Raw genomic sequence first — 113,567 nt, 5'->3', positions numbered from 1 at the left:
CCAGAAGGAGAGGGCATAACCGTTGATCGCGCCGATGAAGACGGAAATCGCCACAGCCGGCACGGTTATCTTGACCGAATTCCAGAACCCGATGCGCACGCCAAGGCATTGCGTTCCCATGCAGGCTCCCGACCATGCGGTCTTCCATGCATCGAAATCGATGGCTGCCGGCAGGGCGAAGATGTGGCCCTCCCGGATCTCTGCCATCGACTTCAGTGAGGTGACGAGCATCGTATAGAGCGGCAACAGGAAAAACAGCGCCGACAGGATCAGGAAGGCGTAGAGACCGATCTGGCCGACGCTGAGCCTGGACGGCTTGGGGCCGCGAGGATGGGGGCGGGTTGTCATCAATGCGCTCCCCTTCTTCTGGCGCGCATGGCGAGCGCATAGCGGAACGGGGCGACGGCCATGACGACGGAAAGCACCAACACGGTGGCGCCGGCGCTGGCAAGCCCGAGGTTCTGGCGTTCGAACAGGTTGTCCATGATGAATTTTGCCGGCACTTCGGTCGAATAGCCTGGCCCGCCGCCTGTCTGCGCGACGATGAGGTCGTAGGTCTTGATCACGCCCATGGAAAGCAGCATGCCCGATGCGGCAAGCGCCGGCTCGAGCTGCGGCAGGATGATCGAAAGATAGATGCGCCAGATCGGAATGCCGTCGATCTGCGCGGCTTTCCATTGCTCCTCGCCGATGCCGCGCATGCCGGAAAGCGCGATGACCATGACAAGTCCGGCCCCCTGCCAGACGCCGGCGAAGACGACGGTATAAATCGCCATGTCACGATTGACGATCCAGTCGAACGCGAAGCCTTGCCAGCCGAGCGCTCTGACGGCGGCCTGAATGCCGAGGGTAGGGTTCAGCATCCATTGCCAGATAAGGCCCGTGACCACGAAGGACATGGCATAGGGATAGAGGAATATGGTACGGAATACGCTTTCGAAACGGACCTTGCGGTCAAGGGCGGCCGCCAGCACGAAGCCGAGGACGAGGCAGCCTGCGACATAGAGAACGCCGAAGATCAGCACATTTTCCAATGATGCGAGCCAGCGTGAATTCTTAAACAGCCTGGCGTATTGGGCAAAGCCGACATAGTTGGACGACGGGAAGATCGTCGAATCCGTGAAAGACAGCCGGACCGACCAGACCATGGTGCCGATATAGACGAAGATTGCGGCGATCCATGTCGGCAGGAGTGCAAAGGTCGCAGCAAGGGAACGTCTGCGCTTGGCTTGCATCGGCAAACTCTCTCAAAAGGAATGGGCTGAGCCGACCGGCGGGATCCCCGGCGGTCGGCGCATGACGAGGCCCTATTCGAAGATCGCGAAAAACTTCGCGGCGCCAGAGGCGCTGTCTTCGGAAGGGTTGGTCCAGAACTCGTCGACGAAGTCGTTGAGTGCGCCGGCCTGCTGCGGAGAGAGGATCAGCGCCTGATCCGGGACGATCTTACCGGCGCTCATCAGCTCCAGTCCCTTCTGGGCACAAACATCGAGCTTCGACTTGTCGACGTCGCTGCGCATCGGCACGGAGCCCTTCTTAAGCGAGAATTCGACCTGCACGGCCGGATCCATGGCGACTTGGGCCAGTAGCGTCTGTCCTTGCTGTGAAGCCGCATCGGCGATCTTCGGGAAGGAGAAGGAATCGGCGACATAAACCATACCCGGCGATTGCGGAGCGAGCATGCAGCCATAGTCCTTGCCGAGCACCTTGCCAGCGGCAACGAATTCGCCCTTGGCCCAATCGCCCATGAATTGCACGCCGGCCTTTCCGGTGATGACCATGGCGGTGGCGTCATTCCAGTTCCGGCCTGCTGCACCTTCATCGACGTAGCTACGCAGCTTGCCGAGAATATCGAGCGTCTTCTTCACGCCTTCCGTCGATGCGTCGCCCTTGTCCTTGTCGACGTAGATCTTCAGGAAACCGTCAATGCCGACCTGTGTCAGCAGGATCATGTTGAAGACCTTGGATTCCTGCCAGGATTGACCGCCCCAGGCAACTGGAAGCACACCGGCGGCCTTAAGCTTGTCGAGAGCCGCGAAGAATTCGTCCCAGCTCTTGGGCTCTTCGTTCACGCCGGCCTTGGCGAAGGTCTCTTTGGAATAGAACACCCAGCTTTCGCCATGGGCGCCGGTGGGGGCAAGATAGACCTGACCATTGTATGAGATGAGGTCGGCGATCGATTTCGGCAGGACATCAGCCCATTTTCCGGCTTTCGCGATGCCATCGATCGGGGTCAAAAGGCCCTGATTGACGAAGTCCGCATTGGCGAGGCCAAGCACGGTTTGCTTGGCGGCCGGCGGATCGCCCGCGACCAAGCGATTCTGAAAAGCTGCGTCGGCGGCGCCGAAACCAGCGATGGACGAATCCTTCCAGACCCCGCCGCGCTTTTCAAATTCCTGCTTGATGACGTCCAGAGCCGCCGCTTCTCCGCCGGAGGTCCAGGAGGTCATCACCTCGGCTTTTGGATTGTCTTCGGCACGGGCCGAGGAAATGGCTGCTGAGAGCACGGTGGCTCCCACCAGTAAGAGCTTCATTGTGTTTTTCATCGTTCCACCTCTTCAAGAAAGCCCTCTTGCCGGGGCTTTTGGTTTTCGGGTCATGAAATCAGCGATAGGTCGGCAAAAGCGCCTGCCGCACGAGCTTGAGCCCGTTTGCGATGTCGGCGACCGGATCCGGTGCGGCATCGAGTTCGAGAATGGCCCAGCCCTCATAGCCGCGGTCGCGCAACAACCTGATCCAGCCTGGCCAATCGACGCGGCCGAGTCCGAAGCCGCAGAAATAGGGGTGATGGCGATCATGGATGTGTTCATCGATCGGGGTATTGGCCGGCATAGGTCCGAGTGCATCCTTCCAGTGGGCGATGATCATGCGCTCGTGATGACGCTCGACAACCTGCAGCGGGTCGGAGCCGGCAACGATGATATGGGCCGTGTCCGGGCACATATGCACGTAGGCCGGGTCTGTCAGCAGCATCAGCAAATCGACATCGCGGGAGGCAGCGAAGATCGAGTGCGCCTCGGTGTGGAGGGCCAGCCGCACACCCCTGGTATAAAGAGTAGCACCGAGACGATTGAGGAAATCGGCAATCTTGCGCGCCTGCTCGAAATCGAAGAACCGTACCGGTTGAGCGCCGAGCGTCTGACGCAGCGGCGCGCCGATGACCATGATCTCGCTGCCGCAGGCTTTGAGGAATTCAGCGTATTTCTCAGCCTTTTCGATGATGGCGGCCTGTGCGTTGGCCTCCGTAAAATCGCCGGCCGCTTCCAGCTCTGCGAAAAAGCCGCTCGCCAGTGTCAGTCCGCGGCTGGAAAGCTCGGCAGCGAAGGCCTCGCGTGAGCCATAGGTTTTCGTCGCGTCCTGCCAGTTGAACGGCGAGAAGGTCAACTCCACGCCGCTAACGCCGGAAGTCTGCGCAGCATCAAGGATCTTGTCCCAAAAGGCGCGAGGTTCGCTTCGGGAGAGTGCAATGATGCCGTCGTAATCCTTCACGCCCCAAAAGCCTGGGTGAAAAAAGGTGACGAGATCGACGCCAAAGCGAAGCCGTTCGGTTGAGATCATGACGCTATCCGTTCTCCGGGCACAGAGGATCGGTTGCGGAATCGAGGTCCGCAACAAGTAATCCATAATGATTCCAAGGCACTGTTATTGGCAATCGTTTGCCATGCTCAGATAGTAGACAAGTCGTTTTTTTATGCAAGCGATTTTTGGCAATCGTTTGCTATATGGCTACGATTGCCGTAGCATCCGGCGCAGCAGGCATCGGGAAGGATGGAAAAAATTGAAAAAAAACAAAGGCGTGCCGGTGGAGCAATCAGGGCCTTTGATGGCGGATGTCGCGCAGCTGGCTGGAGTGGCAATTTCCACGGTCAGCCGCGCACTTGCCAATCCTGGGCGCGTCAATGAGAAGACGCGCGCCAAGATCGATGCGGCGGCCAAGCAATTGGGCTACACGCCGAATGCGATGGCCCGCGGCCTCAGGGTCGGCAAGTCGAACACCATTATGATCATTCTGCCGGGTTCTCTCTATTACGGCGCTTCCCAGGTCATCCCGCAGGTGCTGCAGAGCATCAATAAGTCTCTTATCAAGGAAGGCTACAATTTGATGATCGCCAATCTCGGCCGCGATGAAGCTTCCGAAAGACATATTCTGGATCTTGCTTTTGGCGGAACTGTTCGCGGCGCGATCATTCTGTCATCCAAACTGCCAGAAATAGATGGACGTTCTCTCGCCAGCGCTGGCCTGCCGATCGTCTCTATGCTGTTGGACATGAGCGATGCAGGCCTGCCCAGCGTGGTGACGAACGACCGCGAGGCTATGCAGGACGTGACTGCCGATCTTATCCGTCTCGGCCATCGCCGTTTTCTCTATCTTGCTGGCCCAGAGGGCAATTATCACGATGTCGAGCGTTATGGAGGCGTCCTTGAGGCGTTAGAGAAGGCGGGATTGTCCGAATCTGCGGTGGTCCGGTCAGGCGGCAATCTGGATTATCAGCAGGGTTTCGACATCGGGGTGCAGGCGGCCGATGATTTTGCTGGTCTTGCGGATAAACCGACCGCCGTCATCGCGACCAGCGACGATATGGCAATTTCTTTCATGAGCCGGATGCAATGTATGGGGCTGAGGATCCCGGACGACCTCTCAGTCGTCTCTTTCGACGGTTCGCCCGTTTGCGCATTCTGCTCGCCACCGCTTTCGACCATCGAGCAGCCCGTCGAGGAAATGGGCCAGGCGGCAGTCGCCCTCCTGCTGGCAGCCATCGATCGGCCGGAGCAAAAGCTGGAGATGCGAAACGTCATTCGCAGCCGATTTATTCAGCGTGAGAGCATGGCTGCCCCCGCATAACGGGGTGTGAAAGTCGACATGGCCTGGCCATGGATCGTCCTGCAATGGGAGTTCTCACGGACCTCGGAACAAGATGCGCTTCTGGCCATTGGACGTTTCATGAAGACCCACGCTGCGATCGCGATTCTCATGCTCCCGCTGTCGTTCGGCGGTGCAGCCGCGCAAGCGCTCGGCCCTGAGACGATCAACACGGCGTCGCTCGCCTCCGTCGCGCCGGAGCGTCCTGCCAAGGCATCCAAGGAGCCGGACCCTTCGATCATCCGTCTCCAGGTGCTGCTCGATCGAGCCGGCGCATCTCCCGGCGTGATCGACGGCTTCTATGGAGACAATGTCAGCAAGGCTATAGCGGGCTTCGAGGCGCTCAATCGCCTTCCAGCCGATGGGAAGCTCGATCCGGATGTGGTCGCCCGCCTCGAGAGCGACGCGCCGATCACCCAGACTTACCGCGTCACGCCGGAGGATGCCGAGGGACTGGTTGACCACATTCCCGACGATTACGGTGAAAAAGCGAAGATGAAGAGCATGGGATATACCAGCGTGGCGGAGCGGCTATCGGAACGGTTTCATATGGCCACCGGCCTGCTGAATAAGCTCAATCCGGGCTCGGACTTTGCTCCTGGCAAGACGGTTTTGGTCGTCTCGCCCGGTTCGCCGAAGGAAGGCCGTGTCAAGCGCATCGAGATCAACAAGGGAACCGGCCAGGTCATGGCCTATGATCGGAACGACGCATTATTGGTAGTCTATCCAGCAACGATCGGCAGTGAGGACAATCCTTCGCCGTCAGGAACCCACAAGGTGAAAGGCGTCGCAAGGATGCCGATCTATCGGTACGACCCGAAACTCAACTTCAAACAGGGCAAGAACAAGAAGGTTCTGATCATACCGAAAGGGCCAAATGGGCCGGTCGGCAGCGTATGGATCGATCTGGACAAGCCCACATACGGAATTCATGGAACCCCCGATCCGGAACTCATCGACAAGGGGCAGTCGCACGGGTGCGTCCGCCTGACAAACTGGGACGCCGAGGAATTGGCCGGTATGGTCAGGCCTGGAGTCGTCGTCCACTTCGCCAATTGAAGCCTCCATTGCCCTTCAGACGCCGGAGCGGGGCGTCAAGCCAGTTTGAACACGGCCGCAGGCTTTGAAACTCCGCGCAACTTGAAATCTCCCAGTCGCTCGCATGCGAGGCCGCTGGCCGCTGCAAAGCTTTCGGAAAGCAGGAGATGTTGCTGAAGTTCGTCGCAGAGTTTTTCGAGCCTGGATGTCTCGTTGACCGCCGGGCCGATTACCGTGAAATCCAGTCGGCCGCGCGCGCCGACATTGCCGTAAAAAACTTCTCCGAGATGCAGTACGATATCGATGTCGACGGGCGGACCAGATCGGCGGAGGCCGTCATCGTTCAGAGCCCTGTTTGCCGCAAGAATGTGCTGAGCGGACGCAACGGCATTCCGGCACGCCTCATTCGGGGAATCGATATCGGCGGGGAAGATTGCAAGAACGCTATCTCCCATGAACTTCAGTATCTCGCCATTGTGTTCCTCGACATTCTGCCCGACCAGTTCGAAGCGCTGGTTGAGCATGGCGACGATCTCGTCGCGCGAATGCGATTCCGTCAGGGCGGTGAAGTTGCTGAGATCGGCCAACAGGATTGCCGCGTGAAGCGCGCCACCTGCGCCTCTTTGCGTCTCGCCGCCCAGGATGTGCACGCTGGTTCTTGCGCCGGTATAGACTGCCAACATATCAGTTGCCGTCTTGGTCGCGGCCATGCGGTAACAGGTCAGCCCGAGACTCGGCAGCAGCGCCTTTAGCGTTTCGAGATGCGCATCGGAGAAGCCGATGAGACGATCGGTGGTCACCGAGAAGGCCATGCCGCGCAGAGCAACTTCCGTGGGAAAGGCTACGAGATTGATGACGTGGTCAGTGCCGCCCTTTTGCAGGAGCTCGGCCAGATCAGGATATAGCTCGACACCTTCGCCCCGCGAGATTTTCCACCTGCCGAAAAGCAGGTCGTTTTCCAACAGATAAAAGACCGGTGCGCGGGCAAAGCTTTCCTCGCTGGCGCTCCCATATTCGTCATTCTCGGTGACGGTCTCCGCACCCCTCGTAAAGCTTGCCATGACTCCACGGTAAACGGGGTGAATTGACGGCATTGCGATGCTCGCCTGCCATAAAGGCAAGCCGTCCGCGATCAGCCGCCGACAGAGTCCGGCGATGAGGTCGCCAATATCGTTGCAGGCCATACCCTGTTGGATCAGCCAATCGACGTGGTCTTGAATGGTCGTGCCCCCCAAATGGACCTGCGCCGTTCGAATATTCCAGCGCAGGTCCGTTGCTTGACGTTATGCCGACGCTTTTTCTGCCGTTTCTCTCGGTATCCGGAACCAGGTCACGTAGAGAGCGGGCAGGAACAGCAGCGTCAGGACTGTACCGACCACGATGCCGCCCATCATGGCGTAGGCCATCGGTCCCCAGAACACCTCGCGCGAAATGGGGATCAGGGCCAGGGTGGCGGCGGCCGCCGTCAGCATGATGGGCCGCATGCGGTGTTCGGTTGCCTCGATCACGGCATGCCAGGCACTGACCCCCGATCTTCTGAGATCCTCGATCTGCACGACGAGAATGACCGAGTTTCGGATCAGGATGCCGATCAGCGCCAGCACACCCAATATCGCCACGAAGCCGAGCGGCGCATTGCTCATCAGCAGGGCGGCAACGACGCCGATGAGAGCCGTGGGGGCGACCGCAAAGACAAGGAACAGCCGGCTGAAGCTCTGCAACTGGATCATGAGGATAGTCGCCATCACGAAAATCATCATGGGAGCGACAGCGGCGATCGGTCCCTGTGCCTTGGCACTTTCCTCGACGGCACCGCCGACGATGACCGAGTAGCCGACCGGCAGCGTCTTCCTGAATTGCTCGACCTTCTCGTCGAGCTGCTGGACGACGGTTGCCGGCTGGACGTCGCCAGTCACGCCCGCCTTGATCGTGATCGTCGGGATGCGTGCGCGGCGCCAGATGGTCGGCTGCTCCAGCTCGTAGCGGAAAGTTGCTACGGCCGACAGAGGAACCGCCTTTCCGTTCGAGGCTGGCAGTTGCAGGTTCTGCAGCGTTTCGATAGAGCCGCGCTCTTCCGTCTGAGCCCGTCCGATCACATCGATAAGGTAGATGTCATCGCGGATTTGGGTGCTGCTCGATCCTTCGACGATGCTGTTGAGTGTGGTGGCGATGTCTTCGGACGAGACGCCGAGCTGGCGCGCCTTGTCCTGCAGCACGTCGACCTTGATGACGCGGGCGGGTTCGTTCCAGTCGAAGTTGATGCCGTTGAGCAATGGGTTGTCACCCATGATGCCCGCAAAGTCCTGCGCTATGCTGCGGACCTTTTGGATGTCCGGGCCGCTGATCCTGTATTGAACAGGCTTGCCGACCGGCGGACCGATATCCAGCAGCTTTACGAAAGCGTCCGTTCCGGGGAAAGTCTTCTTGAGGTAATCCTGAAGCTCGGCCCGCACTTTGTCGCGTACGTCCAGCCCCTTCGTCACGATGACCGTCTGGCCGAAGGTAACGTCAGGCGTCTGCACGTCGAAGGAGAGGATGAAGCGCGGCGCACCCTGGCCGATATAGCTGGACCAGTGATCGATGCTCGGATTGTTGGCAAGCATTTCCCGTTCGAACTGGGCCATCTGCCGGTTCGTTTCGGTGATCGAGCTGTTATGCGGCAGGTTCCAGTCGACGATCAGTTCCGGCCGATCCGATGACGGGAAGAACTGTTGTTGCACATAGCCCATGCCGAAGATGGAAAATCCAAAGGCAACGATGGTGAGCGCGATGGTCGCCCACCGGAAGCGCATCGCGGTTGCGAGAGTCCCCGAGAATAGCGAAGCGAACCAGCCCTTCTTCTCGTGATGCTTCTTCATGGTTTTGGGCAGGATCGTCACCCCTAGCAGTGGGGTGAAGAGAACCGCGACGATCCAGGAGACCAGCAGCGATACTGCGATCACGACGAAGAGCGTGAAGGTGAACTCGCCGGCGGCACTGTCGTTGAGGCCGATCGGAATGAAGCCCGCGACGGTGACGAGCGTGCCGGTCAACATGGGGAAGGCCGTCGAGGTGTAAACGTAGGTCGCCGCCTTGCGCAGGTCGTCGCCGACCTCCAGACGTGCCACCATCATCTCGACGGCAATCATGGCGTCGTCGACCAAGAGGCCGAGTGCGATGATCAGGGCGCCGAGCGAGATGCGCTGCAGCGAAATGCCCGCATAGGTCATCACGAGGAATGTAATGGCAAGGACGAGCGGAATGGAGATCGCAACGACCAGGCCCGCTCTCAGCCCGAGGCTGATGAAGCTGATCGCAAGCACGATGGCGATTGCTTCGAAGAGCGCGCGGGTAAAGCCTGAAACAGCCTCATCGACGACGGCCGGCTGATCGGAAACCTGATGAACATCGACGCCCACCGGCAAAATGCTGACGATCTCATCGACCTTCTTTTCCAGAGCCTTGCCGAATTCAAGCAGATTGGCGCCCTGCTTCATGCCGATCGCAACGCCGATGGCCGGCTGGCCATTGAAGCGGAAAAGCGCAGACGGCGGATCGACATAGCCGCGCTTGATCGTCGCGACATCGGTCAGAGGAAAGAAGCGGTCGTTGACCCGGAGGTTGATCGCGCGCAGGCTATCCTCCGAAGCAAACTGGCCGCCCACGCGAAGCGCGATGCGCTCGGGCCCCGCCTCGACGAAACCGGATTGGGTGACGGCGTTTTGCGCCTGCAGCGTCGAGATGATGGACTGGCGATCGATGCCGAGCGCGGCGATCTTGCGGGTGGAGAATTCAAGATAGACCGCTTCGTTCTGCGCCCCGATGATATCGACCTTGCCGACGTTCGGAACAGTGAGAATACGGGCGCGCGCATCTTCGACGAGGTCGCGAAGCTGCCGCTGGGAGAGGCCGTCGCTGGTGAAGGCGAAGATATTGCCGTAGACGTCGCCGAAGCGGTCGTTGAAGAACGGTCCAACCACGCCGGACGGAAAATCGCCCTGTATGTCCGCGACCATGTTGCGGACGCGCACCCAGGTGCTTTCCACATTCTTGGCTTTTGTCGTTGGAAGCAGTTCGACGAAAATGGTCGTCTGCCCCGCGGTGGTGACACTGCGGGTGTGGTCCAGCGATTCGAGTTCTTCCAGCTTCTTCTCGATGCGATCGGTCACCTGCTTGGTGACTTCCTCGGCGGAAGCGCCTGGCCATTGCGCCTGGATGACCATGGTCTTGATGGTGAAGGAGGGGTCTTCTTCGCGGCCGAGCCCCATATAGGAAAACACGCCGGCGAGAAGGAAGACGATCATGAAGTACCAGATCATCGAACGGTGTTCGAGCGCCCAGTCGGAGAGGTTGAAGGTCTTCAAAGTTGGTTCTCCTGCGTGAGTTTGACCTTCTGGCCTTCGGTCAGGTGATGGACGCCGGCAATCGCTACTTGATCGCCGATCTGGAGGCCGCCGAGGACCCGTACCCGGTCCGGATCGCTAAAGGAGCTATCGAGGGTTACTGCCTTGCGGAATACCGTCGCTTTCTGAGGGTCGATCACCCAGACGCCGGGCTGGCCGTCTTTGTCTAGGATGGCGGTCGATGGGAGAGAGATGGTCGGCGCGCTGTCGACGACAGCGCTTGCCGTAATGATCGAACCCAGACGGAATGCGTCCGGCGGATTGGCAAGCGTTATCTTTGTGCGCCTCGTCCGCGTGGTCGCCTCCGCTTCAGGCGCAATTTCGCGTACGATGCCTGTGACCCTTATGGCCGGATCAAGCTGCAGGGCGATCTCGAACGGCGAACCCGGCTTCAGGCCGTCAAGGCTTGCCTCTGGGATATCGATGACCGCCTCGCGCACGTCCGGACGCGCAACAGTCAGGACGGTTTGTCCAGCCGAGACGACCTGGCCGATCTCCGCCGATGTCGCTGTGACCACGCCATCGAACTCCGCTTCCAACTGGGCATAGCCAAGCTGTTCTTCCGCTTTCGCCAGATTGGCTTGCGCTTTGGCGACGGAAGCGGCGGCTGACTTTTTCGCCTGCTCGGCGCTTTCGAGAGCGGCTTCGCTGCCCGATCGGGATTCGGCAAGCGCGCGCTGGCGTTCTTCCGATGTCGAGGCATTGGTCAATTGCGCCTGGCTGTTTGAAAGGTCGGCGCGGGCGCTGCGGACAGCAAGCTCGAGTGAAAGGGGATCGATGGCGGCGACCACCTGTCCCTTGGTGACGAGATCGCCGACATTGACGTCACGCGCGACGACCCGGCCTAGCACGCGAAAGCCAAGTTCCGTCTCGATTCTCGGTTCGATCGTGCCAGGCAGTTTCAGGCTGATGACGGGCTCTGGTTTGATGATCGTCGACAGAACCGGCCGTATTTTCTGTTCGGACTGGGCGGGCTTCGCGTCGCAGGAGGTCAGCATCGACGTTGCCAGCAGCAACGATGCTGCAATCAGGAAGTTTCTCATTTCGCGGCCTCTTGGGAATGGTCGACGTGCTGGCCGGGGCGCAGGAATTTGCCGCCTTCAGCAACCACGATCTCATGTGGCTTAAGTCCGGCACTGACCGCGAACTGTCCGGTGTCATATTCCGCGACTTGAACTTTGCGTAAGGAGACCTCGCTCGTGGCGGGGTCGACGACCCAGACCGCCGGCTGGCCGCCCGCCGATGCCATGGCGCCCCACGGCAGGACGATTGCTTCTGCCGACGGCATGCTGAACGTCCCCGTGACCGCCGCTCCGAGCGGCATGCTGGCACCATTTTCCAGCCCGACCTTGACCCTGATCGTGCCCGTAGTGCCATCGATCGTCGGCGATATCTCACGCACCGTCGCCGATACCCGCCTGGCGGCATTGGAAATCAGGGCGACCTCAACCTGCTTGTCGGGGCGCTCCTTGAGAAACAGCGACTCGAAGACATTGAAGACCGCATCGCGCGGACCGTCATGGGCGAGCGTGAATACGGACTGAGCCGCCTGCGCCACCTGGCCGACCTCGGCGTTGCGTTCCGTGATGATCCCGTCCGCGTCGGCGCGAAGTTCGGTATAGGAAAGCGCATCCTTGGCGGTTTCAAGCTGAGCCTTGGCTGCCTCCTCAGTCCCTTGAGCGGTCAGAAGCGTCTCCCGGGCGGCATCGTAGGCAGCTCGGGTGGTGACTTGGTTTTTGAAGAGGCTTTCCTGGCGTGCGTCCGCCAATTGTGCCTGCGTCAACTGTGCTTCGGCTGCCTGAAGGCTTGCGGTTGCCACATCGACGTCTGCCTGCTGTTCTTGCGGATCTATCTTGGCCAGCAGGTCGCCGGCCTTGACCTTCGCTCCGACATCGACGTTTCGCTCGACAATCCGACCGCTGACGCGGAACGAAAGCTCCGATTCAATCCGGGCCTTCACTTCGCCGGTCACGGTCGTCTTTGCCGTGGGTTTGCTGAGCGCTGCCTCAACGGTTCTGACGCTCTGCGGCACTTGCTTGGCCTGCTTGTCATTCTGATCGCATGAGGAAAGCGCGAGCGTCAGCGCGAACCCCATGATGATTGCCCATTTACCCATTTCATCCCCTCGATCGCGGATTTCATGTTCGTGTCCAGCCAAATATTATTGACTGACTGATTAGTCAATGAAATAGTTGGTGACTATGGAAGCGATTGTGGCGAAGTATCCCGAGCCAGGGAGGACGTGAGATGTCAGCAGGAAAACAAATGGGGTTGCGCGCGCAGCGGAAAGCGCAACGGCCCAATGAGATCCTCGATGCGGCCTTCGAAGAGTTCGTAGAGCGGGGCTATGTGGCGACACGCGTCGAGGACATCGCCAGTCGCGTTGGCGTGACGAAGGGGACGATCTACTTCTATTTCGACACCAAAGAGCGGCTGTTTGAGGAGATGCTTCGTCGCATCTCCGTGTCGTTTTCCGATGTCAGCGCCTACGCAAAGACACTGAGCGGCCCCTACTCGGAAAGGATCAGGGCCTTTCTCCGCATGGCCTACGATCGCATCGTGCTGGACCGGAACACGAGAGAACTCCTCCGCTTTGTGATCGCTGAGGGGGCACGCTTTCCTCAGGTCGTGGATCGCCATCATGAAGAATTCATCGTCCCGCTTATGGATGCGACACAAAAGCTTTTTGAAGACGGAGTTGCCGCCGGCGAACTGCGAGATGCGCCAGCAATCAAGATTCCCGATACGGTGATAGGAGCGGCCGTGACGCTATGTATATCGAAGATGATCTTCGCAGATCGCATACCACAGGACGTCGACGCATTTTTCGAAGCGCATATGGATGTTATTCTGCACGGACTGATGGCAAAGGACTGAGTTGGCGGAGCTTGGCCGCCAAGGCCTGCGACTTTGTTTTATGACGCTTTCAGCAGATGTTTGAAATCGCCCTTGCGTGCAAGGACATCGGCCAGGGAATAGCGATCGAGCGTTGTCAGAAAAGATTGCAGCGCTTCGTCCAATACGCTGGTAAGACCGCAGGCGGGCGCGATGATGCAGGAGCCGCAGCCGACCAGATCAAAGTCGTCCTCCGTGTGACGGACTAGTGCGCCGATATTGATTTCGGCGGGTGGCTTAGCAAGACGTATGCCGCCGTGACGCCCACGCACGCTCTCAAGATAGCCGGCGTTCACCAGATCGTTGACGATCTTCATCAGATGGTTCTGCGAGACGGCATAGCCGCGTGCGATATCGCCGATCGAGCATAACTTGTCCGGCTCCCTGCCAAGATAGAGCATCACGCGCATGGCATAGTCGGTGTAGCGCGTCATTCGCATCTGCATGTCTCCTAATGATGTATTCTTGTTGCATGTTTTCCGACGAAGATATAGATGCATTCTGGATGCATGATTTGGAGTTCGGCAATGGCGGGGTTTACGCTTGGTGGCAAGGGGCTAGGTCACCTCATCGATGTGTTTTATGCTCATGCCCCGGCCGATACGAAGATCGGTCCGATCTTCAATGAAATGATCGCCGATCCACATTCAACCGCTAATGGCGGCCGATCGCACGTTTTCAGCCTCCCCCGAAATCACTCAAATCACAGGAGATATCGATGAAGCAGCCCCTCAGCACGCAGACCATCGCGCTGGTCAAGGCCACCGTTCCCGCGCTCGAAGCCCACGGTCTCGAGATCGTAAAGGAGATGTATGCGCGGATGTTCCAAAATGCGGAAATTCGGGATCTGTTCAATCAGTCGCATCACGGTGATGCTGGTTCGCAGCCGCGGGCTCTAACCGGAGCGATCCTTGCTTACGCCAGCAACATCGACAATCTGGGCGCGCTTGCGCCTGCTGTGGAGAGGATTGCGCAGAAGCATGTCGGGCTTCAGATCCTTCCCGAGCACTATCCCCATGTCGCGGACGCTCTGCTCGGCGCGATCAAGGCCGTGCTGGGCGATGCCGCGACCGATGACATCCTCGCCGCATGGGGAGAGGCCTATTGGTTCCTTGCCGATATCCTGATTGCGCGCGAAGCGCGCGTCTACACGGAACAGAAGGAAGTTGCCGGCGGCTGGAACGGCTGGCGGGATTTCCGTGTCGAGAAGGTCATCCGTGAAAGCACCGTCATCCAATCGTTCATCCTGCGGCCGGCTGAGGGGGGAAGCGTCATGAACCACAAGCCGGGGCAATATCTCACCTTCTGGCTCGATATCCCCGGCCATCCGCCGGTCAAGCGCAACTATTCGATTTCGTCGGCGCCGAACGGCGAAACCTACCGTATTTCGGTGAAGCGCGAGCCGCACGGCCTTGCCTCGGGATGGCTCCATGACAAGGCCGTGGCGGGAACGATCCTCAAGGTCGCAGCACCCGCAGGCGAATTCTTCCTCGCCGATCGTCCCGAGCGTCCTGTGGTGTTGCTCTCTGGCGGCGTGGGCCTGACCCCGATGGTGGCAATGCTGGAGGCGCTGGTCGCCGAGGGCCATGACGTGCCGGTCCACTATGTCCACGGCACGCATGATCGCGAGACGCATGCGATGCGCGATCATGTCCGCGCGCTTGCGGCAGGGGCCAAGGCGGTACGCGTCACCGACTTTCACCAAACGCCGCTTGCCGACGAAACCGCAGACCGGGATTACGACGTAGCAGGCATTATCACCGACGACTGGCTGGTCTCCAATACTCCGGTCGGCGAGGCGGATTATTATATCTGCGGACCGCGTCTTTTCCTGCGTTCCGCGGTTTCGGCGCTGTCGCTTGTGGGTGTGCCGTCGAACCGCATTCACTACGAGTTCTTCGGTCCAGCCGACGATCTGCTCGCGGCTTGAGGGGGCGAGTAAAGGTCACGTTTGCGGCGGGAGCCTATCGGTTTCCGCCGCAAAGGGATTCCGATTACAGGGTGCGCGTTCGCCCGAACGAACGCAGCAGAAGATTGACCGAGACGGCGACTTTGTCGATGTCGTGGATGTCCTGCGAATATTCACCGGTGTAGAGCTTCACAATCATTCTGTCGCGATCGGATTTGCTGAGATCGAAATACAGATGAAGATAGTAAGCTTGCTTGTCGCCACCGCGAGCGATGCTCCTTCGCCGCTGGGTGACCTGCTTGAGCTCTGCGGCGAATGGCGCGAAGCCGTCAAACTTTAGCGAGACTGATCGAGACTGAAACTGGGTTTCAACGGGCACTGCGACGACTGCTTTGTCCAGCGCCAGGCTGACGACCTCTCCAGGGATACCGTCAACCGTGGCAGCCTCTTCCAGTTTGAATGCGTGAAACAATCGCCGGGGCTTTTCAAAGCAGATAAGAGAGGCGATGATCAAAACAATGATATTGATACCTGCCCACAAGGCCGCGATCGGCGAAAACTGTCCTTGAACATTGGTGGTTTCCGGCACGATGTTGATCAGCAGACCGGCGGCGGTGATCGCGATCAGGCTCGCGATACAGGTAAACGTGTATCTGTCGAACTGGTTCGCCTCGTTGCCGCTACCCTTCGGCGTCACCCTGAATGGTTTGCCGAACGGCCGGATCAAGCTGGACACGACAGTCGGCAGCATTCGGAAGGTCGAAAATGTCCCGACGGCACTTGAAATGATCGGCAGGTAACGCGTCGGTGTTATCCACAGCATCAGCAGGAAATAGGCCGTCAGCAGCGGAATCTGGTAGGAAACATAGTCGGCGATATCGGTAAAATAGAGCGGCAGCAGCCCGAACCAAAGATAGACGATCGGCACGATCAATATCATGAAACGGACCAGATATTGCACCAGCCACGATGCCGGCAGGAACATGATCCGTTGAAACAGCGACAATCCCGGGCCGCGCAGCGGGCCATTATGCAGGTAGAGCGTCTGAATGCCGCCCTGACACCACCGCTCGCGCTGCACGAAATAGCCGGTTAGGTTTTCGGCTGCCAGTCCCATCGACAGACGCTCGTTCAAGTAGCGCGTCTTGTAGCCCATGTTGAGCATGGACAACGTCGTCAGCAGATCCTCCGTGATGGACTCCGTTGGAAAGCCGCCGATCGCGTCGATTGCTTTGCGCCGGGCGATCGAACACGAGCCGCAGCAAAAACTGACGTCCCACACATCTCTGCTGGGAGCGATCTCGTCGAAAAACAAGCGCTGCTCATCCGGCCAGATATTCTCCAGCCCGAGGTTCGATTGCACCGGATCGACATTGAAAAAATGTTGCGGCGTCTGGACGATGCCGACGCTTTCATCGGAAAAGAAAGGCAGCGTCCGACGCAGAAAATTCCGGTATGGCACAAAATCCGCATCGAAGACGGCGACGAAGTCGCCCGAGCTGACCTTCAGCCCGTTGTTCATGTTGCCAGCCTTGGCGTGCGAATTATCGCCGCGCGTGACGTGAATTGCGTTCTTTTCCTCGCAAAATCTCTTGAGCCAGTCTCGGCGCTGGTCGTCGAGCACGTATACTCTGAGTTTGTCGGCTGGATAGTCGAGCGACAACGCTCCAACGATGGTTCTTTCGAGCACGTCGAGCGGTTCGTTGTAGGTGGGAATGAAGACATCCACCGTCGGCAGCTCCCGCTCGTTGCGCGCAAAGAAGACCCGCGCCAGCTTGTCGGCTTCGGCGCTTCGATCGACGTAACGGCTCATCAGCACAAGGAAAAGCACGACCTCCGTAAAGGCCAGCATCTCGACGATGAAGACAAACCACACCCAATAGAAATTGAGGCCGTCATAGGGATAGGGAAGAACGGTTTGCGTCAGGCGCCAAAGTATATAGCGTAACGCGATCGCTCCGACGAAGGCGCAGGTGATTGCCCTTGTCCAGGTATGGTGGCGCGACCAATTGAACGGCCCCAGCAGAAAAAGGGCCAAAACGACAAAGGTCGGAGCCAGCGCTAGAAGATACTGAACCACAGGTTTTTAACCCAATTCGTCAAGCCGATACCGTGTTTGGGAAACCGCACCTGAACCGTCCGCCCGACCTGGCAGAAATTCGCAAAGTCGTCGTTCATGAAAGACGGATCGAGATGAACCCGAATGCGGGCATTGCGCTGCGACGACACCGGCAGGCTGGCTGCAAAGGAATCACTGTCGACAGCCGCTGAACTGCCTTTTACGGAAACCACCGTGCCGTTGAAGACATCGCTGCGCCCGAACAACCGCACCTGCGCAGCAAGCCCAGGATAAATCTCGTCATAATCGACCTCGGGAACAAGGATATCGACAAACATCTCCCGGCAGTCGAGGAGACGCATCAGCTCACTGTTGAGCACGACATTGGAGCCGTTGACGATACTCCTGCTCCAAACCACCCCATCGAACGGGGCTATTGCGGTTGCGGACTCAAGGCTGCCGACGCGGTTTCGTTCTTCGATCAACTGCTTGTCGACTTCGGCGGCGCGTGTCTCATTTTCCGCTATGCGGGAGTTCAAGTCACCGATCCGGACGATAACTTCGTCCTGGCGTTGTCGCGAATAAGGCACATCATTCTGCCCGTCGCCGAACGCAAATATACCCTGGCGAAGCGCAGTGAGCCTTTGCTCCAACTGATCGACGGTCAGATTGCTGATTTCGACCTCGCCGCCGGTTGCAGCTCCGGCGGCGCGCGCGGCGTCGACCATCCTCTGCGTGAGAATGCCTTTTGATTCAAGATCCATTCGGCGGCTCAGGTCGACCTGTGCGGCAAGATCCTGGGCTTGGGAGACCTGGACTTTCTTTCTCAGGATCTCCACTTCGCGTTCCAGATTGGAAATCGTCGCTTCCCTGAAAATGTCCAGGCGTTTGGATAGCTGCTCGCGAAGGGCGGTAAGCGCGTCTCGCTCCGCCTTCAGCGCCACGACGCGGTCGCGCGCCGTATTGCGATCCGCCTCGAGCGACGCAAGGATTGCCCTGTTGACGCGTGGGTTGTTGATTTCCGCAAGCGTCTGGCCCTCGTTGACAGGTGTGCCAACCTTGGCGGGCTCTCCTGAAATCATGCCGTCGATGGGGGCGTTGACGATGGCGAAACGAGCATTGACGGTGCCGTCACGGCTCGTAAAGCCGGTAATTGCCGGTAATGAGACGATGATGGCGATCGTCAGCAGCAACAGTCCGACAGCGATACGTGTGATGCGATGATTCCAGATCATGGTGATAGACGAAGAACCCGCGTTGACAACCCTGAGCGCCGCCGAATGGCGACGATAGATACAACTAACTCTTGCGTAATTTAGCGTAATGAAAATTAGCTAGCAAGTGAGGGTCGCAAAATATGGATAACGAAAAAACGGGTCCGTGGCGCGCAAGTACGGAAACGTTAACGCGCGCTTTTGTGCAACGAATCTAGTCGCTTGGAAGGCCATGCCTTGCTCATGATGGTGCTCTGACAGGTCCCGGAATGAAACCTCGGCGTCGACGGTCTGCCATCGGGCATTGCGATATTCTGATGTCGGGTCACAGGACAGTTGTCGCGTGTACTGCGGACTGCCGTGCTCTCAGCCATCGGGTAAGCGGCGCCCGCCGTTCAGGCGAAGGCCGCTTGCCCGATGGAAACGCTCATCCGCGCGAGGTGGTAATCACCTCGCCATAGATATTTGTTTCGCGCCTTAGAATTCTTTCCAGGAGGTGGCGGCCTCTGCCACGGCTGTCCCTCCGAGAGCGCCTGCCAACTTCGCTGTCAGTCGACGTGCCGGCGACTCCACAGGCCTATGTCGCTTATGTGCTTCTGCAACAGAGGCTGCGGCCGGCTGATTGGCCGCGCCGATCCGGAAGCGGCCGAGCAGATTAAAGAGAGCTTCTGCTTCGTTCGCAAGGCTATGGCTGGCGGCGTTGGATTCCACGACCATGGACGTATTCTGTTGCGTGCCCTGATCTATGGTGTTGACCGCCTGGTTGATTTCTTTGAGGCCGATTGCCTGTTCTCGCGAGGCTTCGACGATCGCCGCCACGTTGGCATTGATGGCCGCCACTTGCTGGCCGATCTCGTCGAGCGCCTGGCCGGTATCCCCGACGAGCGCCACGCCATTCTTCACCTGGTCGCCGGAGGTGTTGATCAACGTCTTGATCTCCTTGGCAGCCGCCGCCGAGCGTTGTGCAAGCTCGCGGACTTCCTGCGCGACGACGGCAAAGCCCTTTCCGGCTTCGCCAGCGCGCGCCGCTTCGACACCTGCATTCAGGGCAAGAAGGTTCGTTTGGAAAGCGATATCGTCGATGACGCCGATGATGTTGGAAATCTCGTTCGAGGATGCCTCGATCTCACCCATCGCAGCGATCGCGCGGCGAACGATATCACCGGATTTTTCCGCATTTTCGCGCGCCGTTACGACCAATCTACCAGCCTCGTCGGCGCGACGGCTGGAATCCGTGACCGTGGTGGTGATCTGTTCGAGGGCTGCGGCGGTCTCCTCGACAGAAGCAGCCTGCTGTTCCGTCCGTTTGGATAGGTCGTCGGTTGCCGACCTGACCCGATTGGAATCGGTCGCAATCGACTGTGCATTTTGGCCGACCTTGCGAAGAGCGTCCTCAAGCCGTTCTACCGCAGCGTTGAAGTCTCGGCGCACGACGTCGAGCGGCGGCGCGAAGGCGACGTCTATCCGATGTGTGAGATTGCCACTGGCGAGCTGGCCGAGACCGCCGGCGAGCGCATCGACCGCGAACTTGATATCTGCCGCCTCCCGCGCGCGGACTTGCTCCTGCGCCGCGCGTTCCTGTTCGGAAAGCGTGCGATTGGCTTCCGCTTCCGTCTCGAGCCGCTGGTGCTCCCGAGCCTTCGCTTTGAACACCGCAACCGACTTCGCCATCGCGCCGATTTCATCGGAGCGTTCGGAATGTGGCACTTCCCCGGTGTAATCGCCACCAGCAAGCACGCCCATATAGGCTCTCATCCTTTCCAGGGGCACGATCGCCCTGCGTCGCAAAAGGAGTGTCCCGCCAACCAGCAGAAGTATCGACCCGCCTGCAGCGGAGAGCGAGAATATGGTCCAGCGGTCAATCTCTGCGCGGGCGCCCGACTCCTGACCCGAGAGGAAATCGTTCGAGCTGGTCACCAGTTCTTCAACGGCATCCTGGTGCAGGTGAAACGTGCCCTTGAGATGAACGAGCAGATCCTTGACTTTTGCCATATCCTTGGCCGCCAGCGCCGGGAGAACCTCGCCGTCCATTTCCTTCCAAAAGACATCGGATTTGGTCAGCACGGCATTTGCCAGTTGATCCTTCAAACTCTGTGGCAGACTGGAGGTTTGCCAGTAAGCGCGGCGCTCATTGTAGTCGAGTTGGAGTTTGGCGATCTTGGCCGCATTCGCGGTGGCGAGCTCCGGAAAATCACTGGCTTCCAAAACCAGCATGTAGGATTCCACCACGAAAAGCGGCGGCGGCAGGATATCGGCAACGAGATCCTTTCCGTTGACGACCTGCTCATAGATCGGCCCATTCACTTTGAGCCGGTTCAAGGCCATTTGTTGCAACCCTACCGAGCCAGAAAGCCCTATGGTCATCACGACACCGAAAGCAATAAGGCTCTTTGCAATACTGATGTTCATAAAAGTTGCCCTAATAAAAATGGATTTCAACTAGAGCTATTTGCTTAAATTGTATTTAATAATGAATTAATTTTTCAGAAATATTCGCAAAGCGGATAGGTCTGGCGCCTTCTGTTGTGGTTTTGATGAAGAATTGGACTATGGAGTGACAGGTTGATCGGCATGCTCTCTGCCGTTCGCTGGTTTCCTCGGACCTTCTCCGATATGCGCAACGCACAAGTCTATGCTCACTTCGCTGTCGTAGCGCCGCGTACCTGGCAAGATCGTCGCGGCTGACCGGGGAGTTCTGCACTTCCTTACGCTCGGGCACTAGAGCGGTTCAGCGTCTCACGGAATCGCTTTCCCGCTCTATCCCTCTGTTTTTACGCAATTCCGGACGGAAAACCGCTTCGCACTTTTCCTGGAATTGCTCTAAGCCCGTTTTGGCCTCGATGGGGTCTGGTTTAGGTCGGCGGCCGCCTTTTTCAAGCAGGCGAGGTAACGGTCCCGGTTCGCAAGGCCGTCGTCGCGCGGCGTGACGAGGCAGAGCGTTCCGGCGACATGACCTTCCTGGTCGCGTATCGGTACGGCAAAACAGTGTGTGAAGCTGTCGACGATGCTGTTGAAGGTGAAGAAGCCCTCGTACTCGGCTTTGCGCACCTCGGCGATGAAGGTCTCTGGGTCGAGCCATTCGCCGCTCGGCAGGCGGAAATCATCCGAAGGAATGAAGTTCAGGATTTCCTGATCGGACAGGTGTGCGACGAGCAGGCGGCCGGAGGCAGTCCACGGGATCGGAACCGATTGGCCGATATCCGTCGAGATGCGGAATGGCCGGGCGCCTTCCCGCATGCGGACGACCGTGTATTTGTTTCCATCCAGCACGCAGAACTGTGCCGTTTCCCGCGTTTCGTCGGCAAGCTTCTCGAGCGTCGCCTCACATTCGCGGGTGAAATCGAAGTGGTTCTCATAAGCCGCGCCCAGGAAATAGAGCTTGCGGCCGAGATAGACGCGCCCTTCGCCACCCGTAAATTCAAGAATGCCGTTGTGCAGCAATAGGTTGACGAGCTCGTAAACCGATGAGCGCGGCGCGCCGATCTGCGCAGCGATTTCGTTCGGCTTCAGGGCTTGCCGTTTGTGGCGCAGGAAATCGAGGATCTCGAAAGCGCGGTCGAGCCCTCGGGCGCGCTTGCCGCCTGCTTCGTCCTGAACTGCATCCATCGTCGTCGATTCCCGTTCCTAGTCCGGCACAAGCTTTTCAAGCCGTCCGCTGCATCTGTCAATCGATCCCGCCACTCGTCGCGAACGAAATTTTTGCACCCCTCTTGCGAGGGGAAAAAATCGGCATAAGATCGCCGACGTCCGGTATAAAGATCATATGTACAATATAGCGGACACAAACAGATGGCAAGCGCAAACGCTGCCGCACACAAAAGGGGAACGACATGAAGAATTTTGAGAACTGCACCTCAGCTTCGCTGCGCAACCGCCTTCTCGCGGGTGCTGCCGCCGCTGCGGTCCTTCTTGCCTTTTCGGCCGGCACGGCGTCGGCCGCAGCCAATTGCATCAAGGGTGATCGCAAGGCGCCCTATACGATTGGTTGGGCGAACATCTATTCCGTCCCGACCTGGATGAAGCAGACCGAGGGCACGATCACCGATGAAGTGGCTGCTCTGAAGAAAGACGGCCTCGTCAAGGACCTGAAGATCACCGATGCACAGGGCAACGCCCAGACGCAGATCCAGCAGATCCAATCGATGATCGACGCGAACCTCGATGCCATCATTGTCGAAGCCGGTTCGTCCACGGCTCTCGACCGCGTCATCTCCGACGCATGCTCGAAGGGCATTGCCGTCGTCAATTTCGACAGCCTCGTGGACACCAAAAATCTGACGGCGAAGATCAACACGGACTCCAGCGAATGGGGCGCAAGGGCTGCGCAGTGGATGGTCGATCAGCTTCACGGCAAGGGGAAGATCATCATCATGAACGGTCCCGCCGGCGTTTCCGTCAGCGATGACCGCCGCAAGGGTGCGCAGCCGGTGCTCGATGCGAACAAGGGTATTCAGATCATCACGGAAACCAACACGGAATATAACGTCGCGCCGTCCCAGGAAGCCATGACAAGCCTGCTGTTTGCCAACCAGCAAATCGATGGCGTTCTGTCGCTTGGCGGCGCGCTTTCGGCCGGCTCCGTTCTTGCCTTCGAGCGTCAGGGTCGTGACCAGGTGCCGACGACAGGCGAAAACGCGCGGCAGTTCCTGGAACTCTGGAAGGAGAAGGGTCTGAAGGGCTGGGCGACCATGCAGCCCAACTGGCTCGGCGCGCTCTCCGTCTATGCGGCCGTGCAGGCGCTGCAGGGCAAGAACGTTCCGGCCTTCGTCAAGGTGCCGCTGCCGGTTATCGATGACAGCTCGATCGGCGGCTATCTCGCAAAAGCCGACAAGTTCCCGGCCGACGGATATATCTACTCGGACTACGACAAGGCGCTCTTCGACAAGCTGCTTGCCCAGTAATTCGTCTTGAAGGAAGCCGTCATGAAGGAAGAAAATCCCCTGCTGGAAGCCCGGCAGGTGTTCAAGGGATTTTTCGGCAATCCCGTTTTGAAGGGCGTCGACATCGCCCTTCTTCCGGGCAGGGTTCATGCCCTGCTCGGAGAAAACGGCGCCGGCAAGTCTACGCTGATCAACCTGTTGTCCGGTGCTCTCCAGCCCGACAGTGGTTCCATCGTCGTTGACGGCAAGCCCGTCGGACGCTTCAGTCCGGCGGCTGCGCGTGCGGCGGGTATCGCCGTGGTCCAGCAGGAGCTGAGCCTCACGGCGAACCTCTCGATTGCTGAGAATATCGGGCTCGGCGCGTTTCCGCGCCGGTTCGGCCTCATCGATTATGAAGCGCTTCATCGCGGCGTGCGGGAAGTCTGCGACATGGTGGGGCTTACCGAACCCATCGACATGCCGGTTGCCGATCTCGCGCTCGGCCGCCGTCAGATGGTGGAGATTGCCAAGGCGCTGTTCCGCAAGCCTTGCGTGCTCATTCTGGACGAGCCGACCTCGTCGCTGTCAGCTCATGAAGCCGGCATCCTTGCCCAGGTCATCGAGACGCTGAGGAAGCGCGGCATCGCACTTCTTTATATTTCTCACCGCCTCAATGAGGTGCAGGCGCTTTGCTCGCATGTCACGGTGCTGAAGGACGGCGGCGTCACGGCAGATCAGTCGCTATCCGGCATCGATGGCGAAGGACTGGTGCGCCTTATGGTCGGCCGCGAGACCGGCGACCTGTTCCCGCCGCGTCCAGCCGCAACGCCCGGCGCGACGCGCATCAGCGTCGAAGACTTTTCCGCCGGTAAGGTGCGCCACATCGGCTTCTCCGCTCGCGCCGGCGAGATCGTCGGCATCGGCGGGCTCGTGGGGCAGGGGCAGGAAGACTTGTTGCTCGGCCTCTATGGCGCAATTCCGGCCTCGGCTGCCCGAGCGGAGATTTCCGGAAAACCCTGCCTGCCCGCCCATGTCGGCGAGGCAAATGCGGCCGGCATCGTCTATGTCCCGGCCGACCGCAAACATGAGGGGCTGGTGCTGCCTCATTCCATCGCATCCAATCTCATCCTGCCCTCGCTCGGGCGGCTCGCCAGAAAGGGGCTGCGCGACCTGCGGGCCGAAGATGGCCTTGTCGCCGACCTCGCGCGTCGCCTGACGATCAAGGGCGATACGGCCCGCCCGGTGCAGGCGCTTTCCGGCGGTAACCAGCAGAAAGTGGCGCTCGCCAAATGGCTGCCGCTCGATCCGTCCGTGCTACTGCTCAACGATCCGACGCGCGGCGTCGACATCGAAACCAAGCGCGAAATCTACCTCATGCTCCGCGCCTTCGCCGCCGAGGGACGGTTGGTTATCCTGGCGAGTTCCGACACGCCTGAGCTGGTGCATCTTTGCGACCGCGTCGTGGTTCTGCGCGAAGGGCACGTTGTGGCGACGCTATCGGGCGCTGCGATCAGCGAAGGGGCGATCGTCGGTGCGGCCATGGGCGTCACGACACAGGGAGTGGCAGCATGAGCGTAGTTTCGTCATCCGGCAGGCTCTATGGCCTGATCCAGCTCCGCCGTAACCGCGGCCTCAGTGGCGTCTATCTGGTCGTCTCCGCCTTTCTCATCCTCTACGTCGTGCTCTTTCCGGGCATTCTTTCCATCAGCGGCTTTTCGAAGTTCACGCAGAATTGGTTCCCGCTTGCGCTCGTCACCATGGCGCAGGCAGTGCTTATGTTGAATGGCGGCATCACGCTGGCGATCGGGCCGCTGGTGAGCCTTGGGGCAGTGATCGCCGCGACGACAATGGAGGGGGCGCTCGGCGTCCCCGGCGGCATTCTTGCGGTCGCACTCGCCGGTCTCGCGATCGGCGCCGTCATTGGGGCCATCGTGACGCATCTGAGGCTTCCGGCGATCATCGTCACGCTCGCCGGCTCCTTCATCATAACCGGGGTCGCGCTCATCCTGCTGCCGCGACCGGGCGGGTTCATTCCCGAGTGGCTGTCGACGACGCTGGCCGGCGATACGCCCATTGCTTTCCTGTTGTTCGTCATGACGCTCGTGCTCTGGAAAGCCTTTCTCGCAACGCCGCTCGGCCTTGGCATCTATGCGGCCGGCGACAACCCTATCGGCGAATTTCGCTCCGGTGTCCCGGTCGAGCGGGTGAAGGTCGTCGCCTTCGCGCTATCAGGCCTTCTTGCAGCGCTGACCGGTCTCTTCGTCGCCGCGCAGACCGGGTCCGGCGATCCGGTCATCGGCGCGCCCTTTACGCTGAACTCGATTGCCGCCTCCGTGCTCGGCGGGGTCGGCTTCCTTGGCGGCAAGGGGACCATGCGCGGCGCGATCTGCGGCAGCCTGCTGCTCTCTGTCATGATCAACGTCATGTTTTTTCTGGGCTTTCCGCCGGTCGCGCAATATGTCGCGCAGGGCCTGATCATCGTCGGCGCGGTCGCGGTTCCGGAACTTCTCGCACAATGGAAGGCAAGGCAATGAACGTCATCAGGACCGCATTCCGCAACCCGCCGCTCCTGACCTTCCTTCTGGTCTCGCTCGTCTGGATCGTCGCAAGCTTCACGCTGCGCGGTTTCGGGGCCTACGGCCATCTGCGCTACCTGCTCGAACTCGCCGCGGTGATCGGCATTGCGGCTGCCGGCCAGACGCTCGTCATCCTGATGGGCGGCATCGATCTTTCCGTCGGCGCAGTGATCACCGTCACGGCAATTCTGCTGCCGCTCATCTCGCCCGCCTGGGATCCGACCGGCCTCGTCGGCATCGCGACATCCCTTGCCATCGCCGCCGGCATCGGCCTCATGAACGGTGCAGGCTCGGCCTATCTTCGCGTGCCGCCGATCATCATGACGCTTGCCATGGCGACCTTCCTGCAAGGCTTGCTTGTCATCATCGCCGGTGGCAGCGCGATCACCGTCAGCAATCCGGCGGTCATTCTGCTCGGCCAGGCGCGGCCGCTCGGCATTCCGGCAGGCATCGCGCTTTGGCTTGTCGTCTCGGTTGCCGTCCTGCTGCTCATCCATCGCATGCCGACCGGCGCACGTGTCCTTGCGCTTGGTGCGAACCCGCTGGTTGCCCGACTTTCCGGCGTCCGCGTCGAACGCAACACGCTGCTTGTCTATACACTGTCGGGCTTTTTCGCGGGCCTCGCCGGCATTCTCGTGCTGGGCATGAACCGGCAGGGCTATGTCGGCATCGGCGATCCCTATCTGCTGACCTCGATCGCGGCCGTCGTGCTCGGCGGCACGTCCATTCTAGGCGGCCGTGGCACCTATGCCGGTACCATTCCCGGTGCGATCCTACTCGTGACGACGACGGCGCTGATCACGGTCGTCAACGCCTCACCCGGCTGGCGGTCCATCATGTTCGGTACGCTGATCCTTGCGCTCCTCCTCGTATCCGGCCGCGAGGCGCGCCGATGACCGGATGCTATAACGGGCCGTTGATCGACCCGCATCATCACCTCTGGGATCTTACGCTAGAGCGCCATCCCTGGCTTCAGAAAGCGCGGGCGACCGGCGGGGAGACGGCTTTCGGAAGCCTCACACCGATCCTGCGCAACTACGGCATCGAAGATTATCGTGTCGACGCCGTGCGCCAGAACGTGGTTGCAACCATCCATGTGGAAGCCGGCTGGTCCGATGCGCATCCACTGGAAGAGACCGGCTGGCTGGATAGCCTCGACCGCAGCTCCGGTGTGGCGCGCCGTTATATCGCGCGGGTTCCTCTTGACGCGCCGGACCCCATGCGCCTGCTTGAGGCGGAAGCGGCAAACCCAAATGTCGTCGGCATCCGTGATATTGTGAGTTGGCATCCGGACCCGGCGAAGAGTTTTGCGCGACGCGCAGATCTGATGGACGATCCCGCCTGGCGGGCAGGGCTGGCCTACGCTGCGCGGCTTGGGCTGGTCTTCGACCTGATGCTTTATCCATGGCAGATGAAGGATGCGCTCGAGCTTGTGCGTGCCAGTCCTGAAACGCTGTTCGTGCTCAATCACGGCGGAAGCCCCATCGACCGGACGCCTGAAGGCATGACGCTCTGGCGCCAAGGCCTGCAGGCGCTCGGCAATGAGCCGAACGTGCGCCTGAAGATCTCCGATCTCGTCGCTTACGATAACCAGCGGACGCTCGAAAGCCTGCGCCCGGTGATCGAGCATTGCCTCGATTGTTTCGGCCCAACGCGCGCCATGTTCGCGAGCGATTTTCCAGTCGCGGGATTGTACGCTTCCTTCGACGACGTCTATCTGACCTTTCGCACGATCGCCTCGCAATTGTCTCTCGATGAACAACGCGCCTTGTTCTTTGTCACCGCAAACGACACCTACCGCCTCGGTATAGACGACGCGGCCGAGGTCCAGGGAGGTCGCCTTGCCTGACCTTCATATTGCGGAGGAAGCTATGCTGATCGATGACCGGGTGCGCGGCTTTCCTCCAGGCCATCCACCGCTCCCACTCGCGGCAATCGGCAAGCAGGGATGGAAGCCCTATGACGGCAGGATGGCCTTGCCGCTGATCTCGCTCGACCGGCAGGCCTTCTCCAACAATGTCGAGATGATGATGGCCTATGTGAAGAGCCACGGCGCCGAAATCGCGCCGCATGCCAAGACGCCGATGTCGACGGCACTGTCGGATATGCTTCTTACGGCAGGCGCCTGGGGCTCGACGGTTGCCGATATCCGCCAGGCCGCGGTCCTGCTCAAGGCGGGACAACGCCGTCTGATCCTCGCCAACGAGATCGGCGGGGCAGCCGCCGGCCGCCGGCTTGCTGCCCTGCTCGCTGATTATCCCGATGCGGAACTCCATATTTTCGTGGATTCGACGGTGCACGCCGACGCTCTTCGGTCCGCATGGCGGGAACGTGGAGATCTGCCGCCTCTCGGTCTGATGGTGGAGTTTGGCGCCGGTCGCGCCGGTGTTCGCAGCATCGACACCGCGACAGCAATTCTCGATGCGATCGTTGCCGCCGAGACGCCGACTTTCCGGCTCACTGGCATTGCTTCCTACGAGGGCTCCGCTGCGACTGCCGATCCCGAAGAGACGATGCGTCGGATCGAAGCGCTGATGGCGACGACGGCCGACTTCCTGCCCAAGGTCCGTTCGCGCATCGGTGACGAGCGGCCGCTCCTCGTCACGGCGGGCGGTTCGATCTTCTTCGACGTGGTGGTTGCGCGGCTTTCAGCCGCCGTTGCGGCCGATCCCGCGTGTGGTCTCGTGCTGCGCAGCGGCGCGATCTTCTTCCATGATCACGGCGTCTACGAGCGCGGCCTTATCGGCCTCGATGCACGGGGTGGATTCCGCGTCGGCGGCGAATTGGTTTCCGCGGCGGCGGGTTTCCGTCCTGCCCTGCGGGTCTGGGCCGAAGTTCTGTCTCGGCCGGAAGCAGGGCTTGCGATCTGCGGCATGGGCATGCGCGACGTGGCTATGGATCAGGGCCTGCCGCGGCCGCTCGCGCTATATCGTGACGGTGCGCGCCTCAGCGATCTCCAAAGCGCCGAAGTTCTCCGTCTCAACGATCAGCACGCCTTCGTCGCGCTTGCGGATGGTAGCGACGTTTCCGTGGGCGACGTGATCGAGTGCGGCATCTCGCATCCCTGCACCTGCCTTGACCGGCACGCAATCCTCTATGGCCTCGACCCGGATCATTCGGTGACTGCGGCCTATCTTACCAGCTTCGGCTGACCTTCCCTTCCAAAGCAAGAAAAGGAAAAAACTGACATGATCCAGCGTTATCAAAAGGGTTCGCGTATGAGCCAAGCCGTCAGCTACGGCGGGCTCGTCTATATCGCTGGCCAAGTCGCGGAAAATCGCAAGGCAGGCATCGAGGAACAGACCCGCGACGTGCTCGGCAAGATCGACGCCCTTTTGAAAGAAGCCGGCACTGACCGCTCCCGTCTCCTCGCCATCAACGTCTTCTTGCCGGCAATCGTCGACTTCGACGCGATGAATAGCGTTTATGATAACTGGATAGACATCGAAAACCCGCCGGCGCGCGCCTGCGTCGAGGCACGCCTCGCCGATCCGGATCTGCGCGTCGAAATGACGGCGGTCGCGGCCCTCTGACGGCAAGGCAACAGTCCGGACTGGAGACATCATGCATAGCGGCCTCGTCAATCCCATCGACTTTTCGCGTGAGGGCCGGCAGGCCGGTCATCTCACTATCCCCTATTCGATCGACCGTTCACCCTATTATCAGATCCGCATGCCGATCCTTCACTTGAAGAATGGCGAGGGACCGTCCCTGCTTCTGATGGCCGGCAACCATGGTGACGAGTATGAGGGCGAACTCCAGCTCGGGCGGTTGATGCGCCGGTTGCGGGCGGAAGAAATCCGCGGCGCCGTCACCATCCTGCCGATGGCGAACTTGCCGGCGGTGATGGCGGCGCGGCGGTGCTCGCCCTTCGACGGCGGAAACCTCAATCGCGCGTTTCCCGGCGATTCCATGGGGACGCCGACGGCGCGTCTTGCCCATTTCCTCGAACACGAACTCTTCCCGCGCCATGACGTCGTGCTCGATCTGCATTCGGGCGGCACGTCCATGGCGCATCTTCCCTGCACGTTGATCGAGCGGCAGGCCGATGCCGCCCGCTTCGAACGGTCCGTTTCATTGATGCGTGCCATGGGCGCCTCGTATGCCTTCATCGCGGATAACGGGCCGACGGCGCCGACGTCGATGGGGGGTGCCGGACGAGCGGGAACCGTCGGTCTTTCCGGGGAATTCGGCGGTGGCGGAACCGTGACGCCGGAGTCGATGGCCTTTACGGCGGCGGCGATCGACCGGCTGTTCATTGCGCTCGGCATCGTTGAGCGTCCGATCCTGTCGCGCGCACCGCTCCCCGAACCGGGGCCGTTGCAGCTTCTTTCGCTGTCTCGGCACAGCCAGGGCATCTATGCGAACCGCAGAGGCTGGTTCGAGCCGGCCGTCGCACTCGGCGCAATCGTTTCCACCGGCGACATTGCCGGTTGGTATCATGATCTGGAACGTCTGGAGCAGCCGGAGGAAGAGCTGCGCTTTGCGGAGAGCGGCATCGTCATTTCCCATAGATTGCATTGCGACAGCCAGGCTGGCGACTGCCTGATTCAGGTCGCCGAACCCATCTCATCATGAGAAGGGGGATCAGGTGATTGCGTCGACTGCCGCCTTGACCCAGTCGAGGCGCTTTGCCGGTACGAGGCCGTAATTGTAGAAGTTCACACCGTCGGCGCCGGCATTGACGGCCGCCTTGGCGCGTGCGGCCAGGATCGCCGGGCCATCAACTTCCGGATAGAAGACACGCAGGCCCACCCCGAGGAATTTTCCCGGTCCGATTGCCGCCCGCCCACTCCGGATGACATCGGCGACGGTCTCCGGCTCCATGTCATAGCAGCAGAGGATCGCCCCGTCGCACAGCTTGCCGACGGCCGCGAGATCGACTCCGCCGAGCCAGCCGTCCTTCAGGTCGATAAGTATGATGTGTGTCGCCGGATCGGCGGCGGCCTTGATCTCTGCGATCAGACTGGTCACCGGTTCGCTGCGCCAAACGAGATAGGCGTGCAAATCCGGATGGTCGCGAAATGCATCGATGCCGGCGGCTGGAAAATCCGGGAATTGCCGTTCCGGGACGGCCCGGTCGCAGAGTTCCGCGATGTAGCGTGAGACGGATCTGCGCGCCCCTTCGACCGGCACGCCGGCCTTCGTGGCGCGCGCGGTGCAATGATCGCAGAAGCAGAGCGACAGCAGGAAATCGTCTTCGGCGTTCAGACCGACGCCGTCTTTCTCGTGATGATATTCGTGCGCGAATCCCATGAAATTCGGGCTTTCGAGTTCCACCATATCAGGCCGATAGTTCGTCGTGATGTCGCGAACGAGGGTGACGGCATAGGCCCGCGCCGCCGGGCTGGAAGGGCAGAGATTGTAGTAGTTCGGATTGCCAAAGGCGTTCCGTGTCACATGATCGGGATGCAGCATGCCGAGGCGGGTGTTGTGAAGGCAGACGGTCCAGCATGAGACCTTTAGGCCTGTCGCGTCGCGTCCCCTAGCGAGCGCTCCCAGCATATCGCCGCGCTCGGTTACATTCCTAGCCATCAGCGGCCGGATGACCTTGTCCTGCCACAGTCTTTCATCCGGGCGGAAATAGACCGTACCGTCCTCCGGAAAATAGGCCTTTTGTTGCGGGCTCCGCGGCTGAAAGAACCGGCCGGCGTGGTAGGAAGTTGCCATGCTGACCGCCGTGAGGCCCGCGCGACCGCGAAGGTCTGCGGCAAGCGCTTTAAGCCCCTGATCCTGAATGTCCCAGGGGTAAGTCCACATGGAAAGGTGCATGGCGTGCTCCCGATAGATCTGTCCGCTTTATAGAACATGTGTCCGCAATAGTGTCCAGGCCAATCTTGGGGCATAGGCGGCTGTTGCACGCTGCCTTGTGGTTTGCCGGCGCTAAGGGTTGCCTGAAAGCTACAGGTAATCCTTAGCTGGCTATGGATGGTCAGATTGCGGTGAAGCCGTTGTCGACGAACAGATGGATGCCGTTGACGAAGCTGGATTCGTCCGAGGCGAGGTAGAGGGCAGCGCGTGCCACATCTTCCGGTTCTCCGATCCGGCCTTGCTGCGCCATGATTGCCGCATCCGAGACATCAACGCCGAGGGCCTGCAGTTCGGCCACCTCGCGCAGGCCGTGCGGCGTGCGGATGAAACCGGGGCAGACGGCGTTGCATCGAATATTGCGATCACGGAACTCGACGGCAATGGCGCGGGCGAACATGTGCACCGCCCCCTTCGTCGTGTCGTAGAGCACTTCCATCGGCGTCGCGGCAACGGCCGAGATCGACGAAGTACAAACGATGGAGCCACCGCCGGCGGCGATCATTCCCGGAAGCACGGCCTTGGTCATCAGGAACATCGAGCGCACGTTGACGCCGTGCAACCATTCCCATTCTTCCAGGGTCGTTTCGAGAAACGGTTTGATGACGATGGTGCCGGCGTGATTGAAGAGGATGGTCACGGCACCAAAACGATCCTCGATGCCCCTGACCGCTGCAATGACGGCCGCTTCGTCCGAAACGTCGGCAACCCAGTAATCGGCAACGCCGCCGGCATCCTGAATTGCCCGTACCGTCTCTGCGGCCGCGTCGCCGTTTCGGTCGATAATCGCAACCTTGGCGCCTTCCGCCGCAAACAGGCGTGAAGCCGCCCCACCCATTCCGGTGGCTCCGCCTGAAATGATGGCAATCTTGTCCTTGAGCCTATCGGTCATTTATCCCCCACCTGTCATTGTCCGTTTTGGCACAGTCCTACGCTGGAACTGAACGCAACCCGCAAGTCCTCGAACCTGTCGACATTATTTCCGAAACTGCGCTTGGATTCCTTTCGAGGCAAGCCCGCCAGAGAGACCAATGCCAAAATCCGCACCCATTTTTCTAACACGGGAGCAGGCGACTGATCCTACCTTTCGCACGCAATCTGCCATCTTTGGCGCCGTGTTATTTGACAAAAATCTGAAGTTCTCTGTGACGGGAGAAGAAGAGTTGACCGTTCGCTGTCGGGGCGCTCATGATGCGCAACGGCCGCCGTTTTCAAACAAGCGAAGGGGAAGGCTTGATGGAAGGAAGGACGGAGTGACTGCCAAGACCTGCATGTCATATCAGGGGTCTGATCCCGACGCATTGTCCCTTCTATTGTCGACACCTGCCTCGCTGGTGACCGTGGAGCCCCGCAGCAAAAACATCCAATATTCCTGTCAATTTGCCGGCATCAACAAGCTGGCCATCGCCGATTGCCGTTACGAAGGAGAAATCCAGTTCGAGCGGAAGGGTGAAAGCGATAAGCTGCTGGTTTTTCTGCCTTCGGTCGGCGATGCCTACATAGGCCATACCAAATTGGGATCATTCTCGACCCCAGGATGGGGCACAATTGCCGACGGGAAAGTGCAAGAGAGGATGGAAATCGCCGGCCGGCGGCAACACCTCCTTCTTCTGTTGGAGCAAGCTGAGCTCAAGCGGCGCCTCGGCAACATGCTGGAGCGCACCATCTATGCGGACATTGAATTCCATCCGGATCTCGATTTGGAAGGTGGGCCAGGCAAGCTGCTGAGAATGCTTTCAGAGACAACATTCGCTGGCTTGGCGGATGAAAAAGGCTTGCAACAATCGCCGCTTGCTGTTGCGAGTTTGACGGAAGCAATCAGCAATCTGTTGCTCGAAGCTCTCCCTCATAATTTTTCATTGGCACTTGCCGGGCCTGTGAGCATCGCAACGCCCAAACATGTGAAGCGGGCGATCGATCACATGCAGGCTCATCTGGCCGAGCCGATTACGCTGGAGGAGATTGCCGCCGCCGCTCAGACGAGCGTCCGGACATTGCAATGCACGTTTCGGCGGTTTCGCATGACGACGCCCATGGCCTTTCTGCAGGAGCTGCGGATGACAGCGGCTCGTAACGAGCTTCTGATTTCGGTTCCAGGGACTTCGGTTTCCGCCGTGGCGCAAAAATGGGGCCTTATGCATGCGGGCCGTTTTGCGGTTAATTATAAGAAAAGATTTGGTGAATTGCCTTCCGAAACGATCCGCGGATAGCGAAGCTCCTCTCAGGCAAGCTCATCAATGAGCTCGGGCGACCCGATCCTCGCTGTCTCCATCGAAATATCCAGACGAATATGACGCCGTTGTATATGGCAAAATATAATGATAGCGATTGCGGCTTCGTCTGGAGAACATCATGCTCAATATCGGTCGCCTCACTTCCGTTGCGAAAATCGTCATTGCTATCGGTAGTCTATTGTTTTCCACGCCGGCCTGGGCTGATCGGGTCGTGACGGACCAGATTGGCCGGCAGGTACACATTCCGGATACGGTCAACCGTGTCGTTATCCTCCAGCATCAAACGCTCAACATCGCGGTCCAACTCGATGCGATGGACAAGGTGGTCGGTGTTCTCGACGAGTGGAAAAAGCAGCTCGGCGCCAACTATGTGCGGCTTGCTCGGCAACTGCCGAATTTGCCGATGCCGGGTGGCCTGACCAAGGTGAACATCGAGGAACTGCTGAAGCTGAAGCCGGATGTCGTGTTCGTCACCAATTACGCGCCGGCTGACATGGTGAAGCAGATCGAGGATGCCGGCCTTTCCGTCGTCGCAATCTCGCTTCTCGACGTTCCGCCGGAAGAGGCTGCCAAGCTCAATCCGTCCGTCAAGGATGAACCGGCCGCCATCGACTCCGGTTTTGCGACCGGCGTGCGGCTGATTGCCGATGTTCTCGGACGCAAGGACAAGGGCGAGGAGATGATTGCGGTTACCAAAAAGACCCGCAAGCTCGTTGCCGATCGCCTTGCCGATATCCCCGAAGACAAGCGCGTGCCCGTCTATATGGCGAATCCCGATCTCACCACCTATGGCCACGGCAAATATACCGGCCTGATGATGGAGCGCGCCGGTGCCCGCAATGTTGCCAATTCGATCGCCGGCTTCAAACAGGTGACGATGGAAGACGTGCTGACGTGGAATCCGGCCGTCATCTTCGTTCAGGAACGCTATCCGGCCGTCGTGGAAGATATCAAGAAGGCGGCGTCCTGGCAGACAGTCGATGCCGTCAAGAACGGCCAAATCTATCTGATGCCGGAATATGCCAAGGCTTGGGGTTATCCCATGCCGGAAGCCATGGCGCTTGGCGAACTCTGGATGGCGAAGGAGCTCTATCCCGAACGGTTCGCGGATATCGATATGCAGGCCGAGGCGAACGCCTATTATAAAGAATTCTACCGCACCGATTATCGCGCCGCGCAATGAGCGCGGATGCATTTCCCCGGCGCTCGCCGCAAATGATCATCGCTGTGCTGGCGCTTCTGCTGGTGGTCGTTGCTGTCGTTTCGCTCGGGATGGGCCGTTACGATATTCCGTTCTTGCGGGTGGTGGAGATTCTGCAGGCACCACTCTCTGAGCCGGTCGTGCCTGTGACACCGACGGAATCCAATGTCGTGTTCACGGTGCGCATGCCGCGCATCCTGCTGGCGTTGCTGGCCGGCGCAGGCCTTGCGTTGTCGGGGGCGACATTGCAGGGCGTCTACCGTAATCCTCTGGTTGGACCGCAGGTAATGGGTGTTTCCGCCGGTGCTGCTTTCGGCGGAACGCTCGCCATCCTCTTACGCTTCTCGCGCTATGGCCTTCTCGGCTCGGCCTTCGCCTTCGGGCTTTCTGCGCTCGTCATCGTTTATGCCTTGAACGGCATGGTGGCGCGTCGCAACATTCTTGCGCTCGTGCTTGCCGGTGTCGTGGTGAGCGGCTTCTTCGGCGCGCTGGTGAGCCTCGTGCAATATATGGCCGACACCGAAGACAAGCTGCCGGCCATGGTTTTCTGGCTGCTCGGCAGCTTCGCCACCGGCAATTGGGAGAAACTCTCCCTGATGTCGGGGCCGTTCGTAATTGGCGGCCTCCTGTTGCTGGGTTTGCGCTGGCGCATCAACCTGCTGTCGCTTGGTGACGAGGATGCCTACGCTCTCGGCGTCAATGTCGAGCCGCTATGCTGGCTGGTTCTGGTGCTCGTTTCCTGCATTGTTGCGGCGCAGGTCGCGGTCAGCGGTATCATCGGATGGGTGGGTCTTGTCGTGCCGCATATGGCGCGCATGCTCGTTGGCCCGGATCATCGGGTGATGATGCCAGCCTCGCTGATCATCGGCGCGCTCTACCTGTTGATCATCGATACCATCGCGCGGACAGCTACCAGCACCGAAATCCCGTTGGGCATCCTGACCGCGTTGATTGGCACGCCGGTCTTTGCTTTCGTGCTGAGACAGACCCAACGAGGCGCGCGTGGCTTCTGATCCGGTCAAGCTGCGCATTGAGAAGGCCAGCCAATCCTATGATGGCGAGCGCTGGCAGTTCCGCGATCTCGACTTGGCCCTGAGTGCAGGGGAAATCATTGCAATCCTGGGACCGAATGGCCGGGGCAAATCCACGTTGCTGCGCGTGCTGGCCGGACTTCTGAAGCCAACCGCCGGCAAGACGGTGTTGAGCCCGCGCACCGGCTTTGTGCCACAGGAGTTTTCCGGCTCCTTTCCCTATTCGGTGCTGGACGTCGTGCTGATGGGCCGGGCACGCCAAATCGGCCTGTTTCAGACGCCAGGCAAGATCGATGTCGAGAAGGCGATGGAGGTGCTTGTCGCTACTGGCATGGCCGATTATGCGCCGCGCAACATCGATGCGCTTTCCGGCGGTGAGCGTCAGCTCGTGCTGATTGCGCGGGCCTTGGCAGGCGAAAACGCGGTGCTGCTGCTTGACGAACCGGCCTCGGCGCTCGATCTTAAAAACCAGGATGTCGTGCTTTCGCTGGTCGGCACGCTGGCCGATCGAGAAGGATTGGCCATCGCTTTCACCACGCATCAGCCCAACCATGCACTGGCTGTGGCCGACAAGGTCCTGCTCATGCTCGATCAGGCAAGAACCGTCTTCGGCGTCACCGACGAGGTGATGACGGAGGACAATCTCGAAGCGCTCTACGGCATTCCCGTCCGCTCGAGCAAGCTCGATATCGGGCAGCGCATGAAAAGCGCTTTCGTGCCACTCTTCCGGCAAAGGCACAGGAAAGGAAGCCGCTCGTGACAGAGCCCGTTCGTGTCCTGTCTGCCGGCAGCATGCGTCACGCTTTTCCGGCTGTCGTCAGTGCTTTCGAGCAGGTAACGGGTATTGCTGTCTCACTGACGCTTGGGCCTGCCGGGCTGTTGCGTGGGCGGATCGAAGCTGGCGAAGCATTCGATCTCTTCGCCTCCGCCAACATGGCACATCCGCGACGCCTTGCCTCCATCGGCATTGCCGAAGATGCCGTCTGTTTTGCCCGCAACCGGCTCTGCATGCTTGCCCGTGCCGATCTCGGCCTGACGACGGAGAATTTTCTAACCGTCCTTTCTGATCCGAGTGTGAAGATCGGTACGTCGACGCCGGGCGACGATCCCGCTGGTGACTATGCATTCGAGGTTTTCGACCGCATCGAGGCCCGACATCCGGGCAGGGGAGAGGCGATGAAATCCCGAGCGCGCCAACTGGTCGGTGGTCGCAACTCGTCGCCGACACCACCGGGCAAAGGGAGTGGCTATCTGATAACCGATGGCGAGGCCGATCTCATGATCAGCTACTATTCGAATGCGCGCCTGCTAGAGGCCGATCCGGCCTTCAGCGTCGTCGATATCCCCGGCGAATTTCTACCGCTTATCGAATACGGCGTCGCGGTTCGCAAGAATGCGGGCACGGGAGCCAGGCGTCTGCGGGACTTTCTGCTGTCTCCGCGTGGGCAGGAGATTTTGCAGGAAACCGGATTCTCTCCGATCATTTAGCCCGCACCAAATCGTAGCGGCGCGGGCCGGATCGATCATGTGATCGTTCGGTGTGCTCCTGCCTCGCGCATCGGTGCCGGCAGTGTTTCCCAAGCCCGGATCAGTTCGCCGATGGAGGCGGCCTCCATTTTGTGCATGACATTGCTGCGGTGCAGCTTCACCGTCACCTCACTAATACCGAGATCGAAGGCGATCTGCTTGTTGAGGCGTCCGCGTGCCACTTCATAGAGAACCTCGCGTTCCCGCTGCGTCAGCGTCTCAAGGCGTTCGATGTTGCGCCTGGAGATCGCGGTTTGCGCCCGTCGTTCAGCATCCATCACAATGCCGGCAGTTACGGCGTCCAGCAATGTTTGGTCGCGTACCGGTTTGGTGAGAAAATCCACGGCGCCGGCCTTCATCGCCTCGACGGTCATCGGAATATCACCATGCCCGGTCAGGAAGATGATCGGTTTGGGGTTGCCGTTTTCGGCCAAATGACGTTGCAGATGGAGACCGCTCGCGCCCGGCATGCGCACATCGAGGATCAGGCAGCCGGGAGTGTCGAGGATATCGGCATCCAGCAATTCGCGGGTCGAGGCAAAGCTGGTGGGCCGGAAACCTGCCGAGAGGATCAACTCCGACAATGCCTCCCGAACGGCTGCATCATCATCGACAATAATGACGAGCGGCTGATCTTCTTCGCTTCTCCGCTGCGGTGACAATGGCGCCGATTTCCGCGGGAAAGGTTGTTCAACTCTCATCTCACCCTCCATCTCTCGAGTTGTGTAAAGCATTGGCAATGGCCGCAAGCAGGGCCTGGGCATCGAATGGTTTCCGGAAAAATCCGCTAATGCCTTGAGCGCGGCTCTGATCCGCTATCTCGTGGCGACCGGTGATGAGAAATACCGGCAGTTCCGGCCGCAGCTTTCTTACCAGGTCACGAAGTTCAAAGCCGTCAATGCCGGGCATCCCGATGTCGGTAATAAGCACGTCAAGGTTCGCCAGCCCGTTGACGAGCAACGATCCCGCCGACGAATAGCCGCAGGCCTCATAGCCTGCGGATTCCAGAAGATCGCCCACCGATTCCAGCAGTCTTGGATCGTCATCGACGATTGCCACAACATGTCTTGTCTTATCCATATTCAATTTCCTCCCACGCGGCGCGAGTGGGTCACCGGTATTTCCAATCTTTCCGCAATACGCACGAGATCGGCGAGCGATGCCGCCGCCATTTTCTGCATCACGTTCCGTCTATGGATCTGCAGCGTGACTTCGCTGATCCCCAGCTCAGCCGCCGCCTGCTTGTTCAGAAGACCGCTCACGACGAGCGGCAACACCTCGCGCTCCCGTGGTGTCAGTTCGAGATAGCGTTGTTTCAGCGCGCCGAGTTCGGCGCGTTCCGCTCTCTTTTCCCGATCCTGTGCAATCGCCGCGTGGATGGCTGCCATGAGATCCGCATCGCTGAAAGGCTTGGTCAGGAAATCCACGGCGCCGTGCTTGATCGCACGCACAGACGACGGAATGTCGCCATGTCCGGTAATAAAGACGATCGGCGGATGATCGCCCTCGGCGATCTGCCGCTGGAGATCGAGGCCGTTGATGTCAGGCAGCTCGATATCGAGGATGAGGCAGGCAGGGGAATCCGGTTTGTCCGCCCTCACATAGTCGCCGGCCGATCCGAAGGCGATGGCGCGCATGCCGTGCGAGTCCAGCAGGTCGCCAAGAGCCTCCCGAATGCGTTCGTCATCATCCACGATGAAGACAATATGATCATCAATCGTCATTGCGCTGCCTTCATTTCAACCGGCAAGGTGAAGGTGAACGTCGCTCCACGCGGTTCATTCTTCTCCGCCCACAATCGTCCGCCATGCAGCTCGACGATTGAGCGGCAGATCGCCAGCCCCATGCCCATGCCATTTTCTTTTGTCGTGAAGAACGGTTCGAATATCCTCTCGGGAAATTCGATACCCGGACCGCGGTCCCTGATTTCGGTCTGGATCACATCGCCCATATGGCGCACACGGATGCCGATCAGCCTGTCGTCGGAAATCGCGCCCATCGCATCCATGCCATTGCGGATGAGATTGATCAGAACCTGCTGAATCTGAACGCGATCGATTGCAATGAACGGAAGGTCGCTGTCGATCTTCACATCCATCTTGACATGATGCCGCGACGCTTCGTCGGCCATGAGGCTGCGGGCTTCGTTGATGACGCTCGAGAGTGCCGTATGAATTCGCGTGTCTATGGATTGCTTGAACAAGGCACGAATGCGGCTGACGACGTCAGCCGCAGAGTTGGCATCGCGGATGATGCGCTCTACCGTCTTTTCCGCCCGCTCGATATTGGGCGGTTCGGCCATGAGCCAGCGCTGGCAGGCATGCGAGTTTGCCACCACGGCGGCCAAGGGCTGGTTCACCTCATGCGCGATGGAAGCTGAAAGCTCGGCAAGGCTCGCCGCCTGGCTCGCGCGTGCGAGGCCTTCCCGGGCCAATTGCAGCTCTTCCTGGGCGCGAACCTCGCCATCGATATCTATGCAGATGACATTCCACTGCACGATTGCGCCTTCGGGATTGCGCATTGGTGCAGCGCGCGTCTCGATCCAGCGATATTCGCCATCAAACCGCCGTAGGCGATGCCTGCGCGCATAGGGTTCGCCGGTGGATAGGGAATGGGCATAGTTCTCCTTGACGCCCTGGAGATCATCGGGATGAACGCCGGCATCGAGTGTACCGGCCAGCCGGGATTTGCCGCTTCTGTCCAGGTCCTCAAGCTTATATCCGAGGAAGTCACGGAGCTGCGGATTGCGATAGACCGGCTCCCCGTCGGGAGCGGCGCAATCGATCATCGCGGGCAGCGTTTCAACGAGTTGCCAGAGCGAGCGTTCCCGGACGCGCAATTCCTCTTCGATGCGCAGTTGATCATCAATATCATGCGAGAGACCGTACCACTGGACGATTGTTCCGCTCTCATCCCGCAGCGGCTCCGCGCGGCCCGACATCCAGCGATAGACCCCATCCGCGCGACGCAGGCGATAGTTCAGAGAAAAAGTCTCACCGGTGGCGAGCGAGCGGTTGAGCGTCTCCGTCAATCGCGCCGCATCGTCGGGATGGACGAGCGCCGCTATGGTGGCGGCCAGCCCGCTCAGTTCGGGTCCATCGTAAGCCCCGATATTCAAACCGAAGAACTCGATCGTTCGCCTGCTAAAATAAACCGGCTCGCCCGTTGGGTCTAACCGCCAGAGGAGGCTCGGAACCATGTCGACGATCTGCGAGAATTCCCGCTCGCGGTTGCGCAATGCCTCCTCGGCCTTCTTGCGCTCCGTGATATCGATGAAGCCAACCAGGCTCTTGTCGGCGATGGCGCCGGGGCGGGCGGTCGTGAACAGCACGTCGATGGCGCTGCCATCCATTCGGGCCACTTTGGTCTCTTCCTGAAAGACCTCCTCACCGCGATAACGCGCCTCGATGGAGCGGCGTATGGTGGCAATACCCGGCTGCCAATACCGGGTAATCGGACCGTACATCTCTTCGGCATCCTTCGCGCCGAACATGTCGACGATATGCCGGTTGACTTCCTCGACCTCCAGAGCCTCTAGCGCGCGAGGCAGGAATTCGGGATGCTCGTCTATATAGGTTTTGAGCTCCGTCACGCCCTGCGCCCGCAACTCCTTGAACAGGGGTATCAGTTTGCCGGCATCCACCTGGGCCAGCCCGATTGGCATGTAGTGGAACAGGTCTCGGTAGCGGCGTTCGCTTTGCCGCAATGCCTCCTGTGCAGTCACCAGGTCGTCGATGTCGAGGCAGACGCCATACCATTCCACGATCCGGCCCTCCGGATCGCGCAACGGCTCCGCACGCCCCTCGGTCCACCGATAGGTTCCGTCAGACCGATGCTGACGATACGTCATAGCAAACGGGGTACCCGTTTCGAAGGAGTGCGCGAGTGCCTGCTTCACCTCTTGTCTGTCTTCGGTGTAGACATCGGCGAGCGACAGCGATCCATCCGGCGCAACCAAGTCTTCCAAGGTGACGCCGACCGTATCCATCAACCGCTTGTTGATGTATGACGGTGCTCCTTCAGGTGTCGCGCTCCAGATCAGCGCCGGTACGGCGTCGATCAGTTGCCGCAACTGCCGCTCACTTTCGCGCAATACTGCTTGTGCCCGCACTTCGTCGTCGATGTCGATGGAGATTGCGAACCATTGCACGATGGTTCCGCTTTGATCCCGCAGTGGTTCCCAGCGACCGTCAACCCATCGGTAAACGCCATCAGCGCGACGCATACGATATTTCATGGAGTAGGGCTCGCCGGTGGCGAGGGAGCGGTGGACCGTTTCCAGCAGGCGAGGCGAATCCTCGGGATGGACGAGGGTCTTGATGGCTGCCGACAGCCGGCTCATGCCAGGCTTGTCCAATTGCGCCACGTCGTCCAAACCGAAGAAGTCAAGCAAGCGCTTGTTGAAGAAGGTCGGCTCACCTTCGGGCGTCAGACGCCTGATCTGGACGGGCACCATATTCACGAGCTGCGAAAGCTCGTTTTCCCGCTCACGCAACGCCTCCACGCTTTGGCGTAATGTGGCCAACGCGAGCTGATGCTGCCGGGATATGGCGGCGACGATGAGCGCTGAGCATGCCGAGATGGCCAGAAAAAGCTGCAGCATGATCTGGTTGTGCTTCTGCGACCCGGGATCACCGACAAATTGGCCGGCGCCGGTTATCGTGAATAGCGCCGTGATCAGGGCAAGAAGTGTCAGGGTAACAGCGGCGCCTTTGAATTCGAAGCGCACCGCGGCCCAGAGAAGAGGAGGCATGACAATATAGCTGAAGGGCAGGACGCCGCTCAGGGAAAGGGCGGCGAAACCGAGAAAGATCAGCCCCAGGAGGCAAGCTTCCAGCCATCGCGCGGGCGAGAGCCGCGTTTCGCCGCGCCAGTTCTGAAACACGACCAGCGCCAGCGGCGCCACGATCAAAACCCCGGTGGCGTCTCCGATCCACCAGAGCGGCCAGGCCGTCACGAAGGATTGCGACTGCATGTCAAACCACGCAAGTGTCGCACTGCCAATCGTGGCGCTTACGATTGGTGCGATGACAGCGGCAAGCAGGACGAATGCCAGAAGTTCCTGCAAGGTTTCCAGCCGAACGGGGCGTCCGCAGATCCGGTTCACAAGCCATGCTCCGGTCATGGCCTCAAGTGCATTGCCGGCATAGATCAGGAAGGCGGCCGCCAGCGGACTTTGGAACCAGAGGAAATTACTGAGCAGTTCAGCAACACACCCCGCCAGCACCCACCATGGCCAGCTATGCCGGGGGACGAGAATGAGCGTGGCAATGAAAAGACCGCTCGGAGGCCAAATGGAAATGCCTGTTCCAGGGACGATTGCGAGCGATTGAGCAAATCCGCAGCCCAAAGCATAGGCCACGATAAAAAGCCCCAGGTGCAGGAATTGAGGGCGGTGCGACCAGACACGTATCATAGGCAGCTCCTGCAGGGCTAAACGCCTGGGATCGTCAGCGTTTCGAGTGGCTTGCTCTCGGTATCGGGACTGGCGAGCCCATGTCGCACCCTAGTCTCGGGACAGCAGAGCTGCAACTTATGGAAATCCATGTATTGGGGGACACGCGGCGGCTTTGCTGCGCACCCTGACTGCAGATCTGGCGGATCGCGTGTAGAAAACGGCTTGTTCAAACCATGTGACGCTGCCATTTTATTTCAGTGCCGTCGCCAGTCTTATTCGTCTTCCAAGCCGGGTGGGAACTGCGTGTGCAAACTGACGTTCATCCCGGACGAGCGCGTCAACATATGGATACTTCTAGTCAGGGAAAGATTTCCTCGATGATGTTGGAAGACCTGTATCGCTTACTGAAAAGCAGCCATGTCCAAGCACAAGGCGTCGTCGATACGATGACCCAGCCGGTGGTCGTTCTGGATCAGGGTTTTTGCGTGGTGACCGCCAACAACGCCTTTATCCGCACCTTCAAAATCGAGCGCGACGACATCTTTGGGCGCAGCTTCTTTGACCTCGGCAATGGCCAGTGGGACATCGAAGAGCTTCGGCAACTCATCGCTTCGGTCATTCCCAAAGCGTCCGCCGTCATCGGATTTGAGGTGACGCACGATTTTCCTGTGATCGGTCGGCGGACTTTCCTCATCGATGCGCGCCGCCTCGTTCATCCCGATGACAACAGTACCAACATTCTCGTTCTTTTCGATGACGTTACCGAGCGCCAGCGCCACGAGGCCGAGCAAAACTTCATTATCTCTGAAACCCGACACCGAATGAAGAACCTATTCGCAGTCGTGCGCGCGATCGCGATGCAAACAAGTATCGAAGGTCGGACCGCGATCGAGTATCGCGATGCATTTCTGGGGCGGCTGGAGGTCGCCCTACGCGCCCAGGAACTCGTCTCAAACAAAGGAACGACCGATCTTGCGACTCTGCTGAAAAGCTCAGTCGGTGAAATCGGCACGGATCGGCTTCATTTTGAAGGCCCGGCTGTCCAGTTGTCGAGTTCCAAGGTCCTTCCGATCAGCATGATCGTCCATGAACTGACCACCAACGCGACAAAATACGGCGCTCTGTCGGTTCCCGAAGGTGAAATCCATGTGAAGTGGTCGCTTGAAACCGGGTCAAACGATCGAACATACCTGAATTGCGAGTGGCGGGAGGAGAACGGGCCGGTCGTAAGAGCGCCAACACGAAACGGCTACGGCACTGAATTGATCGAAGGCACCGCTGCCCATTTGGGCGGAGAGGCGGAACTTATCTATGGTATTGGTGGTTTGGTCGTAACGATCAAACTCCCGGTGTGAGGATCTGATGTGCGGACCTGCGAGAGAGAGAGAGAGCGTAGAAGACGAGTTCTTCATAGCGATGGACCTAAAGGCCGCGTTGATCAACGAAGGCTTCCGCGTGCTCGGACCCGTCGGCTCCGTCGAGGGTACCATTGATCTGCTGCGAGACGAACTTCCGGATGCAGCCGTCCTCGATGTCAATCTCGGCGATGGAAAGATGACGCCTGTCGCACTTCTGCTGAAGTCGCTAGGCGTGCCGTTCGTCCTGGCAAGCGCGTGCGAAAGATCGGAACTGGCCCAGGATGCAATCCTCGCCAGCGCGGTCAATGTTGGCAAGCCAACTGAGAGGCAACGTCTGCTTGATGCGATCCAGGCTCTTGGCATGTAGAAGACCCTGGGATCGTTAACCCACAACCTTTTCACCCAAGCCAATATCGGGGTCCCGGCCCCTTGCGACCTGCCACATCGGCAGGGTTCGCCAAACTGCACCGGTCGATCGACAGGCAGCCGCAACCGATGCATTCGGTCAGTCCGGACCGCAGACGCTGCAGCTCGCTTATGCGCTCATCGATGCGCTTTGCCCATTCGCCGGATAATTTCGACCAATCCCGGCGCGACGGCACGCGATCGGCCGGCAACTTGGTAAGCTCGGCACTGATCTCCTCAAGCGTCAGCCCGATTCGCTGCGCGAAGGCGATGAAGGCGATCCGGCGCAATACGGACCGGTGATAGCGCCTGTGCCCCGATCCGGCACGCTCGGATGCGATCAAACCGCGCTCCTCGTAGAAACGCAGGGCTGACGAGGCAATGCCGCTGCGGCGCGACACGTCGGTGATGGTAAGCATCGGATCCATGCAAAAAATAAAAACACGAATCCCGCTTGACTTCAAGTTAACTTGAACTTGTAGCAAATGTTCGTAGCCATTGAAGGAGCACCGGCAATGCATACGAATATCGATTTTCAGGGACTTCGGGTGGCAGTCACGGGCGGCACGTCCGGGCTTGGACTGGCGCTTGTGCGGCAGCTTGCCGCGAAGGGCGCGCATGTCGCCTTCGTCGCTCGCACGGCCGCGAATGTGGAGCGTGTCACAGCCGAGACGGGGGCGTATGGCATTGTCGCCGACGTCGGCAAGAAGGACGACATCTACCCCATCGCGATGCAGGTCACGGCCAATCTCGGCGGGCTCGACGTCCTGATCAACAATGCATCCAGCCTCGGTCCTGTCCCTCTGGCGCTTCTGGCCGATACCGATTGCGAAGAGCTGGAGGCGGCGCTTGCGGTCAACCTTGTCGGTGCGTTCCGGCTGACCAAAGCCGTGTTCGGCGCGCTTGCCGCGTCCGCCCGCGAGGGCCGAGGCGCGCTGGTGATCAACATTTCCAGCGATGCGGCGGTCAACGCATATTCCGGCTGGGGCGCCTATGGTGCGAGTAAGGCCGCGCTTGCCCATCTTACGGCGATTTGGGATGAGGAGGCAAAGCCCGACGGCATAAGGCTTCTGGCGCTGGACCCCGGCGATATGGACACCCCGCTTCACGCACTGGCGGTTCCGGACGCCGACCCTTCGACCTTGAAGGCCCCCGAACTTGCGGCAGTGGAGATCATCGAGAAGATGCGCGACGCGTTGTCCGTCCGTACCGGGCTCATGGCCGGAGAGCAAGCATGATTGCCGGCGACTGTTCCGATCGGCGTTCCGCCAGACTGTTGGTCATCGAGGCTGATGGCACGATGCGTGACCTGCCGCGCACCACCCTCGCGGCACTGTTCAATCCCGGCGACCTGGTTGTCGCCAATGACGCGGCGACTTTGCCTGCCAGCTTGTGGGGCACGCATGTCCCGAGCGGCAAGGTAATCGAGGTCCGCCTGGCAGGCTGGCTATCACCTCCCGATCCCACCCGTTTCCTGGCGATTGCCTTCGGTCCGGGCGATCATCGGACGCGCACGGAAGACCGGCTGCTTCCGCCTGCGCTGGCAATCGGCGACCGCCTCCGGCTTGGCCCGCTCGAAGCAGTCGTTGAGTGTCTCCGCGACCATCCGCGACTTCTTGAATTGCGCTTTCTCGATAACCGCGCAGCGATGTTTGCAGGATTGGCGCAGCACGGCCGGCCGATCCAATATGCGCATGTTCCCGAACGCCTGGCGCTGTGGGATGTCTGGACGAAGATTGCCGCCCGCCCGTTCGCGTTCGAGGCGCCGTCGGCAGGCTTTGCGCTTGACTGGTGCACGCTTCAGGCTTGGCGTCGGCGCGGCATCGAGTTCGCAGCACTCACACATGCCGCAGGCATTTCCTCCACCGGCGATCCCGCGCTTGACGCGCGCCTTCCCTTCGACGAGCCATACCGCATCCACGAATGCACTGTCGCACTGATCGCACGAGCGAAGCTCCGCGGCAGCCGCGTCGTCGCGATCGGTACGAGCGTCGTGCGCGCACTCGAGGCGGCCGCCAATCCCGATGGCAGCGTTCTCGCCGGAGAGGGCATTGCGAGCGGGCGCATCGCGCGGGACACGGCGCTGCATGTGGTGGATACGGTTCTGACAGGCGTCCACCAGCCCGGTGAAAGCCATTTCGAACTCCTGCGCGCCTTCGCCGACGATGCCCTCCTCGCCCAGGCCTCCGCGGCGCTCACCGCAGGCAGTTATCGCACGCATGAATTCGGCGATTCCGTGCTGTATAATTTGCCGACTGCTGCCACTACCGCCATTGCCGGCGCAAGCAGAGTGTGACTGAAGTACTCAAAACGAAGTCCGCGAGGATCCCCTGATCTTCGCGGCATCCCCACGCTCAAGGGTCTGCTTCCTGCATGATGATATTCACCGCCAGAACCGCTTCGCGTCGAGTACGTCGTCAAGCGAATCCTGCGCATCCTCTATCAAAGCATCCTTGTCCATATGGGAGAGAACGCTGTCCGAAGCGGGATGATCTGTCAGGCCATGCTTACGCAGAACGTCAGGTCCGGTTGCAAGATCGTTCAGCGATCCGAGATGGTCCTGAAGCTTCTCCATCGCGCCGATAAAGCGTCGGTGGCGACGGATAGCGCGTTTGTCGTCGAACAGCGATTGGAAAAACTCGGCCGCGTAGCGCAACTTCTTCGCATCCTTGCGAGCCTCGTGGCGTTGCTGATCGTCGACCTTCGCGAGCGCCTGCCCGTGTTTCTTCAGCTTCTTGCGCATCCGGTTGAGCGCCATTTCGCCAAACTCCGATGCTTGAAGCTCCAGAACGTCGTCAGTCTCGGGATGCGAAAGATAGTCGCCGCACCGAAGCCACTCGTTAAAGTCCAGCATGAGCGCGCGGGCACGACTGGAATCCAATACATTAGCCACTTCGTCGTAAGCGGCCTCGCGGGCGTCCTTCAGCCGGCCCCGCAGGTCTGGGTCCGCCGCCTTGGCTAGCAGCACGTCCAGATTGCGCGCCTCTCCAAGGACACTGGCCAGCCAGCGAAGCTCATCCTTCAGCCGCTGCGGCTCGTCACCGGGAAGCAAGGGCTTGAAGAGCGAGAAGGCCGAGCGCAGGCGACGCAGCGCCACACGGGCCTGGTGCAGCGCTTCGGCATTTCTCTGCCGCAGCAGAACGTCCTCGTTCATACGAAACTGCCGGAAGCACGAGGCGGCAATCGTTTGAAAGGCATCGGATGCGGGCATATCCTGATCGAGATCGAGAGGTTCGGCCTTGAATGCGGACTTCTGCTGCTCGATCAGGGCGAAGCCCTTCTCCGCCTTGGAACGAACGCCAAAACGAATAGGAGCGACCGCTTCGATTTTGCGCGCGAATACGAATAGGTCCTTCTGGTTGCCGCCCTTTAGCTCAAGCTCGGCTTCCCGCACGGCGGAGTTTCGCTCACCGGAAACGACCGATCCCTGGTCGATCACCACCTCGATCCGCGAGCCATTTTCCTCGACGGTCCAAAGGCGCCTCTCGATTTCCACGTTGAAGGCGGGCAGCAGGGTGAGTTCATCGCCGAATTCGGTCTTCAGCGGACTGGAATTGTCGACGATCGGCTGGTCGCCTTCGATGGGCGTTTCCCATTCCGATCGGGCAAAGAGAGACTGGCCGCGGCCCACCGTTTTCACGGTCTGGACATGGACATCGCCGGTCCGACGGACGCGAAGGGTGAAGCCATTCTGAAGGAGCTTGTGGTCGTCGGTGTCGAAATAGGTTGAGGTCTGTTTCAACACCTTGTCGGGGTTGGCGAGTGGATTGAACCCCAGTAACCGCCGCGCGGCTTTCGTGGAAAGTTCAAGCTTCAATTCGACTTCGGACGACATGGAAGATCCCCGGCATATTTACTACCCCATAAGAACCTATAACGCTTCAAGCGTTAATTGGTTCAGCCAAGTCAGCCCTTTGCAGCGGCATGATGATGTCGGTGATATGGTTGTTCGATGAAGCCGTTTCGCGCTTCTGCGCGCCTTTGCCGACGACAATGCGGTAAGTCGTCGCTTTCAATTAAAATGGAAGAGCGGCGCTTTGTCAGCGCCGCCCAGGTCGTGATTACAACGACGCTTCGATCTTCTTGGCGGCCTCGGGCGACACCCACTTCGACCAAATGTCCTTGTTTTCTTTCAGGAAGTGCTTCGCACCATCTTCGCCGTTGGCTTGATCGCGTCGAGGCCGGCGGACGAGCCTGTATCCACGAGGGTGAAGTGGTCCTTCTCCGCGCCATAAGCTTTGGAGAGTTGAGCCGTGACGACCGTAGCTCCCCAGCCCTGAGGACCGTTATAGATGGCGCCCTTGCTGCTATCTTCCGGATCGGGGAAAAGTTCGGGATGCTTAAGCGCATCCGGAATCGTTTTTATGTCGGGATGAGCATCAGCAACATACTTCGGGATCCACCAGCCGTTGACGCCGCCGCCCGGCAGAGCATTGGCGGCGACGACCAGCTTTTTCTCGTCGATGCCCTTCTTGACTACGTCCGGCAGAAGGTCGATCCAGGCTTCCGGTGCTATGTCGGGTTGCCCCTTTTCGGCCATCGAAGTGATTGTCGGCACGGTGTCGCCGGTCGTGATCTCGGCTTGGCAGCCATATCCTTCATTGAGGATGATCTTGTCGAGGTTCGATAAAACCTCCGCGCTCTGCCAATTCATGCTTGCGATCGTCAAGGTGCCGCACTCAGCGGCGTTGGCGACCGACGCGCCGGCGAACGGGCCGAGCGCGAGGCAGGTTGATGCAAGTAACGGTTTCATTTCTGTTCCCTTTGGCGGCGCGTCGTCTACGAAGCTGGGTCGCCGCATGGGACAGCCTCGCCTATATCATGTGCGCCGAGGGCGCAGAGGAAATCCCCTTCCTATTCGGCCCCAGCGCTCCATTCTCGGTAGGCCAGATGGAGCCTTGCGCCGATCGTGGTCAGCGGCTGTGGCGGCAGGGACGTCGGAGCAGCGAGTTGGCGATAGACGGGGCCAAGTTCGGACTCGTGCCCCACGGCAAGCTCTGCAGCAGCGATACCGGCCGCGGTGGAATTGGAGGCTCCGAGGCCGTTGCAGCCGCATGCTGCGAAGACATTGCGCTCGATTTCCCCGAAGGCTGGGACATGATTGCGCGTGAGCGCCATCGCGCCGCCCCACCGGTATAGCATTCCGACGTCGCCTAACGCCGGGAAACGATGGGTAAACTTCCCATCGTGCAGCCGTCCGGCTCTGCGAATTGCGGTGTCACTGACTTCGATGCCCGGATTGTAGCTATAGCGCGACCGCACCAGGATTCGGTCACCAAGGCGCCTTACGCGCCCAGCGATGCCGGTGGAAGCACTACCACCGGCATAAGATTCTGGAGTGGTTTCAAGCCAGAAAACACACGGGCGCGCCGACACTCGTGGTGCTTGCTGCGATGCCAACGTCGCCCGGGCGACTGATTTACCGCTCAATGACAAGATCGCTCAGAGGCTTGGAACAGCAGGGAAGAAACATTCCCGCGTCGATTTCGCGCTGGCGGATGCCACCATTGTGTTTCATATCCACCGAGCCGGAGACCAGCTTTGACTTGCAGGTTCCGCAGACGCCATTGGCGCAGGACGAGGGAATCCTCAAGCCGGCCTTCTTGGCACAGCTCAGGACCGTCTGCTCGTTGGTCACCTCGATCTTGCGCGCCTGCTTTGAGAACTCGACCTGATATACCTTTCCAACGGGTACTTCCGGAGCGGCGATCTCGCTCTCGTCGATAATAGCGGCGTCGAAGCTCTCTTCGATATAGCTCGACGAGGGCACCCCGAGATCAGCAGCGATCGTGCGGGCTGCGGCCATGAAGGGCGCGGGGCCGCAGCACATTACGGTCCGCTCGGCGATATCAGGAACCGCAAGCTTCATGAATTCGGCGGAAATCCGGCCCGTCAGGCCGGGCCAAGACGGTTCACCGGTCACGACCTCGGGTAGGAAATGCAGCCTGACGGTCTTCATCCTTCCGGCGAGATTCGAAAGCTCGTCGCGAAAGATGAGATCTCGCGGGGAGCGGGCCGCGTGCATGAAAACGATGTCAACGGGGCGGTATGTATCGCCGAAGTCCCGGAGAATGGACATGACCGGGGTGATGCCCGAGCCGCCGGAGAGCAGCACGAACTTGCTGGCCGTGTTGGGTCGAACGAAGTGGCCGAGCGGCCCCTGCGCCTTGACGGCCGCTCCGACGGCCATGTGGTCGTGAAGCCAGTTCGAGACCCGCCCGTTTGCAACCCGCTTCACCGTCACGGTGAAAGCGTTTGTCCGCTGCGGCGAGGACGAGATGCTGTAACAGCGGCTTTCGGTGTCCGCTCCGACGGCGAAGTCGAAAAGAAAGTATTGGCCTGCCTGGAAGGCGAAATGTTTTCCCTGGGGGGACGCAAACGTGAAGCTCTTCACGTCATGCGTCTCCTGATGAACGTCTATGCACACGAGGGTGTCATCGCGTTCGCTATCCCAGAACTCCGCCCTCTGCGGAGCCAACGAAGTCTGCATCGCATTAGTATCCATGGGCGCGCATCCGGTCGATGTACCACGTTGCGAACTTGTCGAGGGTGGTCTCTGCGAAGCGCGAGTAGGGACCGGGAAGGTAGGCCGGATCGAGAGCGCCGGCATGCGCCCTGGCAACGAGTTCGGCGTCCTGGTCGGTCGTCGCGACCCAGACGTCAGTCAGCTTCTGCAGATCGTAGTCCACGCCCTCGACGGCATCCTTGTGGACCAGCCACTTGGTGCGAACCAGCGTCTTCCCGGCTGAAAGCGGAATGACGATCGCCACGACGGCGTGGTCGCCCATGAAGTGATTCCAGCTATTGTGACCCCAAAGATGGGTGTCGCCGAGGTCCTTCCGCGTGATGTTGCCGAGCAGTTTCGAGGAGGCAGCCGTTGCATCGGGCGTCTGGGATTCACCAGCGCCGGCAATGATGAGGCGCTGGGTCCTGAAGTTTGTCTCGCAGTCCACGAGCTGCTCGACGGCGGCAGATGGGAAACCGTCTGCCTCCCAGCTTTTGGTACGCTCGGCATAGAGCGCTTCGTGTTCCCTGGCCTCTTCCAGATCTTCTGGGCTCAGCCCTTCCGGATCGAAGCCGAAGTCGAGATCGACGAAGGATACGCACAGTTCCGGATGGTTGGCGGAGCAGTGATAGCATTCGCGATTGTTTTCAATCGTGAGCTTCCAGTTCCCGTCCTCGATGACGTCGGCCTGATGGGCCACCTTGGCATTGCGGATATCGTAGGGAGCCAGGCGCTCCGTCATGACCTGCTCAAGGCGGTCGATGTCCTCGGGAGGATTGTCGGAAAGGCAGGCGTAGATCAATCCGCCGATCGACTTGAAGTTCACCGGGCGGAGGCTCTTGCAGCTTTTGTCGAAGTCAGAGCCCATGTGAGGCGCATATGTCAGTTCGCCGTCAAGCTCGTAGGTCCATTGATGATAGGGACAGACCAGCTTCGAAATGACGGTCGATCCCGCGTTCAGGATGCGGGCGCCGCGATGGCGGCAGACGTTGTGAACGACGCGGATCTGATTGTCATCGTCACGCAAAATGATCAGGCTGCTGTTTCCAATGTCGACAACCGTGGCATCGCCCGGTTCCGGCACGTCGCAGTCGAGGCCGATGCATATCCAATGCTTCCTGAAAAAGACGTCGATGTCAGCCTGGAAGACATCGTCTCGGATGTAGAGTCCAGCGGGAAGCGAATAACCGTCGGCTCGGCTGTCGAGCAGCGAGGAAATCGGCGAAGCGAATGTCTGTAGCATGATCTTACCTTATGCGTTGGATGCGCAATTCTTCGCCGAACCGATCGGTCGTTCAACGGCATAAATTTGCAGCCTTCGCATAATCTGTAGTAATGTCATATCAGGCGATGGGAACGTCGCTGTTAGAAGGGTTGGCACATATGAATATTCGCAGAAAGCTCCCGCCGCTGGCGGCGCTTACCGCCTTTGAGGCCGCGGCACGGGTCCGGAGCTTTACGAAAGCGGCCGCGGAACTGGGCGTGACGCAAGCCGCGGTCAGCCGACAAATCCATTTGATGGAAGAAACGCTCGGATTTCCGCTTTTCCGGCGTCTGCACCGAAGCATCGAGCTGACCGACAAAGGGCAGGTGCTGTCGACCGCGGCGACGTCAGCGTTCAATCTCATGGCCGATACCATCGGCGAACTGACGAGAGAGGAGGACGAGGGAGCGTTGTCCATTTCGGCAACGGTGTCGATCTCGCACTTCTGGCTCATGCCAAAGATCGCGTCCTTCTCGCGCCTTCACCCGGACAGCCGGCTGAGGATCGTCTCCCAGGACGACACTGCGGGGCCCGGGGGAAGCGATCTTGCCATAAGATATGGAAATGGGGTGTGGTCGGATGGCAAAGCCGAATATCTCTTCGACGACGAATTGTTTCCGGTCTGCAGTCCGGAGTACGCCGCGAAACTGGGCAGCGCTCCGGCTCTGGAGGACATCGCACGGCAGTCGCTCATCAGCTACGACAGCAAGAATCCAAGCTGGATCGGCTGGGAAGAATGGCTCGCGGCCTTCTCGATCAAGCTGGCGAAGGCCCCTTCGGGCCTCCGCACGAGCTTCTATACCGAAGCCGTGTATGCAGCGCTCAGCGGCCAGGGAATTGCTCTGGGATGGAAGCGGCTCGTGCAAAATCTCCTGGATACCAAGTCTTTGATCCGGCTGACGGAGCAGTCCGTCGTCCCAAGGGATGGATATTTTCTAATCGTGCCGCCAAGAAGCGCGAACAACGCAAAGGCCTTGCAATTCATCGACTGGCTCAAGGCGGAGGCTGCTGACTAGGGGCGGGGCGCGCAAAATTGTGAATAGCGCGAGCGTTCAGCCATCACAGCTCCAATGCTGCCTTTCTGCCTTCATAGAAAGCATAGGGAGCCTGGCGCGGGGCGGCGCAGTCCCCGATCGAAATGACCCGGTGCTCCGATGAGCGCAGTTCCTCCGCAAGCACTGTCATGGACATGTTGGTCGTCGCGAGCACGAGACAGTCGCCCTCCACGAATCGCCGCTCGCCGGTATTGTGATCGAGCAAGGTGGCACCATTGCCATGCCATTCGAGAATGCTGACTTCCAGCAGCCAATTAACCCCCAACTTGGCCAGGATATGCCGAAGCGGAACGTCGGCAGTCGTGCGCTGCAGTTCCTTTCCGATCAAAGGATCAGGCGAGAGCATGGTAACCTGATGGCCCTCTTCGGCAAGCTTCCACGCAGTTCCACCACCCCGCCAGCCACCCCCTTCGTCGAACAGCAGCACGCGCTTGCCGGGTCGCACCTGGCGGGCCATCACCGCTTCGATCGAGAAAACATTGCCTCTTTCCAGACCTGGTAGAACAGCCACGGCCGGCAGCGCCTTCTGAAATCCGGTTTCGGGCGCATAGGAACCGGTAGCGAGAATCACGACATCGACGTCGAACTGCGGGATGTCGGAGGAATCGACATAGGAGTTGAGTCGAACATCCACTCCAAGGCTCGCCAACTGCCGTTCGTACCATCCGATGAGGTCGAGGATCTGCGCTCGTCTCGGCTGCATCCCGGCGAGGAGGAAATTGCCGCCCAATCGGCTTGCAGCTTCGGCAAGAACGACGCTGTGGCCGCGTTCGGCCGCCACCCTGGCGGCCTCAAGTCCGGCAGGGCCGCCGCCAACCACCAACACCTTCTTCCGATTGGCTGCTCGCGTGAAGCGATCGCCGCCCCATTCGAACTCCCGGCCAGCGGACGGATTGATAAGACAGCTTATCCAATAGTCGCGCGACCGCCGGCCCCAGCACATCTGGTTGCAGGAGATGCAGCCTCTGATGTCCCCGGCTCGTCCTTCATTTGCTTTCGTCGCCAGATGTGGATCGGCTATCTGTCCCCGCACGATCGAAACGAGATCGGCAGCACCGTCTCCGAGCACTGTCTCCGCGTTCTCCGGCGTTCGGATATGGCTTTCCGCGATCACGACAGCGTTTTTGACTGCGCGCTTGATCGTGGCGGCGAGATCCACGCCCAGCTTTTCGGGATAGAGGAATGTCGGCATCAATTTATGGAAATCGAGATAGCCGCCGGATCCGCACGTCACATAGTCGATCAGACCGAGATCGTCGTGAAGGGCGACGATTTCAGCAAGCTCGTCTCTTGTCAGCGCAACGCTATGGTCGGGCTCGTCGCTGATGGCGAGACCGATGATGAAGTCGGGGCCGCACAGCGCGCGGATGCGTGTCATGATTTCGCGGGAAAATCTCGTGCGATTTTCAATCGACCCGCCCCAGTCGTCCACGCGGCTATTGGACCAGGGCGTCCAGAATTGATCCACAAGGCAAAGATAGGCGGCCCATACTTCGACGCCGTCGAAGCCGGCTTCCTTGCAGCGGCGGGCCGCCTGAACAAAACCGTCGATCGTTTCCCAAATTTCGGCTTCGCTCATGGCATGAGAGCCATCGCTGTCATGGTAGCTGGGCAGGCCCGAGGGCGACCAATGCGGATGATAGGAGTTGTCGGAATCGCCATGCGCTCCGATGTGATAGAGCTGCTGAACGGCGACGGCGCCGTGACCTTTGATTGCTTCGGCAACCCGCTTGAAGTGAGGAATGACGCTGTCGTCGCTTGGCCGAAAGTTGCCGCGCGTGAGCACCGCGGCCGGGTGCACCGGCATGGGTTCGACGACGATCATCGCAGCTCCGCCGATGGCGCGCTCGGCGTAGTAGGCTATATGCCGCTCGCCCGGAAGGCCGCCTTCAGACATGTTGGCGGTGTGCGCCCCAAAGACGATCCTGTTGCGCAAACGGTGACCGGCAAGCTGGATCGTCGAAAACAAATGAGGGAAAGGCTTTGACAAGGGGCGCTCCCTAGGAATGAACGATGAAATGGCAAAGTTGCGATGCCTTCGCCCGCCGTCCCATGGCTTTAGTGCTTTCGTTTGGACCCATCGGAAGCTCCCGAAATGCTCTTTCGAACGTGATGCACAGTCTTCCAGACGGCGAAGAACACCAGAGGGATGGCCGCCAAAACGGAAAGTTTCGCAACGTGGGGATCGAGGCCGAACTCTGCGACGCTTTCGGAGACCATCTTGAACAGAGCTACGGAATAGTAGGTGATCGCGATGACCGAGAAGCCTTCGACCGCCTGCTGGATGTGCGTCTGAATCCGGGTTCGTTCGTCAAGGGACTCCAACAATGACGCGTTCTGATCTTCGAGCTGCACCTGCACGGTGGTTCTCAGCAAATCGCCGGCCAAACTCACACGCTCGGCAAGTTCATCGAGGCGCCTTTCAGCCGCTTGAAAGGAGCGTATTGCCGGTTGGAAGCGACGATCGATGAATGTTCCAAGTCGCTGGCGCTGCTCGACCCGCTCCTCACGCAGCTCCTTCAGCCGGCTTGCGACGATCTCGGCATAGGCTCTCGTCGCACCGAACCGGTGTCTCGCGGTCGCCGAAAAATTCAGGAGATCCGAGGATAGTTTGGTGACCTCGGACAGAAGAGCTTTTTCGACTTTTTCCGCGCTCTGCATGTGTCGGATGAGGCGATCGAGGCGCTGGTCGAACTCGGCGAGCTTTGTGACGGTTTCTCGGGCCACCGGCGTCGCAAGCAGCGCCATCATCCTGTATGTTTCGATCTCAAGCAGACGACGCACCATCCGCCCGGCGCGATATGCATTGAGGTTCCTGTTGAAGAGCAGGATTTCGACGAAGCCGTTCCCGCCTATCCGGAAGGTGGAAAGCGCTTCTGCGTCGCCGCCGCCAACCTGAGAGGCCACGAAGTCTGCTTGCGGTCTCTCTAGTCGCACACCGCCTTTTTCCTCTCGGACGGTGACGCGCACCGCAGCGATGATTTTTCCTTTGACGGCGTCGCAAAGCTCTTGGAAAGGCGCGGGCGGGCCATCGTCCTGCGCCTTCACGATCGGGACGACGAATGTCAGCGTGAGGAACTCGGTATGCGGCTCCCACTTCAGGCGCCCGCCGCCGAACCGGCCGATGCCATGCTTGCCCTGTTGCGTCGTCAGCACCTCCTCCAGCCGCATTAGATCATCCGAAACGGCAGGAGGGCCATCTTCCCCGATGACAGCAACGTGCCAGACATCGACGTCGCCCTCGAAATATAGCGAGGGCCGAGCGTGGAGTTCGTTATGAAGCTCCTCGCGGAGCGGATGCTCCAAGAGCGGGCTTATCATAGCACTCATGAAGCGGTCGCAAGCGACGGACTGCCGGCGGACATGTCATGCGAGCTGACCAATGCGCGGGTGAGCTGCCTGAGGTTCACGGTTCCGACTGTCTCGCCCTCGTCTCCGACGACGACGATATCCTCGTCCGGGCCGGACACAAGGGTTCGCACGGCGTCTTCAATGGTCGTGCGAGCCGAAATCGTTTTGCCGGGATGCTGCGCGCCGGATTGAGCGGGGCTCATCACTGCCTCGACATGAACCACGCGGCCTCTGTTCACCTCTTTGACGAAATTCGCGACATAGTCGTCGGCCGGCCGCAGCACGATGTCCTGGCTCGTGCCTTGCTGTATGATTTGTCCGTCCCGCAAAATGGCGATCTGATCGCCGAGGCGAAGCGCCTCGTCGAGATCGTGGGTGATGAAGACGATCGTCTTCTTAATCTCCTTTTGGAGGTCAAGGAGGACGGTCTGCATGTCCATGCGGATCAGGGGATCGAGCGCGGAATAGGCTTCGTCCATCAGAAGAACGGGTGCGTCATTGGAAAGCGCACGCGCAAGGCCCACGCGCTGCTGCATGCCGCCCGACAACTGATTTGGATATTTCTGCTCAAAACCCTTGAGACCAACACGTTCCAACCATCTCATGGCAGTGTCGACACGTTTTGATCGATCCATACCCTGCACTTCGAGCCCGAACATGGCGTTGTCGAGCACGTTGCGGTGGGGCAGAAGCGCGAACTTCTGGAACACCATCGCGGTCTGATGTCTGCGGAACTCACGCAGCTCGCTCTCGCTCATCTTCACGACGTCGACACCGTCGACCAGCACTTCGCCGGCGGTCGGGTCGATCAGCCGGTTGATGTGCCGGATCAAGGTCGATTTTCCCGAGCCGGAAAGGCCCATGATGACCTGAATGAAGCCTGATGGGATCTCGATGTTGATATCGCGCAATCCGAGAACGTGGCCATGCTTCTCGTTGAGCTCAGTCTTGCTCAGTCCCTTTTGGACGGCATCGATATATGCTTTGGGGTTCGGACCAAAGATCTTGTAGAGATGCCGGATGGCGATGCCGCCGAAATGATGGTCAGCCATGAATGGTCTCCCGATGCTTCTGGAGCCGCTTGCCGTAGGACTGACTGACTCGATCGAAGATGATGGCGATGCCGACAATGGCAAGGCCGTTGAAAATACCCAGCGTGAAGTACTGGTTGGCAATAGCCTTCAGAACCGGCTGGCCAAGTCCCTGAACGCCGATCATCGAGGCAACCACGACCATGGCGAGAGCCATCATGATCGTCTGGTTGATACCGGCCATGATCGTGGGCAGAGCAAGTGGCAACTGCACCTTGAACAATTTCTGGGAGTTCGAGGTCCCGAACGCATCCGCAGCCTCCAGCACGTCCCTGTCCACCAGTCGGATTCCGAGATTGGTGAGCCGGATCATCGGGGGAATGGCGTAGATGACGACGGCGATAAGCCCCGGCACCTTGCCGATCCCGAGCAGCATGACGACCGGGATGAGATAGACGAAACTCGGCATCGTCTGCATGACGTCGAGGATGGGGTTGACCACCTTCTGCACGCGATCCGAGCGCGCCATCAAGATGCCGATGGGGATACCGATGGCAATGGAAAGCACCGTGCAGACGAAAATCATGGATATCGTGTGCATGGTATCATCCCACATGTCGAAATAGCCGATCAGCAGGAGTGTCACGAGACAGCCCAAAACCACCCGCAAGCTTCGGCTCGCAAACCAGGCAAGCGCCAGGATGATTGCGATGATGATCGGCCATGGCGTTTGCGTCATGAAACGATCGGCGGCGATCAAAAAGTGCTGCAGCGGAGAAAAAAAGCTTTCGATCGCGTCACCATAGCCACGGGTGAAGCTGCGAAAGCCATCATCGATCGCTTTTTTCAGCGTGCGAAGAGCGTCGTCGTCCATGTGTGGGAATTTGTAAAACCATTCCATCTTGTTCCCCTTTTCTCAAAGGCAGGCGCGGTGAGTCTTTTTGTTTCATTGCCCAGTGAGAAGCGGTGCGCTATCCGCGCACCGCATGATTTTTCGATTAAAGCGAAGCTTCGATTTTCTTCGCCGCTTCCGGCGAAACCCACTTCGTCCAAGTGTCCTTGTTTTCCTTGAGGAAGTGCTTTGCGCCGTCTTCGCCGCTCGCCTGATTGTCGGTCATCCAGGCCATCAGCTTGTTGACGGTGTCATTGCTCCAGGAGCGCTTCGAAAGGTAGTTCATGACATCCGGACCAGCCTTCTCGGAGAAGGGCTTTGCAACAAGCGTGACGACATGGTCCGTGGGCCATGCATTCGGCTTGGGATCGGGGCAATCCGCAACGGTGTTGCAGCGCTTCCATTCCGCAGGATCGTTCGGCACGCCCGCATCGAGCTTTACCATCGCGTATTTGCCGAGCAAGGCGGTCGGAGCCCAATAGTAGCCGACCCAGCCTTCCTTACGCTCGTAGGCCTTGGCGATCGAGCCATCGAGGCCGGCAGCCGAGCCGGTGTCGACCAGCGTGAATCCAGCCTTCTGAGCGTCAAAGGCCTTATAATATTGCGAGGTGACGACCGTGCCGCCCCAGCCTTGCGGACCGTTGAAAATGGCGCCCTTCTTGGCGTCTTCCGGATCGGGGAAGAGTTCGGGATGCTTCAAGACGTCCGGGATCGTCTTGATGTCCGGATGAGCGTCGACGATGTATTTCGGGATCCACCAGCCCTGTACACCGCCATCGGGGAGCGGCGAACCAACTTGAACGATACGCCCTTCGTCAGTTCCCTTCTTGACGACTTGGGGCAGAAGATCGATCCAAGCTTCCGGCGCGATATCCGGCTGGCCCTTTTCGGCCATGGAGGTGATCGTCGGGACCGTGTCACCGACGGTGATTTCGGCGCTGCAACCATATCCTTCGTTGAGAATGATCTTGTCGAGGTTCGATAGAACCTCCGCGCTCTGCCAATTCATGCTGGCGATGGTGAGGCTGCCACACTCGGCGGCGCTCGCATACGACGCGCCTCCCAGCAGGCCGAACATCATGCAAGTTGAAGCCAAAAGTTTTTTCATTATCGTTCCCTCTGCGTTGCGGCATGTTTTTGCGAGCGGGGCGCCGCGTAAACCCGCTCCCACGGTTGTCAGGATGCGTCTCCCATACTTACCGATTTGATAAACGCGGCGGTCAAACCTTTCGAAACCGCGGTATTGAAGCCGGCAGCGCGCATCTCTTCGATCGCCGCCGCGGTCGTGCCGCGATAGTCGAGAAAGGTGCGGACGATGTCGTTCGGACAGTCTTCGCGTTGTTCGAGCAGGCAACCCGTTCCTGTCAGCAGGGTAAGGACGGCTCGCCGAGCCACGTCGGCGGCAAGACCATGGCCCACCGCGTCGTCCATCATCGCTGCGGCCAACAATGCAGGAAAAGCAGGCCCGGAACCGGTCAGGCCGGTCAGATAGTCGATGTCGCGCTCGCTGGCCACCTCGTCCTGAACGCCGCAAGCGTCAAAGATGGCACGGACGATCGCACGATCATCTTCGTCGACGGCGCTCGACGCGATCCATGGCGTGTAGGATTTCGAAACTTCGGCTGCCGCGTTCGGAAGCGTCCGGACAGCGCGCTCGGTCCTGTGATGTGTGCAGATGGCTGCGATACGGATGCCCGCCATCACGGAAATCACCAGTTTGCCGCCCGCGTCGACCGAAATTGCGGGCCAGTCTTCCGGGCGTACGGAAAGAATGATCACATCAGATCGATCTGCGAGCTCCTGGTTGTCCACTGTCCAGAATGAACCGGGAAAACGTGCCGGCTTGCCCCGGCGATAAGACAGCGAGAGGTCTGCGGGGCTGACGATGCCGGCCTTGAGAACAGAAGCGGCAATGGCACTGCCGAGCCAGCCGGCCCCGCCAATTATGCCAATTCTCAACGAGCCGCTCATTGTCTGCCTCCTCCTAATCGGGCTTGTATCCATGTCTTGCATAGAAGCGATCAAGCTCCCGCTGCTGCGGGACTTCGCCCGTGTAGATCGCGATGTATTCCGGGATTCTCTTCATGCGGAGAGCAATATCTTCGTTAGATTGCATGGAGATGTATCCGATCTGCACGAGATAGGTGGTGCGAGCGCGGACATCGGCCGTAATCTCTGAAAGGCCGAAACGCATGAACATGCGGCTGAGTGCCTCCATGCGCGTCCTGTCGGCCTTGTGAACTTCAGCGAGAATGTCCTCCGACTGAAGGGCCCAGCTTCGAACGGCGAATTCGAATTTGCTATCGAAGAGCTTATCGTTGAGCCAGCAATCGAACACGTTAAGCATCGCTTCAGCCAAGGACTCCGCATAGGCTTCGGACTGCTGAACGATGCCTCCGGTATTCTTGTCGCGCCAACGCGCTATCAGCGACGCCAACAATTGTTCGCGGTCCTGGAAGAACCAGTAGAAGCTTGTTCGCGAGAGGTTCAGCCTCTTCGCCAACGGAAGAATCTTGACCGAGTCGACGCCAGACGAGAGCAACGAGTCATACGCGGCTTCGAGCCACGCCTCCTGTGATCCCCTCCAGCCACTGTCGTTTAAAGTTTGCTCCATGAGACATCTTCTAGCAAATTGTTAAATGTCGCACAAGAAAAATGTACACATGTGTCAATGCTAATGACTTTAGTGTTTTATTTATTGACACATGTGTACATGATGCTTAGCGTCCCCGGTCGACGTACGCAATCTGGAGCCCGGCACATGTCGAACGACCCTCTTCTTCAGCCCTATCAGCTAAAGCACCTCACACTGCGCAACCGCATCATCGTGACATCTCACGAGCCCGCATATCCTGAAGACGGTATGCCGAAAGAACGGTACCGCGCCTACACGGTGGAAAGAGCAAAGGGCGGGGTCGCCCTCACGATGACGGCCGGATCCGCTGCAGTCTCAAGGGACAGCCCGCCGGTTTTCAACAATCTGCTCGCCTATAAGGACGAGATCGTTCCCTGGGTCCGGGAAATGACGGACGCCGTTCATGAGCAGGGCGCTGCGATCATGATTCAGTTGACCCATCTTGGACGTCGCACACGCTGGGATAAGGGCGATTGGCTGCCGGTCGTCGCTCCGTCACATCACCGCGAGGCGTCGCATCGCGCATTCCCGAAAAAAATTGAAGATTGGGATATCGAGCGCATCATCAAGGACTTCGCGGACGCTGCCGAACGAATGAAGGCGGGCGGCATGGATGGCGTCGAGCTGGAGGCCTACGGCCATCTCATCGACCAGTTCGCTTCGCCGCTCACCAATGAACTCGAGGCCCCCTACGGCGGCTCGCTCGAAAACCGCATGCGCTTCTGTTTCGATGTTTTCAAGGCGATGCGTGAACGGGTGGGCGACGACTTCATTTTGGGTGTGCGCTACACCGCCGACGAATGTCTTCCCGGCGGCACCAGCAAGGCCGACGGTATCGAAATTTCGAAGCGGCTGAAGGAAAGCGGCCTCATCGATTATCTGAACATCATCCGCGGACACATCGATACGGATCCCGGCTTGACCGATGTCATCCCGATCCAGGGCATGGCTAATTCGCCACACCTCGATTTCGCCGGCGAGATTCGCGCCGCGACAAACTTCCCGACCTTCCACGCGGCGAAGATTCCGGACGTCGCGACGGCTCGCCATGCCATCGCGGCAGGAAAGGTCGATATGGTCGGCATGACCCGCGCGCATATGACCGACCCGCATATTGTCAGGAAGATCATTGAAAAGCGTGAGGAGGACATCCGTCCCTGCGTCGGCGCGAACTACTGTCTCGACCGCATCTATCAGGGCGGCATGGCCTTCTGTATCCACAACGCTGCAACCGGCCGCGAGCAGACGATGCCGCATATCGTCGCAAAGGCTGAGGTTCGTAAGAAAGTTGTCGTCGTCGGTGCCGGTCCTGCCGGTCTCGAAGCCGCCCGCGTGGCTGGGGAACGCGGCCACGACGTCGTCGTCTTCGAAGCAGCGCCTAATGCTGGGGGGCAGATTCGACTGACCGCGCAAAGCGAACGCCGCCGGGAAATGATCAGCATCATCGACTGGCGCATGAGCCAATGCGAGAAGTACGGCGTCAGGTTCCACTTCAACACCTGGGCGGAAACGGAAACGGTGACCGCGGAAAATCCGGATGTCGTCATCATTGCGACCGGTGGCCTGCCGCATACGGATGTTCTGTCGAAGGGCAACGAACTCGTCGTATCCTCGTGGGACATCATCTCCGGCGACGTGAAGCCCGGCACGAACGTTCTGATCTTCGATGACGCCGGCGATCATGCCGGCTTGCAGGCTGCCGAATTCCTGGCAAAGGCCGGAGCGAAGGTCGAGATCATGACGCCCGACCGCTCGTTCGCGCCGGAAGTCATGGCGATGAACCTCGTCCCCTATATGCGCTCGCTGCAGAAGCTCGATGTCACCTTCACGGTCACGTTCCGACTGGAATCGGCTGAGAAGAACGGCAATCAGATCGTCGCCCATGTCGGAAGCGACTATGGCGGCGTCTCCAAGCAGCGCCTCGTCGACCAGATTGTCGTGAACCACGGCACTATCCCGCTCGACGAGCTGTATTTTGAGTTGAAGCCGCTTTCGAGCAATCTCGGTGAGATTTCGCACGACGAGCTCCTGGCCGGAAAGCCTCAGTCGGTCAATCGCAATCCCGAGGGCAAGTTCCAACTGTTCCGCATCGGCGATGCCGTGGCTGCGCGTAACACGCACGCGGCAATCTACGACGGTCTGAGGATTGCGAAGGACATCTGAGATCGAGAGGCCGGCCGCGGGTCTGTCTGGGAGGAGACGGAATGGTTGAAAGAAGTGAAGATCTCCAGCGATTTGTCGATGCCGCTTTCGTCGCCTTCGACAAGTTCGCTAGGGAGCCGGAGGCTCGCCGCTCGATCCCGCAGATCTTTGCGGCGTTGCAACGCCCTGGGCAGGAACGCGAAGGCCCCGGCAGCCGCCTGCCTGTCTGCGAGCTTTTGCCCGCAGCGCTTTCCATCCAGACGTCGGATCCTGCCCTGCGGCAATTGATCGACCGCTTCGAAGGCGTCGAACGCAAGCTGGAATGGCGTCGAAAGACAACGCGTGTTGATACGGCCAGCGAGAACTTTGCAGATGGCCATGCGAATGCGATGATCATCGGCCCCGGCGGGCTTGAAGAGCGTGACGATCTCTGGCTTGGCGTCACCTTGATGGCGCCGCATGTATGCTATCCGGATCATGATCACGCGCCGGAGGAAGTCTATCTCGTCCTGTCCGAGGGCGAGTTCCGGCAGGGGAACGGGGACTGGTTTTCGCCCGGTATCGGCGGGTCGTTCTACAATGTCCCGCAAATCAAACATGCCATGAGGTCGGTCGATACGCCGCTCTTCGCCTTCTGGGCGTTGCTTGCCGAACGGCCGCACTGAATGCGCAACAATCTTCGGAACACAACAATCTTCGGAACAAATGAAAAGGGGTCCGCCATGAAGATTCTCGTCCCTGTTAAGCGGGTTGTGGATTACAACGTCAAGATCCGGGTGAAGCCGGATGGATCGGGCGTTGAGCTTGCGAATGTGAAGATGTCGATGAACCCGTTCGACGAGATTTCGGTCGAGGAGGCGCTGCGCCTGAAGGAGGCCGGCAAGGCCGAGGAAGTGGTGGTGGTGTCGATCGGGCCTGCGAAGGCCGAGGAGACGCTGCGCACCGCGCTTGCCATGGGGGCGGATCGCGCCATCCTGGTCGAGACCGACGACGCCGTCGAGCCGCTGGCGGTGGCGAAGATCCTCAAGGGCGTCGCCGATGCCGAACAGCCGGGCCTGATCATCGTCGGCAAGCAGGCGATCGATGATGACAGCAACCAGACCGGCCAGATGCTGGCGGCATTGCTCGGCACGGCACAGGCAACCTTCGCCTCGAAGATCGAGATCGGTGACGGCAAGGCTCAGGTGACCCGCGAGGTTGACGGCGGCCTGCAGACGATCGAGGTCAAGCTTCCAGCCGTGGTCACATCAGACCTTCGCCTCAACGAGCCGCGTTATGCCTCGCTGCCGAACATCATGAAGGCGAAGAAGAAGCCACTCGACAAGAAGGCACCCGCCGACTTCGGGGTCTCGACTGAGCCGCGGCTGAAGGTGCTGAAGACCGAGGAGCCGTCCGGCCGCAAGGCCGGCGTCAAGGTCAAGTCGGTGGCCGAGCTGGTCGAGAAGCTGAAGACCGAAGCCGGCGTGCTCTGAGGATAGGAAAGGGAGAACTTCACCATGGCCATTCTTCTTCTGGCTGACCACGACAATCAAAGCCTTTCCGACCAGACCGCCAAGGCGCTGACGGCAGCAAGCCAGATCGGCGGCGATGTGCATATTCTCGTCGCTGGCAAGGCCGCCAAGGCGGCGGCCGAGCAGGCGGCCAAACTTGCCGGCGTCTCCAAGGTGCTGCTGGCGGAAAGCGACGAGCTTGCCAACAATCTTGCCGAGCCGCTTGCCGATCTCATCGTGTCGCTGGCGGCAGGCTACGACACCATCCTGACGGCCGCCACCTCGGTCGGCAAGAACGTCATGCCGCGGGTTGCAGCCCTGCTTGACGTCGCCCAGGTTTCGGAAATCATCGAAGTCGTGTCGTCCGACACCTTCAAGCGGCCAATCTATGCCGGCAATGCCATCCAGACGGTGCAGGCAAGCGATGCCAGACGAGTGATCACCGTGCGCACCGCCTCGTTTGCTTCCGCCACAGAGGGTGGTTCGGCCACCGTCGAGGCGATCGCGGCGGTCGCCAATCCCGGTCTGTCGACCTTCGTTGCCGACGCACTGTCGACCTCGGATCGTCCGGAACTGACGTCTGCAAAGATCATCATCTCCGGTGGTCGCGCCCTCGGTTCGGCGGAAAAGTTCAAGGAAGTCATCCTGCCGGTTGCCGACAAGCTCGGTGCTGCCGTCGGCGCAAGCCGTGCTGCCGTCGATGCCGGTTATGCGCCGAACGACTGGCAGGTCGGCCAGACCGGCAAGGTGGTGGCGCCGCAGCTCTATATCGCCTGCGGCATATCCGGCGCCATCCAGCATCTCGCCGGCATGAAGGACAGCAAGGTCATCGTCGCCATCAACAAGGACGAAGAGGCCCCGATCTTCCAGATCGCCGACTATGGCCTCGTCGCGGACTTGTTCGAGGCGCTGCCCGAACTCGAAAAGGCGCTGTGATCGCACCGATCACTCTCTTTCGCAGTTGCGAAAGACTGGAAAATTGTCCTTTATAGAGCTATCAATCTTGCCGGGCTAGAAATAGTCCGGCAAATTTATGATGCAAAGCATGGCGCGCCTTCAAGAACGCGCCGCCGGGGAGTTGGCAATGAGTTCGCTGAAGACGATTGGTATTATCGGCGCGGGCCAGATGGGCTGCGGTATTGCCCACGTGTCCGCCTTGGCCGGCTACAAGGTTCACATCTACGATCTGTCGCAGGATCGCATCGAAAGCGGCCTTGCCACCATCAACGGCAACCTTGCCCGGCACGTCGCTTCCGGCAAGATGAGCGACGAGGACCGCAAGGCGGCGTTGTCGCACATCACCGGCTCCTCCGATCTCAACGACCTTGCCCACGTCGATCTCGCAATCGAGGCCGCGACTGAGGACGAAAGCGTCAAGCGCAAGATCTACGCTCAGGTCTGTCCGATCCTGAAGCCCGAGGCGATCCTCGCCACCAACACCTCATCGCTGTCGATCACGCGGCTCGCATCCGCGACCGACCGGCCGGAACGCTTCATGGGCATCCATTTCATGAACCCGGTGCCGGTGATGAAGCTGGTCGAGCTAGTGCGCGGCATCGCCACCGAGGAATCGACCTTCTCCGCCGCCAAAGACTACGTCACCTCGCTGGAAAAGACGATCACCGTGGCCGAAGACTTCCCGGCCTTCATCGTCAACCGCATCCTGCTGCCGATGATCAACGAGGCGATCTATACGCTTTATGAAGGCGTCGGCACCGTCGATGCCATCGACACCGCCATGCGGCTCGGCGCCAACCACCCGATGGGCCCGCTGCAGCTCGCCGATTTCATTGGCCTCGACACCTGCCTGTCGATCATGCAGGTGCTGCATGACGGGCTCGCCGACTCCAAGTATCGCCCCTGCCCGCTGCTGGTGAAATATGTCGAAGCCGGCTGGCTCGGACGCAAATCCGGCCGTGGCTTCTACGACTATCGCGGCGAAGTGCCGGTTCCGACACGGTAGAATACCTCGCCCCCAATGGGGGTCTGAAGGACGGGTTGAGACCTGTGGCTCAACCCCGGCAAAGGTCGCGCGAAAGCGCGTGGTGAGGGGACGTTACCGGGAAGCCAAAACCGATGCGCGGTACTCGTTGGCGCGCCGCTCCAGAAGCAGCTCAAACGATCGTTTGATTCTATTCACATGCGGCGTCTTATACTCAAAGCGCTCATTGTGAATGTGGATCAGCATCGAGGCGTTGACCTCGAAAATCACCACCCTGCCCTGGGAATCGAGCGAACAATCGATACCAAAATAATCGAGACCGATCTGACGGCGGATGGCATCGAGGGCCGCCATGCCTTCTAGCCCGAAGACGCTGCCGGGATCGTTCAGAAAGGCCTCTTCCTCTTTGCGCATCCACTCGACGTCGGACATGCGCGTCGTGACATGATGCACCTTCCAGCCATCACCGATGGCCAGGTGATAGGGAAGTATCTCATCTCCGACGAAGACGAAGCGGTACTTGCGGAAAAGCCTGTCGGGTGAACTGTAGTTGACGAAATCCGTCAGATAGAGGGTCTGCTCTCCGGCGTCCTCGGCAAAGCTCAGCAGGGCGCCGGCATCCGCCACCAGTTCCATCATATCGCCGCCATGCTTGCCGGTATGACGCACGATCACCGGAAAGGCGCCGGTGTCGCCGTCACGCACCCGCCGGCACAGATCTTTGGCCTCGATACGAATGGTCGTCGGCATGACCGCGTTCGCAACGCTGCTCAGGCGTCGCGAGATGGATTCGCGATCCGTCGCCAACATCAGCCGCGGGTGATTGACGACCGGCCTTTCCAGGGAATCGGCAACATCGATGGCAGACGCCATCACATCGAGCCCAAAATCAGTGTCCGAAACGAGATTGACGATGACATCAACCCGATCGCTGCGGACTTGCGGGTCATTGCGATAACCACGCAAGATAAAGATCACCTCCGTGTCGAAGTAACTGTCTCTGATCAGATCCTCATAGGGCGTGTTGCCAGCTTCGGGTGAGAAGAGCAGCAGCACTCGAAACTTTGCTGGCCTTTTCGCCGCCGGATAGTTGCGGACGACGCCCATCTCGGCGACCGCCAGAAAACAAACATGCGCCGCCGCCGGATTTCCAAGCTTGAGCTCAAACTTTCCGCAAAGCATCAATGCTTCGCGATCGGTCGGCTCGACACGCAGCGCCCGTTGCGCCGTAGCTAGGCCCTCGCGCCAGCGACCGGTCGCCTCCAGCGCCTGCGCCTTGTTGCAGAGGCAGCGAAAATCCTCGGGAAAGCGCGACAATCCTTTGTCATAGGCTGCTATCGCCCTGTCGAAATCGCCGGATTTCTGGAGAATATCGCCAAGCCGCGACCACGATGTTGGGTCTTCGGGCGACTGATGGCAGTTGCGCAAGGCTTCTTGTATGGCTTCCGGCACATTGCGCAGCGACTCTACGACCTGGCTGCGCTTGGAAAAAGCCAGGCTGTAATCGCTCTTGAGAGCGATTGCCCGCTCGAGACTCGAAAGCGCTTCGACCGAGCGCCCCACCTCCTCAAGCACGACACCATGGTTGTACCAGGATGCCGCGTCATCCGGCTGCGCGGCAACCACTCTCTCATAGCACTGCAGCGCCCGCGCAAGATCGCCGGTGTTTTGACATGCCATGCCAAGACCTGACATCGCATGTATGTAATCGGGTTTGAGGCGGAGCGCTGTTTCGAACCAAACGATGGCATCCTGCGGCCTGTCGACGTTCAGCAGCAAGAAACCCAGCGTATTGGACGCGATCGGTTCACGGCTGACAAGCTCGCCAGCCGATAGAAACAGATTGATAGCATCCTCGTAGCTGCCAGCACCCATCAAGGTCGCAGCCTGGATCAGGATGGAGGGAAGCGCTGATGCATCGGGCAGAGTATGGGCCGGAGACTGATTCATCTGGATCGATTTTCAAACAGAGAACGGGTTGGGCGATTGCCCTAGTCTCTCATCCGGGCCTTACCCGAGGATGACCCCGTATTCGATCAGATCCAAATCTCGTGTCTCACGATGCGCGCAAACGGCCTCACAGCGCTATCGCAGCCTTCACCAGGCTCTTTGCGTCCTCGCTGTCCCATGCCGCCGGCCCGTTCATGGCCGAGACGAGGCAGCCCTTGCCGTCGATCAGCAGCGTCACCGGCAGGCCGAAAGCAAGGCCCTGCTTCTTCAGCGCATTGAAGACGCCCATGGTGCTGTCACGATAATAGCCGAGCTTGTCGATGCCGTAATCCGTGCGGAACGTCTTCGGCTTTTCGTCGTCGCCCGTATCGATATTGACGGCGACGACCTCGAACTTGTCATTGCCCAAGCTTTTCTGCAACGCGTTCAGCGCCGGCATTTCTTCGCGGCACGGCACGCACCATGTCGCCCAGACATTGAGAAGCAAGGTCTTGCCGGAGAAACTGCCGACCGACAGCGGCTGGCCGTCCGGCCCCTTGAAGGCAACATTCTGCAGCGAGATCGGCGTCTGCGGCGCAGCCATGGCAGCGACCTGACCCTTGGTAAAGGGCGTCAAAGCTGCGGCGCGATCCTTTGCCGTATCGCATTGCCCGGATGAGGCCGTTTCACCAACGCCATTGCCATACCCCGCCTCCTTCACGTATACCGCTGCCGCGCCCGCAATAACCCCAGCGACGGCGGCAAGCAGAACGAGTTTCATAGACGGCAGACCGAACGGCTTCTTTGCTGTCATTACATTCTCCAGGTAGGCATCTCATGGCTGACGGCACGGACACCAAATCCTCCAACCAGATGTGGGGCGGACGTTTCGCCTCCGGCCCCGCGGCGATCATGGAGGAGATAAATGCATCGATCGGTTTCGACAAGAAGCTGTTTGCACAGGATATCCGCGGCTCCATCGCCCATGCCGGCATGCTCGCTCATCAAGGCATCATTTCCACCGAGGATAAAGACAAGATCGTTCACGGCCTGAACACGATCCTGTCAGAGATCGAGAGCGGCAATTTCGAATTTTCCCGCCGCCTCGAAGACATCCACATGAATGTCGAAGCACGGCTCGCGACGCTGATCGGCCCGGCCGCCGGAAGGCTGCACACCGCCCGTTCGCGGAACGACCAAGTGGCGCTCGATTTCCGCCTCTGGGTCAAGGAAGAGCTGCAGAAATGCGAACAGGCGCTGACTGATCTCATCGCCGCCTTCCTCGACCGCGCCGAAGAACATGCCGAGAGTGTCATGCCCGGCTTCACCCATCTACAGACGGCACAGCCCGTCACCTTCGGCCATCATTGCATGGCCTATGTCGAAATGTTCGGCCGCGACCGCTCGCGCGTGCGCCACGCCATCGAGCACATGGACGAATCCCCGATCGGCGCGGCAGCCCTTGCCGGCACCGGCTTCCCGATCGATCGCCACATGACCGCAAAGGCGCTCGGCTTCCGTGAGCCGACGCGCAATTCGATCGACACCGTTTCCGACCGCGATTTCGCCATCGAATTCCTGTCGATCGCCGCCATCGCCGGCATGCACCTATCGCGGCTCGCCGAGGAAATCGTCATCTGGTCGACGCCGCAGTTCGGCTTCGTGCGCCTCTCCGACGCCTTCTCCACCGGCTCCTCCATCATGCCGCAGAAGAAGAACCCGGATGCCGCCGAGCTCGTGCGCGCCAAGACCGGCCGTATCAACGGCTCGCTGGTAGCGCTCCTGACCATCATGAAGGGCCTGCCGCTCGCCTATTCCAAGGACATGCAGGAAGACAAGGAACAGGTGTTCGACGCCGCCGAAAGCCTGGAACTGGCGATTGCCGCCATGACCGGCATGGTGCGCGACATGACAATCAACACCGCCCGCATGAAGGCGGCAGCCGGCTCCGGCTATTCGACCGCCACCGATCTTGCCGACTGGCTGGTGCGCGAAGCGGGCTTGCCTTTCCGTGACGCCCATCACGTCACCGGTCGCGCCGTTGCACTCGCCGAGAGCAAGTCCTGCGATCTTGCCCAACTATCGCTCGAAGAACTGCAGGCGATCCACCCGGCGATTACGGCCAACATCTTCGACGTTCTGACCGTCGAGGCCTCGGTCGCCAGCCGCAAGAGCTACGGTGGCACGGCGCCGTCGGAGGTACGCAAGCAGATCGCCTTCTGGCGTGCTCGCAACTGAGAAAATCGCCGAAAATCACAATCAACAATCAGGGTGCACAAGGCCCGGAAACTTCGCTATGAAGGACTGCTTCCGCGTTTGCCGCCCAAGAGGATTTCGATGCAGATCAACATGCCGCATATCATCCGCCTGGCCGTCGTGCTTTCGGTCATCGGCCTTGCCGTCGTCGGATGTGGCCGCAAGGGCGATCTTGATCCGCCAAGTGCAGCGGCAACCAAGGGCGGTGACGTCTCCAAGCCGACGAAACAGCCGGGCACCGAGGACAAGAAGTTCCTCCTCGATCCGCTTCTCTAAACAGGCCTCGACCGTGAACCATTTTCAATATCGCGACGGCATTCTCTACGCCGAGGACGTTCCCGTTCCGGAAATCGCCAAGGCGGTCGGCACGCCATTCTACGTCTATTCGACGGCAACCCTCGAGCGTCACTACCGCGTCTTCTCCGAAGCCTTCGGCGATGTCGACGCCATGGTCTGCTATGCGATGAAGGCCAATTCCAACCAGGCGGTGCTGAAGACCCTCGGCCGGCTCGGCGCCGGCGTCGACGTCGTGTCCGTCGGCGAACTGCATCGTGCTCTGGCCGCCGGCATCCCGGCAAGCCGCATCATGTTCTCCGGCGTCGGCAAGACTGCTGAGGAGATGGATGTGGCGCTTGAAGCCGGCATTTACTGCTTCAACGTCGAATCCGAGCCGGAACTGGAAGTGCTGAACCAGCGCGCCGTCCGCGCCGGTAAGGTCGCTCCCGTTTCCTTCCGCATCAATCCCGACGTCGATGCCCGCACGCATGCGAAGATTTCGACCGGCAAGAAGGAAAACAAGTTCGGCATCTCGTGGGAGCGTGCCCGCGCCGTCTACGGCCGCGCCGCCAATTTGCCGGGCATCAAGGTCACCGGCATCGACATGCATATCGGCAGCCAGATCACCGAGCTGCAACCCTTCGAGGACGCCTTCAAGCTGCTGCGCGATCTCGTCGAGACGCTGCGCGGCGACGGCCACGATATCCACCATGTCGATATCGGCGGCGGCCTCGGCATTCCCTACCGCGACGACAACGATCCGCCGCCGGCGCCGGAAGCCTATGCCCACATCGTCAAGAATCAGTTGAGCGGCCTGAGCTGCAAGATCGTCACCGAGCCCGGCCGCCTGATCGTCGGCAATGCCGGCATCCTGGTGACCGAGGTGATCTACGTGAAGGATGGCGGCCACAAGACTTTCGTCATTGTTGACGGCGCCATGAACGACCTGATCCGCCCGACGCTTTACGAGGCCTATCACGAAATTCGTGCCGTCGAGATCACCGCCGCCAATGCCCCGCGCATCAAGGCCGACGTCGTCGGCCCGGTCTGCGAGACCGGCGACTATTTGGCGCTCGACCGTGAAATGGCGATGCCGAAGCCCGGCGATCTGCTGGCCGTCAGCTCCGGCGGCGCTTATGGCGCGGTGCAGGCCGGCACCTATAACAGCCGGCTTCTGGTGCCCGAAGTGTTGGTCAAGGGCAGCAAATTCCATGTCATTCGGCCGCGCAAGACCTATGACGAGCTGATTGGCCTCGATTCGATCCCGCCCTGGTTCGACGTGTGAGTTCGGAAATCCGAGCCGATTTTCGATGAAATTCACGCGCTATGCCCGACCAAAGAGCTTGATCACGTTTCGGCGAAATCCGATGAAAAAGCGGCCTTCACCACCGCTTGCCCTCGTCTTCGCCACAAAGAATGTTATCTTCCTGTGAAAGGCGTCTCGCCGGGCGCCATGATTGCGGGCCGATGCGACGCCCCAGCGTCTCCAACAGAGAGATAGCCATCAACGTCAGATCGGGGAGAAAACCGGACCGATGACCAGCCCCAGCAACCTCAAGAAGGGCGCGCTCGCCACCCGTCCGGCGCTGGCGCGGCTGGTTGCGGTCAAGCGTCTCTTTGCGCGGCTGGTCCTGACATCCGAACAAATCTTGCCCCTGCTGCTGGTGCCGCTTTCGATCCTGGCTCTTTTCCTGTCTGCAGCCTGGTTCGGTATTTTCCGCATCGCCCCGGATGTTCTGCGCCTCGGCCTGCTTGCCGTTTTCGCCATCGCCTTCGCCGTCTCCATTTTCCCCTTCCGCCGCCTGCGCTGGCCGACGGTCGCCGAAGCCGACCGGATGCTGGAGGAGCGTAACGGCCTCGCCCATCAGCCGGTCACCGTGCAGGAGGACGAGCCAGCCTTCGACACGCCCTTTGCCCGGGCGCTGTGGCGGGAGCATCAGGTGCGCATGGCGGCGCGGATCGCCGCTCTGGACGCCGGCCTGCCACGTCCTGACATCGCCCGCTACGACCGCTTCGCACTTCGCACCATTCCTGCGCTGCTGCTGGTGACGGCATTCAGCTTTTCCATGTCCAACGGCGGCGGCTCGCTGACCGATGCCTTCACCGCTCCGGCCGTGACGTCCGTCAATCCGGATCTGCGCGTCGATGCCTGGGTGACGCCGCCCTATTATACCGGTGAGGCGCCCGTCTACCTGACGGGCAGTGCCGCCAATACCGGTGACAGCGTCAACGTACCGCAATTCTCCGAACTGACCGTGCGCGTCACCGGCGCTACAACGGACGAGAAGGTACTGTTTCAGGCCGCCGGCAGCGACAATGACGCCGAGATTCCCGAGCAGGCCGCGGATGCGAGCAAGCAGCCGGCAAACGGCAATGCCGCCACGCCTCCGACCGTACAACCGGTGTCGAATAACGCCGCCGCCCCGGCCGGCACCGACGCCATGGTCGCCCGCACCCATGTGCTGAAGCTCGAAAAGGGCGGCAAGCTCACCGTCAACGGGAAATCCTGGTCTTTCAAAGTCGTCGCCGACAAGCCGCCAGAAATCGCCTTCGACGGCATTCCGCACGCAACCGCCAACGGCGCGCTCGAAATCGGCTTCAAAGTCAAGGATGACTACGGCGTCGAAGAGGCCCATGCCGAAATCGTGCCTGTCGAGACCGATCCCCAGGCGACGCCCCTCTATGGCCTGCCGGAATACAGGCTGGAGATTTCGCGCCGCGACCGCCGCAACGGCAAGGGGCTGGCAAACCACGACCTGACGCAGGACCCGCTTGCCGGCAAGCAGGTGCGTATCACCCTCGTCGCGCGTGACGGCGCTGGTCAGACCGGCCGCAGCGCGCCCTATGAAATGACCCTCCCCTCGCGCAATTTCAGCGAGCCACTCGCCGCCGCCGTTGCCGAGGAACGCCAGATTTTTGCGCTGGATACCCGCAAGATGCCCGAGGCGATTGAACTCAATCAATCGCTGACGATCCGCCCGAACGAGACGATCCCCGATCTCGGCAATTACCTGCTGCTCAAATCGGCGCTGACACGCATGAAGCTCGCTCACGGCGATATCGCGCTGAAGGATACCGCCGACTACCTGTGGCAGATCGCGCTCGGCATGGAAGACGCGCAACTGACCGATGCGGAGAAGGCCCTTCGCGACGCGCAGCAGAAGCTATCCGAGGCTCTGCAGCGCAATGCCTCCGACGCCGAGATCAAGAAGCTGACGGACGAACTGCGCAAGGCGATGAACGACTATATGAAGGAGCTCGCCGAGCGCATGAAGAACATGCCGGCGCAGCCGAACCAGAAGTCGGCCAACATTCTGCGCCAGCAGGATCTGCAGCGGATGATGGACCAGATTGAAAATCTCGCCCGCTCCGGCAATCGTGAAGCGGCGCAGCAGATGCTTTCCGAACTGCAGCAGATGATGAACAACCTGCAGGCAGGCAGGCCGCAGCGCGGCCAGAACCAGCAGCAGGGCGAAGCCAACGACAAGATGCGCCAGCAGATGGACAAGCTCGGCCGCATCCTGCGCGACCAGCAGAAGCTGATGGAGCAGACCTTCAAGCTCGACCAGGCCATGCGCGACCGCATGCAGCGCGGCGATCCCAACGAGGATGGCGACGATGCGCTGAACCAGCCTATGCCGGATCTGAATGATCCGACGCAGCAGGACCAAGGGCAGCAGGATCAGGGCCAACGGGATCGGCAGCAAGGCCAGAACCAGCAGGGCCAAAATCAGCAAGGCCAACAACAGGGCCAAAAGCAGCAGGACGGCAATCAGACGGACAACATGACCGCCGATCAACTGCGCGATGCCCTGAAGCAATTGCGCAAGCAGCAGGATGAACTCGGCAAGCAGCTCGGCGAACTGCAAAAGGACCTGGGCTCCATGGGCATGAAGCCGAACCAGAATTACGGCAAGGCCCAACAGGAAATGAAGGGCGCCTCCGGAGACCTCGCCCAGGGCAACGGCGAAGCCGCCGTACAGGGCCAGGGCCGCGCCCTCGACGCACTGCGCAAGGGTACACGCGACATGATGAATCAGCTTATGGCGCAGATGCAACAGCAGCAGGGTCAGGGCCAGGGGCAGCAGCAAGGTCAGGCCGGCCAGGGTAATCAGAACGGCCGCGATCCGCTTGGCCGTCTGCGCAATGGCGACCCCTTCGGCGACGACGCCAATGAGAATAAGGTGCCCGATCGCATCGATCCACAGCGCGCCCGCGAAATCCTGGATGCGATCCGCGAGCGGCTGAGCAACAATCCGTCATTGTCGGAAGAACGGCGTTATCTCGAACGCCTACTCAATTTGGGCCAATAAGGGGTCACCCCCGCTTCGCCGCTATCGGCGAAGCCTATTCCGATGATCTTGCCGCTTAGGCAGCAAGCGCGCGGGCAACCGCCTTGCGGATATCCGGCAAAGCGAAGGGCTTGGAAACGACATCGACGATCTTTTCCATGAGATCGTCGGCGCGTTCGCGCTGTTCCGCATAGCCGGTCATCAAGAGGATCTTCATGCCAGGGCAAGTCGAGGCAGCCTGATGCGCCAATTCGATGCCGTCCATCACCGGCATGCGGATATCGGAGAGCAGCAGGTCGTAAGCGCCCTGCTTCAGTTTTTCCAAACCTTCGGCGCCATCGGCCGCCTCTTCGGTCTCGTGGCCGTCCAAGCGCAGGGCTCGGGCGACAAAGGTGCGAAGAGAATCTTCGTCTTCCGTGATCAGAATTTTTGCCATGGTCTATGCTCCGTGGTCCGTCATGTTCCGCGACCGAAATCACCAGAATTCCGTTTGCGATAGGTAAACGACGGTGGTGCGATGCGGCTCCGTGGTTAATGAGTCGTCATCGCTGGAGCGTATTGGGACAGATTGCGAGAGCATCGGATTGTCCCAAAACCGGTAGCCATTTCTGGCTCCGAAATCTCAGGCGTCCCCGGTTACCACGCCAACAAAGGGCAGTTCGCGGAAAGCATAGGCGACGTCCATGCCGTAGCCGACGACGAAATAGTCGGGGCATTCGAAACCGACATAGTCGGCCTCCAGCTCTTCCTGGCGCTTGACGCTCTTGTCGAGTAGCACCGCGAGCGTGACGTGGCGGGCGCCGCGCTCGTAGAGCAATTCCTTGGCGAATCGCAGCGTGCGGCCGGATTCCAAGATGTCGTCGATCAGCAGCACATCGCGATCCCTGACATCGCTGTCGATGTCCTTGACGATGCGCACGCCCTGGGAGACCGTGCCCGCGCCGTAGCTCGAGAGCGTGATGAACTCGACTTCCGGCGCCAACCCCGTCTCATGCAGCGCACGCAGCAGATCGGCGGCAAAAATGAACGAGCCCTTGAGAATGGCGATGACGAGGAGATCCTTCGTCGGGCCGCTGGCGATTTCCTGCGCCATGGCGTGGTTGCGCTCGGCGATCTGTTCGGCGGTGAAAAGCGGCTCGATATTCTTCCCGCGTACGACAGGCATTGATTGGCATGCTCCATGGCTGTTGCGGCGCTTCTCCGCCGATCAAGCTCTAGGCCCTAGCACAATCCAGGGGGCCGACACACCCCCTAGGGCATAAAGGAAAGGCGAACATCCGGCATTTTTCCACCGGGATGCTGTAATCGCGTAGAAAATCCGCGGCTTTCGTGCGGTCCGATGCGATTGACCGGCGGGTTCACCACGACGCTTGTCAGCAACTGACCGCCGGAAAAGATATCGGCGCGGACGGACGGCACCGAGAACGTGGCGCCGGTCTCATTCTCGATGATGCCGTTGACGGTGACCACCCGCATGCCGTTCTCGTCATGCGGCGTCAGCGTCACATGCGAGAACTGCAGCGGCTCCGACGTCGCCTGTGCCGGCGTGCCTGATAGCCCTGAGAAACCACCGGCAAGTCCGAAGACCAGGATGGCCAGAGCAACGATGAGCGCCACGAAACTGCGGCGCGACGCCTGCTGCAGCCAACCCTCGGCAAGGCGCAGGCTCGTGAATGCATGACGGAGAGTGCCCTTAGCAGCCGGCCGCGACGATTGCCCGGGACGGGAAGCCCTGTCGCGGGTGTTGCTGGTCGACGCGGTCCTGATGCGGCTGGGGATGACCGTCACGAACTCGGCGTCGACGACATCTTCCTTCGGCCCGAAGCGGCGCGATAGTCCCGAACCCAGTGCGCGTTCGGGCGGCAGCAGGTCATAGATCAATCCCGCCTGTTGCTGGCGGTGGCGAAAAGTGCCCATGGCGACCTCCCTTTCCGGTGATCCACATGGTTTCCACGCCCATCTGAATTCTGGGCATTGAAACGAATCCTGCCCAGTCGTAAATTTTAATGGTTAATGCTTCGCAAAGATCGCCATGAATCGGGCGCCTTTCCAGCAAAATTTACCGGCTGTTAACGGCCTTGGTTAACAAGTCGCCTGATTGAACACTGCGGAAGAGTGGACTGCCCGTTGATTCATTTTGAGAACGTCGGTTTGCGCTATGGTATGGGCCCGGAAATCCTCCGCGACCTGACCTTCGACATTCCGAAAAAATCGTTCCAGTTCCTGACGGGACCTTCTGGCGCCGGCAAGACGACGTTGCTTCGGCTTCTCTTCATGTCGCTGCAGCCGACCCGCGGACTGATCCGCATGTTCGATCGTGAGATTTCCTCGATCCCGCGCAACGAACTGCCGCTCCTGCGCCGCCGCGTCGGCATCGTCTTCCAGGATTTCCGGCTGCTGGAACATCTGACGACCTACGAAAACGTCGCCCTCCCCCTGCGCGTGCGCGGCAAGGAGGAAAGCTCCTATCGTACCGACGTATTGGAGCTGTTGAAATGGGTCGGCCTCGGCGAACGCATCAATGTATTGCCGCCGGTGCTGTCAGGCGGCGAGAAGCAGCGCGCCGCCATTGCCCGCGCCCTGATCGATCGCCCGGAAATCCTGCTTGCCGACGAGCCGACCGGCAATGTCGATCCGCCCATGGCGCGGCGGCTGCTCAACCTGTTCCTCGAACTCAACCGCCTCGGCACGGCGGTCGTCATCGCCACGCACGACCTCACCCTCATGGATCAGATCGAGGCCCGGCGCATGATTCTATCGGGAGGGCATCTCGATATCTATGACTGAGCCCACCCCACGCAGAAGAGCCTCGAATGCCGAGGCTGCCAACAACAAGGAAAGACCCGTCGCATCTCCGCCGGAGAGGAGACGGCCGGAAATGCGCGTCCGCCCAACCGGACCGATCGTGCCGTCCTCCAACATCCAGGGCAATGCGCTGATCGTCGTCATCGCCATCATGGCGTTCCTTGCCTGTCTGACGCTCGGCGCCGTCAGCATGGTGCGTTCGACGGCGGCAAGCTGGGAAAGCCAGATTTCCCGTGAGATCACCATCCAGATCAAGCCGGACGACAATCTCGACATGGACAAAGCGCTCGCCAGCGCCCGCGATATCGCACTCGGTTTCGTCGGCACCAAAAGTGGCCAGATCGTCGACGAGGCGGCGACGGCGCGACTGCTCGAACCCTGGCTCGGCGCTGGGCTCGACCTCAAAGAGCTGCCCGTCCCCCGCCTGGTGATCATCACCATCGACGAAACGCATCCCCCCGATTTCGAGGCGATGCGCAACCTTCTCAAGGACCAAATTCCGCAGGCGACGCTGGATGATCACCGCACCTGGGTCGATCGGCTCGTCTCGATGGCGCATACCACCGTTCTCATCGGCACCGGCGTGCTGCTCCTGGTTTTCACCGCCATGGTGCTGACCGTGGTTTTTGCCACGCGCGGCGCGCTCTCGAGCAATCGCCACATCGTCGAGGTGCTGCACTTCGTCGGCGCCGAGAGCACCTTCGTCGCCACCGAATTCCAGAAGCATTTCCTGAAGATCAGCCTGAAGGGTTCGGCAGCCGGCAGCGCGCTTGCCGCCTTTTTCTTCGCCAGCGCCGGCTTTCTGCAAAGCCGCACGATCGCCACGCCGCAAACCGATCAGGCAACCGCTCTGTTCGGCACATTTTCGGTTGGCGCGCTTGGCTATCTCGGCATTCTCGCCACGATGATCATCATCGCCCTGCTCACCACGATCACGGCGCGCTTTACCGTCATGCGCACCATTTACGAGATCGATTTGATCCGCTCCGACCCGGGGAGGACCGAAACTGTGCAGAATTGACGCTACGGCGACGATTTTTTACGATCTAATAGCCTGCTACTTGCCGCAATTAGCGCATAATGACGAATCATGAGCATGGACCTGACGACTCGCAAGGCAGTGAGCTCGCAGACGTTGCGGGAGCAATCCCGCAGCGACAGGCCTGTGCGGCGCAGCCTCTTCCGCCGGTTCTTGCGCTGGGGCGGCTTCGGCTTCATCATCCTTGTCGCTATTGTCTTCGGCGGCTTCCTGCATTTCGCCGATTCGATCACCACGCTAAAGCCACCACTGGAACCGAAGGCGGATGCCATTGTCGTGCTGACCGGCGGTTATCAGCGCATAGGGCAGGCGGTGGAATTGCTGCGCACCGGCGCCGGCAATCGGCTATTGATCTCCGGCGTCCATCCGACCACCACGCCGTCGCAAATCCGCAGGCTGACCCAAAGCCCCGTCAGCCTCTTCAATTGCTGCGTCGATGTCGGCTATGACGCCCTCGACACCATCGGCAATGCCCGCGAGGCCGCGAAATGGATTCACGCCCGCGGCTACAAGAGCATATTGGTGGTGACCAACAATTATCACATGCCGCGCAGCCTGGCCGAGCTGAAATATGTCGATCCGGCCACGGATTTCATTCCCTATCCGGTGGTCAATTCCGATCTCAAGACCACGAACTGGTTCACAGATCCCAATGCGCTGCGCACCATGCTCTCCGAATACGTTAAGGTACTTCTCGCCGGCGCCCGCAATCTCACGGGGCTCGGACGCCCGCTCGGCCTGCGCTCGCGGGAGACGGACGACGATCCGAGCTAAGATCGTCGGCGAAACGCGACCGACTTTTTATTGACAGCGTAATCGTGTAGGCAAGGCTTCAGATGCTGGCGAAAGCCGGCGTGTTGGGAAAGCCTTGATGATCACTCTGCGTTCGATCCTGTTCAATACGACCTTCTATGCCAACCTGATCATTCGCATGATCGTGCTTTCACCGATCTATTTCCTGATGCCGCGCAAGGCCGGCTATGCGATCCCCAAGGCCTGGGCAAAATCCAGCGTCTGGCTGATGGAGAAGATCGTCGGCACCACCTTCGAAATCGAGGGCCTGGAGAATATTCCCGCCGGCAGCTACATCTTCGCCCCAAAGCATCAATCCTTCTGGGATACTTTCGCGTTGCTGCCCTATCTCGACGATCCCGTCTACATTCTGAAGCGGGAGCTGATGTGGATTCCGCTGTTCGGCTGGTATGCGAAGAAACAGCGCATGATCCCGGTTGACCGCAGCGCACGCGGCAAGGTGATGTTCGACGTGCTGAAGCGCACGCGGGAAGAACTGTCCACCGGCCGTCAGTTGATCATCTATCCCGAAGGCACCCGCCGCCCGCCGGGCGCCGAGCCGGTCTACAAATACGGCATCGCCCGCATGTATCGCGATCTCGATATCCCCGTCGTCGCCGTAGCCATGCATCCCGGCCTGTTCTGGCCGCGCCGCACCTTCCGCAAATATCCCGGCCATTTCAAGGTACGCATCCTGCCGCCGATTCCGCCGGGCCTGGACCCGGACGCTTTCTTCGCGCGACTGCTTGAGGAGACGGAAAAGGCAAGCGACGAATTGCTGGTCGAAACCATCGCCAACAACCCGCATCTGCCGGTCCCGCCCACAGCGGCAAAACGCCTGGCGGAGATCGCCAAGGCGAAAGTGGCGGCCGCGGTTTAAGCCGGATGCCTTCCGCGCAGTGGGCGATCAGGACGCTTCCCGCATCCGTTCGATCTCGCCCGCCACCTGTTCCAGCCATTGGTCGCGAATGCCCATCTCGCGCAGATGTGTCAGCGTATTGAAGACATAGGCATCGTTCGGCCCGGACTGTCCGACGGCGGAATCGACGATATGGGCGGCTTCTATGGCATCGAGCGTGCCGGCATATTGCTGATGGTCCCGGTCGACAATATAGGCGACGGCGGTTACCCTCCGGCCATCCGCAAGGCGAATGGGCAACGTCTTTTCCAGATAGACGTTGGTGACCAGCTCGCGCTCGCGCAGATAGTTCAGGACCTCGTCCCACTCGGCGGTGGCTATGCTGAATGCCATGCCGCGGCAGGAGCCGCCGCGATCGAGGCCAAGCACCAGGCCGGGGCTGGCCTCCGTACCGCGATGAACCCAGGAATGGACGCAAAGGGAGCGGCGGTAGCCGAAAATCAAGGCCTCTGCTTTTTCAACATAGCTAAAGCCCGGATTCCACATGAGTGATCCGTAGCCAAATACCCAAAATTCGTCCATATCCAACGCCAAATCACTGTGAACACATAGGTTCAACCATTGGAGAACAACATGGCAGCGTCAAGCCAGGGCGTAGCATCCGGCAGAGGCAAACGCATGTGGCTCATCGGGCTGGGGCTGATCGTGATCCTGGCCGGGCTTTATACCGGCGGCTGGTTCTATGCGACCACGATGGTGAAAACGACCGTGCTGAAGGCGCTCGGCGAGCAGAACGCCGCCGGCATCTCGGGCGAATGCAGCGACATGGCCTTCAGCGGCTTTCCCTTCTCCATCGGCCTGTCCTGCACCAAGGTGACTGTCGACGATCATGTAAAGGGCGTTTCCGCCTCCTTCGACAATCTGAATGCCTCGGCGCCGGTCTATCAGCCGAACCATGTCGGCTGGAGCCTGAAATCGCCAGCGGAAATCCGCACCGCGCAGGGTTTGACGGTGTCGGCCGAATGGACTGATCTGCAATCGAACCTCGTCGCCAAGGGCCGCGGTGTCGCGCAGAGCGAGACCGTCATCGATGGGCTGAAGGCCGGCATCGTCTCCTCCTTCACCGGCCAGAGCGCCGACGTGACCGCCGCTCACACCGAAATGCACGCACGCCAGAACGGCGACGACCTGGAACTGGCGATCGGCATCGAAAACGCCACGGCAGTCATCAAGGACTTTCCGCAGACGCTACCGACGGCATCGACGAGCGCCGATATCACCCTGACCGGCAAGGCCGGCCTGCTCGACGGCAGTGACGGACACGGCCTTTATGGCGCCGCCGGCGTTCTCCGTCAGGTGGTGATCGATATCGGCGACGGCCGCGTCATGACGCTTTCCGGCCCCTTCAATTTCGACGATCAGGGCTTTCTCTCCGGCCGGTTCAAACTGGAGATCAATCAGATCGGGCCATGGGGCGACAGCCTGAAGGCGACGATTCCGGCGGCCAAGAACATGATCGACACAGCCACCAAGCTCCTGAAATCGCTCGCAGCCGGCAGTGACAAAGTCTCCGTCGATCTTACGGCCGATCGCGGACGCCTGTCCCTGAGCGGCTTTATCCCGCTCGGGAAGATTCCGCCGATTTAAGCAGGAAATCGACTACTTCTTCACATCCAGCGCGTGGCGGCCGAAATCCGGGGCATCGACGTCCTGGCCGGCCTCCACGATCGAGCGGCGGATGGCGCGGGTGCGGGTGAAGAGATCGAAGATCTTATCACCCTCGCCCCAGCGGATTGCCCGCTGCAGATAAGCGAGATCTTCCGAGAAACGCGCCAGCATTTCCAGAATGGCATCGCGATTGTGCAGGCAGACATCGCGCCACATGGTCGGATCGGAAGCGGCGAGGCGAGTGAAGTCGCGGAAGCCGGAGGCGGAATATTTGATCACTTCCGATTCCGTCACCGTCTCCAGATCGTCAGCCGTGCCGACAATGTTATAGGCGATGAGATGCGGCAGATGCGAAACGATCGCCAGCACCTTGTCGTGATGGGCGGCATCCATTTCATCGACGCGCGAGCCGAGCGATTCCCAGAAACGGCGAAGCCTTTTGATGGCAGCCTCGTCCGTGCCGGGGACCGGCGTGAAGATGCACCAGCGGCCTTCAAACAGCCCGGCAAATCCGGCGTCAGGCCCGGACTTCTCCGTGCCCGCAATGGGATGGCCGGGAATGAAATGCACATTGCCCGGCATATGCGGTTGCATCTGCGCGATCACGGACGCCTTGGTCGAACCGACGTCGGTGACGATGGCGCCGGGCTTCAGATGCGCCGAGATTTCCGCGGCAACACTTCCCGATGCGCCGACCGGCACGGAGACGATGACGAGATCGGCATCCCTAACGGCTTCGGCTGACGACGGCGTATAGCGGTCGCCGAGCTTGAGTTCCTCGGCGCGCTTCAGCGTCTCGGCGCTGCGGGTTGAAACCACGACTTCCTTGGCGAGGCCGAGCCGCTTGATATCATGGGCGATCGACGAGCCGATCAGGCCGATGCCGATCAGCGCGATACGGTCGAACTGCACGCTGCTCATGCCTTGTGTCCCATGAATTCGGTCAGAGCGGCGATGACGCCCAGATTGGCTTCTTCCGTGCCGATGCTCATGCGCAGCGCATTCGGGAAGCCATAGGCGCGTACCGCGCGCAGGATATAGCCGCGGCTAGTCAGGAACTCGTCGGCATCGGCGGCACGCTTGCCTTCGATATCGGGGAAGTGGACCAGTACGAAGTTGGCAACCGACGGCGTCACTTCGAGTCCGATCGATTCGAAGGCCTTCGTCACCTTCTCAATCCATAGCGTGTTGTGCGCTACCGCCTTCTGGGTGAAAGCCTGGTCGCGGATGGCAGCGGCACCTGCGGCGATGGCTGCCGCGTTCATGTTGAACGGGCCGCGCACACGGTTCAGCGCATCCACCACATCTACCGGTCCATACATCCAGCCGACGCGCAGCGCCGCAAGCCCGTAGATCTTCGAAAAGGTGCGGGTCATGACGACATTGGGATTCGAGGAAACGAGCTCGAGGCCGGCCTCGTAATCGTTGCGGCGGACATATTCAGCATAGGCGGCATCGAGCACGAGGATGACATGCTTCGGCAAACCCGCCTGCAGGCGGCGGATTTCGTTGACCGGAACATAGGTGCCAGTCGGATTGGCCGGATTGGCGATGAAGACGATCTTGGTCCGCTCGGTAACGGCGGCGAGGATCGCGTCAACATCGACGGTGCGATCCTTCTCCTTAACCGTGACCGGCGTCGCGCCGGCAGCCAGGATCTGGATCTTGTAGATCAGGAAGCCGTGCTCGGTGATGATGCCCTCATCGCCAGCGCCGAGATAGACATGGCAGAGCAGACCGAGCAGCTCATCGGAACCATTGCCGCAGAGGATATTGGCGGTGTTCAGGCCGTGAATATCGGCGATCGCCTGACGCAGCTCAGTAGCCTGCCCGTCCGGATAGCGTTCCAGGTGTTCACCAGCAGCGCGGAAGGCTTCGATAGCCTTGGGGCTTGCACCGAACGGCGTCTCGTTCGAGGAAAGCTTGAACACCCGCGCCACGCCGGGCGCATGCTCCTTGCCCGGCACATAGGCGGCGATATCGAGAATGCCGGGGCGCGGGACGGGCTTGTTCATTTCCATGCTCATGGGATCGACCTTGGGAAGGGCCGGAAAATTCCGGCTTTAGACACCCCGTGGCATTAATGCGGATTGACGAATTTGTCGAGTGTTTGCCGATCGGCTAGAGCATCCCGCCTTCAGGTGGAATCACCTGCAAGCGGATAAGATGCTCTAGATTCAAAAGATCAGAGCGCCAGATAACGCACCGTCGCGCGTCGTCGGGATGCCGCGCGGCGCCAGCACCGGCACGAAGACGCGGCGTGAGGCGCGGACGGCGACCGGCAGGCCCTGATAGAGCCGCTTCTGCGCCTCGACGATGATGACGCCGGAGAAAGCCGGCCAGAGAGTGCGCCCGATCCGCTCGAAAGCGCGTCTGAGACGCAGGACGGTGCGCAGTTTCGAAGGAGGAAAGAACAGCGCCTCGGCGGTTGCTCCCGGCGTGAAGTTGGTCTCGCGCAGCAGCGAGGTGAGCTGCCCGCGCGAATAGGGTCGGCCGGAGCCGAAGGGCGTATGCTCCATGCGCGCCCACACGCCCGTGCGGTTCGGCACGACGATGACCAGCCGACCGCCCGGCGCCAGCACCCGCCAAAGCTCCTTCAGAGTCTCGCGCGGGCTCTCGGCGAATTCCAGCGAATGCACCATCAGCACCCGATCGATGGAACTGTCCGGCAGCGGCAATTCCTCATCGAAGATCAGCGCTGTCGAGGAAACCGAATCCACCGGCCAGTTCACAGCACCTTGCCCCGCCGGCATGAAGGCGAATGTGCGCTCGGTGTCGGCGCGGAAGCGATCGAGATAGGGAACGGCATAGCCGAGACCGACAAGACGCTCGTCCGGCAGCCGAGACCAGATCGAGGAAAGCGCCATGGCGATAGACTGCTCGGCCAAGCGCCCAAGCTCGGAATGATAGAATTGGCGGAGATCGACGATATCGGCGTGCATCGCCACAAATGTTATCAGCCGCCCGTTGGACTTCAAGGCCGAACCGCCTACATTCCGATGCAAGCGCATCGATGAGGACTATTTCGACCATGAAACCCTTGGAATTAGAGGTATTTATCTGCCGATCCGACAATTTCGGCGTGCTCGTCCATGATCCAGAAAGCGGTTACACGGCGTCGATCGACGCGCCCGAAGCCGGGCCTATTCTGGCGGCTGCCAAGCGTCGTGGCTGGACGATCACCCACATCCTCACCACTCATCATCACACCGATCACGTCGAGGGTAATCTGGCGCTGAAGGAGCAATTCGGCTGCGAGATCATCGGCCCCATCAACGAAGCCGTCGCCATTCCCGGCCTCGACCGCGCCGTCAGCGACGGTGACACCTTCGAATTCGGCGATCACACCGTCAATGTCATCGAGACACCCGGCCATACCGCCGGCCATGTCTGTTACCATTTCGAGGATGACAAGCTGCTTTTTGCCGCCGACACGCTCTTTGCGCTCGGCTGCGGCCGGCTGTTCGAACGGCCGGCGGCGGATATGTGGGCATCCCTGCAGAAGCTCGCCGTATTGCCGGACGAAACGGCAATCTATTTCGGCCATGAATATACGCTGTCCAACGCCCGCTTCGCCGTGACCATCGATCCCGACAATGAGAGGCTGAAGGCACGCGCTGCCGATATCGAGGCCCTGAGAGCCGAAGGCAAATTCACCGTTCCGACGACGCTTGCGCTGGAGAAGGAGACCAATCCCTTCCTGCGCGCCGCCGATCCGTCGATCCGCAGGCATCTGCTGATGGAAAGCCGCAGCAACGAGGAAGTCTTTGCCGAAATCCGCAAACGCAAGGACAATTTCTGATGCGGCCGGAAGAGATCATCGAGGCACTTTCCATGCAGCCGCATCCGGAAGGCGGCTGGTATGTGCAGACATTCCGCGACGAGCACGGCGGCAGCCGTGGTCATTCGACCGCGATCTACTATCTCCTGCAGGCGGGCCAACGCTCGCATTGGCATCGGGTGCGCGATGCCGCGGAGGTCTGGCATTACTATGCCGGTGCGCCGCTGGCGCTGCATCGCTCCGCCGACGGCAAGGCGAGCGAGACAATCGTCCTCGGCATCGACCTCGTAAAAGGCGAGCGTCCGCAGGCAATCATTCCCGCCGACTGGTGGCAGTCCGCCGAAAGCCTCGGCGATTTCACCCTCGTCGGCTGCACGGTCGCACCGGGCTTCGAATTTTCCAGCTTCGAAATGGCGGCTCCAGACTGGAAGCCTTTGTCGGCCTGAACTTTTCCATTCATTGATATCGAGCACGACTCAAGGTGGCTGCTTTGCGCGCGGCCGCCTTGAAAAAGCGTCACACTGCGTCAGCTTTACACGGGGAGAGAGAAAATTGACTGATGTGGAGGAGGTTTTTTCGTGCGTTTGTTGTTTCCCATATGTGTCTTGGCGGGCTGCATCATGAGCCTTCCCGCCGCTGCTCTTGACGCTCCCGCCGCGCCGCCGGCGGAACGCCCGCTGAAGGAATTCGTCACCTCGGTCGAAAAGGACGGATCGATTACCTTCCGCCTTTATGCCCCTTCGGCAAAAGCCGTGACCGTCGTTCTCGGATCGCACGATCCGATCGCGCTGCAACGTGGCGACGACGGCATATGGGCTGCCAAAACCGAGCCGCTGAAGCCCAACCTCTATGAATACTACTTCAACATCGACGGCTTTCGCAGCATCGATCCCGGCACGAATTCGCCGAAGCCGCAGCGGCAAGTGAATACCAGCCTCATTCTGGTACCCGGCAGCATCCTTGATACCCGCAACGTCCCGCACGGCGACCTCAGGCTGGTGACGCTGCATTCGAAAGCGCTCAATTCGGAGCGCCAGATGTATGTCTACACGCCACCCGGCTACAGCAACCCGTCGAAGCCCCTCCCCGTGCTCTATCTCTATCACGGCTTCGGCGACACGGTGGCATCCTGGGTTGCGCAGGGTCGAGCACCGCAGATCCTCGATAATCTGCTGGCGGAAAAGAAGATCGAGCCGATGATCGTCGTCATTCCGGACACGGAAACCGATGTGCCGGATGCGATTGCGGAGAATTTCCCCGCCGCGGAACGCCGTAAGAACTTCTATCCCGCAAATGCCGAAGCGGCGGATCGAGAACTCATCGAAGATCTCATCCCCTATATGAAAAGCCATTATCAGGTGCGCAGCGATGCTGACGGGCGCGCGGTCGCCGGCCTGTCGCAGGGCGGATACCAGGCGCTCGTTTCCGGCCTGTCGCATCTCGACACCTTCGGCTGGGTCGCGACCTTCAGCGGCGTCAGCACGACCACCGTGCCGAACAAAGGGGTCGACGCCGTCTTGAACGATCCGGACAAGATCAACAAGGCTCTACGCAACTTCACGGTGACGGTCGGAAGCAAGGATCTGGTCGTCGGCAAGGATGTTGCCGGCCTGAAGGCGACGCTCGAAGAGAAGAAAATCAAGCACGATTATGACGAATATCCGGACCTCCAGCATGAGATGGATGTCTGGCGGCCATCGCTGATCGCTTTCCTGGAGAAGGTCTTCAAAGAATAGGCTGCAGGGACCCGAGCGGAGCTATTGCGCCGCTTCCGCCTGCGCCGCTCCATCGCCGTTGCGGCGCAGGATCATCCTGTGCGCTGCCAGCACTGCCCCGCCGGTGACCAGAAGGCAGGCGAGCGCGATGCCCCAGCTTGGCTCGGCAAAGCCGAACAATGTCAGGATCAGCGTCGAGAGCAGCGGCGCGGCATAGCTGGCCGCGCCGAGAATCTGGATATCGCCGTTCTTGACGCCATAATCCCAGGCATAGAAGGCGGCCCCCACCGGAAAGAGGCCCAGCCCAAGCACCGCAACCCATTGCGACGCCGCGTCCGGCCAGATCGTATCCTCCAGGCCAAGGTGGCAAACGAAGGAAAGGGCCGATGTCGCCAGGCAGAAGATGGTGACGACATCGGTCGAGACCGCTTCGAACCGGCGCGTGATCAGCGAATAGCCGGACCAGGTGAAGGCGCAAAGGAATGCCGCGCCATAGCCGATGGCATAAGCGCCCTCGAAGTGAAACCCATTGCGGCCAACGATCAGCACCGTGCCGGCGAGACCCATCACCGCGCCGACGATATGGTACCAGCGCAGCCGCTCGCCCGGCAGCAGCGCCGAGCCGACGACGATCAGCAACGGCCAGAGATAGGCGATCAACCCAGCCTCGACGGCCGGCGCATGGCGCAGCGCGGTGAAATAGAGGAAATGATAGCCGAATAGCCCGGCAACGCCGGTGATCCACACTTTGGCAGGCTGGCGTAGCAGCCGCAGGCGCTCCGGCCTCAGCACGAGAACAAGGATGCCGGGGATACTGCCGATGGCGAAACAGACGGCGAGCAATTGAAACGGCGGCATCTTGCCCGATGCCACCGTCAACAGCGCCAGGAACGACCACATCACGATGGCCGCAAATCCCGTCAATGTTGCCCGAAACTTCAACTCCGCCCCCCAGTCTATCGCCGCGGGCGTCAGTCAAAACCCGCTTAGCTGCCGTATTTCACTGCGGTGATCGTCACCGTGCCGTATTGCGTCGGGATACGGACGTAGACAGGCGCATATACATTCATGGCATCGGCCTTGGCAAACCAGATCTCCATGCCGTCGCTCTTGGCGAGATAAAGGTAATCCTTGCGCGTTCCCTTGTAGCCGCTCTTCGGCGTGAAGCGAACGCCGCAGGCAATCGTCTTGCCCTTGAAACCATCCGTCGAAAACGGGTGCGATCCCTTCGGCGACAGTTTCAGATCCATGCGCATCTCACCGTCGAAGACAGGCAAGGTCTGATTGCAGAGATTGAGATTGGCGGTAATCGGAAAGATCATCCCGGAAATCGGATCGAGCACCGAGTGGAGATCTCCGTCGCTGAGCGGAATCCAGCTTTGCGGCCGCTTCGGCTCTGGCGTGATCGTGTTCGACGTCACATTGCCGTTAGTATAGGCGACATCATAGGTACGTTCCTTTTTGCCGCTTTTGTAGAAGAGCTTGTAGTGGGTCGCCTGCAGCCTGTTATCCCCGACAGTACCGCTCACATCGGTTTTCGCGTCGATCGACGTGACGAGATCGGCAAGACCGGCCGAGGTGATATCCCCCCGGATGGTGAACTGCTTATCCTTGACCTCGGTCTTGAAATCCGCCCTCGCGATCGGAATGCCGGCAAGCGCCACGCGATACTGCGTTTCATGCCGCAATTCCTCGGCCGATGCCATGAATGGCAGCGACGTCACCAGGGCGGAAATGAAAAGCCACCTTCGAAATTGAACCATGATCAAAGCCTTCAACAAAGAGCAGGCAGCATATATAGGCGCTTTATGCACCTGCTGCGACAATCAGAAAACAGCAGCTTTTTGACGGAATTGCGGGAAAGCTCAAGGTTTGGCTTGACGTAGCCGGCCGCGCTGACTATAGAACCGCAACTTTCCAATTATGGCCTGTTGGATTGCGCGCCGGGTTTTGCCCGGGATGACTATCCGATGGCCAAGAAAAACAAAAGTAGGTGTTCCATGTCCCGCATGTGCGAATTGACCGGCAAGGCCGTCCTCGTGGGCAACAATGTTAGCCACGCCAACAACAAGACCAAGCGTCGGTTCCTGCCGAACCTCTGCCAGGTCACTCTGATTTCTGACGTTCTTGGCCAGCGTTATCGTCTGCGCGTTTCCGCTGCAGCACTCCGCTCGGTCGAGCATCGCGGCGGCCTAGACGCTTTCCTTATCAAGGCAAGCGAAAACGAGCTCAGCATGCGCGCCCGCCTGCTGCGTCGCCAGATCGTCAAGAAGACCGCTGAAGCTGCTGTAGCCGCTTAAGCCAAACTTCTCGATATAATACGGGCTAAAAGGCTTGCACGGATAACCTCCGGACAGGCCTTTTTCCATGTCCGGTTTCCCTCCAACTGGTGGCATCACCCAGGATAAAAAAATGCTGAAATCACGCTATACGCTTGCCTATGTTCTGCTGATGACGCTGGTCGTCGTTGCCTCCAACATCCTCGTGCAGTATCCGCTGCAGGCGACGATCGCCGGCATCAATCTCGCGGATATCCTGACCTGGGGCGCCTTCACCTATCCCGTCGCCTTCCTGATCACCGACCTGACCAACCGCCAGTTCGGCCCGAAGGCCGCGCGCAAGGTGGTGTTTGCCGGTTTCGTCGTCGGCGTTACCTTGTCCTTCTTCACCGCACAGCCGCGTATCGCGATTGCCTCGGGCTCGGCCTATCTCGCCGGCCAGCTTCTCGATATCTCGGTGTTCAACCACCTGCGCCGCATGGCCTGGTGGCGTGCGCCGCTGTTCGGTTCGCTGATCGGCTCGATGCTGGACACGGTGATGTTCTTCTCCTTTGCCTTCGCCCCCTTCTTCGTCTTCTTCGGCCCGAACGATCCCTTCGCGATCGACTGGGCGCCGATCCTCGGTGCCTTCTCGACATCGGCACCACGTTGGATTTCCTGGGCGATCGGCGATTTCTCGGTCAAGGTGACCGTCGGCCTCGTCATGCTGCTGCCCTATGGCGCGCTGATGAACGTGCTGAAACCGATGTCGCAGCAGCAGGCACGAGCCTGACCGCAAGCACCAGCACGACTACGTTCGCCCGAACTCGCGGCGATCAAGGCTTCGTCGCAACCGAGGAACCGACCGGCGGCTCCTCATTCACTGCATCGGCGAACTTGCGCATAAGCCGCACCAGTTCGTCGACCTCGTCCGGATTCCAGCTCTCGAAGATGGCGCGCCCGATCCTTTCGCGCGCCGCGTCGACCAGATCGGTCATCGCCTTGCCTTTTTCGGTGATGACGGCCTCACGGACGCGACGGTCGGCAGCACTCCCCTTTCGCTCGACCAGCCCGAGGCTTTCCAACTTTGCGACCTGGCGGCTGACGGTGGTGTAGTCCCGCCCCACGCGATCGGCCATTTCCACCACGCCGATCGGCCCGAACCGCTCGATGCCGACAAGCAACGGAAACAACGCCCGGTCCAGCGGAATTCCCGCCTCCTTGATCAGCACCTCATCGCGCTGCGGTCGATTTATCACCGCGACGATATCGAGAACAGCCCCATGCAGTTGGCGCAATTGATCGGAGATATGTGTATTTTGCACATTTTTTGTTGACGACATTCCTGACTCCTCATATATGTGCATTATACACGCATTATCGAGATCCAAAAGGATAAATGTCATGAAAGCTGCCATCGTCAGGGAAGCCGGGCACGCGCCCGTTTACGGAGATTTCGCCGAGCCGGTGCCATCGGCGGATGAGGTTCGCGTCACCGTTACCGCCGCCGCCATCAGCCATGTCGTCAAGGGCCGGGCCTCGGGCAAACACTACAGCTCGTCCGGCCAGTTCCCCTTTGTCGTCGGCATCGACGGCGTGGGCCGGCTTGACGACGGGCGTCGGGTCTATTTCGTCGTGCCGAAGGCGCCGTTCGGCAGCATGGCAGAATACGCCGTGGTGTCCCCGGCCCATTGTATAGCCCTGCCCGACGATATCGACGACATCACCGCTGCCGCCATTGCCAATCCCGGCATGTCCTCCTGGGCCGCCTATACCGAACGCGCCAAACTCAAGGCCGGTGAGACCGTATTGATCAACGGCGCCACCGGCACCGCCGGCCGCCTCGCCGTGCAGATCGCCAAGCATCTCGGCGCACGCAAGGTGATCGCCACCGGCCGCAACATCGACGCCCTACGCTCGCTTGCGGCGATTGGCGCCGATGTGACGATCCCCCTGGTGGAAAACGACGCCGCTCTGGGGGAGAGCTTCAAGCAACAATTCGCCGAGGGCGTAGACGTCGTCATCGACTACCTCTGGGGAAGAAGCGCCGAACGCCTGCTGATCGCCGCCGCCAAATTCGGCCGGGATGCCGTGCCTCTGCGATTCGTGCAGATCGGTTCCAGCAGCGGGGCGGATATAACACTGCCGAGCGCAGTGCTGCGTTCTTCCGCAATCGAGCTGATGGGCAGCGGCATCGGCAGCATATCGGTCGACGGGCTCGTCCATGCCGTCGGCAAGCTGTTGCGGGCGACCACTCCGGCCGGCTTGACGGTCGCAGTAAAGCCCGTTCCCCTCTCCGACGTCGAGCGGGCATGGCCGGAGGATGACAGCGCGCGGCGCACCGTCTTCACGATGAATGCCGTGACATCCTGAGGAACCACGTCAAAGGCGCGGGCCGCTATTTCATGCTGACTGCCGTATCGTCCCGCAGCCGGAATTCCAGCATCAGGCTTCGCTGCAAAATCGAATGGTTGTCGTCGGAGACCATGATCAGGTGGATCGTACCGTCGGCAGCCCGGAAAGCGTCCAGCCCTTCCATATTGTCGATCTGCAGATTGGACCCTGCTTCGAAGATGACATTGCCGTCGACGACCGCGCCGGGCTTGATGTCGCCGCCGGCAATACGGCGGATGCGTACGCCGATCCCGTGCGCCAGATCGAAGCGCCGCTCCAGCAGCAGCAGATCGCCGTCGGGCAGAAAAACACCGTCGCTGGCGTCGAAATCGTCGCTATGGCGCACCGTAAAACGGCCCTTCAGCGGCCCATCCAGGATTGCCGCCAGCATGTTGCCTTCATCGTCCAGACTGCGCTCCGCGACGATCACCGCTGCCCCCGCCAACGGGCTTGATTGCGGCGCGGTCATCAGGGTTTCCAGGCTGCGGTTGCCGTGCAATTGCTTCTTCGGGATCAGGATCGGAATGCTGCCATCCGGCGGCGATGTCTCGAAGCCGGGATCGGGATAGGAATCGACGCGATGATTCTGCTCATAGCTGACGAGAACATGGTTGCCCCGTAGCACCAGCCCCTCCGCATCCATCGCGCCCTTACCGGCATCCGTCTCACCGAAACGGTCGACCATGGGCATGATACGGGCATCGACGATGCCTTTCAGTTTGCCGTCCTCGTCACGCTCGATGGTTCCCGTCAGCCAATGGCCGGTATCCAGGACCGAAACGAAATGACGCTGATCCGGACGGAAGCGGATGGCGGAGAGGGCGCCGAGAAGCGCATTGCCGGAGCTGAGTTCGAGGCCGCCGAGAAATTCAAGCGCACCGAACCGTGTCTGCTCGGAACCGGGCTTGAACGCCGAAATCGCCGTCGCGTGGATGTCCGCAGATCCGCCTTCCGAAGTATCCACAGAGCCACAGCCGGCGAGCAGCATCACAAGCATGGTCGCGCGGCAAAGGCGTTTCATGGGCTCTCACGGGGCCTTGCAACTGGGCGGAAATCGCACCGGCCGGAAGGCCGATGCAGGTTTGACTATGGGCTATTCAGCTTGCGCGACGCATACGCGGCAGGCTTGCCTGATCCTCGAACAGCGATGCAAGCTGTTCCGTCATGGCGCCGGCCAACTCGTCGGCATCGACGATCGTGACGGCGCGGCGATAATAGCGCGTGACGTCGTGGCCAATGCCGATTGCCAGCAGCTCCACCGGCGAACGCGTCTCGATCTGCTCGATCACGGCGCGCAGGTGCCGCTCCAGATAGTTGCCCGGATTGACAGACAGCGTCGAATCGTCGACCGGCGCGCCGTCCGAGATCATCATCAGGATGCGGCGCTGCTCGCGGCGGCCGAGCAGGCGGTTATGCGCCCAAATCAGCGCCTCGCCGTCGATATTTTCCTTGAGCAGGCCTTCGCGCATCATCAGGCCGAGATTGGTACGCGCCCGCCGATAGGGCTCGTCTGCCGATTTGTAGATGATGTGGCGAAGATCGTTGAGCCGGCCCGGCGTTTGCGGCTTGCCGCCGGCAAGCCATTTCTCGCGCGCCTGTCCGCCCTTCCAGGCCTTGGTAGTGAAGCCGAGGATTTCGACCTTAACGCCGCAGCGTTCCAGCGTGCGCGCCAGAATATCGGCGCAGGTGGCTGCGACGGTGATCGGCCGGCCGCGCATCGATCCGGAATTATCGATCAGCAGCGTCACGACCGTATCGCGGAATTGCGTGTCGCGCTCCATCTTGAAGGAGAGTGCCTGCATCGGATCGATGATCAGGCGCGTCAGACGTGCCGGGTCGAGATAACCCTCTTCGAGGTCGAAATCCCAGGCGCGGTTCTGCTGCGCCATCAACCGGCGCTGTAGGCGGTTGGCGAGCCGCCCTACGGCACCCTGCAGATGCGCGAGCTGCTTATCGAGGAAGGCACGCAGGCGCTCGAGCTCGACGGTGTCGCAGAGCTCCTGCGCCGTCGTCGTCTCATCGAATTCCTCGGTGAAGACGTGGTAGTCGACCTTTTCGTTGAAATCGGCGAAGGGCGTGTTCGGACGGCGGGTTTCGCCCGGCGTCTCCGAATCCTCTTCGCCCTCTTCGCTCATGTCGTCGTCGGAGATTTCGGCGCCATCCATCTCGCCGTCGTCCATCTGCTCATCGGAAGCTTCGCTGTCCTCAGCAGGCGCGGAGTCGGAACCGTCGTCGTTCTCGACGTCCTGATCATCCTGATCCTCGCCGCTCGGCTTGTCCTCCTCGGCAGACTCCTCATCGGAATCCGGCTCCATGTCCTCGTCGCCGTATTCCTCGGCCATTTCCATGGCCGTCAGCATGCTGCGCACGACGCGGGCAAAAGCCTGCTGGTCATTGATGGCAGAAAGCAGATGGTCGAGTTCGCCGCCGGTCTTGTCCTCGATGAAGGAACGCCAGAGGTCGAGCACTTTGCCGGCGCTTGCCGGCGGCTGCTGGCCGGTCAGCTTCTCGCGCACGATCATCGCCATGGCCTCGCCGATCGGCGCATCTTCTTGCCGCTCGATGCCGGAGAAATTCGCCTTGGCGTATTTTTCTGAATTCATCGAATTGAGGTTGGTGGCCATACCGCTCATGCGCAGCGCGCCGATCGATTCCACGCGAGCCTGTTCGACGGCATCGAAGATGGAGCGCGCATCGGCGCCCTGCGGCGCCATGGTGGCATGCACGCGCGCATCGTGGCAGGCAAGCCGCAAGGCCATGGAATCGCCAAGGCCGCGCGTCACCGCCAGCTCATGCGCCGTCAGCCGCTTCGAAAGCTCCGGCAGGCGAATGCGCTCGCCCGTCATCCCCGGGCGCTCGTTGGCGAAAGCCACCTCGACCTCGGCATCGCCGGCGATCGAGCGTACGCAGCCGGTAATCGCCCGACGCAACGGCTCCATGTCCACCGGGGCACCCGGCTTCGCTTTGGAATTGTCTCCGCGACCTGCCATGACTTGCTGGCTCTTCTTCTTAGGCTTCGAGCACGATGTTGGCGGCGCTTTCCTTCAGCTCGACGCCGAAAGCGCGCTGATACTGCTCGGCGACCAACGGCCGCTCCAGCTCATCGCACTTGTTGAGGAAGGTCACGCGGAAGGCAAAGGCGACATCGCCGAAGATTTCCGCATTTTCCGCCCAGGTGATGACCGTACGCGGGCTCATGACGGTGGAAAGATCGCCGTTCATGAAGGCTGCACGGGTCAGATCGGCGACACGCACCATCTTGGACACGGTGTCGCGGCCCTTTTCGGTGCGGAAGGACTTCACCTTGGCGAGCACGATATCGACTTCGTTGTTGTGCGGCAGGTAGTTCAGCGTCGTGACGATCGACCAGCGGTCCATCTGCGCCTGGTTGATCTGCTGCGTGCCGTGATAGAGGCCAGTCGTGTCGCCGAGACCGATGGTGTTGGCCGTCGCGAACAGGCGGAAGGCGGGGTGCGGACGGATAACGCGGCTCTGGTCGAGCAGCGTCAGGCGGCCCGACGATTCCAGCACGCGCTGAATGACGAACATCACGTCCGGGCGGCCGGCGTCGTATTCGTCGAAGACGAGGGCGACGTTGTGCTGATAGGCCCAGGGCAGGATGCCGTCCTTGAATTCGGTGATCTGCAGCCCGTCCTTCACGACGATCGCGTCCTTGCCGACAAGATCGATACGGCTGACATGGCTGTCGAGGTTGATACGCACGCAGGGCCAGTTGAGGCGGGCTGCGACCTGCTCGATGTGCGAGGACTTGCCGGTGCCGTGATAGCCGGAAATCATCACGCGGCGGTTATGGGCAAAGCCGGCGAGAATGGCGAGCGTCGTCTCGCGATCAAAGAGATAGTCGGTGTCAAGGTCGGGCACATAGGCATCGCCCTTGCTGTATGCCGGAACGCGGATATCGGAATCGATGCCAAAGACTTCACGGACCGAAACGGTCGTATCGGGAAGCTCGGAAATATCAAGGTCAATCTTGCTCATCATGTCTCCAGGGCGGGTGACTCTCACCCAGCCATATCAATCTCAGCCGTTTTTGATCCGTGACGCCGCAGCTTGTTGTCCGCATCCGTCAGGTCGGAACAACGGCGATACTTCTCCGGGACTGAAGCGAAACCTCGGCGCGACGACATGATCGCTTGCGAGCATTCTTGAACAGAGTCCCGGACAAGAAACGCCGCGTCCGGAAAGTTGGCCGAGGTGCAGCCAGCCAAAAGCGCACCTTGCCGCAGTCGCCTGCGGCCTCAGCCGATTTGGACCATACCTGATTGAAGGCGGAGAGCAAGGACAGGAATTAACAAAAACCGTTCTGCTTCAACAATTGATAAGCCTGAATGACTGCGCGAAACCGTTCCTCCGACCCGCGGTCACCGCCATTGGCATCCGGATGGTGCTTTTTCACCAATTCCTTGTAACGGCTCTTGATCTCGGCGCTGGTGGCGTTCGCAGCCAGCCCCATCGTGTCGAAGGCTTTCGCTTCGAGCGTCTTCAGCTTGCGCTCCTGCGGGAAACGCGGGCCGCGTCCCTGCCCCTGCCCGTCCTTGACGAAACCGAAGGGATCGCGCACGCGGGAATAGGAACCGGAACGGATGTCGGATTGCAGTGGGCTGTTGCGCGCCGATTTGTTGACGCCGACGGTCCAGGTCGGACGATGACCGGTGATGGCTTCCTTCTGGTAGCGCGCGATCTCACCGTCCGAGAGGCCGGAAAAATAATTGTAGCCCTTGTTGTAATCTTTGACGTGCTCGAAGCAGAACAAAAAGAACTGCCCTTCCGCATTGCGCCCGACCGGCGCACGATGCGTACCCTTTTTATCGCAGCCGTCCCATTGGCACGTCGGCGGAGCCTGTTCGGCCTCCGGCTCGCGTTTGCGGCGGGTTCGAATGCGATCGAAATATTTTGAATCGAGTCTCATGGCGCCCTAATTATGGGGCCTCAGCCACCCCACAACAAGAATTGACAAATGGGAATGTTGCAGGCTTTGTGAAACCTTTTTCGCGAACAAGGTACCGGCGGGAATATGGAAACGACGCTTCAATCCCGCATTGAGAAAAAGCTCAACGAAGCCTTCGCGCCCGAACGTCTCGCTGTCATCAACGAAAGCCACTTACATGCCGGTCATCAGCCCGACATGACCGGAACGGGCGAGACCCATATAAGAGTTCGAATCGTCTCCGCCAAGTTCACGGGCATGACACGCCTTGCCCGCCACAGGGCGATCACAGAGCTTTTGAAGCCGGAACTCGATGCCGGCCTGCATGCCCTTGCCGTGGAACCCGCAGCACCGGGCGAAGCCGTGCGGTGGTAACGGCTACTCCGACTTCCCCTCTTCCGTCTCTGCCGGCCTGATCCGAAGCTTTGTGATGCGGTTCTTTTCCCGCTTCATGACGATGAAGCGCTTGCCGTAGAAGGTGAAGGCCTGACGTTCTTCCGGGATGGTCATCGATTCGTGGATGACGAGACCGGCAATCGTCGTCGCCTCTTCGTCGGGCAGATCCCAGTCGAGCGCGCGGTTGAGATCGCGAATCGGTACGACGCCATCGACGACGATCGAGCCATCGGCCTCTTGCCGCACACCCTGGATATCGAGGTCGTGCTCGTCGGAAATATCGCCGACGATCTCTTCCAGAATGTCTTCAAGGGTAACGATCCCCTGCACTTCGCCATATTCGTCGACGACGACTGCAAAATGCTGCTTGCGGCGCAGGAAGGCGTTGAGCTGGTCTTCGAGATTAGTGCTGTCGGGCACGAACCAGGGTTTTTGCGCGATCTTGACGATGTCGAGATTTTCCGGCTCGACATTCGGCTCCGCCAGCGCCCTCAGCAGATCCTTGGCGTGGACGACGCCGATGATGTTGTCGATCGTACCGCGCCAGAGCGGCATGCGCGTATAGGGGCTATCGAGAATGGCGCGGACGACGACTTCCGGCGGATCGTCGGCATTGATGGCGCGCATCGCCGTGCGATGGACCATGATGTCGGAAAGCTCCAGCTCGCCGAGATCGAGCACACCGCCCAGGCGGTCGCGGTCGGCCTTGACCACCGAACCCTCGCGATGCAGCAGATCGACGGCGCCGCGCAGCTCGTCATACGCCGACAGCATCGACACTTCCTTGGAGAGATTGATGCCGAAGAGGCCGAGAATCTGACGAACGATGGCGTTGACGAAGCTCGAAATCGGTCCGACGACGGCAACGAAGAGACGCACCGTGCCGGCGACATTGAGAGCAAAACGGTCCGGCGTCGAGATCGCCCAGCTTTTCGGCAGGACTTCCGCGAAGATGACGAGAATGACCGTCATGGCCGCCGTCGCCAGCGCAACGCCGGAGCTGCCGAACAGGCCGAGAAACAGGCTGGTTGCGATCGATGACGACAGGATGTTGGCGAGATTGTTGCCGATCAGCAGCGCGCCGATCAGCCGGTCACGGCGCTCGATCAACTGCCGCACGATCCCCGCGCGCTCGTCGCCATTCGCCTCCAGCGTATGGATGCGGCTGCGCGAAGCCGCCGTCAGCGCCGTTTCCGAACCGGAGAAAAATGCCGACAGCAGCACGAGCGCGATGATCGAGATGATCTCGGGCCAATATTCCCACAGAGCAGCCAGCGTGCCTTGAACCGTCATTGCGGATGTTTTTCCCTTAGGAAACTGAGAACTTCGGAAGCCGGAACATCATCGGCGACGAAAGATTGCCCGATGCCGCGGGTCAGGATGAAGGTGAGCTTGCCGCTCTTGACCTTCTTGTCCTGAGCGATCGCGTCCATCAACACCTCGGCCGGCGGCAGATCGCCCGGAATGTCGCCCATCCGCGTCGGCAGGCCGACCGCCTTCAGATGCGTCTCGACGCGCTTGGCATCGTCAGGGCTTGCCAGATTGAGGCGCGAGGAAAATTCGTGCGCCAGCACCATGCCGATCGAAACGCCCTCGCCATGCACCAGCCGCCGGCTGTCGTAGGCGGTGGCCGCCTCCAACGCATGGCCGAAGGTGTGGCCGAGATTGAGCAGCGCCCGGGGACCGTTTTCGCGCTCGTCGGCAACGACAACGTCGGATTTCGCCTGGCAGCTCGCGGCAATCGCCTCGATGCGTTGAGCGCCGCCGGAGAACACCTCTTTCCAGTTGGCCTCCAGCCAGGCAAAGAAATCCGGCTTGTCGATCAGGCCGTATTTGGCGACCTCGGCATAGCCGGCGCGGAATTCGCGTTCGCTGAGCGTATTCAGCACGTCGGTATCGGCGAGTACGAGATCGGGCTGGTGGAAGACGCCGACTAGGTTCTTGCCGTGATGGGTATTGATGCCGGTCTTGCCGCCGACGGACGAATCCACCTGCGACAGCAGCGAGGTCGGCACCTGTACGAAACGGACGCCGCGGCGCACGATGCCGGCAGCAAAGCCGGCGAGATCGCCGATCACGCCGCCGCCAAGCGCGATGACGGCATCGTTGCGCTCGACACGCGCCGTGAGCACGGCATCGCAGACGGCCATCAAATGCTCGAAGCTCTTTGTCTTCTCGCCGGCCGGCAGGACGAGCTTGGAGGACTGGATACCAGCCTCCTGAAGGCTCGCAATCAGCGCATCGAGATAGAGCGGCGCGACATTTTCGTCTGTGATGACAGCGGCTCTGCGGCCCTTCAACCTTGCTGCGATTTCCTTGCCGGCGCGCGCAATCAGGCCAGGGCCGATCAGAATGTCATAGGCGCGCTCGCCGAGGGGCACGCGGACGAGACGCTCGGCCGATGTGATCGCATTCATGGTGTCTTGCTTCCTTCTTTCCCCTCGACGATGGCCACAAGGACTTCCTTGACCATGACATCCTTGCCCACATCGCGGGACAAAACCGTGAGATCGGCTTCCGCATAGATCGGATAGCGCGCATTCATCAGCTTTTCGAGGGTCTGCTTCGGATTTTCGGTTTTGAGCAGCGGTCGCGTATCGCGCTTGTTGACCCGCTCCCAAAGCACGTCGAGATCGGCCTTCAGCCAGACGGACAGGCCGCTGCGTTTGACATGCCGGCGCGTCCGGTCGTTGATGAAGGCGCCGCCGCCGGTGGAAACGACGCGAGGGCCGCCCTTGAGCAGCCGCTTGATCACCCGCGTTTCCAGCGCCCGGAACTCGTCTTCGCCATAAGCCTCGAACAGCTCGGAAATCGTCATACGCGAAACGCGTTCGATCTCGATATCCGTATCGACGAAGGGAATGCCGAGCTGATGCGCGACCAGCCGGCCGATCGAGGATTTTCCGGCCCCCATTAACCCCACGAGGACAAGGTTGCGCGTGCCCAATACGGCGCGCGCTTTGTCTCTGAGGCTTTCTGCAAGGGTCAGCACTTCTTCGTTCATCGGCCCATTCACAATTTGTTTGGAAACGGTATCGTCAAATGCGCCTGTAGCGTCAAGACGCCGCAACATAAACATGTCTGCAATATCCTTCGGCTAACGCTTGTCGGATATGATTACACTATATCGCCGGACCAATGATTGGGACGAGGAGAGTTTCTGAATGCCGACCCTGTTTCGCTTCCTTGTCATCTGCGCGGTCATCGCCGGATCGGTCTATGGAGCAATGTGGGCTTTAGTGCTCTTCGTCGATCCGCAGCCGCGCGATGTGACGATCCGCATACCCTCCGAACGCGTCAACCCGCCGGCAACCGGCTCGGTCAAGCCGTGAGCGCGGGGATCGCCGTGAAGGATCTGAGCCGCGTCCATATGGAAGCCTTCCTCGAAATGATGAGCGCCGAGCGCGGCGCGGCGGTCAACACGCTGCAGTCCTATGAGCGCGACCTCGACGATCTCCACTCCTTTTTGTCGGAGCGCAAGGTCCGCATGACGGAAGCCGCATCGAACGATCTCGGCGCCTATCTCTCCGGCCTTTCACACCAGGGCTTCAAGCCCTCGTCGCAGGCACGCCGGCTGTCGGCCATGCGCCAGTTCTATAAATTTCTCTATGCCGAGGGTCTGCGCACGGATGATCCCACCGGCATTCTCGACGCGCCGAAGAAGGGCCGCGCCCTGCCGAAGACCATGGGCGTCGACGATGTGACGCGCCTTCTCGCCCAGGCCGAACAGGAAGCGGCCGTCGAAGGTCCCGATCAATTGCAGCATCTGCGCATGCTGGTTTTGCTGGAGCTGCTCTATGCCACCGGCATGCGCGTCAGCGAACTCGTGTCCCTGCCGGCGAAAGTGCTGGACCAGGAAGGCCGTTTCCTGATGATCCGCGGCAAAGGCAACAAGGAGCGGCTGGTGCCCCTGTCACAGTCGGCCATCGCTGCGCTGAAGACCTATGGCCGCCGACAGGCGCTGGAGGCTGCAAACACCAAACAGCCAGTTCCGGAAAGCCCATGGCTCTTTCCCGCAGCCTCCAAGCAGGGCTATCTGCCGCGGCAGGTCTTTGCGCGCGACCTGAAGGATCTCGCCATTCGCGCCGGCCTGACACCCTCGTTGATCTCGCCGCATGTGATGCGCCACGCCTTCGCCAGCCACCTGCTTGCCAATGGCGCGGACCTGCGCGTGGTGCAGGAACTTCTTGGCCATTCCGACATTTCGACCACACAAATCTACACACATGTGCTGGAAGAACGGCTTCACCAACTGGTGCAAACGCATCACCCCCTTGCCAAACAGGCTAAAAAACAGGATTAGGACCGGCACACAGGCTATACGTGCCGTCTCTCGTCACGGGCAAAAGGATCGGAAACGCACCTCATGCACAATTATCTCGACTTCGAAAAACCCATCTCGGATCTCGAAGGCAAGATTCACGAGCTGAAGAAACTGGCAAGCGAAGACGAGAGTATCGATACGTCTGATGAAGTCGGACGGCTCGAAATTCGCGTCCGCGAAGCCATGGCCGACATCTATTCGAAGCTCAATGCCTGGCAGAAGACGCAGGTTGCCCGCCATCCGCAGCGCCCGCATTTCGTCGACTATGCCGGAGCGCTGTTTACGGAATTCACGCCGCTGGCCGGCGACCGCAAATTTTCCGAGGATGCCGCCATCCAGGCGGGCTTCGCCCGTTTCCGCGGCCAGCCTGTCGCTGTCATCGGCCAGGAAAAAGGCAATGACACCAAGACGCGCCTGAAGCACAATTTCGGCAGCGCCCGTCCCGAGGGTTACCGCAAGGCGATCCGCATCCTGGAAATGGCCGACCGTTTTCAACTGCCCGTCGTCACCCTGGTTGATACGGCAGGCGCCTACCCCGGCGTCGGCGCCGAGGAGCGCGGTCAGGCTGAAGCGATTGCCCGCTCCACGGAAATGTGCCTGGGCGTCAAGGTGCCGATCATCTCGGTCGTCATCGGCGAAGGCGGCTCCGGCGGCGCGATCGCGATTGCCACCGGCAATCGCGTCTATATGCTCGAACATTCGATCTACAGCGTGATTTCACCCGAAGGTGCCGCCTCGATCCTCTGGCGCGATTCCACCCGCGCCAAGGAAGCCGCCACCAACATGAAAATCACCGCCGAGGATCTGAAGGGGCTTGGCATCATCGACGGCATCATTCCCGAACCGCTTGGCGGCGCGCATCGCGATCCGCAGACGGTGATTGCCGCGACCGGCGACATGATTTCCAACGCGCTTAGCGAACTTTCCAGCCGTTCGGGCGAACAATTGCGCAGCGACCGCCGTCAGAAATTCCTCAACATGGGTCGCAATCTCTAACTCAGGTTCGAGATTCCTGATGCCCCAAGACGGGAATGAGGCCAAATCTTGGCCACATTCTTGTTATCGAACCCTTTATGACAAAGAAAAGCTTGCGGGTGCGCCGCGAGCACGTCATAGGCTGGTAAGGAATTCTCAAGTATAAGCCGTCTATGATTCCGTTTCATGTTTCGATTTGGCGGCGGCGAACAGATCGTGCCGGCCGCTCTTCATGTCTATGGGCTAAGTCAGAATGCGCATCCGTCACCTTGCCTATGTTTCCCTGATGGCGCTGGCTCTTGCCGGCTGTAACGACACGCTCGAATCCGCGTCGGTCGATCTGTCGACGGTGAAAAACAAGGTCGAGCAGCCGCTTCCGAGCCACATCCTCGCCGACATGTCGAAAAAGGGCATGGACCGCAATTCGCCGATCATGATCCGCATCTTCAAGGAAGAAGGTGCGATGGAGATCCTCAAGGCGAACCAGAGCAATCGCTTCGAGGTCATCGCCGATTATAAGATCTGCGCCTGGTCCGGCCGTCTCGGCCCGAAGGTGAAGGAAGGCGACCGGCAAGCGCCGGAAGGCTTCTACATGCTGACGCCGGCCAACCTCAATCCGAACTCCAAATATTACCTTGCCATCAACACCGGTTTTCCGAACCGCTATGACGCGGCCAACGGCCGCAACGGCGCCAATCTGATGATCCATGGCGCCTGCTCGTCGTCGGGCTGCTATTCGATGACCGACCAGCAGGTGCTGGAGATCTATGCCTTCGCGCGCGACGCCTTCAAGGGCGGCCAGAAGGCGATCCAACTCGAAGCCTATCCCTTCCGCATGACAGCGGAAAACATGGTCAAACACCGCCTCAGCCCCAATATCGAATTCTGGAAGATGCTGAAGGTCGGCTACGACAATTTCGAAGTGACCAAGCGTCCGCCGGAAGTCGAGGTCTGCGAGAAGAAATACGTCTTCAACCAGCAGGCCAGTGGCCCGTTCAACGCCGGCGGCAAATGCCCTGTCATGACCACCCCGCCGGCCCTGCAGACTGCGCTTCTGTCCTACAACAAGCAGTATGACGCCGATTACACCGCCGCTCTGAAGAAATTTGACGGCATGGCCTGGTACGACCCGACCGAAGCCGAACGCAAGGCTGTTGTCGCCAAGCAGCGCAAGGGCCACGATATCGCCTATGCCCCGACCGGCACCGCGCTTGCCGCCGGCAAGATGATGAAGGTGGCTGATCTGGAATCGATGATGGCGAACCAGTCGGGCCAGCAGCTTGCCCGCGGCGCCACGGTCGCCAATCCGACGACGGCAAGCATCCGTATGGCGACGGCCGCCCCGGGTCTCACCGGACAGCCGGTGGCTCAACCCGCCGACATCGCCGTGGCAGCCAACATTCCGGCGAATGTGCCGATCCCGATGGCGAACCCGATGAACCCGGGCGTCAATCCGCTCGCCTATGCACCGCCTCCGGCTGTCGAGACCGCGCAGACCGAAGCCAAGAAGCCGCCCTTCTGGAAGTTCTGGGCCAAGAGTGAATAGCCTGACCGACGAGGTTTACGACCTGCGCGGGCTGAAATGCCCCTATCCGGCGATCAAAACGGAAAAGCGCCTGCGCGGAATGCCGAGCGGCACGACTTTGACGGTCGAAACGACCGATCCCCTCGCCATCATCGACATCCCGCATCTCTGCAATGAAAAGGGCCACGCACTTCTCGCCAGCGAGAAGACCGACAGCGGCCATCGCTTCATCATTCGCAAGGGTTGATCGGCCGCGGTCAGGGGCCATCCTCGTGGTTCGAGGGTCGCCCTTCGACAAGCTCAGGCTCCCGCCTCACCATGAGGATGGAGCGAGCCCGGCATTCCTTGGGCATACCTGACACTGCACTCTGACTATGGGCGACAATGCACAAAGATCAGCCTCACCCTGAAGTGGCCGCAGGGCCCTCGAAGGGCGAGGCGGGTTGCTTGATCTCATCGGAGTGAAACTAAAACCGCATCCCCGGCACCGCCAGCGGGTTGTCCTGCAGCGCCGCCCTATCCGGCGTGTCGACACGCGGCTTGCTCAGGAACGCGTCGAACAGGCCCTTCACGAAGTCTTCGGGCAGATCCTTGGTGATGATCACCATGCGCGTGCGCCGGTCGTCGGGATTGGGCCAGGCGGGCAGGCGCACCGGCGGATGGAAGATATTCTGCACGCCATGCAGCACGACCGGACGCTCCGGCCTGTCGGACATGGCAACGATCGCCTTCATCCGCAGCAGCTTCTCGCCATGCGCGGAACGCAGGAGGTCGATGAACATTTCCAGCGCAATCGGATCGATCGGTTGGCTCTCGACAATCGAGAAGGAGCGGATCGACTCGCCGTGACGGGTCACATCATGGGCGTGCTGATGCCGATGGCCATGATGATGGTGGCCATGGCGATGATGGCCGTGGCCGCCGTGATGATGATCGTGATCGTGCCCGGGCTCGTCATGCCCATGTTCGTGATCATGGTCATCATCATCAGCCTCAAGTTCGTCGCGCAGCCAGCGGCCGACATCGGCGATCTTGGAGGCCGGATCGTAGAGCCCGTTGACGAGAATGGCGGCGCGGCCGGCCGCTTCGCTGTCGGCATTCATGATCTGCGCCCGCGGATTGAGCGCCCGCAGCCGTCCCTCCATCATGCCGAGGGAGGCAGCGCCTTCCAGGCCAGTCTTGGAGATGATCAGCCGGTCGGCAACCGCGACCTGCTTGCGCGCCTCTTCATGATTGTCGAGCGTCTGCAAGCCGTTGACCGCATCGACGACGGTGATCACACCATCCAGGTCGAAATTGGTGGCGATGATCGGATTGCCCATGATCGACTGCATCACCGGCGCCGGATCGGCAAGGCCGGTCGTTTCGATGACGACGCGCTTCAGCGGCCGGATGCGGCCGGTCTGCATAGCGTCCATCAGATTTGCGAGCGTATCCACCAGCTCGCCGCGCACCGTGCAGCAGAGGCAGCCATCGGAGAGCTCGATGATGGCATCGCCGGAGCTTTCGACCAGCAGGTGGTCGATGCCGATATCGCCGAACTCATTGATGATGACAGCCGCATCCCGCATCTCCGCGTCCTTGAGGATGCGATTGAGCAATGTCGATTTGCCGGCTCCGAGAAAACCGGTCAGGATCGAAACCGGCACCCTCTCCTGCGGAACGCTCATGGTTCAGGTCCGATCAGTAAGTGGGACGCGGCATGGGGATGGGAATACCGGTGACACCGCCCGTAACGGCAATTTTGTCGCCCTTCACGGCCTTGTCGCCCTTCGCCGCCACATCGTCCTTGTCGCCCTTGCTTGCGGTGGCAACGTCCTGACCGCCGATCAGGCCGGCATAGACGAAATTCGGCTCGTGATCCATTTCATGGATATAGGGCGACTGCACCTTGGTGCGGCCGGTGGGATCGCGGGTCTCGCTGCGGTGTTGCGCGCCCTTGGCGCTGCAGATGTCGGCGGTGATGTCGGCAACCTCGTCCTGGCCCTGTCCATAGGGCTGCAGGCTTGCCAGCGTATCCCGGCCGGAGAACTGGTTCTCGAAACCCTTTTCGAGGAAATTAGCGGAATCATCGGCGCGTGCGGCAAGGCTGTCCGTTCCGAGAACGACTGAGACCAGCGTACGGCCGTTGCGTGTGGCCGAGGCGATCTGGTTGAAGCCGGAAGCACAGATGAAACCAGTCTTCATGCCGTCGGCGCCATCGAAGCGACCGATGAGCATGTTGATGTTCGGCACCTGCTTGACGCCGTTGGTGAACCCTTCCAGCGAGAAATAGCCGGCATATTGCGGGAACTCGCGGCGGAGCGCCACGCTGACGACCGCAAGATCGCGTGCTGTCGTGTACTGGCCCTTGCCGGGCAGGCCATTGGGATTGATGTAATGCGTGTCACGCATTCCGAGGCGGGCGGCTTCCGCGTTCATGCGCGCGACGAAACCCTGCTCGGAACCGCCGACCGTCTCCGCGATCGCCATCGCGAGGTCGTTGGCGGATTTGACCAACATCATCTTCAGCGCATTGTCGAGCGTCAGCTTCTGGCCCGGCTTGAAATACATCTTCGCGGGCGGCTGCGAAGAGGAAAGCTTGGACATGACAACGGGCGTATCGAGCGTGACCTGGCCGGACTGAAGGGCACGGAAGGCGACATAGACCGTCATCAGCTTGGTCAGCGAAGCCGGATACCACTTGCGGAAGGCGTCTTCATGATCGAGCACCCGGCCGCTGCTGACATCGACGAGGATATGCGGATTGGCTTCGGCCACATGCGCGGTCGACAGGAAAAGCATGGATGCGGCGGCGGCCATGGGAACCAGCCGCAAGGCGGCATACAAACGATTCTGCTTCGTCAGCACGGTCAATCCTTCAGAAGTCCGGAATTTTCTCGAAAGCTCCCCCTATTTAACCTATATGGCTAAGAGAAGGCAAAGGCGATTGACGAGTTTATTGCCAACCGATCACAGCCTTGTGATCACGCGCACGGCATAAAAAAGTGCGATGTGATGTTGAGGGTTGTGTCGGATCAAATTGCTAGACCCGAATCCGATATTGAGCAGCAGGAAAAATCAGCATGCCGATTTTGAACAGAGCCGCCGAACTCCAGGACGAAGTGACGGAATGGCGCCGCTATATCCATACGAGGCCTGAGCTGATGTATGCGGTGGAAAACACCGCTGCCTTCGTGGCAGAAAAGCTCAGGGCATTTGGCGTTGACGAGGTCGTCACCGGCATCGGCCGCACTGGCGTCGTCGGCCTGATCCGCGGCAAGGGCGAAGGCCGTACCGTCGGCCTGCGCGCCGATATGGATGCCCTGCCGCTCACCGAAATCACCGGCAAGCCCTGGGCTTCCGAGACACCCGGCAAGATGCATGCCTGCGGCCATGACGGCCACACCGCCATGCTGCTGGGTGCTGCGAAATATCTTGCCGAAACCCGCAATTTCAATGGCAACATCGCCGTCATCTTCCAGCCGGCCGAAGAGGGTGGCGCCGGCGGCGATGCCATGGTCAAGGACGGCATGATGGAGCGCTTCCGCATCGAGGAAGTCTACGGCATGCACAATCTGCCGGGCCTGCCGGTCGGCCAGTTCGCCATCCGCAAGGGCGCGATCATGGCGGCGACCGACGAGTTCACCGTCACCATCAAGGGGCGCGGCGGCCACGCCGCCATGCCGCACACGACCATCGACCCGATCGCCATCGGCGCGCAGATCGTCACCAACCTGCAGCTCATCGCCTCGCGCAGTGCCAATCCGCTGAAATCGGTGGTCGTCTCCGTCACCAAGTTCAATGGCGGCAACGCCTACAATGTCATCCCGAACGACGCGAGCTTCGTCGGCACCGTACGCACGCTCGATCCGGAAATCCGCGACCTCGCCGAGCGCCGCTTCCGGCAGATCGTCAGCGGCATCGCCGCCAGCCATGATGCCGAGGCGGATATCCAGTTCCACCGCAACTATCCGGTCACCGTCAACCACGCCGACGAGACCGAGCACGCGATTGCCGCCGCAAGCGACATCGCGGGGACTGCCAATGTCATCCCGAACATCGATCCCATGATGGGCGGCGAGGATTTCTCCTACATGCTGAACGCCCGCCCCGGCGCCTTCATCTTCGTCGGCAACGGCGACACCGCCGGCCTGCACAACCCGGCCTACGACTTCAACGACGAAGCCATCGCCCACGGCATCTCCTATTGGGTGCGCCTCGCCGAACAACGCCTGAACGCCTGAGCCTCCACCATCTTTCCGTGCGCCTGACCATGGCGCACGGCCCGGCAAAAGCAGATTGTCTCCGAGACGGGAAAAGGGCTTGGCTTCGGGCCCTTGCTTTTGTATGGATCAATCTCAGTGGTCCCGTAGCTCAGCAGGATAGAGCACTTTTAAGAGCGTACCGGTCGTACCGATTTTATAAGCCATTGAAAATATTGACGTGTCGGTCGGTACGCGTACCGATGCATCCTCATAACCTCGGCAACATAACGTTTCAAGTCCTCGATCTACTCCTTACCTCGAATTCCGGCGTCCTTCGTCTAGCAAACACGGCAGCCGAGCAGGGCGGGGACGCCACCGTGAGCCAGACGATGATGACGAATTCATAAGCCAACGGGTTAACCTCCTTCTAGTGAAATGGCAGCTTCGTGAAGCCAAGGCGAAGACACTGGCGGACGCGATGTGAAATTGCGGTTGCCCAGCTGGGAGGGATAAGCTAATCACAGACTGCATACGCCTGTGGGTCCACGTAGCTCAGCAGGATAGAGCACAGGATTCCTAGTTTTAAATTGGGGGCCACCATTCGAAAGACGGTGGTCGATCTGCTCAAAGTCGGGGAACGCTTCGCTGAACTCTCAGCATGCCAATCCCGAGCCAAGCTTCGGAGAAATCCGATGAAGGTGTAGAGACTGGATGGGTAGCACCTAAAGGCTTCGGCCCATGGTGAAGGGACAGTCCAGACCACGAACGCCCTCGGGCGGCGGCAAAAGCCGAAGTGGTATGAATCCTGGGGTCGGAGGTTCGAATCCTCTCGTGGACGCCACCTCCCTAAAAAAGTTGGGCAATCCTGCCGCAGCCACTCCGTATGTCACGAGACGTTCCTAGACATCGCGCCTTCCCGGGGATGCGCATTTGCGTATCGTCCACATCTACTTGGTCGGCAATCACGCAAGTAAGCGCGGTGGAAAGGAATACCCAGTCAGCGCGAACTTAGGAGTTGCCATCTGCGGCCTGAGAGTAACCGGAACACAACTGTCCGGGCAAAAAGGCGGAGCGAGCTGGTGACACCCAAAAGATTCAAGCGTAGGCTATGCTAATTGTCTCTCTGCATCAGCAAAGATGAAGGAGGGTTGTTACTGACAAAGCTTCGTCGTTGGCGTTGCGGAGGGTGATAACTTATGAAACTAGACTTTCAAAACCACAAGTCATTAGTGATTGCTTTATCGGGAGGAATAGATTCGTACGTCTGTACGTATGCTGCGTTAAAGCAAGGAATTCGAGTCTCTGGCTTTCATGCGATAACAGCGAGACCGGTTGCGAAGATGGAGCGATCGTCGGCCAAATGGCTCGCCAATTCGAAAAATTTCTATTTGGAGATTACCGATTTTAGACAAATGCTAGAGACGCAAGTCGGTTACTTGTCATTTGAAGCTATAGCTTTAGATGAACTCGATACTGATAGGGAATTCGGCGATGGAGGAGGAGTGAGTGTAACCGCTTTCACCACTATTTTGTCCTGCATGATATATTACGCGCATATCGCGGGCAAAGATGGTGTGGTGGTCGGTATGACGAAGGAACAGGCTTCCGGGCGCGACGCAATCGGCGCTTTTTCTGATCTGGAAAGCAGTATCAATAAGCTTAACCCCAAGGCCAACTCTGCTCCGAATATTCTCGCACCCCTTAGGTCTTTATCAAAACAGGAAATAATCAAGCTTGGATTCGATCTAAAAGTTCCGTTTGAAAAGACTTGGAGTTGTACGTCGCCACAACAAACCGTACGACATTGTGGAAAGTGTGCGGGATGCCAAGCAAGAAGGAATGGCTTTAACGCATCTGGGATTGACGATCCCACTGATTATCACGACTAGACTGTGAACGGCGTGGCCTTCTCGCCTGAAATACTCTTCAATGCGAGCGGCAAGGTCGTCGACAAGAAGCAGCTTCTCGTGCGCGCCTGGCGGGCTTGTCATCGCGGAAGGCGATCTCACGGTCCAGATCGCCGCGTTGCGCAAGGCCCTCGACCGGGACCGAGGGGCGGCAGTGGATCGGCACCGTTCCCTGTGTCGACTACCGACTTCCACGCAGTATTCTGACACGCGAATAGCTTCCAGCAGACCCTTGGTAGTGCTGATGCTTTGGCAATGTCAGGAGCAATTCGGAGCGCGCGCCCATCGGCAATGTCCGAAGAACAAGTGAAAATTCGGTCAGAAGTACGTCCGCACGCCGCTGGCCGTGATCAGCACTTCAAGCGCTACTTTAACGAGACTGGCTACCCATATGGTGAGGCCTTGGACGTCTTAATGAAAAAGGCAGGTTTATAGGCCACCAGGTCGGAGATGGACTCGACGCGAACGATCACCCTACAGCGACTTTAGAACATTCAGAGCCGCGCCGCCCATCACTGTCATGCCAATCCGAGCGTTTTTGTTCAATTTGAGCCCGGCAGGTGTCTCAACGAGGATCGAGTTCTCGTCTTTGAGACCTGAGACCCATTGTCGAACGGGCGTGATGTCCAAGAACTCTGGAACGTCATGCGGATCGCTGGTGTCTGTGCGTTGGGCGGGGGCGATCGGGTGGACGTTGGCACTTTCCTTGAGCTCCGCCCGCAGCCGGTTATTTTCCACCTGAAGTCTACGGATCATTTCTCGGAGAATTGTTTCTGCATCAAGCGATTGGGAGGTCTGCGGCTTTACCTTGGAGAAATCAGTCCAGTCATTTTGAGACGTTAGCTCGACCATTGTCTTGTGGGCTTTCCGCCAAACCGCGACCATACGGCGGTAACGATTCTTGATTGTTTGCGGCTTTATGAACGCCCCGTAAGTCCGTTCGCCATAGGACGAGATCAGCGCATAGGTGGGTTCAGCCGAGAGGCCCTCTGCCACTACGAGCTTCGCGCATATCGCGTGGATCGACTTGAAATTAGCCACCGCGTCCTCATCATCAGTGAGGTTGATCAGCGCAAGTGACTCTTCAGCCGCATTCTTTATGATGGCTTTGCATTGCTCAAAGCGGTCGTTACGTTTTGCCTTTTTCGTCATTGGATTAGGTTCACGCTATGCTGAAGAGCCGGCAGCGCGAAAGGCTGCAGTCCGAGCTTCCGTCCAAACAATTCGTCTCTTGCTGGGCGGTCGAGCAATTCGTCCAGGGGGATTGCGCCGTTCTGGGCCGCGATCAATTGTTCAGTGGTAGTGTGGTTTAAGACCTCCTCCACCAAGAACTCGGTGGCCCTTTCCTTTTCTGCCGCACTCATGTTCGACATTGATACGGGCGTCATACCGCTCAGGAAACAGAGCTTATCCGCCCATTGCTGTCGATAGGTCTCCGCATCTGGATCGTGGTGGCTCCGAAAGAATTTCGCTCCTTTGACAATCCGGTGAGCCTGTTGGATTTCCGAAACCTCGGCCCACTCCGTTGTTGGGGCATCAGGATGGGCGATCATAATCTGACCCAAGCTCTCGACCCCGAATTCTTTTGGTTCCATCGAGGCAAAGCTTCGACCTAATTCATTAGCTCTGATGACGGTTTTGGATATGTCTGACTGCTGGTCAGTGATCGTAGTGATCTGCGCAAGGATATCTTTCACGTCCTTAATGAGACCCGCACGACGGGGGTCCGTTGTCGACATCTGACCGAGCAGCGTTTCAGCGGCATCTTGCTCTTCGATGAGTTCATTGATCCGTGTCGCCTTCTTTGCTAGCAGCCTCAGCAGTGCAGTTCCTTTCTCCCGGATCGAGAACGCGAATTTAGGACCCGTCATGAAGTGACGGCACAACAGGCAATTGCCGTCTCCTCCCTCGACCTTCGAATATTTAGACCTATCGACGCCGCCCTTGATTTCCCTGCGAACTGACGTGCCACTGCGAATTTCCTCCAGAATGGATTAGAGTCCGGCCCATTAAAGGACGGACGAATGAAGAAGCAGCGATTTACGGAAGAGCAGATTATTGCGGTGTTGAAGGAGCAGGAAGCTGGCGCGAAGGCGGCCGACCTTTGCCGCAAGCACGGAATTTCAGAAGCAACGTTTTACAACTGGAAAGCCAAATATGGCGGCATGGAGGTCTCCGAGGC

The 113,567-nt window shown here is 59.9% G+C and carries 104 protein-coding genes and 2 pseudogenes (1 of these 106 running past the window's edge); 51 read left to right on the top strand and 55 right to left on the bottom strand.

Annotated features, from left to right (window positions below):
- The 4 genes from QD357_RS14860 to QD357_RS14845 all read right to left on the bottom strand — a co-directional run.
- A protein-coding gene (locus tag QD357_RS14860) for a carbohydrate ABC transporter permease (RefSeq protein ID WP_183938486.1) crosses the window boundary here: on the bottom strand, positions 1 to 348 show its 5' portion. It extends 540 nt beyond the left edge of the window; 348 of the gene's 888 nt are visible here — the first part of the coding sequence; it begins with the start codon at positions 346 to 348; the stop codon falls past the left edge of the window.
- Complete coding sequence (locus QD357_RS14855) at positions 348 to 1,235, bottom strand: carbohydrate ABC transporter permease (protein ID WP_414124506.1); 888 nt, start codon at positions 1,233 to 1,235, stop codon at positions 348 to 350. The genes QD357_RS14860 and QD357_RS14855 overlap by 1 nt, the downstream gene beginning before the upstream one ends.
- Positions 1,236 to 1,307: 72 nt before the next feature.
- Entirely contained in the window at positions 1,308 to 2,543 is a 1,236-nt protein-coding gene (locus QD357_RS14850) for an ABC transporter substrate-binding protein (protein ID WP_183938488.1), read from the bottom strand.
- A 58-nt stretch (positions 2,544 to 2,601) separates the two neighbouring features.
- Positions 2,602 to 3,555, bottom strand: coding sequence for a sugar phosphate isomerase/epimerase family protein (locus tag QD357_RS14845; protein ID WP_414124505.1), 954 nt, complete (start codon positions 3,553 to 3,555; stop codon positions 2,602 to 2,604).
- A 220-nt stretch (positions 3,556 to 3,775) separates the two neighbouring features.
- On the opposite strand from QD357_RS14845, the gene QD357_RS14840 reads away from it, so the two are divergent.
- Both QD357_RS14840 and QD357_RS14835 read left to right on the top strand, forming a co-directional pair.
- Entirely contained in the window at positions 3,776 to 4,840 is a 1,065-nt protein-coding gene (locus tag QD357_RS14840) for a LacI family DNA-binding transcriptional regulator (RefSeq protein WP_183938490.1), read from the top strand.
- Between the two features lie 99 nt (positions 4,841 to 4,939).
- Positions 4,940 to 5,917, top strand: coding sequence for a L,D-transpeptidase family protein (locus QD357_RS14835; protein ID WP_414124595.1), 978 nt, complete (start codon positions 4,940 to 4,942; stop codon positions 5,915 to 5,917).
- A gap of 35 nt (positions 5,918 to 5,952) precedes the next feature.
- On the opposite strand, the gene QD357_RS14830 is transcribed toward QD357_RS14835, so the two are convergent.
- From QD357_RS14830 to QD357_RS14815, 4 genes are all read right to left on the bottom strand, one after another.
- Positions 5,953 to 6,957, bottom strand: coding sequence for an adenylate/guanylate cyclase domain-containing protein (locus tag QD357_RS14830; protein ID WP_246451255.1), 1,005 nt, complete (start codon positions 6,955 to 6,957; stop codon positions 5,953 to 5,955).
- A gap of 222 nt (positions 6,958 to 7,179) precedes the next feature.
- The gene (locus QD357_RS14825; protein ID WP_414124504.1) at positions 7,180 to 10,239 is read right to left on the bottom strand and encodes an efflux RND transporter permease subunit; all 3,060 of its coding nucleotides are present in this window, start codon (positions 10,237 to 10,239) and stop codon (positions 7,180 to 7,182) included.
- Entirely contained in the window at positions 10,236 to 11,321 is a 1,086-nt protein-coding gene (locus QD357_RS14820; protein WP_414124503.1) for an efflux RND transporter periplasmic adaptor subunit, read from the bottom strand. Before QD357_RS14820 ends, QD357_RS14825 begins: the two co-directional genes overlap by 4 nt.
- Positions 11,318 to 12,394 carry an efflux RND transporter periplasmic adaptor subunit gene (locus QD357_RS14815; RefSeq protein WP_414124502.1) on the bottom strand — a complete coding sequence of 359 codons (1,077 nt, stop codon included), beginning with the start codon at positions 12,392 to 12,394 and terminating at the stop codon, positions 11,318 to 11,320. Before QD357_RS14815 ends, QD357_RS14820 begins: the two co-directional genes overlap by 4 nt.
- 131 nt (positions 12,395 to 12,525) lie before the next feature.
- Between QD357_RS14815 and QD357_RS14810 the strand changes: the two genes are divergently transcribed.
- Positions 12,526 to 13,155 carry a TetR/AcrR family transcriptional regulator gene (locus tag QD357_RS14810; RefSeq protein WP_183938494.1) on the top strand — a complete coding sequence of 210 codons (630 nt, stop codon included), beginning with the start codon at positions 12,526 to 12,528 and terminating at the stop codon, positions 13,153 to 13,155.
- A 38-nt stretch (positions 13,156 to 13,193) separates the two neighbouring features.
- Here the strand turns inward: QD357_RS14810 and QD357_RS14805 are convergent, their stop codons facing one another.
- Positions 13,194 to 13,613 carry an RrF2 family transcriptional regulator gene (locus QD357_RS14805; RefSeq protein ID WP_183938495.1) on the bottom strand — a complete coding sequence of 140 codons (420 nt, stop codon included), beginning with the start codon at positions 13,611 to 13,613 and terminating at the stop codon, positions 13,194 to 13,196.
- A 278-nt stretch (positions 13,614 to 13,891) separates the two neighbouring features.
- Here QD357_RS14805 and hmpA point away from each other — a divergent pair, with 278 nt between their 5' ends.
- Entirely contained in the window at positions 13,892 to 15,103 is a 1,212-nt protein-coding gene (gene hmpA, locus QD357_RS14800) for an NO-inducible flavohemoprotein (RefSeq protein WP_414124501.1), read from the top strand.
- A gap of 64 nt (positions 15,104 to 15,167) precedes the next feature.
- On the opposite strand, the gene QD357_RS14795 is transcribed toward hmpA, so the two are convergent.
- From QD357_RS14795 to QD357_RS14780, 4 genes are all read right to left on the bottom strand, one after another.
- Positions 15,168 to 17,162: a glycosyltransferase gene (locus tag QD357_RS14795; protein ID WP_414124500.1), complete on the bottom strand. Its 1,995-nt coding sequence runs from the start codon at positions 17,160 to 17,162 to the stop codon at positions 15,168 to 15,170.
- On the bottom strand, positions 17,144 to 18,376 hold the full coding sequence (locus QD357_RS14790) for an HlyD family secretion protein (RefSeq protein WP_183938498.1): 1,233 nt from the start codon (positions 18,374 to 18,376) through the stop codon (positions 17,144 to 17,146). The genes QD357_RS14795 and QD357_RS14790 overlap by 19 nt, the downstream gene beginning before the upstream one ends.
- A gap of 456 nt (positions 18,377 to 18,832) precedes the next feature.
- On the bottom strand, positions 18,833 to 20,764 hold the full coding sequence (locus QD357_RS14785; protein ID WP_414124499.1) for a methyl-accepting chemotaxis protein: 1,932 nt from the start codon (positions 20,762 to 20,764) through the stop codon (positions 18,833 to 18,835).
- Between the two features lie 411 nt (positions 20,765 to 21,175).
- Entirely contained in the window at positions 21,176 to 21,961 is a 786-nt protein-coding gene (locus tag QD357_RS14780) for an IclR family transcriptional regulator (protein WP_414124498.1), read from the bottom strand.
- A 224-nt stretch (positions 21,962 to 22,185) separates the two neighbouring features.
- On the opposite strand from QD357_RS14780, the gene QD357_RS14775 reads away from it, so the two are divergent.
- From QD357_RS14775 to QD357_RS14740, 8 genes are read left to right on the top strand one after another with little or no spacing between them, the layout of a single operon-like run.
- Entirely contained in the window at positions 22,186 to 23,256 is a 1,071-nt protein-coding gene (locus tag QD357_RS14775; RefSeq protein WP_414124497.1) for an ABC transporter substrate-binding protein, read from the top strand.
- Positions 23,257 to 23,277: 21 nt separating this feature from the next.
- Positions 23,278 to 24,786 carry a sugar ABC transporter ATP-binding protein gene (locus QD357_RS14770; RefSeq protein ID WP_414124496.1) on the top strand — a complete coding sequence of 503 codons (1,509 nt, stop codon included), beginning with the start codon at positions 23,278 to 23,280 and terminating at the stop codon, positions 24,784 to 24,786.
- Positions 24,783 to 25,748 (top strand): ABC transporter permease, encoded by a 966-nt coding sequence (locus QD357_RS14765; RefSeq protein WP_414124495.1) that lies wholly within the window; start codon positions 24,783 to 24,785, stop codon positions 25,746 to 25,748. The genes QD357_RS14770 and QD357_RS14765 overlap by 4 nt, the downstream gene beginning before the upstream one ends.
- Positions 25,745 to 26,686 carry an ABC transporter permease gene (locus tag QD357_RS14760; RefSeq protein WP_183938504.1) on the top strand — a complete coding sequence of 314 codons (942 nt, stop codon included), beginning with the start codon at positions 25,745 to 25,747 and terminating at the stop codon, positions 26,684 to 26,686. Before QD357_RS14765 ends, QD357_RS14760 begins: the two co-directional genes overlap by 4 nt.
- A complete protein-coding gene (locus tag QD357_RS14755) occupies positions 26,683 to 27,639 on the top strand; it encodes an amidohydrolase family protein (protein WP_414124492.1) in 957 nt (318 codons plus the stop codon). Before QD357_RS14760 ends, QD357_RS14755 begins: the two co-directional genes overlap by 4 nt.
- On the top strand, positions 27,632 to 28,942 hold the full coding sequence (locus QD357_RS14750) for an alanine racemase (protein ID WP_183938506.1): 1,311 nt from the start codon (positions 27,632 to 27,634) through the stop codon (positions 28,940 to 28,942). Before QD357_RS14755 ends, QD357_RS14750 begins: the two co-directional genes overlap by 8 nt.
- A gap of 36 nt (positions 28,943 to 28,978) precedes the next feature.
- Positions 28,979 to 29,323: a RidA family protein gene (locus QD357_RS14745; RefSeq protein ID WP_183938507.1), complete on the top strand. Its 345-nt coding sequence runs from the start codon at positions 28,979 to 28,981 to the stop codon at positions 29,321 to 29,323.
- A 31-nt stretch (positions 29,324 to 29,354) separates the two neighbouring features.
- Positions 29,355 to 30,368, top strand: coding sequence for a succinylglutamate desuccinylase/aspartoacylase family protein (locus tag QD357_RS14740; RefSeq protein ID WP_414124491.1), 1,014 nt, complete (start codon positions 29,355 to 29,357; stop codon positions 30,366 to 30,368).
- A gap of 9 nt (positions 30,369 to 30,377) precedes the next feature.
- On the opposite strand, the gene QD357_RS14735 is transcribed toward QD357_RS14740, so the two are convergent.
- A complete protein-coding gene (locus tag QD357_RS14735; protein ID WP_414124490.1) occupies positions 30,378 to 31,562 on the bottom strand; it encodes a hypothetical protein in 1,185 nt (394 codons plus the stop codon).
- A 160-nt stretch (positions 31,563 to 31,722) separates the two neighbouring features.
- Entirely contained in the window at positions 31,723 to 32,490 is a 768-nt protein-coding gene (locus QD357_RS14730) for an SDR family NAD(P)-dependent oxidoreductase (protein WP_183938510.1), read from the bottom strand.
- Between the two features lie 139 nt (positions 32,491 to 32,629).
- Between QD357_RS14730 and QD357_RS14725 the strand changes: the two genes are divergently transcribed.
- The 5 genes from QD357_RS14725 (at position 32,630) to QD357_RS14705 (ending at position 37,552) form a co-directional block, all read left to right on the top strand.
- Positions 32,630 to 33,808: a helix-turn-helix domain-containing protein gene (locus tag QD357_RS14725; RefSeq protein ID WP_183938511.1), complete on the top strand. Its 1,179-nt coding sequence runs from the start codon at positions 32,630 to 32,632 to the stop codon at positions 33,806 to 33,808.
- 142 nt (positions 33,809 to 33,950) lie between these two features.
- Positions 33,951 to 35,015 (top strand): ABC transporter substrate-binding protein, encoded by a 1,065-nt coding sequence (locus QD357_RS14720; RefSeq protein WP_414124489.1) that lies wholly within the window; start codon positions 33,951 to 33,953, stop codon positions 35,013 to 35,015.
- The gene (locus tag QD357_RS14715; RefSeq protein ID WP_414124488.1) at positions 35,012 to 36,046 is read left to right on the top strand and encodes a FecCD family ABC transporter permease; all 1,035 of its coding nucleotides are present in this window, start codon (positions 35,012 to 35,014) and stop codon (positions 36,044 to 36,046) included. Before QD357_RS14720 ends, QD357_RS14715 begins: the two co-directional genes overlap by 4 nt.
- Complete coding sequence (locus QD357_RS14710) at positions 36,036 to 36,824, top strand: ABC transporter ATP-binding protein (protein WP_414124487.1); 789 nt, start codon at positions 36,036 to 36,038, stop codon at positions 36,822 to 36,824. Before QD357_RS14715 ends, QD357_RS14710 begins: the two co-directional genes overlap by 11 nt.
- Positions 36,821 to 37,552: a molybdate ABC transporter substrate-binding protein gene (locus QD357_RS14705; RefSeq protein WP_414124486.1), complete on the top strand. Its 732-nt coding sequence runs from the start codon at positions 36,821 to 36,823 to the stop codon at positions 37,550 to 37,552. Before QD357_RS14710 ends, QD357_RS14705 begins: the two co-directional genes overlap by 4 nt.
- A gap of 35 nt (positions 37,553 to 37,587) precedes the next feature.
- On the opposite strand, the gene QD357_RS14700 is transcribed toward QD357_RS14705, so the two are convergent.
- From QD357_RS14700 to QD357_RS14685, 4 genes are read right to left on the bottom strand one after another with little or no spacing between them, the layout of a single operon-like run.
- Positions 37,588 to 38,292 carry a response regulator transcription factor gene (locus QD357_RS14700; RefSeq protein WP_183938516.1) on the bottom strand — a complete coding sequence of 235 codons (705 nt, stop codon included), beginning with the start codon at positions 38,290 to 38,292 and terminating at the stop codon, positions 37,588 to 37,590.
- Position 38,293: 1 nt separating this feature from the next.
- Positions 38,294 to 38,671, bottom strand: a complete 378-nt coding sequence (locus tag QD357_RS14695; RefSeq protein ID WP_183938517.1) for a response regulator — start codon at positions 38,669 to 38,671, stop codon at positions 38,294 to 38,296.
- 2 nt (positions 38,672 to 38,673) lie between these two features.
- A complete protein-coding gene (locus QD357_RS14690) occupies positions 38,674 to 39,315 on the bottom strand; it encodes a response regulator transcription factor (protein ID WP_183938518.1) in 642 nt (213 codons plus the stop codon).
- Entirely contained in the window at positions 39,312 to 43,007 is a 3,696-nt protein-coding gene (locus tag QD357_RS14685) for a PAS domain-containing protein (protein WP_414124485.1), read from the bottom strand. Before QD357_RS14685 ends, QD357_RS14690 begins: the two co-directional genes overlap by 4 nt.
- A 359-nt stretch (positions 43,008 to 43,366) precedes the next feature.
- Between QD357_RS14685 and QD357_RS14680 the strand changes: the two genes are divergently transcribed.
- Together QD357_RS14680 and QD357_RS14675 are read left to right on the top strand one after the other, a co-directional pair.
- Positions 43,367 to 44,344, top strand: a complete 978-nt coding sequence (locus QD357_RS14680; protein WP_414124594.1) for an HWE histidine kinase domain-containing protein — start codon at positions 43,367 to 43,369, stop codon at positions 44,342 to 44,344.
- Positions 44,345 to 44,405: 61 nt separating this feature from the next.
- On the top strand, positions 44,406 to 44,714 hold the full coding sequence (locus QD357_RS14675; protein WP_414124482.1) for a hypothetical protein: 309 nt from the start codon (positions 44,406 to 44,408) through the stop codon (positions 44,712 to 44,714).
- 31 nt (positions 44,715 to 44,745) lie between these two features.
- Here the strand turns inward: QD357_RS14675 and soxR are convergent, their stop codons facing one another.
- Positions 44,746 to 45,180, bottom strand: a complete 435-nt coding sequence (soxR, locus tag QD357_RS14670) for a redox-sensitive transcriptional activator SoxR (protein WP_183938520.1) — start codon at positions 45,178 to 45,180, stop codon at positions 44,746 to 44,748.
- Between the two features lie 87 nt (positions 45,181 to 45,267).
- Between soxR and QD357_RS14665 the strand changes: the two genes are divergently transcribed.
- Both QD357_RS14665 and QD357_RS14660 read left to right on the top strand, forming a co-directional pair.
- Entirely contained in the window at positions 45,268 to 45,990 is a 723-nt protein-coding gene (locus QD357_RS14665) for an SDR family NAD(P)-dependent oxidoreductase (RefSeq protein WP_414124481.1), read from the top strand.
- Complete coding sequence (locus QD357_RS14660; protein WP_183938522.1) at positions 45,987 to 47,048, top strand: S-adenosylmethionine:tRNA ribosyltransferase-isomerase; 1,062 nt, start codon at positions 45,987 to 45,989, stop codon at positions 47,046 to 47,048. Before QD357_RS14665 ends, QD357_RS14660 begins: the two co-directional genes overlap by 4 nt.
- Before the next feature lie 87 nt (positions 47,049 to 47,135).
- On the opposite strand, the gene QD357_RS14655 is transcribed toward QD357_RS14660, so the two are convergent.
- The 5 genes and pseudogenes from QD357_RS14655 to QD357_RS14635 form a co-directional block, all read right to left on the bottom strand.
- Complete coding sequence (locus QD357_RS14655) at positions 47,136 to 48,587, bottom strand: CHAD domain-containing protein (protein ID WP_414124480.1); 1,452 nt, start codon at positions 48,585 to 48,587, stop codon at positions 47,136 to 47,138.
- 226 nt (positions 48,588 to 48,813) lie between these two features.
- Positions 48,814 to 49,505 (bottom strand): annotated as a pseudogene (locus QD357_RS14650) (glycine betaine ABC transporter substrate-binding protein).
- Between the two features lie 101 nt (positions 49,506 to 49,606).
- Positions 49,607 to 50,029 (bottom strand): annotated as a pseudogene (locus tag QD357_RS14645) (FAD-dependent oxidoreductase); the annotation flags it as partial.
- A gap of 142 nt (positions 50,030 to 50,171) precedes the next feature.
- Positions 50,172 to 51,257, bottom strand: coding sequence for an FAD-binding oxidoreductase (locus tag QD357_RS14640; RefSeq protein WP_414124479.1), 1,086 nt, complete (start codon positions 51,255 to 51,257; stop codon positions 50,172 to 50,174).
- Positions 51,247 to 52,500 (bottom strand): aromatic ring-hydroxylating oxygenase subunit alpha, encoded by a 1,254-nt coding sequence (locus tag QD357_RS14635; protein WP_414124478.1) that lies wholly within the window; start codon positions 52,498 to 52,500, stop codon positions 51,247 to 51,249. The genes QD357_RS14640 and QD357_RS14635 overlap by 11 nt, the downstream gene beginning before the upstream one ends.
- A gap of 92 nt (positions 52,501 to 52,592) precedes the next feature.
- Between QD357_RS14635 and QD357_RS14630 the strand changes: the two genes are divergently transcribed.
- The gene (locus QD357_RS14630) at positions 52,593 to 53,537 is read left to right on the top strand and encodes a LysR substrate-binding domain-containing protein (protein ID WP_414124477.1); all 945 of its coding nucleotides are present in this window, start codon (positions 52,593 to 52,595) and stop codon (positions 53,535 to 53,537) included.
- Positions 53,538 to 53,580: 43 nt separating this feature from the next.
- On the opposite strand, the gene QD357_RS14625 is transcribed toward QD357_RS14630, so the two are convergent.
- The 7 genes from QD357_RS14625 to QD357_RS14595 all read right to left on the bottom strand — a co-directional run bounded on the left by QD357_RS14625 (position 53,581) and on the right by QD357_RS14595 (position 61,464).
- Positions 53,581 to 55,566, bottom strand: coding sequence for an FAD-dependent oxidoreductase (locus QD357_RS14625; RefSeq protein ID WP_414124476.1), 1,986 nt, complete (start codon positions 55,564 to 55,566; stop codon positions 53,581 to 53,583).
- 68 nt (positions 55,567 to 55,634) lie between these two features.
- Positions 55,635 to 56,897 carry a DUF3422 family protein gene (locus QD357_RS14620; RefSeq protein ID WP_414124593.1) on the bottom strand — a complete coding sequence of 421 codons (1,263 nt, stop codon included), beginning with the start codon at positions 56,895 to 56,897 and terminating at the stop codon, positions 55,635 to 55,637.
- Between the two features lie 5 nt (positions 56,898 to 56,902).
- The gene (locus tag QD357_RS14615; protein ID WP_183938531.1) at positions 56,903 to 57,979 is read right to left on the bottom strand and encodes a quaternary amine ABC transporter ATP-binding protein; all 1,077 of its coding nucleotides are present in this window, start codon (positions 57,977 to 57,979) and stop codon (positions 56,903 to 56,905) included.
- Complete coding sequence (locus QD357_RS14610; RefSeq protein WP_183938532.1) at positions 57,972 to 58,859, bottom strand: ABC transporter permease; 888 nt, start codon at positions 58,857 to 58,859, stop codon at positions 57,972 to 57,974. The genes QD357_RS14615 and QD357_RS14610 overlap by 8 nt, the downstream gene beginning before the upstream one ends.
- A 97-nt stretch (positions 58,860 to 58,956) precedes the next feature.
- Positions 58,957 to 59,958, bottom strand: coding sequence for an ABC transporter substrate-binding protein (locus QD357_RS14605; protein WP_183938533.1), 1,002 nt, complete (start codon positions 59,956 to 59,958; stop codon positions 58,957 to 58,959).
- 68 nt (positions 59,959 to 60,026) lie between these two features.
- The gene (locus tag QD357_RS14600) at positions 60,027 to 60,821 is read right to left on the bottom strand and encodes a pyrroline-5-carboxylate reductase family protein (protein ID WP_183938534.1); all 795 of its coding nucleotides are present in this window, start codon (positions 60,819 to 60,821) and stop codon (positions 60,027 to 60,029) included.
- A gap of 13 nt (positions 60,822 to 60,834) precedes the next feature.
- Positions 60,835 to 61,464: a TetR/AcrR family transcriptional regulator gene (locus QD357_RS14595; RefSeq protein WP_414124475.1), complete on the bottom strand. Its 630-nt coding sequence runs from the start codon at positions 61,462 to 61,464 to the stop codon at positions 60,835 to 60,837.
- 147 nt (positions 61,465 to 61,611) lie between these two features.
- Between QD357_RS14595 and QD357_RS14590 the strand changes: the two genes are divergently transcribed.
- The 5 genes from QD357_RS14590 to QD357_RS14570 all read left to right on the top strand — a co-directional run bounded on the left by QD357_RS14590 (position 61,612) and on the right by QD357_RS14570 (position 67,080).
- Positions 61,612 to 63,648, top strand: a complete 2,037-nt coding sequence (locus QD357_RS14590) for an NADH:flavin oxidoreductase (protein WP_183938536.1) — start codon at positions 61,612 to 61,614, stop codon at positions 63,646 to 63,648.
- Between the two features lie 41 nt (positions 63,649 to 63,689).
- The gene (locus QD357_RS14585; RefSeq protein ID WP_414124474.1) at positions 63,690 to 64,292 is read left to right on the top strand and encodes a dimethylsulfoniopropionate lyase; all 603 of its coding nucleotides are present in this window, start codon (positions 63,690 to 63,692) and stop codon (positions 64,290 to 64,292) included.
- A gap of 57 nt (positions 64,293 to 64,349) precedes the next feature.
- Complete coding sequence (locus tag QD357_RS14580) at positions 64,350 to 65,099, top strand: electron transfer flavoprotein subunit beta/FixA family protein (RefSeq protein WP_183937754.1); 750 nt, start codon at positions 64,350 to 64,352, stop codon at positions 65,097 to 65,099.
- A 24-nt stretch (positions 65,100 to 65,123) separates the two neighbouring features.
- Positions 65,124 to 66,053, top strand: coding sequence for an electron transfer flavoprotein subunit alpha/FixB family protein (locus QD357_RS14575; RefSeq protein ID WP_183937752.1), 930 nt, complete (start codon positions 65,124 to 65,126; stop codon positions 66,051 to 66,053).
- 148 nt (positions 66,054 to 66,201) lie between these two features.
- Positions 66,202 to 67,080, top strand: coding sequence for a 3-hydroxybutyryl-CoA dehydrogenase (locus tag QD357_RS14570; protein WP_107109921.1), 879 nt, complete (start codon positions 66,202 to 66,204; stop codon positions 67,078 to 67,080).
- Positions 67,081 to 67,173: 93 nt separating this feature from the next.
- Here the strand turns inward: QD357_RS14570 and QD357_RS14565 are convergent, their stop codons facing one another.
- Positions 67,174 to 69,009, bottom strand: a complete 1,836-nt coding sequence (locus QD357_RS14565) for a tetratricopeptide repeat protein (protein WP_107109503.1) — start codon at positions 69,007 to 69,009, stop codon at positions 67,174 to 67,176.
- Between the two features lie 127 nt (positions 69,010 to 69,136).
- Positions 69,137 to 69,802, bottom strand: coding sequence for a thiol:disulfide interchange protein TlpA (gene tlpA, locus QD357_RS14560; protein WP_107109504.1), 666 nt, complete (start codon positions 69,800 to 69,802; stop codon positions 69,137 to 69,139).
- Between the two features lie 23 nt (positions 69,803 to 69,825).
- Here tlpA and argH point away from each other — a divergent pair, with 23 nt between their 5' ends.
- From argH to QD357_RS14540, 4 genes are all read left to right on the top strand, one after another.
- On the top strand, positions 69,826 to 71,226 hold the full coding sequence (gene argH, locus QD357_RS14555) for an argininosuccinate lyase (protein ID WP_107109505.1): 1,401 nt from the start codon (positions 69,826 to 69,828) through the stop codon (positions 71,224 to 71,226).
- Between the two features lie 99 nt (positions 71,227 to 71,325).
- A complete protein-coding gene (gene lptM / locus QD357_RS14550; protein WP_107109922.1) occupies positions 71,326 to 71,520 on the top strand; it encodes an LPS translocon maturation chaperone LptM in 195 nt (64 codons plus the stop codon).
- Between the two features lie 13 nt (positions 71,521 to 71,533).
- Positions 71,534 to 72,805, top strand: coding sequence for a diaminopimelate decarboxylase (gene lysA / locus QD357_RS14545; RefSeq protein ID WP_107109506.1), 1,272 nt, complete (start codon positions 71,534 to 71,536; stop codon positions 72,803 to 72,805).
- Positions 72,806 to 73,055: 250 nt separating this feature from the next.
- Positions 73,056 to 75,833, top strand: a complete 2,778-nt coding sequence (locus QD357_RS14540) for a TIGR02302 family protein (RefSeq protein ID WP_414124473.1) — start codon at positions 73,056 to 73,058, stop codon at positions 75,831 to 75,833.
- Positions 75,834 to 75,888: 55 nt separating this feature from the next.
- Here the strand turns inward: QD357_RS14540 and QD357_RS14535 are convergent, their stop codons facing one another.
- The 3 genes from QD357_RS14535 to QD357_RS14525 all read right to left on the bottom strand — a co-directional run bounded on the left by QD357_RS14535 (position 75,889) and on the right by QD357_RS14525 (position 77,729).
- A complete protein-coding gene (locus QD357_RS14535) occupies positions 75,889 to 76,248 on the bottom strand; it encodes a response regulator (RefSeq protein ID WP_028754822.1) in 360 nt (119 codons plus the stop codon).
- A gap of 186 nt (positions 76,249 to 76,434) precedes the next feature.
- Positions 76,435 to 76,977 (bottom strand): hypoxanthine phosphoribosyltransferase, encoded by a 543-nt coding sequence (gene hpt / locus QD357_RS14530; RefSeq protein WP_107109508.1) that lies wholly within the window; start codon positions 76,975 to 76,977, stop codon positions 76,435 to 76,437.
- 86 nt (positions 76,978 to 77,063) lie between these two features.
- The gene (locus QD357_RS14525) at positions 77,064 to 77,729 is read right to left on the bottom strand and encodes an FxLYD domain-containing protein (protein ID WP_107109509.1); all 666 of its coding nucleotides are present in this window, start codon (positions 77,727 to 77,729) and stop codon (positions 77,064 to 77,066) included.
- Between the two features lie 210 nt (positions 77,730 to 77,939).
- Between QD357_RS14525 and ftsE the strand changes: the two genes are divergently transcribed.
- The 4 genes from ftsE to QD357_RS14505 all read left to right on the top strand — a co-directional run bounded on the left by ftsE (position 77,940) and on the right by QD357_RS14505 (position 81,328).
- Entirely contained in the window at positions 77,940 to 78,599 is a 660-nt protein-coding gene (ftsE, locus tag QD357_RS14520; protein WP_028754819.1) for a cell division ATP-binding protein FtsE, read from the top strand.
- The gene (locus QD357_RS14515; RefSeq protein WP_414124472.1) at positions 78,592 to 79,638 is read left to right on the top strand and encodes a cell division protein FtsX; all 1,047 of its coding nucleotides are present in this window, start codon (positions 78,592 to 78,594) and stop codon (positions 79,636 to 79,638) included. The genes ftsE and QD357_RS14515 overlap by 8 nt, the downstream gene beginning before the upstream one ends.
- A 69-nt stretch (positions 79,639 to 79,707) precedes the next feature.
- On the top strand, positions 79,708 to 80,430 hold the full coding sequence (locus QD357_RS14510) for a YdcF family protein (protein WP_107109511.1): 723 nt from the start codon (positions 79,708 to 79,710) through the stop codon (positions 80,428 to 80,430).
- Between the two features lie 97 nt (positions 80,431 to 80,527).
- Positions 80,528 to 81,328: a lysophospholipid acyltransferase family protein gene (locus tag QD357_RS14505; RefSeq protein ID WP_107109512.1), complete on the top strand. Its 801-nt coding sequence runs from the start codon at positions 80,528 to 80,530 to the stop codon at positions 81,326 to 81,328.
- Between the two features lie 27 nt (positions 81,329 to 81,355).
- Here QD357_RS14505 and QD357_RS14500 read toward each other — a convergent pair whose 3' ends face one another.
- Positions 81,356 to 81,889, bottom strand: a complete 534-nt coding sequence (locus tag QD357_RS14500; RefSeq protein ID WP_107109513.1) for a gamma-glutamylcyclotransferase — start codon at positions 81,887 to 81,889, stop codon at positions 81,356 to 81,358.
- Between the two features lie 51 nt (positions 81,890 to 81,940).
- Here QD357_RS14500 and QD357_RS14495 point away from each other — a divergent pair, with 51 nt between their 5' ends.
- On the top strand, positions 81,941 to 82,954 hold the full coding sequence (locus QD357_RS14495) for a DUF2125 domain-containing protein (protein WP_107109514.1): 1,014 nt from the start codon (positions 81,941 to 81,943) through the stop codon (positions 82,952 to 82,954).
- 12 nt (positions 82,955 to 82,966) lie between these two features.
- Here QD357_RS14495 and QD357_RS14490 read toward each other — a convergent pair whose 3' ends face one another.
- The 3 genes from QD357_RS14490 to QD357_RS14480 all read right to left on the bottom strand — a co-directional run bounded on the left by QD357_RS14490 (position 82,967) and on the right by QD357_RS14480 (position 85,953).
- Entirely contained in the window at positions 82,967 to 83,896 is a 930-nt protein-coding gene (locus tag QD357_RS14490) for a prephenate/arogenate dehydrogenase family protein (protein ID WP_107109515.1), read from the bottom strand.
- Positions 83,893 to 85,002, bottom strand: a complete 1,110-nt coding sequence (hisC, locus tag QD357_RS14485; protein WP_107109516.1) for a histidinol-phosphate transaminase — start codon at positions 85,000 to 85,002, stop codon at positions 83,893 to 83,895. The genes QD357_RS14490 and hisC overlap by 4 nt, the downstream gene beginning before the upstream one ends.
- Before the next feature lie 150 nt (positions 85,003 to 85,152).
- Entirely contained in the window at positions 85,153 to 85,953 is an 801-nt protein-coding gene (locus QD357_RS14480) for a class I SAM-dependent methyltransferase (RefSeq protein WP_107109923.1), read from the bottom strand.
- A gap of 53 nt (positions 85,954 to 86,006) precedes the next feature.
- On the opposite strand from QD357_RS14480, the gene gloB reads away from it, so the two are divergent.
- The 3 genes from gloB (at position 86,007) to QD357_RS14465 (ending at position 88,492) form a co-directional block, all read left to right on the top strand.
- Positions 86,007 to 86,777 carry a hydroxyacylglutathione hydrolase gene (gloB, locus tag QD357_RS14475; RefSeq protein ID WP_107109517.1) on the top strand — a complete coding sequence of 257 codons (771 nt, stop codon included), beginning with the start codon at positions 86,007 to 86,009 and terminating at the stop codon, positions 86,775 to 86,777.
- On the top strand, positions 86,777 to 87,202 hold the full coding sequence (locus QD357_RS14470) for a cupin domain-containing protein (RefSeq protein WP_107109518.1): 426 nt from the start codon (positions 86,777 to 86,779) through the stop codon (positions 87,200 to 87,202). The genes gloB and QD357_RS14470 overlap by 1 nt, the downstream gene beginning before the upstream one ends.
- A 174-nt stretch (positions 87,203 to 87,376) precedes the next feature.
- Complete coding sequence (locus tag QD357_RS14465) at positions 87,377 to 88,492, top strand: esterase (RefSeq protein WP_181316105.1); 1,116 nt, start codon at positions 87,377 to 87,379, stop codon at positions 88,490 to 88,492.
- A 21-nt stretch (positions 88,493 to 88,513) separates the two neighbouring features.
- Here QD357_RS14465 and QD357_RS14460 read toward each other — a convergent pair whose 3' ends face one another.
- Both QD357_RS14460 and QD357_RS14455 read right to left on the bottom strand, forming a co-directional pair.
- Positions 88,514 to 89,413, bottom strand: a complete 900-nt coding sequence (locus QD357_RS14460; protein WP_107109520.1) for a DMT family transporter — start codon at positions 89,411 to 89,413, stop codon at positions 88,514 to 88,516.
- Positions 89,414 to 89,457: 44 nt separating this feature from the next.
- Positions 89,458 to 90,234 (bottom strand): DUF3108 domain-containing protein, encoded by a 777-nt coding sequence (locus tag QD357_RS14455; RefSeq protein ID WP_107109521.1) that lies wholly within the window; start codon positions 90,232 to 90,234, stop codon positions 89,458 to 89,460.
- 237 nt (positions 90,235 to 90,471) lie between these two features.
- On the opposite strand from QD357_RS14455, the gene rpmB reads away from it, so the two are divergent.
- Positions 90,472 to 90,771, top strand: a complete 300-nt coding sequence (gene rpmB / locus QD357_RS14450) for a 50S ribosomal protein L28 (protein ID WP_283056090.1) — start codon at positions 90,472 to 90,474, stop codon at positions 90,769 to 90,771.
- A 112-nt stretch (positions 90,772 to 90,883) separates the two neighbouring features.
- The gene (locus QD357_RS14445; protein ID WP_107109523.1) at positions 90,884 to 91,522 is read left to right on the top strand and encodes a queuosine precursor transporter; all 639 of its coding nucleotides are present in this window, start codon (positions 90,884 to 90,886) and stop codon (positions 91,520 to 91,522) included.
- Positions 91,523 to 91,565: 43 nt separating this feature from the next.
- On the opposite strand, the gene QD357_RS14440 is transcribed toward QD357_RS14445, so the two are convergent.
- Entirely contained in the window at positions 91,566 to 92,072 is a 507-nt protein-coding gene (locus tag QD357_RS14440) for a MarR family winged helix-turn-helix transcriptional regulator (protein WP_107109524.1), read from the bottom strand.
- Positions 92,073 to 92,133: 61 nt separating this feature from the next.
- On the opposite strand from QD357_RS14440, the gene QD357_RS14435 reads away from it, so the two are divergent.
- Positions 92,134 to 93,102 (top strand): quinone oxidoreductase family protein, encoded by a 969-nt coding sequence (locus tag QD357_RS14435; protein ID WP_107109525.1) that lies wholly within the window; start codon positions 92,134 to 92,136, stop codon positions 93,100 to 93,102.
- Between the two features lie 25 nt (positions 93,103 to 93,127).
- Here QD357_RS14435 and QD357_RS14430 read toward each other — a convergent pair whose 3' ends face one another.
- From QD357_RS14430 to QD357_RS14415, 4 genes are all read right to left on the bottom strand, one after another.
- Entirely contained in the window at positions 93,128 to 94,144 is a 1,017-nt protein-coding gene (locus tag QD357_RS14430; protein WP_107109526.1) for an esterase-like activity of phytase family protein, read from the bottom strand.
- A gap of 76 nt (positions 94,145 to 94,220) precedes the next feature.
- The gene (gene cobT / locus QD357_RS14425) at positions 94,221 to 96,113 is read right to left on the bottom strand and encodes a cobaltochelatase subunit CobT (protein WP_107109527.1); all 1,893 of its coding nucleotides are present in this window, start codon (positions 96,111 to 96,113) and stop codon (positions 94,221 to 94,223) included.
- A gap of 19 nt (positions 96,114 to 96,132) precedes the next feature.
- On the bottom strand, positions 96,133 to 97,122 hold the full coding sequence (cobS, locus tag QD357_RS14420; protein ID WP_107109528.1) for a cobaltochelatase subunit CobS: 990 nt from the start codon (positions 97,120 to 97,122) through the stop codon (positions 96,133 to 96,135).
- A 310-nt stretch (positions 97,123 to 97,432) separates the two neighbouring features.
- The gene (locus QD357_RS14415; RefSeq protein WP_107109529.1) at positions 97,433 to 98,053 is read right to left on the bottom strand and encodes a J domain-containing protein; all 621 of its coding nucleotides are present in this window, start codon (positions 98,051 to 98,053) and stop codon (positions 97,433 to 97,435) included.
- Positions 98,054 to 98,158: 105 nt separating this feature from the next.
- Here QD357_RS14415 and QD357_RS14410 point away from each other — a divergent pair, with 105 nt between their 5' ends.
- Entirely contained in the window at positions 98,159 to 98,446 is a 288-nt protein-coding gene (locus QD357_RS14410; RefSeq protein WP_107109530.1) for a BolA family protein, read from the top strand.
- A gap of 3 nt (positions 98,447 to 98,449) precedes the next feature.
- Here the strand turns inward: QD357_RS14410 and QD357_RS14405 are convergent, their stop codons facing one another.
- Genes QD357_RS14405 through QD357_RS14395 form a run of 3 tightly spaced genes read right to left on the bottom strand, consistent with a single transcriptional unit; the run spans position 98,450 to position 101,471 of the window.
- Complete coding sequence (locus QD357_RS14405; protein WP_107109531.1) at positions 98,450 to 99,760, bottom strand: HlyC/CorC family transporter; 1,311 nt, start codon at positions 99,758 to 99,760, stop codon at positions 98,450 to 98,452.
- A complete protein-coding gene (gene aroB, locus QD357_RS14400; RefSeq protein ID WP_107109532.1) occupies positions 99,757 to 100,884 on the bottom strand; it encodes a 3-dehydroquinate synthase in 1,128 nt (375 codons plus the stop codon). Before aroB ends, QD357_RS14405 begins: the two co-directional genes overlap by 4 nt.
- On the bottom strand, positions 100,881 to 101,471 hold the full coding sequence (locus QD357_RS14395) for a shikimate kinase (RefSeq protein ID WP_107109924.1): 591 nt from the start codon (positions 101,469 to 101,471) through the stop codon (positions 100,881 to 100,883). Before QD357_RS14395 ends, aroB begins: the two co-directional genes overlap by 4 nt.
- Positions 101,472 to 101,631: 160 nt before the next feature.
- Between QD357_RS14395 and QD357_RS14390 the strand changes: the two genes are divergently transcribed.
- The 5 genes from QD357_RS14390 (at position 101,632) to QD357_RS14370 (ending at position 105,538) form a co-directional block, all read left to right on the top strand.
- Positions 101,632 to 101,799, top strand: a complete 168-nt coding sequence (locus QD357_RS14390) for a hypothetical protein (protein ID WP_028754795.1) — start codon at positions 101,632 to 101,634, stop codon at positions 101,797 to 101,799.
- 14 nt (positions 101,800 to 101,813) lie between these two features.
- Positions 101,814 to 102,770: a site-specific tyrosine recombinase XerD gene (xerD, locus tag QD357_RS14385; RefSeq protein WP_107109925.1), complete on the top strand. Its 957-nt coding sequence runs from the start codon at positions 101,814 to 101,816 to the stop codon at positions 102,768 to 102,770.
- A 63-nt stretch (positions 102,771 to 102,833) separates the two neighbouring features.
- Positions 102,834 to 103,787, top strand: a complete 954-nt coding sequence (locus QD357_RS14380; protein WP_107109533.1) for an acetyl-CoA carboxylase carboxyltransferase subunit alpha — start codon at positions 102,834 to 102,836, stop codon at positions 103,785 to 103,787.
- Positions 103,788 to 104,019: 232 nt separating this feature from the next.
- Complete coding sequence (locus QD357_RS14375; RefSeq protein ID WP_107109534.1) at positions 104,020 to 105,312, top strand: L,D-transpeptidase family protein; 1,293 nt, start codon at positions 104,020 to 104,022, stop codon at positions 105,310 to 105,312.
- Positions 105,305 to 105,538 carry a sulfurtransferase TusA family protein gene (locus QD357_RS14370; protein WP_107109535.1) on the top strand — a complete coding sequence of 78 codons (234 nt, stop codon included), beginning with the start codon at positions 105,305 to 105,307 and terminating at the stop codon, positions 105,536 to 105,538. The genes QD357_RS14375 and QD357_RS14370 overlap by 8 nt, the downstream gene beginning before the upstream one ends.
- Before the next feature lie 220 nt (positions 105,539 to 105,758).
- Here the strand turns inward: QD357_RS14370 and QD357_RS14365 are convergent, their stop codons facing one another.
- Together QD357_RS14365 and QD357_RS14360 are read right to left on the bottom strand one after the other, a co-directional pair.
- Positions 105,759 to 106,961, bottom strand: a complete 1,203-nt coding sequence (locus QD357_RS14365) for a CobW family GTP-binding protein (RefSeq protein ID WP_107109536.1) — start codon at positions 106,959 to 106,961, stop codon at positions 105,759 to 105,761.
- 13 nt (positions 106,962 to 106,974) lie between these two features.
- The gene (locus tag QD357_RS14360; RefSeq protein WP_107109537.1) at positions 106,975 to 108,141 is read right to left on the bottom strand and encodes a D-alanyl-D-alanine carboxypeptidase family protein; all 1,167 of its coding nucleotides are present in this window, start codon (positions 108,139 to 108,141) and stop codon (positions 106,975 to 106,977) included.
- 215 nt (positions 108,142 to 108,356) lie between these two features.
- Here QD357_RS14360 and QD357_RS14355 point away from each other — a divergent pair, with 215 nt between their 5' ends.
- Together QD357_RS14355 and QD357_RS14350 are read left to right on the top strand one after the other, a co-directional pair.
- Positions 108,357 to 109,517: a M20 aminoacylase family protein gene (locus QD357_RS14355; RefSeq protein WP_107109538.1), complete on the top strand. Its 1,161-nt coding sequence runs from the start codon at positions 108,357 to 108,359 to the stop codon at positions 109,515 to 109,517.
- Positions 109,518 to 110,674: 1,157 nt separating this feature from the next.
- The gene (locus QD357_RS14350; RefSeq protein ID WP_414124471.1) at positions 110,675 to 111,367 is read left to right on the top strand and encodes a 7-cyano-7-deazaguanine synthase; all 693 of its coding nucleotides are present in this window, start codon (positions 110,675 to 110,677) and stop codon (positions 111,365 to 111,367) included.
- 492 nt (positions 111,368 to 111,859) lie between these two features.
- Here the strand turns inward: QD357_RS14350 and QD357_RS14345 are convergent, their stop codons facing one another.
- Together QD357_RS14345 and QD357_RS14340 are read right to left on the bottom strand one after the other, a co-directional pair.
- On the bottom strand, positions 111,860 to 112,537 hold the full coding sequence (locus tag QD357_RS14345) for a hypothetical protein (RefSeq protein ID WP_414124470.1): 678 nt from the start codon (positions 112,535 to 112,537) through the stop codon (positions 111,860 to 111,862).
- Positions 112,534 to 113,256, bottom strand: a complete 723-nt coding sequence (locus QD357_RS14340; protein WP_414124469.1) for a hypothetical protein — start codon at positions 113,254 to 113,256, stop codon at positions 112,534 to 112,536. The genes QD357_RS14345 and QD357_RS14340 overlap by 4 nt, the downstream gene beginning before the upstream one ends.
- 153 nt (positions 113,257 to 113,409) lie before the next feature.
- Here QD357_RS14340 and QD357_RS14335 point away from each other — a divergent pair.
- Positions 113,410 to 113,567: transposase (locus tag QD357_RS14335; protein ID WP_414124592.1), on the top strand; the 158-nt coding region annotated here is incomplete at its 3' end.

Origin of the sequence: Rhizobium sp. BR 317 (genome assembly GCF_047445835.1) — a bacterium.
Lineage (GTDB): Bacteria > Pseudomonadota > Alphaproteobacteria > Rhizobiales > Rhizobiaceae > Rhizobium > Rhizobium paranaense.
The sequence above is the reverse complement of the archived record's forward strand: the minus strand, read 5'-3'. Positions and strand labels throughout refer to the sequence as shown.

What these genes read in the sequence shown, in the direction of transcription:
- QD357_RS14355 (WP_107109538.1), top strand. Translation starts at nt 108,357, where the DNA reads ATGCCGATTTTGAACAGAGCCGCCGAACTCCAGGACGAAGTGACGGAA.
- QD357_RS14365 (WP_107109536.1), bottom strand. Translation starts at nt 106,961, where the DNA reads ATGAGCGTTCCGCAGGAGAGGGTGCCGGTTTCGATCCTGACCGGTTTT.
- QD357_RS14675 (WP_414124482.1), top strand. Translation starts at nt 44,406, where the DNA reads ATGGACCTAAAGGCCGCGTTGATCAACGAAGGCTTCCGCGTGCTCGGA.
- QD357_RS14470 (WP_107109518.1), top strand. Translation starts at nt 86,777, where the DNA reads ATGCGGCCGGAAGAGATCATCGAGGCACTTTCCATGCAGCCGCATCCG.
- QD357_RS14590 (WP_183938536.1), top strand. Translation starts at nt 61,612, where the DNA reads ATGTCGAACGACCCTCTTCTTCAGCCCTATCAGCTAAAGCACCTCACA.
- QD357_RS14665 (WP_414124481.1), top strand. Translation starts at nt 45,268, where the DNA reads ATGCATACGAATATCGATTTTCAGGGACTTCGGGTGGCAGTCACGGGC.
- QD357_RS14820 (WP_414124503.1), bottom strand. Translation starts at nt 11,321, where the DNA reads ATGAGAAACTTCCTGATTGCAGCATCGTTGCTGCTGGCAACGTCGATG.
- QD357_RS14350 (WP_414124471.1), top strand. Translation starts at nt 110,675, where the DNA reads ATGAAACTAGACTTTCAAAACCACAAGTCATTAGTGATTGCTTTATCG.
- QD357_RS14845 (WP_414124505.1), bottom strand. Translation starts at nt 3,555, where the DNA reads ATGATCTCAACCGAACGGCTTCGCTTTGGCGTCGATCTCGTCACCTTT.
- hpt (WP_107109508.1), bottom strand. Translation starts at nt 76,977, where the DNA reads ATGCCTGTCGTACGCGGGAAGAATATCGAGCCGCTTTTCACCGCCGAA.
- QD357_RS14345 (WP_414124470.1), bottom strand. Translation starts at nt 112,537, where the DNA reads ATGACGAAAAAGGCAAAACGTAACGACCGCTTTGAGCAATGCAAAGCC.
- QD357_RS14610 (WP_183938532.1), bottom strand. Translation starts at nt 58,859, where the DNA reads ATGGAATGGTTTTACAAATTCCCACACATGGACGACGACGCTCTTCGC.
- QD357_RS14495 (WP_107109514.1), top strand. Translation starts at nt 81,941, where the DNA reads ATGGCAGCGTCAAGCCAGGGCGTAGCATCCGGCAGAGGCAAACGCATG.
- QD357_RS14755 (WP_414124492.1), top strand. Translation starts at nt 26,683, where the DNA reads ATGACCGGATGCTATAACGGGCCGTTGATCGACCCGCATCATCACCTC.
- QD357_RS14760 (WP_183938504.1), top strand. Translation starts at nt 25,745, where the DNA reads ATGAACGTCATCAGGACCGCATTCCGCAACCCGCCGCTCCTGACCTTC.
- QD357_RS14700 (WP_183938516.1), bottom strand. Translation starts at nt 38,292, where the DNA reads ATGAGAGTTGAACAACCTTTCCCGCGGAAATCGGCGCCATTGTCACCG.
- QD357_RS14780 (WP_414124498.1), bottom strand. Translation starts at nt 21,961, where the DNA reads ATGGATGCAGTTCAGGACGAAGCAGGCGGCAAGCGCGCCCGAGGGCTC.
- hisC (WP_107109516.1), bottom strand. Translation starts at nt 85,002, where the DNA reads ATGAGCATGGAAATGAACAAGCCCGTCCCGCGCCCCGGCATTCTCGAT.
- gloB (WP_107109517.1), top strand. Translation starts at nt 86,007, where the DNA reads ATGAAACCCTTGGAATTAGAGGTATTTATCTGCCGATCCGACAATTTC.
- QD357_RS14380 (WP_107109533.1), top strand. Translation starts at nt 102,834, where the DNA reads ATGCACAATTATCTCGACTTCGAAAAACCCATCTCGGATCTCGAAGGC.
- hmpA (WP_414124501.1), top strand. Translation starts at nt 13,892, where the DNA reads ATGAAGCAGCCCCTCAGCACGCAGACCATCGCGCTGGTCAAGGCCACC.
- QD357_RS14465 (WP_181316105.1), top strand. Translation starts at nt 87,377, where the DNA reads ATGAGCCTTCCCGCCGCTGCTCTTGACGCTCCCGCCGCGCCGCCGGCG.
- QD357_RS14690 (WP_183938518.1), bottom strand. Translation starts at nt 39,315, where the DNA reads ATGACGATTGATGATCATATTGTCTTCATCGTGGATGATGACGAACGC.
- QD357_RS14510 (WP_107109511.1), top strand. Translation starts at nt 79,708, where the DNA reads ATGAGCATGGACCTGACGACTCGCAAGGCAGTGAGCTCGCAGACGTTG.
- cobS (WP_107109528.1), bottom strand. Translation starts at nt 97,122, where the DNA reads ATGAGCAAGATTGACCTTGATATTTCCGAGCTTCCCGATACGACCGTT.
- QD357_RS14855 (WP_414124506.1), bottom strand. Translation starts at nt 1,235, where the DNA reads ATGCAAGCCAAGCGCAGACGTTCCCTTGCTGCGACCTTTGCACTCCTG.
- QD357_RS14405 (WP_107109531.1), bottom strand. Translation starts at nt 99,760, where the DNA reads ATGACGGTTCAAGGCACGCTGGCTGCTCTGTGGGAATATTGGCCCGAG.
- lptM (WP_107109922.1), top strand. Translation starts at nt 71,326, where the DNA reads ATGCAGATCAACATGCCGCATATCATCCGCCTGGCCGTCGTGCTTTCG.
- argH (WP_107109505.1), top strand. Translation starts at nt 69,826, where the DNA reads ATGGCTGACGGCACGGACACCAAATCCTCCAACCAGATGTGGGGCGGA.
- QD357_RS14505 (WP_107109512.1), top strand. Translation starts at nt 80,528, where the DNA reads ATGATCACTCTGCGTTCGATCCTGTTCAATACGACCTTCTATGCCAAC.
- QD357_RS14655 (WP_414124480.1), bottom strand. Translation starts at nt 48,587, where the DNA reads ATGTCGTCCGAAGTCGAATTGAAGCTTGAACTTTCCACGAAAGCCGCG.
- QD357_RS14715 (WP_414124488.1), top strand. Translation starts at nt 35,012, where the DNA reads ATGAGCGCGGATGCATTTCCCCGGCGCTCGCCGCAAATGATCATCGCT.
- QD357_RS14585 (WP_414124474.1), top strand. Translation starts at nt 63,690, where the DNA reads ATGGTTGAAAGAAGTGAAGATCTCCAGCGATTTGTCGATGCCGCTTTC.
- QD357_RS14605 (WP_183938533.1), bottom strand. Translation starts at nt 59,958, where the DNA reads ATGAAAAAACTTTTGGCTTCAACTTGCATGATGTTCGGCCTGCTGGGA.
- QD357_RS14630 (WP_414124477.1), top strand. Translation starts at nt 52,593, where the DNA reads ATGTCATATCAGGCGATGGGAACGTCGCTGTTAGAAGGGTTGGCACAT.
- QD357_RS14565 (WP_107109503.1), bottom strand. Translation starts at nt 69,009, where the DNA reads ATGAATCAGTCTCCGGCCCATACTCTGCCCGATGCATCAGCGCTTCCC.
- QD357_RS14740 (WP_414124491.1), top strand. Translation starts at nt 29,355, where the DNA reads ATGCATAGCGGCCTCGTCAATCCCATCGACTTTTCGCGTGAGGGCCGG.
- QD357_RS14830 (WP_246451255.1), bottom strand. Translation starts at nt 6,957, where the DNA reads ATGGCAAGCTTTACGAGGGGTGCGGAGACCGTCACCGAGAATGACGAA.
- QD357_RS14340 (WP_414124469.1), bottom strand. Translation starts at nt 113,256, where the DNA reads ATGACGGGTCCTAAATTCGCGTTCTCGATCCGGGAGAAAGGAACTGCA.
- QD357_RS14535 (WP_028754822.1), bottom strand. Translation starts at nt 76,248, where the DNA reads ATGGCAAAAATTCTGATCACGGAAGACGAAGATTCTCTTCGCACCTTT.
- QD357_RS14415 (WP_107109529.1), bottom strand. Translation starts at nt 98,053, where the DNA reads ATGAGACTCGATTCAAAATATTTCGATCGCATTCGAACCCGCCGCAAA.
- QD357_RS14835 (WP_414124595.1), top strand. Translation starts at nt 4,940, where the DNA reads ATGAAGACCCACGCTGCGATCGCGATTCTCATGCTCCCGCTGTCGTTC.
- QD357_RS14815 (WP_414124502.1), bottom strand. Translation starts at nt 12,394, where the DNA reads ATGGGTAAATGGGCAATCATCATGGGGTTCGCGCTGACGCTCGCGCTT.
- QD357_RS14695 (WP_183938517.1), bottom strand. Translation starts at nt 38,671, where the DNA reads ATGGATAAGACAAGACATGTTGTGGCAATCGTCGATGACGATCCAAGA.
- QD357_RS14580 (WP_183937754.1), top strand. Translation starts at nt 64,350, where the DNA reads ATGAAGATTCTCGTCCCTGTTAAGCGGGTTGTGGATTACAACGTCAAG.
- QD357_RS14745 (WP_183938507.1), top strand. Translation starts at nt 28,979, where the DNA reads ATGATCCAGCGTTATCAAAAGGGTTCGCGTATGAGCCAAGCCGTCAGC.
- QD357_RS14430 (WP_107109526.1), bottom strand. Translation starts at nt 94,144, where the DNA reads ATGAAACGCCTTTGCCGCGCGACCATGCTTGTGATGCTGCTCGCCGGC.
- aroB (WP_107109532.1), bottom strand. Translation starts at nt 100,884, where the DNA reads ATGAATGCGATCACATCGGCCGAGCGTCTCGTCCGCGTGCCCCTCGGC.
- QD357_RS14810 (WP_183938494.1), top strand. Translation starts at nt 12,526, where the DNA reads ATGTCAGCAGGAAAACAAATGGGGTTGCGCGCGCAGCGGAAAGCGCAA.
- QD357_RS14640 (WP_414124479.1), bottom strand. Translation starts at nt 51,257, where the DNA reads ATGGATACTAATGCGATGCAGACTTCGTTGGCTCCGCAGAGGGCGGAG.
- QD357_RS14575 (WP_183937752.1), top strand. Translation starts at nt 65,124, where the DNA reads ATGGCCATTCTTCTTCTGGCTGACCACGACAATCAAAGCCTTTCCGAC.
- QD357_RS14570 (WP_107109921.1), top strand. Translation starts at nt 66,202, where the DNA reads ATGAGTTCGCTGAAGACGATTGGTATTATCGGCGCGGGCCAGATGGGC.
- QD357_RS14525 (WP_107109509.1), bottom strand. Translation starts at nt 77,729, where the DNA reads ATGGGCACTTTTCGCCACCGCCAGCAACAGGCGGGATTGATCTATGAC.
- QD357_RS14615 (WP_183938531.1), bottom strand. Translation starts at nt 57,979, where the DNA reads ATGGCTGACCATCATTTCGGCGGCATCGCCATCCGGCATCTCTACAAG.
- cobT (WP_107109527.1), bottom strand. Translation starts at nt 96,113, where the DNA reads ATGGCAGGTCGCGGAGACAATTCCAAAGCGAAGCCGGGTGCCCCGGTG.
- QD357_RS14620 (WP_414124593.1), bottom strand. Translation starts at nt 56,897, where the DNA reads ATGATAAGCCCGCTCTTGGAGCATCCGCTCCGCGAGGAGCTTCATAAC.
- QD357_RS14490 (WP_107109515.1), bottom strand. Translation starts at nt 83,896, where the DNA reads ATGAGCAGCGTGCAGTTCGACCGTATCGCGCTGATCGGCATCGGCCTG.
- QD357_RS14790 (WP_183938498.1), bottom strand. Translation starts at nt 18,376, where the DNA reads ATGATCTGGAATCATCGCATCACACGTATCGCTGTCGGACTGTTGCTG.
- QD357_RS14540 (WP_414124473.1), top strand. Translation starts at nt 73,056, where the DNA reads ATGACCAGCCCCAGCAACCTCAAGAAGGGCGCGCTCGCCACCCGTCCG.
- QD357_RS14375 (WP_107109534.1), top strand. Translation starts at nt 104,020, where the DNA reads ATGCGCATCCGTCACCTTGCCTATGTTTCCCTGATGGCGCTGGCTCTT.
- QD357_RS14660 (WP_183938522.1), top strand. Translation starts at nt 45,987, where the DNA reads ATGATTGCCGGCGACTGTTCCGATCGGCGTTCCGCCAGACTGTTGGTC.
- QD357_RS14770 (WP_414124496.1), top strand. Translation starts at nt 23,278, where the DNA reads ATGAAGGAAGAAAATCCCCTGCTGGAAGCCCGGCAGGTGTTCAAGGGA.
- QD357_RS14785 (WP_414124499.1), bottom strand. Translation starts at nt 20,764, where the DNA reads ATGAACATCAGTATTGCAAAGAGCCTTATTGCTTTCGGTGTCGTGATG.
- QD357_RS14735 (WP_414124490.1), bottom strand. Translation starts at nt 31,562, where the DNA reads ATGCACCTTTCCATGTGGACTTACCCCTGGGACATTCAGGATCAGGGG.
- QD357_RS14595 (WP_414124475.1), bottom strand. Translation starts at nt 61,464, where the DNA reads ATGGAGCAAACTTTAAACGACAGTGGCTGGAGGGGATCACAGGAGGCG.
- rpmB (WP_283056090.1), top strand. Translation starts at nt 90,472, where the DNA reads ATGTCCCGCATGTGCGAATTGACCGGCAAGGCCGTCCTCGTGGGCAAC.
- QD357_RS14395 (WP_107109924.1), bottom strand. Translation starts at nt 101,471, where the DNA reads ATGAACGAAGAAGTGCTGACCCTTGCAGAAAGCCTCAGAGACAAAGCG.
- QD357_RS14500 (WP_107109513.1), bottom strand. Translation starts at nt 81,889, where the DNA reads ATGGACGAATTTTGGGTATTTGGCTACGGATCACTCATGTGGAATCCG.
- QD357_RS14390 (WP_028754795.1), top strand. Translation starts at nt 101,632, where the DNA reads ATGCCGACCCTGTTTCGCTTCCTTGTCATCTGCGCGGTCATCGCCGGA.
- QD357_RS14685 (WP_414124485.1), bottom strand. Translation starts at nt 43,007, where the DNA reads ATGATACGTGTCTGGTCGCACCGCCCTCAATTCCTGCACCTGGGGCTT.
- QD357_RS14730 (WP_183938510.1), bottom strand. Translation starts at nt 32,490, where the DNA reads ATGACCGATAGGCTCAAGGACAAGATTGCCATCATTTCAGGCGGAGCC.
- QD357_RS14410 (WP_107109530.1), top strand. Translation starts at nt 98,159, where the DNA reads ATGGAAACGACGCTTCAATCCCGCATTGAGAAAAAGCTCAACGAAGCC.
- QD357_RS14455 (WP_107109521.1), bottom strand. Translation starts at nt 90,234, where the DNA reads ATGGTTCAATTTCGAAGGTGGCTTTTCATTTCCGCCCTGGTGACGTCG.
- QD357_RS14445 (WP_107109523.1), top strand. Translation starts at nt 90,884, where the DNA reads ATGCTGAAATCACGCTATACGCTTGCCTATGTTCTGCTGATGACGCTG.
- QD357_RS14440 (WP_107109524.1), bottom strand. Translation starts at nt 92,072, where the DNA reads ATGTCGTCAACAAAAAATGTGCAAAATACACATATCTCCGATCAATTG.
- QD357_RS14850 (WP_183938488.1), bottom strand. Translation starts at nt 2,543, where the DNA reads ATGAAAAACACAATGAAGCTCTTACTGGTGGGAGCCACCGTGCTCTCA.
- QD357_RS14725 (WP_183938511.1), top strand. Translation starts at nt 32,630, where the DNA reads ATGCCAAAATCCGCACCCATTTTTCTAACACGGGAGCAGGCGACTGAT.
- QD357_RS14635 (WP_414124478.1), bottom strand. Translation starts at nt 52,500, where the DNA reads ATGCTACAGACATTCGCTTCGCCGATTTCCTCGCTGCTCGACAGCCGA.
- QD357_RS14720 (WP_414124489.1), top strand. Translation starts at nt 33,951, where the DNA reads ATGCTCAATATCGGTCGCCTCACTTCCGTTGCGAAAATCGTCATTGCT.
- QD357_RS14515 (WP_414124472.1), top strand. Translation starts at nt 78,592, where the DNA reads ATGACTGAGCCCACCCCACGCAGAAGAGCCTCGAATGCCGAGGCTGCC.
- QD357_RS14435 (WP_107109525.1), top strand. Translation starts at nt 92,134, where the DNA reads ATGAAAGCTGCCATCGTCAGGGAAGCCGGGCACGCGCCCGTTTACGGA.
- tlpA (WP_107109504.1), bottom strand. Translation starts at nt 69,802, where the DNA reads ATGACAGCAAAGAAGCCGTTCGGTCTGCCGTCTATGAAACTCGTTCTG.
- QD357_RS14775 (WP_414124497.1), top strand. Translation starts at nt 22,186, where the DNA reads ATGAAGAATTTTGAGAACTGCACCTCAGCTTCGCTGCGCAACCGCCTT.
- QD357_RS14600 (WP_183938534.1), bottom strand. Translation starts at nt 60,821, where the DNA reads ATGAGCGGCTCGTTGAGAATTGGCATAATTGGCGGGGCCGGCTGGCTC.
- QD357_RS14805 (WP_183938495.1), bottom strand. Translation starts at nt 13,613, where the DNA reads ATGCGAATGACGCGCTACACCGACTATGCCATGCGCGTGATGCTCTAT.
- QD357_RS14680 (WP_414124594.1), top strand. Translation starts at nt 43,367, where the DNA reads ATGATGTTGGAAGACCTGTATCGCTTACTGAAAAGCAGCCATGTCCAA.
- QD357_RS14765 (WP_414124495.1), top strand. Translation starts at nt 24,783, where the DNA reads ATGAGCGTAGTTTCGTCATCCGGCAGGCTCTATGGCCTGATCCAGCTC.
- soxR (WP_183938520.1), bottom strand. Translation starts at nt 45,180, where the DNA reads ATGGATCCGATGCTTACCATCACCGACGTGTCGCGCCGCAGCGGCATT.